This is a genomic window from Paracoccus aurantiacus, from assembly GCF_007993065.1.
GTDB lineage: Bacteria > Pseudomonadota > Alphaproteobacteria > Rhodobacterales > Rhodobacteraceae > Paracoccus > Paracoccus aurantiacus.
Genome location: NZ_VOPL01000003.1, coordinates 219,982 through 332,842 on the forward strand (window position 1 = coordinate 219,982; position 112,861 = coordinate 332,842).

Here is a 112,861-nt window from a genome sequence, read left to right on the forward strand (position 1 = left end):
GCTTCATCTAGCCGACGTCTCGGCCTCGCGTTCGCCCGAGGCACTCCGTATCGCAAAACAGCAGCTCGCTTCCGTCGAGGAGAAGATCGCTCAACTGGAAGACCTTGAAAAGGTGATCAAGCGGGTCGCCGAAGGCGAGAGCGATGGGGACGACGCGCCCTATTGCTGCAGCACGGCGACAGATCATGCGGATAAGCCCCTCCACTAGCCTCGAAACGACAGGAGGTATGGAGTTGAGATACCTTTATTCCAATCTGGAAAGGAGCCAGAGCTGCGTCGTCGTGGGGGCGGGACCGGCCGGCCTGATGCTCGGACTCCTTCTGGCCCGATCCGGGGTCGACGTAACGGTCATCGAGAAGCACCAGGACTTCCTGCGCGATTTTCGTGGAGATACCATCCATCCTTCGACACTCGAAGCAATGCACGAGCTTGGCTATCTCGACGAACTTCTCACGCTTCCCCATCAGAAAGCCTATCAGCTCCACGCTGAGATCGAAGGACGCAAGGTCACGATCGCAGACTTCTCCAAACTGCCGACGCGCGCCAAGTTCATCGCGTTCATGCCCCAATGGGATTTCCTGAATTTTCTGGCACGGAAGGCAGCGGGATTTCCGCGCTTCCGCTTGCTGATGTCGACCGAGATAACGTCGCTCCGTTGGGAAGCAGGTCGAGTTGTCGGCGTGAATGCTCGCCAGAGCGACCGCAATCTGGTTCTTGATGCCGATCTCGTAATCGGTGCCGACGGACGCAATTCCGCCACCCGCAAGGCTGCGGGACTTGAGTTTCAGAGCTTTGGCACGGCCACAGATATTCTATGGATGAAGGTCTCGAAAAAGGCCGGCGATCCCCAGCAAGCGATGAGCCATGCCGGCCCGCGACAGGGGCTGGTTCTGATCGACCGAGGCGACTACTGGCAGTGCGGCTACGTCATCACCAAGGGGACCGTCGACGCGCTGAAGGACGGCGGAATTGGTGCGCTTCGCGCAAGGATCGCTGAGGTCGCACCTTTGCCTGCGGACCGCTTCAAGGAGATCCGCTCTTGGGATGACGTGCATCTGCTGAGCGTTCGGATCGACCGCCTGAAGACGTGGTGGAAACCCGGCCTGTTGTTTATCGGGGATGCCGCACACGCCATGTCGCTGATTGGCGGCGTTGGTGTGAACCTCGCTATTCAGGACGCTATAGCGACGGCCAACCTACTGGCTGAAGCCTTGCGCGAAGGACGAATGAAAACGCGCTTGCTGGAGGCCGTGCAGCGCCGACGCGCCTTTCCAACCAGAGCGACCCAAAAACTACAACTGATGATGCGCAGCCGAAAGCGTGCGGGTGAGGCAGACAGCGCACGAAGTCCGAAGCCTCCTCTCTTCATGCGCCTGATTGCCCGGTCGCCACTGTTGCCCCGGCTGACCGGCCGCCTCATCGGACTTGGCTTTCGTCCCGAGCATGTTCGCACACAGCTAGTCGATTGGTCCTGTTCGCTCAGGAAGTCTGCGGCTCCGCCCCGATAAAACTATGGAGCAGGTGCTTGACCTAGGCACCTTGGCCGATGTCACCTTCACCGTAGAGACTAGCTTGCGAGAAAGGGATTATCGTTCGCTGGTGAATTTCCCGCTGACATTCTCGCCATCCGCCGCAGCACGGGAGATTCTCTGCCCGTTTCGAAGAACCAGCAATCAACGATTAGGGGAGAATGGCGCGCCGCACCGGGCGAAGATGACAACTACGTTTACGCTATAGCCCTATAAATGTGCCTTCGCTGACAGGGAGTAGCTTCTCTGAAATTAAAGATGTTTCTTGCGCACAGGCCTGACTATCGCGCAGGTGGTTTCGGTGGCCTTTGCTGCGCCAACGGCCTTCGGCGAGATCAGGTAAGCGTGACAACGGCGGCAGGTGGCCGCCGCTTTCTCTTTGCATTTGAGCTAGTCTAGACACCGACTCGCTTGCTTATCTCTTTGTAGTAAGCGTCCTCAAAGGCTCGGGAGTGATTAGCTCTTAAGGTTGTAATCTGAGCGACCGGTGCGGCAGGATTTTTCAGTGCAGATAGGAGGCATAGAAATTTTGCGTGTGTAATGCCGGTTCCACGGGATGGATTTGGTGCCTTTAACGCGTCAAACATTGCCTTAAATGTTGGAAGATCGGTCGCAAGTTTCATATGGAATTTGTATGTGTCGCGCACACCAGAATTTAAGGTATCCCCGAGAAGACGCTTAAGGGGCGTCTCTTCAGGCGAACCGTGAAACAAGGGCATGAACGAAGCCGCCAGACGACCCAGCCGCTCATGCGGTGACCAAATGTTTCGGGCGTCTCGAAGAGTTGTGAGAATCTGCGCGGGCGTCCCATATTTCGACAGCAGCCAAAGCCTTGAATAGAGCCCAAAGTAGCTTTGTGGGTCATTGCTCGCGATGACAGCTTCAAGCATTGCGTGACATCGCTTATTTTTGACAAATGTTTCGACAAGATAGTTTGACATCTCCACCATCGCGGCGTCATCAACAAGAAGACCTGACTGACTTGCTCTTGCTAGAATGCCCGCAATCGATGGAGTGAGGGGGCGACTTCTTATAAACGAATAAACATTCTCTCGAACTGATGGTCTTCTTTTGACGAGATCTTCGAGAGCTTCAGGCTTCACCACAGCGCCGGTTTTAGCCGCAAGCCCCAGCCATCGCTTCAGAACCTTTTCGCCGTTCCCTGCGTCGAATGATTTTTTACGAAGTCCTTGCCTGATTCTGGCTTCAACATGAGCTCGCTGCCGGTCCAACGGAAGTCCGTGTCTCACGCGGTGATCGACGCTTGCCTGAACTGAATCTAGCCGCGCGTTCTCGAAAATTCGGAAATGTCGAATAGCCTCGGGCCGAGTAAGAATGACTGTCTTGCCGCTGTTCAAACGAACCTGCTTCGTCTGAAGGACCAGATCGACGGTCTTCAATGCCCGTTTGGCATCGACGATCGTGTCAACACCTATATCGATGTCGTCCATGTAACGCACGAAGTCTCGTCCGGGATCGCTCGCAAGGTACGAATCTAGCTCGTAGAGGAAGCAGTGCGCTAACAGGCGAGGTGCATCAAGATTGATTTGGGGCAACCCAACCTCGATGCGAGGAGTGTAATCCGGCTGCCAAAGAAGATCACCGAGGACGTATATCAGCATATCAATCACGCATTCATCGACGCCGCTGATCGAGGCAATGGCGTTGCGGAGATGAACGTATGAAATACTGTCGTAGTAGTTGGCGATGTCTGTTACGACGACGAACTTACGCGTCTTTGAAAACTCGAACAGCTCTTTCTGGAAATTTAACCAAGCTGCGAACGTGCCGTAACCACTCGGTGGTGACGAGAACTTGTGATCCTTCGGTTCAAAGAATGCCTTGCTCGTAGGCGCCTTGCCTTTGATTTCAGAATAGAGAGCATCAGATAGACACTGCAAAACGATGGCATCTCGTATGCTGGGAATGACGAGCTGCCTGCAAAGCCCTTTGCTTTTTTCGACAAGGATCCGTTGCGCCTTCTGCGGTACATAATCACCCGATAATATCAAATGCGAAAGTTTTTGGCTCTCTACTTTGCGTGACACATGAAAGTCGAAATTCTCTATCCCATCGCACATGAACTGATCGCGCATTGAGACTTTAACTTTCTCTTTCCAAATCCTTTCGATGTTCTGTGGAGAAAATATCGTTCGCAGCTTCTTCGCACGTATGTCAAATCTAGGAGATCTCATGAGGTGGATCGCACGGCCATGGTCTTTATTGTTGAATGATGTCCACTACTCATCGCCACCCCCTCTGCCTGCGAAAAGGTCCCCCTGATCTGTGTCGATTTCGCTAAATGCACCCAAAACCGCTGACAGAGCATTATCGTCTAAAGGCTCAGACAAGGCATCGCCATTGAACTCTAGAACGCGCAGAACCCTGATATTCTTGGGTGAATTGGCCTTTCCCTGAAAAGCCCACTGCACCTTGATCGTGTCCATGATGTGGATGTTGAGCTGTTCGGCTTTCACCAGCCCCCAGAACTGTTCATCTTCAATCCGGAACAGCCGCTCGCGGCCCTTGGCGTCCTTCGCCTTCCAAGCACGCTGACGATCTTCCCTTTCCCAATTCGGGGACGTCACCTTGAGGTCAACGATAGCCGTCTGCCACGGCTCATCGTCTTCGTCCTTCACCGGCGGGAGAACAACCTGTAGGCGCGCGAAGTCGCTTCGGTCGATTGGGAAAACAGGCTCGTCCTCGAACCCGACTGCGCGGATATCAGGTGTGGCGGCGCAAGCTTCGTAGAACTCGTTCCGTGCGGCGAATCCATCGCGAAAGCGCGTCGTGGTTAAGCCAACCGATTCCAGTTCGGCGACATCTGTTTGAAGGAAGGATTTTGTTGTTTCGACCAGGAATTCAGCGGCGGCAAGGCATTTCGCTTCGTCATCTTCTGGCGCTTTGTCCGCTTCCTCGATGGCCTCGTCATCCTCATCAGAAACGATCTGCTCCCTGATCGCCGAACCTGCCTGCTCGGACCAATGTGCCGGTTCCTGTAATGTCAGACCACGGATGAAGGCCTGACCGATATCGCTTTCCGTAAATGTCCAAACAGCGATCCAGCCGCCAAGCAAATAGACGCCGATCCTGCTTTTGAAGGAGCCTTCCTGCGGCGGAAGAACCAGAATCTCATATTTCAGCTTTCCATCGAAAAGCTCTCTGTTCAAAGAGGCAATGATGGTTTCCGCTTGTTCGGCGGTGCGCACAAACGTACCGAGAGGTATGGCATGCGCCGGTAAGTTAAAATGGATCGGCAAGACGGCTAGCACGCCATCTTTACCTAACCAGATCTCATCCTGCATGCCCCCTCCCTACACAGCAACGTCCAAACTATTTATTTATAACTAATTTTCCAATACAAATGACCAAGCGTTAACATTTTCAGGTAAATTACGTAATCAAAACGGAATCTCATCATCCAATTCTGTTGAAGCAGAAGGTACATCCGGAACTTGAGAAACTGACTTCTCTGATTCAAAAATTATCTTTAGCCCCCAGCTCTCAACCACCTCAGCCAAGGGAAACGCATCGCCCTTAGCCCAATCAATATATGGAGCTGCTGTTGCACTCCATGGCTCTCGTTTCGGCAATCTGATCTGGACGCGCACCGGAACATGCAATGCGCTACCAAAAACGATTGCTTCACCAGCAGCGAGAACTGTTACCTGATCCAGCATACGCTGCGCTTGCTTTGGAATTATTCGTCGGAAATGATCGATATCATCGGGGTTCTGTAAACGGTGGGAAAAAAAGTTGGCGCACTGGCTTATAATGGTAGGGCTAATCTCGCTCGGCCTCTGACTAGCGACGATGAGCGATAGCCCGAATTTTCGTCCCTCTTTCGCAACTCGTTCAAATGCACGCCGCGAAAGTGCCTGACCTCGATCTTCGACCTTGCCAGCGGGGCGGGCATAGTTATGCGCCTCTTCCAGAACCAAAACCCACGGATACTGACTTCGCGTATCTGGGCGAAGCATTTCTCGTGCTTCGAGCAACAACCGCCCCAACAGCGCACATGCGAATGGCAAAACCTCGGATGCCAACATGGAAAAGTCGAGCACCGACACACGGGGGCCAGTTCTCTTTCCGACCCCTAGCCTCTCCATCCAGTCCTGAAAGCTGCTAATGGCCTGCTTCTCGTAGCTGAAAAGCGACTGCCATCGCCTGTCGTCAAGACGGGTGCGCAGACGCAGCTTCAACGTCGTCAGATACTGGTCAATCTTTTTTCCGCTTTCCTGATCCGTTGTTCGATCGACAAGGCGGGGGTCACGGAACTCAGCAACCGCAACAAAGCGCGGGGAATCTGCTGACTTTGCGAAGTTGATACCTTCATTCTGCCGATCGGAAATCGCTGTAAGCAAGTTGGATCGGACTTCTACAAGCTTGTCTCGAACGGCCTTTTCATTGGTCAACGAGTCCCAATCACCGGAACCGTTCCACGTTGGAAGCGATTTTATTTCGCTCCAATCTATGCTCGTGACATATTCCGCAGCTTGATCGAGTTGGACTTTAAAGCCGTTATTGTTTTTATTTCCCTGCCTATCCATCCACTCGAATGCAGCATCTATCTTCGAGACAGCAATTTGAAGCGGGTCGTAAGCTCCGATGCCAGAGCAGGATATCTTCGCGATCGCCCACCAATCCTTCAGAACAGGCTCTTGTGTTGCTTCAGATGCTTGAAGCCATTCACAAAGTTCTTCTCCGTTCATCAACCACGCGGGAAGACAGAACTCTTCTCCGTTGAGGTAAACTCGGTTGGGTTCGCGCTGATAGGTTGTCTTGGTGGGATCAAGAAATGCGTTTGCGTATTCGCCATTGATATCAAGGATGAAAATATGGGGATCCGCCTCGGCATCTGAGCCAAATCCATCATGCTCTACGATACCCCGGATTAGGCTGGCAACGGTGTAGGATTTCCCAGACCCGGTATTTCCTACAACCGCGAGCGGGCGGGAAAATAGGTCATTAAAAGATGCCCTGACCTTGGTATTCTCGTCACCTGTTTGATGCCCGATCTCCAGAGCAAAATCAAAAGGCTTGTCAGTCCAACCATGCGGACGGTTCCGCTGAGGTGGATGAGCAAAAATACCCGACAAAATTTCTGGATTTGCAACCTCGGCAGGCGTGTCCAATGTCGGAAGAACGGTAATTCCGGTATCGAACTTCCATTTATTTTTTCTCAAATGGCGCACAGTGCCAAGGAGCTGTACTGAAGCAATTCGGCGCGGCTTGGTCAGCTCAAGGGACAGTTCTTCATCCCGTGTCGGATCATAGCTCTCACGCGCTTCGAGGTCGCTGAGCATACCGATCGCATGGGAACCCGCCCCAAGGTCAAAAGTCAGAAACGAATTGATTGCAACCGCACGCTGCACGCCATCGGGCGTCGCACGAGAGGACGATTTCGCATCCGGCGACAACTCAACCTTGAGCCGAAATCCGTTTACCGAAACGACGTGGCCGATGACGCGCGGCTGTTCCATCAAACGGCCTCCGTTTTCCCGTCAGGCTGCCTTTCCTGAGTTTTACGAAGCTGCTCTTCAAAGCTGCGAAGATGTTTGTAGTCATCGAGCCACTTCACATCCGGCATGATGTTCTGCGCGAAATCAGAGAAGGTTGCGACATTATAGGAACAAGCAGCGCCTTCACCGACGCGCTCGGTCAACACGAAAGCACGCTGTCCCAAACTCTGATAGCTGCGGATGCGCCCGACGATTGCACTATCGGGGTTCGGCTCCACGACCAGCAACACCAGTGACGGATTCATAAGTGCCGTTTCAATGATGCGGGTTACATGATCGTCACCAAACCCATACCCCAATACCAGCAGAAAGGTTTGCGGCTGATTCAGGCGAGCATGGAAAAGCCGGAACAGATGCGCGTAGGGCATATCCAGCGTCTTCGTAAATTTTTGCGACGTCGGCAGAATTCCGAATGAATCTATTCCCTCAAATTCAGGGGACGCAAGCAGTGCAGCTTTCTGTTCAGCGCCTGCTTGTCGGTATTCCTTCGCAAATCCAAGCTCCGTATGGCGCGCGCGCACAAGGCCACGCTCATCTGGCTGCCAGTGGATAGAACCGTGTAGCTTATAAAATTGGAGAAACTTATCGAAACGACGGACACGCCCTTCCGCCACATCACCCGGATAGTAGATATCCAACCCATAGACGGAGGGGTCAAACCGCGAATTTGCTTTGCCGGTAAAGCCATCGAAATATTGAATGCCCAGTTCTTCCATCGCCTGCTCGAACATGGTGTCGTAGTTGAGTGTGAAAAGGTGTGTGCGGCCAAGATTGGTGTCGCGGGCGATGAGTTTGGCCAGAAACGGGATATGCCCTGTGGTATTTTGGGCGCTTGGGTCAGAAAGCTCGCTGCGATCGATCTCAAGAGCGCATTCCGCATAAATTGCTCTCTCGATCAACTTTCTCAGTAACTTTAGGTCTTCATCACCGAGAACGACATCGCAATCCAAACCAATGCTATCTTCTCCTTTCCATTTCACCGTACTGATAGGAGATTTTTCGGGCTTCGAAAGCTCCGAGGCATTGAAGAGATAGCTTAGCCAATCTTCAAAGCCCAGAGGTCCAGAATCTACTTTGGGGGGCCACTGCGCTTTTCGATGACGGATGATGGCCTTCACATCATCTGCGAGTTGGCAATTCTCGACAGCACCCAAAACCAAACATTCGAGATTGTTCGCCCTTGGCCCCGCCATCAGTCTCCCGCCAGCACTAAACGATGTGCCTGCTGCGGTCAGAACGACAACATTTTCCATTCGGAGCCAGTCTGCGAGCAGCGCCTGCACCCGTCGCAGTCCGTCTTCGGGGGACTTATCTGCCAACAGATCATCGCCTTCACCCGCAGAGACCGGCGACAAGAGTTTATATTTGCACAGCTCCGTCATGGCTCGATCTCCAACGCCGGGAGGCTGCGGACGATTTTCATCGTCTCCAAGCTGACGGTGATGACGCGCTGGAAAAGTTCCAGCGGATAGGCCGGATTGCCAACGGTTTCGACGGCATATCGGTTGGCGTCGTTGACAATATCGCTTCCCTTGTTGGTTTTCGGATTATAGCTGTCCTTCAAAACAGCTTGTCTCTCCATTACCCATTCAAGAGCAGGCTTACCGTTGACGACGTATTCGTAAGCCTCCAGCGGGATATTCTGCATAGTGATATTGGCATTGTAGATCACTGTCGATCTATCGACATTTGGGCGTTTGCCCCCAAACTTCATCTTGGTAACGCGGTAGAATGTCTCCGCATTGCCAAAGACCCATGTGTTTGGATGCCCCTGCTTATAAGTGACAGGGTAAGGCTCGACGCTTTCATAGCCCACATGCAGTTCCGCCAAATCACAGCCCGCCTGCACGAAAGCACGGAAATCCTCTGCCTTCTTCACGCATGGAATTCGGGGAAGCTCTTTTGTCAGATTGTCGGCATACCTCTCCCGATATTCTTCGGAATGCAGCAAGCCGTAAGTGTAGTAGAAAATATCTTCTTTGGTAATTATATCATCAGGATACGAAATTTCGAAATGCCGCAAGCCAACGTCGGTTATACAGTCACGATAAGTGACATGCTCCGCCTTGGAGAAAAGTCCGTCCGGACCGGTATCTTCTGCATCATAGATATGGAGCGGGAAGCATTGCGATCCGCTCATATCCGCCGCATGAAGGCTTGGAATACAATCTGTCATAAGGGCCGACACGGAACCGCGCGCGCCGGGACTTGACATTGCGATGACACGGTTGGGGCTATCCGCATCAGGGAAAAGTCGCGGCATCTGATAACGCCGTTCATTCAGTTCGGCGCTATAGAACAGCCACTCTTTTCCGAAAGGCCGGTAGATCGACTGGACGACGACTCCACTGTCTAAATCTAGCGGACGACCTCGTTCCAACGCAGTTTGCAGTCCCGCACTCCAACTGATCTGCCTCGGGTCGGTCAACAGTTTCGGCGCTGGTTGACCAGATTCCTGCGCATCTCTGGCCTTCACACGCTCAGCGTTGTAGGTGTCGATCATCGCCGCGATATTGCGCTCCAAATCAGTACGAGAGCGGTTGTAACACCATGCGTCACGCTGGGTTTTCACACCTGCGGAATAGGTTTCAAACAGCGTATCGGCGGTCTTGTCCTTCTTGTCACCGATCTTGATGAACTGATCGAAACTTGCATCCCTCTGGTTCAGCCAATCGCCATGCTCGTCCGGCTCGATTCTGATCCAGCCTTCGGCACGTGCGATACCGCCTGTAGAGCCGAACTCTCGGATGATGGAGAGTTTTTCTTTCTCTTCAAGATAGTCGCCGATGTCGCGGTAATGGATACGACCGCGATGTGAAGCGTCGGGGTTACGCACGAGAACTGAGACCGTGATCGGTGTGCGGGTGCCCGCGCCAAAGACATTGCCCTTCTCTTTGCGACGGCGTTCACCTGTCAGGTGTGCGTTTCCGCGTAGGTTGAAGATATAAAGGTCGGAGAACTCATTGGTGAAGCTTTTACGAACACCAGTCGTTGCATTGCCATCCAACCAGCCGCCATTGGTCACGAAAGCCACCACACCGCCGTCTTCGCCGATCCGGTCGCTGGCCCAACGGAAGGCTCGCAGATAGCTGTTGTAAAGACCGTTTTTGTTCTGCGCGTCTGTCAGTGCGGCATAGGTATCGCGAATGCGGCCATCAAGGCTGGGATAGTCCACATTGGCGTTATCATCATTGGCGCTGTCCTGCCCCTTGGAATAGGGCGGGTTGCCGAGGATCACGCGGATATCAGTAGCCTTCTGTCGCTTCCGCCGTTCCGAATTGTCCGGCATATAGTGCGAGATGAGATCGGTACTCTCATACATCTGGAAGGTATCGGTCAGGCAGATACCTTCAAACGGTATATAATCGCCGCCCATAATCCCGTGATAGACGGCTTCGACATTGATGGCGGCGATGTAGTAGGCCAGCAAGATAATCTCGTTGGCATGGATTTCACTCCGGAACTTGTGTTCCATCTGCTCCGACGCAATCAGGCCTGATTGCAGCAAGCGCGTAATAAATGTGCCGGTCCCCGTGAAAGGGTCGATGATATGGACGCCTTCGGAACCAAGCGTCTGGCCGAATTCTTGCTGCAAAACCTCATTCACCGAATGGATGATGAAGTCCACGATTTCGACCGGCGTATAGACGATACCCAATTTCTCGGTCGTGCGCGGAAAAGCTTTGCGGAAGAATTTGTCGTAAAGCTCGACAATAAGCCGCTGCTTGGCCTGCGGATCGGTGATGCCCGACGCGCGCAACCGCACCCTGGCATAGAATTTTTCGAGGTCTTTGGATTCCTTGTCGAGATTGGCTTCGTCCAGCACGTCCAGAACACGTTGCATGGCGCGCGACACAGGGTTTTCGCTGGTGAACTGGTGGCCTTCAAATAGCACCTCGAACACCGGACGGGTGATGATGTGCTGCGCCAACATTTCAACGGCATCATCTTCGGTGATGCTGTCATTGAGGTCGTCTTTCAGTTCGCCATGGAATTCATCGAAGGCACGGCGGGCTTCGGTGTCCGGGTCGGCAAGAATGCCTTTCAGGCGGCTGATATGGTTCTTGGCGATTTCGGCGATGTTGGTCGCCCAATCTTCCCAATAATCACGGGTGCCGCACTTCTTGACGATCTTCGCCATGATGGCGCGGGAGAATTCGTCAACGGAGAAGGCAAGCTCGCCCTGCACCTCGCCGGTGACGATCGGATCGCGCCCCGGTGTGCCGATGCCCGACCGTTCGGGTTTCGAGCGCGTCGGCAGGTCTTCCACAACGGCAGTGACGGCCTGCAATTCGGCATTCTGGGTAACGCCGATGATCTCGATCGCATTGCTGACATCCTGCCCCAGCGATGCCTTGTTGATGGTCGCATCGAAACGATCATCATGGGCGCGCAGGGCGTTGAGGATTTGCCAGACAACGCGATATTTCTCGTTGTCGTTCAACGCCTGTTCCGCCGGAACACCTGCGGGAACGCCAACGGGCAGGATGACATAGCCCATCTTCTTACCCTCGGCGCGGCGCATCACGCGCCCGACCGATTGCACAACATCAATCTGGCTCTTGCGCGGATGAAGGAACATGATGGCGTCGAGCGCCGGAACGTCCACGCCTTCGGACAGGCAGCGCGCATTGGTCAGGATACGGCAGATATCGTCGCCTGCATCGGCTTTCAGCCAATCGAGCAATGCGCCACGGGACTTGGCATTGAACGTGCCGTCAACGTGTTCGATCTCGCACCGCAGGGACAATCTGTTTTCGGCGTCATCTTCGTCGGTGTAGTCGAGATATTCATCGACAACCGTGCCGAACTCGTCACGGATCAGCTTGGAGCTGCGGATGTCTTTGCAGAACGCCAATGCCCGGCGCATGGGATGCGGATCGGCGGCGACATCGGCCTTCATGTCGGCTTTGGTCAGGGCCTTGTAGCAACCGATGATCTTGGTCGCGTCATCAAGGACAAGCTCGGAACTGCCGTCACCAAGCCGTTTCTGGATCGCCGAGCTGATAAGCCCTTCATCCATCGCCAGCACGACAACCTTATAGTCGGTCAAAAGGTTGTTCTGCACCGCCCATGAGAAACCCCGGTAAAACAGCGTTTTGCCGAACAGCTTCTCGTCATCCATGGAAGCCAGAACAGCGTCAGCTTCATCGGCACGGCTCTTCACGTTGTCGCCGAAGATGCGCGGCGTGGCCGTCATATAGAGGCGCTTCTTGCCGCGAATGATGTCGTTGGAATGGACTTTGACAAAGTTGGATTCGTCCTCGCCTGCCAGCGTTGCGCCTGTGGTGCGGTGAGCCTCGTCGCAAACGATGAGGTCGAATTCCGGCAGGCCGTGCTTTTGCTGCGCGTCCGCGACAACCTGAATGGATTGGTAGGTCGCAAACACCACGGTCATCTTGCCCGGCACGGCCTCGCCCGCGCTTTCGGAAAGCTTGGCGGCGTTGGTCGTGGCAGGGAATGCGAGGTCCAGCACGTCGATTTCGGCAATGTCATCATTGCTCTGACGACGCTTGCCGACCTGCGTATCGGAACATACCGCAAAGGATCGCAACTGGGTTTCGGTGTCCGCCGTCCATTCGCGTACCGTCTGCGACATCAGGGCAAGGGACGGCACAAGGAATAGGACAAGCTTTCCTTCCCCTGCAAGGTCTTCGGCGATCTTGAGACTGGTGAAGGTCTTGCCTGTTCCGCAGGCCATGATGAGCTTACCGCGATCGGCTTCGGCCAGTCCAGCGCGCACCTCACGCAAGGCGTCCTGCTGGTGTTCGCGGAGTTTCTTTTTGTCGGCCAGCACCACTTCGCCCTTGGCGGCGAAGGTTTCCCAACGGATAGGGCTTTCCTGCATTTCGGAAAGGTTGATCCGAAGGACGGGGATGGCCTGTCCACGGATCATGGTTTCGGCATTTTCGCTCCAAGCCTTTTCGGTGCTGTCGATGATGACGCGCCGTTTGAACGGGGCTTTGCCCGATGCCGATATGAAGCTGTCGATGTCCTCTTTCCTGATGCGGTAGGCGGCATCATAGAATTTGCACTGGATCGCGGCGAAGCCGTCTTCGTCGCGAAGCTTTGCTACAAGGTCGATTCCGGTGTCGCGGGCATCCCAACCATTGGCGCCGGCCCAATCCTTGAAGGTCTGGACCTGCTCATACTGTTCAAGCTGGATGGGGTCATGGGTTAGGTAGGCGATGGCGAAACGCTCAAAGTACGTTCCCTTTTCCCGCTCGGTACGCGCTGCATCACGATAGGTCTGCAAAAGCGATTGCAGCGTCTGTTCGGCCATGTCTTCCCCCAAGCCCCTGTTCGGGCATTCACCTGTTGCGCTGGAACCGGCTTTCGTACCTGTTCCATTAGCGCGTCGTCACGTTCGGTTTCGTTGCGGGATGCGCGTCCGACGACGCGCCGTTCCTACGGACAAAATCGCGCATGAACTCCCGTATGACCTGCGCGGCAGGCCGATCCAGAACCTGACAGGCTGCAAGGAATTCATCCCGCAGCTCGCGCTCGATCCTGATTCGCATACCAGCGTCTTTTTTCATAATTCGCAGTGTATCCGGCGGATACACAAAAACCAGCCCTGAGGATATGCTTACCACCAGCAAACACCGTGAATTTGTCTAGCGGCCGTCCGGCTCTCTACCACGCAATCTCTGAGCGCGTTCGCCTGCGGGCCGGCGCGGCTTTCGCCGCGTCCCATCTGATAGCTATTTCTAAGGGCGCTGCCCTCGCGCGGCGCAAGACAACTCTCTGACCTTTCGCGGCATAAACGGCCCGCTCCCCACAAACGGGTCCCCTCCATTTATTCCACGGTGCCAAAGAGTTGTCTGGCACCTTACTACCCCGGTCTCGCCGACGGGCAAGGGTTCAGGAGCGGCGCTTCGCTGCTCTGAACCTCAAAACCCAAAGGAACAGAGACATGAGCAGTGCAGCCGACAGCAATCCTCGTATCTATGTTGCGTGCCTTGCAGCTTACAACAATGGCTATCTGCATGGGGCTTGGATCGACGCGGATCAGGACGCCGACCAGATCAGGGACGAGATTGCCGCGATGCTTTCCCGTTCCCCTGTCGAGGACGCGGAGGAATACGCCATTCACGACTATGAGGGCTTCGAGGGCGTCCGCATCTCCGAATATGCCGGCATCGACACAGTGGCGCGCATGGGCGCTTTCATCGCAGAGCATGGCGCACTAGGCGCGGGCCTGCTGGAGCAGTTCGGCCACGACATCGACCAAGCCGAAACCGCCTTGCAGGATTGCTATCACGGTCAGTTCACCAGCCTTGCCGATTATATGGAGGAATTGACCCGCGACAGCATCACGATCCCCGAGGCGCTGCGGTACTATGTCGATTGGAAGGCGATGGCGCGTGACGCCGAAATGAGCGGTGACGTTTTCACCATCGAAATCAGACATGACGAGGTGCATGTGTTTTCCAGCAGATGAAGCAAGGTCTGCTTGCCCGCATACGCGGGCGAGCGACTAGCCAGACTTCAACGACAGTGTTAAGAAGAAAATAACCAAGAATGATCGGGTTAACCGCTCAACGTATCTGATTTGAAAGCCTTCTAATACTTCAAACAATACTTGAATCTCTCCGATCCGGGCGCAGCCTCACGCGCCCCGGCTTTGAGAGGTGACGCCATGCTAAGCATCGACTGGCGTTTGCCGGCGGCATACAGACACGCGAAGCAAATTCCGGCCGCCGGTTTCGCTTGGGAATACCTGCGCCGGAATGACGATTATCGTCAGGACTTCGAGACCATCGCAAGGACCGGGGAACCGACCGGCAGTGACCTCGAAATGTTTGCACATCGCTGGGGCTTGCGATTTCCCGTGCGATCCCGACGCGCAGCATGACCCGCAATCGCCGATCTGGAATCCGAACCTTCACCCGCAAGCGGTGATGTTGTCGCCGGTCGATCACAAGAACGGCGATACCGAACCAATATTGACGCTGGCGCATCTCGATGGCCTTGACCTGCGCCGCGCCGCCGATGGTTGGCACGGCATCTGGCAGGTGGATGGCGTCGCGCATCAATTCTGGCTGCCCGAGGCCGTGCCCGATGCCGCCGCATTCTACGCCGTCACGTTGCCGATGGATTCGTTTCTGGAACTGCGTGCTCACGCGGCCCGCCGATTTTGGCGGTCCCTCAACGGTCGCGCGCCCGGTCCTGATTTCCGAGCCGTGCCTGCCCAACTCCGGCAATGGCATATCTTGACCCTGCGCGCGCTTGACGCGCGGTTGCGCGGCGAAAGCTATCGCACCATCGCTGAAGTCCTGCTCGGCTTTCGCGGCACCAAGGAGGATTTCGAGAGCGACCCGCGCAAGAACAAGGCCCGCCGACTGGTTGCGCACAGCATCAAAATGATGCGCGGCGGCTATCGCCTGCTGCTCCATTATCCGATCAAGCCCGACAAGCGTTGATCGTTCTCGGCCTTTGACCTCACGCCTTGTTGGCTGCCGCCTGCTCCAGAATCTTTCGATAGCCCTCGCGCGAAAGCCATTGCGCGCGCTCGAGATGGCTTTGCCAGCAACGATAGGTCCGAAGTTCCTCGGCAGCCGGATCGCGGTGCAGCACTATCCGCGCGACTTCCTTCCAGTCCGCGCCCTCGGCCTTCGCATCCAGCAAGCGCAGATAGGTGACGTAGTGCCGTTCGTCATAGACGGTTATGGTGTCGCCGGTCGGCGCTTCATCGTCCACATCGGGATCGAGTTCGACGGGAACCCGCATAGTCATTCCCCGTATCCGGGAGAGCTTTGTCTGCGGTGCGCCCCCGCAAACGATTCTCTCTGACTCTTGGTGATCGGGGAGTTAGTAACCGTCACGAAACGGCCCCATGGCCTTTAGCTCGGAAAGCCTGTTGTATACGCCACAGGCTCCCCGACCATAGGTCAAGGAGTTGGTGCCGTTCTGGCTGGCACCGGCCATTCGTGAGGGGTTACTACGCCCCAGAGCAGCGCGTCTGCTCCGCTGCGATTCTTAACCGAATCGCGTGGGAATGTCTTTCCCTATTCAGCGCCACAGGCAATGAGCCGCTGAAATCCCTCATCTATTGGCCGCGCACCGCCCCGAAGGGGGGTGCCGCCAGCGTATAGGCGCAAATGCGGCACGCTACGCGCCGCCGATCCCTCGCCATGGTTCGCCACAGTCCGCTGCCGCCCCCGGCAGCCCAATCCCGACTGGAGGTGATCCATGCCCAACCCGCTTGCGGGCCTGCCGCCGCGCCTGCTGCGCACCAAGGAAGCCGCGCGCTTCCTCGGCATATCCATCCGCACCCTTGAGAAACATCGCACCTACGGCACCGGGCCAACCTATCGCAAGGTCGGCGGTCGCGTCCTCTACACCGTCCGCGATCTCGAAGACTGGAGCGCGGCGGGCGAGCGCAAATCGACCCGCGACAAGACCGCCGGCACCGTCTTTCCGGCGCGTCCGCTCACCCCCGAAGAACGGGGCGACTGCTAGATGCTGCGCGAGAACGATCACGCCCCCGCGCAGCCGACCGAGGACAGCGAGCGCAGCCGCCTAGACCCCTTCGTGGTCGCAACGGGCGACGCGCCGCCGCGCGACCAGCGCGACTTGATGGAGCGGCCATTCTTCTCGCTGGCGAAGACCCCGCGCACAAAGCCGATTCTCTACAAGGCCGCCGACATAGAGGTGCAGGTGTTCGGGATGCCCGAGCACGGGATGGCGACCATATGGGACGCCGATGTGCTGATATGGGCGGCCTCGCAGATCGTCGCGGCCGAGAACAACGGCCTCACCACGTCGCGCTTTGTCCGGTTTACGCCTTACCATCTGTTGCGCGCCATCGGGCGGCCGACCGGCAATCACCAATACCGGCTTCTGAAAGCCGCGCTGGCGCGGCTGCAATCGACCGTCATTGCCACCACCATCCGCAACGGCCCGCATTGGCGTCGCCGGCAATTCTCGTGGATCAACGAGTGGGAGGAAATGACGACGCGCGCCGGCCGCGTCGAGGGCATGGAGTTCGTCCTGCCCGAATGGTTCTACAACAGCGTCATCGACCGTTCGCTGGTCCTGACCATCGACCCGGCCTATTTCCGGCTGACTGGCGGCATCGAACGATGGCTTTACCGCGTCGCCAGAAAACACGCCGGCCACCAGCGCCACGGCTGGGTTTTCGAGGTCGCGCACCTTCATCAGAAATCCGGCAGCCTCGCGCGGCCGTCCGACTTCGCGCTCGACCTGCGCCGGATCGCGGCCCGCCAGCAACTCCCCGGCTACCTGCTCCAGATCGAGCGGGAAGACGGCCGCGAGTTGCTGCGCATCCGCCCCGAAAACCTGTCAACAGGCACTGTTGATAACCCTGTTAATGCCATCGGCAGATCAGGCGCACGGGGTATCGGCACATCGGGCGCACCACTATCGGCAGATCAGGCGCACGAACCGCAGCTAACGCTCTGGCCTGAAAAGCGGAATCCGACCGCTAACTTATCTAACAGAGAATCTAACTCTTTTTCTTTGACGCGCGCGCAGGCGAAGCGTGGTGCCGGTTCTGCCCGAAGGGGCAAGCCATGACGGCCGCGCTCGACGCGCTGCGCCCGCGCAGCCCCCAGCACATCACCGGAGACGAACAATGACCCGTCGCGCCCATCGCAGCGCGCACGGCCGTCCGCTGCCGGACGGGCCTGCGCCCTTCACAACATTGGTCGAGTTGACCTTCGAGAAACGCAAGGTCGAGCACTGGATACGCTTCGGCCGCAAGAGCTACGAGCAGATCATCGACCGCCGCCGCAGCGTCGTCGGCTTCGCGCCGGGCAGCGTCTTTGCCTTCGTGCGATGGGCGAAAGGCGAGCACGGCACTGTCGTTTCGCGGATCGACATTGTGCGCGCCATCGGCCGGGGCGAGCCGTTCCAGACATTGCCGTTCGTGCGCCCCGGCGGCGAAATCCTGTTGCGCCTCGATAGTTGGCCCAAGGTGCAGCGCGCGCTTGCCGCCATCGACGCCGTGGATGCGCTCGGCCTCGATCCGGCCGACGCCTCACCAGAGCACTGGCGGCACGTTCACAACCGCCTGACCGCCAATCTGGAGCCGCACGCCTACACCCCCGAGCGACATGCCGCATGGCTTCACCGCAGGAGGATCGACCCATGACGCGCCGCCGCACCCTTACGGTGGCGACGCTGGCGGTGCTCGGCATCGCGGCTGCCAGCGCCGTCGATTGGCCTTTGAGGCTCATCTGGAACGCCACGGCCAGCGCGCCCATCGGCTTCTACACGGTCGAGCCAGCCGGCGCGCTCGACGTGCCCGAGCTGGTCGCCATCATGCCGCCCGAACCGCTCGCCGCCTTCATGGTCGAGCGCGGCTATATCGCGCGAGGCGTTCCGCTCTTGAAGCGCGTCTTGGGCCTGCCCGGACAGCGGGTTTGCCGCGCCGGCCGCACGATCACGGTTGACGGGATCGAGATGGGCGAGGCGCTGGAGCGCGACAGCCTCGGCCGCGATCTGCCCATCTGGCAGGGCTGCCGCGTCGTCGGCGACGACCAGCTTTTCCTCATGAATTGGGAAGTCCGCGACAGCCTCGACGGCCGGTATTTCGGACCCATCCCCGCAGCTTCCGTCATCGGTCGAGCGGTCCCGCTCTGGACCGATGAGGAAGGCGTCGGCCGCTACGAATGGCGCGCACCGACGCACTGAAACCACCCTCGAAAACCAACCACAGGAGACTTCCATGGCAGAAATAGGCACCTTCACCCGCACCGAAACCGGCTATGCCGGGGAGCTTCATTCGTTCGGCCTTCACGAAAAGCTGTTCATCGTCCCGGCCAAGCCGAGCGACATGAGAAACGCGCCCGACTATCGCCTGCGCCTCGATAGCGAGGACGGCCCGGACGCCGGCCCGGCATGGAAGGACGCCAGCGAAAATGCCGGCGACTTCGTGTCGATGAGGCTGGAGGGGCCGATCTTCCCGTTCCCGATCCGCGCCAAGCTGTTCCAGTCCAACGACGATCCTTCGGTCTGGACGCTTCGTTGGAAACACCCCCGGAAAGCCGAGGACGAGGAATGACGGCCGCGCGCGTCCGACCCGCCATTCGCTCCAAGATCGTCATCCCTCTGTTTGCGGAAAAGCCGTCTCATCTCTCCGTCCCGCTCGGCCACCGGACGGCCGGCGCGCACAGCGAAGGTCAGGGGCGGCCATCGGCCGGCGCTTGCGCCTCGCCCTTGACCGCAGCGAGCACGCTGGCAGGCTGGTGTCGAAGCGGAGACAGGACTGCATGGCATTATGCCGTCCTGATACTGGCTGGCGCGCTTTCCATCTGCGCCGGATCGGGCGTCGCGGTCGCGCAATCCGCGCCCGTCGAGCGCCCCGCCGCCGCCCATCCCTATGCGGCTCACATCGCTGAGGCGTCGCAGCGTTTCGGCATCCCCGAGCAATGGATTCGTGCCGTGCTGCGCGCCGAAAGCGCGGGCGACGTGCGCGCGGTTTCGCCGGCCGGCGCGATGGGATTGATGCAGGTGATGCCCGACACATGGGCGGGCCTGCGCGTTCGCCACGGCTTCGGCCGCGATCCCTACGACCCGCGCGACAACATCCTCGCAGGCACGGCCTACCTGCGCGAAATGTTCGACCGCTACAGCAATGTCGCGGCGATGCTGGCGGCCTACAATGCCGGTCCCGGCCGCTACGACGAGCACCGCGCGACCGGCCGCCCGCTTCCCGCCGAGACACGCGCCTATGTCGCCGCGCTCGCCCCGATCCTTGGCGGCGCAGCTCCATCGGATGCGCCGTCCCCGCAACCGGCACCGCCGCCGGATTGGCGCGAGGCACCGCTGTTCGTCATGCGCCCGGCCGACACACGGGCTGCCGCCGCGCCGCCGTCCGAGGCGCAATCAGGCGACGGCCGCGCTGTCGTTCCGGCCCGCGATCCCGCCCTTGCGGAGCCGCAGGACGGCAGCATTTTCGTGGCGAGCGCGAGCGACGGAGGAACGCCATGAAGGTGGCGTTTCCGTGCTCGGCGACGCCGGTTTCAGCACCCAGTCGGGCAGGTTCGCGCCCGGCAGGATTCCCGGCAGGAGAGGCAGAAAAGACAGAAAGGGCGGAGGGCAAGATTAAAGAAGACGGCACCATGTCGGGCCGCTTCTGGAAATTGTTGTTGTCTGCACACTGGTTAGGCGACCGATTCCGGCACCATGGTTTTGGGGGGCCGCGTGCCGCGATTTCGCGCAAAGCCTTGGCTTTGCAGGGTTTCGAGCGGCACCATAGGCGCAGATCGGCCGTTTTCCGGCGGTTTTGGCTGGAGTCGCGCCCTTGAGCGCCGACGACGAAAACCGCTTCCGACCGAAGCCCGGCCGCATCCGATCCGACGCGCCGAAGGCCGGCAAGACCAAGAGCTTTTTCACGCAGGTCAAGAAGATCACCCGGCAGCATCAGGCGGCAGCCTCCCGCGCCCCTTCCATGCCGTCATCCGCCCGCCCGTCATCGCCGGCCCGTTCCCGCGCCTTGGTCGCCAGCGGCAAGGGCGTGAAGCGCGGCCGGGGCGCGAGCTTCGTGCGCGCCCGGAACATCTCCGGCCAATGGCATCACCGCCAGCCCGGTAGCCGCCGCGTGATGGTCAAGCAGCGCAGCGTCCGGGCTGCATGGAAGGGCGGCCGTGCCCGCGCGCATCTGCGCTATGTCCAGCGCGACGGAACCTCGCGCGACGGCGAGCGGGGCCAGCTCTATTCGGCGACCGAGGATCGCGCGGATGGCGACGCCTTCCTTGATCGCGGCAAGGACGACCGCCACCAGTTCAGATTCATCGTCTCGCCCGAGGATGGCGCGGAGCTATCGGACCTCACGGCCTACACCCGCGATTTCATGCAACAGGTGGAAGCCGACCTCGGCACGAAACTCGATTGGGTTGCCGTCAATCACTACAACACCGGCCATCCCCATGTGCATATCGTCGTCAACGGCCGCGACGATACCGGCGGGGATCTAGTCATCAATGGCGACTACCTTTCGGCGGGCCTGCGCGAGCGCGCGAGCGAGCTTGCCAGTCTTGAACTCGGCCCCATCACGGAGATCGAGCAGACCCGCAAGCTGTCAGCCGAAATCGACCAAGACCGTTTCACCCGGATCGACCGCGCCATGACCGAGGAAGCCGATGCCAGTTTCCTCGACCTACGCCATGAACCGGCAGAGCCGAGGCGGCAGTTCGAGCGGACGCTGCGCCTGCGCAGGCTCGGCAAGCTGGAAAAGATGGGGCTGGCGACCGAGCACGCGCCCGGCGTTTGGGAATTGAGCAAGGACATGGAACCGGCCCTGCGCGAGTTGGGCGAGCGCGGCGACATTATCCGCACGATGCAGAAGGCACTCGGCCCGCAGGGAGGCGAACGCGATCCCATGAGTTTCCAAATCCATGACGGAGCGCCCGAGACGCCCATCGTCGGCCGCGTCGTGGACAAGCACCTGTCCGATGAGTTGGGGGAGAAGCTGACAATCGTGGTGGATGGGATAGACGGGCGGACGCATCACATCGCCGGCATCGCGCCCGAGCGGCTGGAGGATGCCCGCATCGGCAGCGTTATCCAGATCGGCCCTGCCGAGGCGGTAGCTCGGCCGTCCGACCGCACCATCACGGCCATCGTCGAGGACGGCATCTATCGACCGAGCCGCCATCTGGAGCAGGCGAAATTCGAGGGCCGCGTTCCCGGTGGCGACTATAAGGGCTATGTCGATGCCCATGTCCGCCGACTGGAGGCGCTGCGCCGGGCCGGGATCGTCGAGCGCATCGACGCAGACCAATGGCGCATCCCCGATGATCTGGTCAGCCGTGCAGCCGCCTATGACACCGGCCGTGACCGGCAGGCCAGCGTTCGCGTCCTGTCCCCCGTCAATCTGGAAAGGCAGATACGTTCGGACGGGGCGACATGGCTGGACCGGCGATTGGTCTATGGCGAGACAGCCGACCTTGCACCGACCGGCTTCGGCCAGCAGGTGCGCGAGGCCATGGACCAGCGCCGCGAGCATCACATCGAACAGGGCGACGCCAGCCGAGCGCGGAATGGCCGCGTCTTCTATCGGCGCAGCCTTCTCGCCACCCTGCGCGAGCGCGAGGTTGCGCGCGTCGGCGCGGAGATGGCCGAGAGTAAGGCGCTACCGTTCCGCGCCGCCACGGACGGCGAGAATGTGAGCGGCAAATTCACCGGCACCGTGCAGCTATCCAGCGGCAAGTTCGCGGTGGTCGAGAAGTCCTATGAGTTCACCCTTATCCCTTGGCGGCCGGTGATCGACCGGCAGCTCGGCCGCGAGGTCATGGGTGTTGTGCAGGGCGGATCGGTGTCGTGGCAGGTGGGGCGGCAGAGGGGGCTGGAACGCTGAGGGCGCCCATGCCGCATTGCGAAGCAAAAGATAATCGGATAAGAGGTATCTATTCATATTCGTAAGCGTGGAGTCATCAGATGGGAAATTCCAAGTCAGCAGACAAGTAAGCCGCAACAACCAGTATTGTTGTTGCGGCGCTCTGTAAGGCTAGTCTCATCTGATTGCTGACGAGCAGACGTCGCCCGGTATTCCTTAATCGAGCGGTTGATTCGTCATGACCACCACACGCCCCGCGTGGGCCTATACGCTGCCGGCAGCACTGCTGCTGATGGCTCCCTTCGACATCCTCGCGTCACTGGCGATGGATATTTATCTCCCCGTCGTTCCAGCGATGCCCGGCATCCTGAACACGACGCCCGCCATGATCCAACTCACGTTGAGCCTCTATATGGTGATGCTCGGCGTGGGCCAGGTGATTTTTGGTCCGCTCTCAGACCGCATCGGGCGACGGCCAATTCTACTTGCGGGCGCAACGGCTTTCGTCATTGCGTCTCTGGGAGCAGCTTGGTCTTCAACTGCACCAGCCTTTGTCGCTTTCCGTCTGCTTCAAGCAGTGGGCGCGTCGGCCATGCTGGTGGCGACGTTCGCGACGGTTCGCGACGTTTATGCCAATCGTCCTGAGGGTGTCGTCATCTACGGCCTTTTCAGTTCGATGCTGGCGTTCGTGCCTGCGCTCGGCCCTATCGCCGGAGCGTTGATCGGCGAGTTCTTGGGATGGCAGGCGATATTCATTACTTTGGCTATACTGGCGATGCTCGCACTCCTAAATGCGGGTTTCAGATGGCACGAAACCCGCCCTCTGGATCAAGCGAAGACGCGCCGATCTGTTTTGCCGATCTTCGCGAGTCCGGCTTTTTGGGTTTACACTGTCGGCTTTAGTGCCGGTATGGGCACCTTCTTCGTCTTCTTTTCGACGGCTCCCCGCGTGCTCATAGGCCAAGCAGAATATTCCGAGATCGGATTCAGCTTTGCCTTCGCCACTGTCGCGCTTGTAATGATCGTGACAACTCGTTTCGCGAAGTCCTTTGTCGCCAGATGGGGCATCGCGGGATGCGTAGCGCGTGGAATGGCGTTGCTCGTTTTCGGGGCGGTCCTGTTGGGGATCGGCGAACTCTTCGGTTCGCCGTCATTCCTCACCTTCATCGTGCCGATGTGGGTCATGGCGGTCGGCATTGTCTTCACTGTGTCCGTTACCGCGAACGGCGCTTTGGCAGAGTTCGACGACATCGCAGGATCAGCGGTCGCGTTCTACTTCTGCGTTCAAAGCCTGATAGTCAGCATTGTCGGGACATTGGCGGTGACGCTGTTAAACGGTGACACGGCGTGGCCGGTGATCTGTTACGCCACGGCGATGGCAGTGCTGGTGTCGTTGGGGCTGGTGCTCCTTCGGCTCCGTGGGACTGCCACCGGGAAGTCGCCAGTCGTCTAACCGACGACTGGTGGCAGGCCCGCTCCGATGCGGCGCACTAACCATCGAAACCTCGTGAATGGCGGTATCCTGTCTGGTAGGATACCGCTCATTTCCCTTGTTCAGTTCATCGCCGTCGCCGAGCATCTGAATTTTCGGCATGCGGCCAAGGCACTCGGCGTCAGCCAGTCGAGCGTCAGCGCGCGTGTGAAAGCGCTGGAGGATAACCTTGGTGTCCTGCTGTTTGAGCGCCATGCGCGGGGCGTTCGGCTAACAGACGCAGGCAGGCACTTCATGGAGCGTGTCACGGCGGGTGTCGATCAACTCGATCACGCGGTGAAGACCGCCGGCATGACAGCTCAAGGAGAATGTGGCCGGCTTCGCATCGGCATCCATGGCTTGATCCCACGCAGCTTTCTCACGGAGCTGATCCGTCATTATCGGGAAGCCCATACCGGCATTGAGGTCGAGATCACCGAAGGCACGGCCCGCGATGCGGTGATGCAGCTTCGTGCTGACCAGCTCGACGTGGCGTTCGTCGCGGGCAAGCCCGAGATGCCCGACTGCCATACCCGACCGATCTGGACCGAACCGCTGGTGGCCGTGCTATCGGATGGGCATCGCCTCGCCGGGCAGTCCGCAATCACTTGGTCCGATCTGGTCGGCGAGACTTTCATAGTTCGCTATGGTGGCACCGGCCCGCAGGTCCACGACCATATCGTGCTGCGCCTTGCCGGGCGTTGGCCCGCACCGTCGATCCTGCGCTTTGATGTGGGGCGCGGTACGCTGCTATCTATGGTCGGACAAGGCTTCGGCATCACTATCGTCGGCGAGGCCACGTCATTATTGCCGACGACCGGCATCGTCTTCCTGCCCTTCCTCGATGAACCGGAGCCGGTTGCCTTTACAGCCGTCTGGTCGCCGTTCAATCGCAGCTCCGCACTGAAAAATCTGCTCAACCTCGCAGGCAAAATGAAGCGTGACGGCGATTCGCCCAATCGTTTTCTCGATGGCACTCGACCGGCACGATAACGGCAAAGGCGACCCGTCCTATTTGCCACCGATAGTATCCGGCAGCCCTCCGGCATCCACTTTCCTGTTGCCCGTCCCCATTTTGCCTACTCTCTAATCGGCTCCGTCTTTTTTGCCGACTGGAGCCTGTATGCGCGGAGGCCGAATCCTTTGGGGCCAGATTGGTGCCGTCTTCACCATCGTTCTGGTGATGACGTGGGCGGCGACGCAATGGGTCGCGTTCCGTCTCGGCTTCCAGCCCCAGCTTGGCAATCCGTGGTTCGAGCTGGTGAGCCTGCCGATCTACTACCCGCCGGCCTTCTTCTGGTGGTGGTTTTCATTCGACGCCTACGCGCCCGCGATCTTCGTCGAGGGCGGCATCATCGCCGTATCGGGCGGTTTCCTCGCCATCGCCGCCGCCATCTTCATGTCGATCATCCGGGCACGGGAGGCGCGCAACGTCGCCACCTATGGTTCGGCGCGATGGGCAGAGGACCGGGAAATCCGCGCGGCCGGATTGCTCGGCCCCGATGGCGTCCTGCTCGGCCGATACGACAGGGACTATCTGCGCCATGACGGTCCCGAGCATGTCCTATGCTTCGCCCCGACGCGCAGCGGCAAAGGTGTCGGGCTGGTGGTGCCGACGCTGCTGACGTGGCCCGCATCCGCTATCGTCCACGACATAAAGGGCGAGAACTGGACGCTGACAGCGGGCTTTCGTGCGAAGCATGGCCGTGTGCTGCTGTTCGATCCCACGAACGCCAGATCGTCCGCCTACAATCCGCTGCTCGAAGTCCGGCAAGGTGAATGGGAAGTCCGCGACGTGCAGAACATCGCGGATATTCTGGTCGATCCCGAAGGCAGTCTCGACAAGCGCAACCATTGGGAAAAGACCAGCCATTCATTGCTGGTCGGCGCGATCCTGCATGTTCTCTATGCGGAGAAGGACAAGACTTTGGCGGGCGTCGCCAACTTCCTGTCCGACCCGCGCCGCCCGGTCGAGGCGACCTTGCGCGCGATGATGGACACACCGCATCTAGGCGAAGCTGGCGTTCACCCCGTCATCGCGTCCTCGGCCCGCGAGCTGTTGAACAAATCCGAGAACGAACGGTCGGGCGTGTTGAGCACCGCCATGTCCTTCTTGGGCTTGTATCGCGATCCCGTGGTAGCGCGGGTGACGGCGCGTTGCGACTGGCGCATTGCCGAGCTGGTCGGCAGCCGCCAGCCCGTCACGCTCTATCTGGTCGTGCCGCCGTCCGACATTAACCGCACCAAGCCGCTTATCCGCCTGATCCTCAACCAGATCGGCAGGCGGTTGACGGAAGAATTGACCGGCTCCGGCAAGCGCCATCGGCTGCTGCTCATGCTGGACGAGTTTCCCGCGCTGGGCCGTCTGGATTTCTTCGAGTCCGCCTTGGCCTTCATGGCGGGCTACGGCCTCAAGGGCTTCCTGATTGCGCAGAGCCTCAATCAGATCGAGCGCGCCTATGGGCCGAACAATGCGATCCTCGACAACTGCCATGTCCGCGTCAGCTTTGCGACGAACGACGAACGCACGGCCAAGCGGGTGAGCGACGCGCTCGGCACCGCGACGGAGCTGCGCGATTCCACCAACTACGCAGGGCACAGATTGGCCCCGTGGTTAGGTCACTTGATGGTGTCACGGCAGGAGACGGCGCGGCCGCTGCTCACGCCGGGCGAGATCATGCAGCTTCCGCCGACCGACGAAATCGTCATGGTGGCGGGCACCCCGCCGATCCGCGCCACCAAGGCCCGCTACTACGAGGACGCGCGGTTTCAGGAACGCATCCTGACCCCGCCCGATCTGGTCGCCGCTTCGCTGGCGCCCAGTCCATCGACCGATGATTGGTCCGGCCGTGTGGTCGCGGCGGAAAGCCGTTCCGCGACCGACGCCGCACACGGGGCCGAGGGCGATCCGGCCAATGCCGGCATCCGCCGCGAGCCGGAATTGCCAAGCCAAGAGGAAATCGTCGCCCGGCCGCCATCGCCCGAACAGGAGTTCGAGTTTCTGGACGACGAGCAAGACGTTGACGCGGCCAAGGCCCGCGCCATGCGCCAGCGCATGAGGATGGTCGCGCGGCAGGTGGCGCTGAACCCCGATGACGGAATCGACCTTTGAGGACACACCCATGGCAACCAGAACTCGCCTGAATCTCTATTTCGACCCCGCGCTCATTCCGCAGATCGAGGCGATGGCGCTGCGCCGCTCGGTGGCGCTGCGCCGCAATGTCTCGAAATCCGCCATCGTGGAGGCGGCGGTCATGTCCTACCTGTCCGGCGATGCCGACGACCAGCTTGAAGCCGCCATGTCGCGCCGTTTGGACAAGCTCGGCCGCCAGATCGAAACGCTCGACCTAGATCTCGCCGTCCTCGGCGAGACGGTCGCGCAGTTCATCCATTTCTGGATGACCATCACGCCGCCGCTTACAGGAGCCGCACAATCCGCTGCCCGCGCCAAAGGCGCGGAGCGGTTCGAGGGCTTCATGCAGAATCTCGGCCGGCGTCTGGCGACCGGCGACAGGTTCCTCAAAGAGCTGTCGCGTGACCTCGACTCGCTCCACGACGATCCGTTGCCAGACGAGTCCAAGACCAATGGCGATCAAGCGTAAGTAATTGAACCCGTCCTATTTACCGCCGTTCGCCGCCGATCACCGCACGCAGCTAGATACTTGTTGAACCGGCCCGATTTGGGCCTCTCTTAATCGACCCCGATCCGGGGATTGCCTGTCGCGTCCCCACCAGAAGCCGGGGCAGACATGACCACCAACCACCATAGACCGGAAGCCATTGCGCGCGGCGCGCGCATGTTGCGCACCGCGCTCGGCTCCGCAATCGCCCGGCTGCTCGAAAACCCGGCCGTGGTCGAGGTGATGCTGAACCCGGACGGTCGGTTGTGGATCGACCACCTGTCCGAAGGACTGTCCGACACGGGCGAACGCCTGTCCGCCGCCGATGGCGAACGCATCGTGCGGCTGGTCGCGCATCATGTCGGCGCGGAGGTTCATGCCCACAGCCCCCGCGTCTCGGCCGAACTGCCCGAGAGCGGGGAGCGGTTTGAAGGTCTATTGCCGCCCGTGGTTGCCGCCCCGACCTTTGCCATCCGCAAGCCCGCCGTCGCGGTGTTCACGCTCGACAACTATGTGGCGGCCGGGATCATGTCTGCCGATCAGGCCGTGACTCTCCGCGAAGCCGTTGCCGCGCGCGCCAACATCCTTGTCGCGGGCGGCACCAGCACCGGCAAAACCACCTTGACCAACGCGATCTTGGCCGAGGTGGCGAAGACGGCGGATCGCGTCGTCATCATCGAAGACACGCGCGAGCTGCAATGCGCCGCGCTCAACCTTGTTGCCATGCGGACGAAAGACGGCGTGGCGACGCTTTCCGATCTGGTCCGTTCCTCGCTGCGCCTGCGCCCCGACCGCATCCCCATCGGCGAGGTGCGCGGATCGGAAGCCCTCGAACTGCTCAAAGCATGGGGCACGGGACACCCCGGCGGGATCGGAACCATCCATGCAGGCAGCGGCATCGGTGCGCTGCGCCGCCTTGAACAGCTCATCCAAGAGGCTGTCGTCACCGTCCCGCGCGCCCTGATCGCCGAGACAATCGACGTCGTTGCCGTCCTTTCCGGGCGCGGTTCCGCCCGCCGGCTGGCCGAACTGGCCCGCGTCGAAGGGCTGGGGCCGGACGGCGACTACTGCATCACCACCGCAATCCAAGCCAGCACAGGAGAATCTTCATGATCCGCACGATTTCGCGTGGCTATCGCCTCGCCGCGACTGCCGCATCCACCCTTGCTATCAGCTTCATGCTTGCCCCGGCCGCACATGCGTCCGGTTCGTCGATGCCGTGGGAAGCGCCGCTCCAGAGCATCCTCCAATCCATTGAGGGGCCGGTCGCCAAGATCATCGCCGTCATCATCATCATCGTGACCGGCCTGACCCTCGCGTTCGGCGATACGGGCGGCGGCTTTCGCAAGCTGATCCAGATCGTGTTCGGTCTGTCCATCGCCTTCGCAGCCAGCTCGTTCTTCCTGTCGTTCTTCTCGTTCGGCGGCGGGGCGCTCATCTGATGGCGGGCGGCCTCGAACAGCTCGACGCGGTGCCGGGATTTTCTATCCCGGTCCACCGGGCGCTGACCGAGCATATCCTGCTCGGCGGCGCACCGCGCGCCATCGCCATCATGAACGGGACGCTTGCCGGGGCCATGGGCCTCGGCCTGCGCCTCTGGCTGGTCGGCATCGCCATCTGGGCCATCGGCCATTTCGCGGCCGTGTGGGCGGCGAAACGCGATCCCCAATTCGTCGAGGTCGGGCGCAGGCATCTGCGCATCCCGGCTTTCCTGTCTGTGTGAGGGCGCGGCCATGATGAACCTTGCCGAATATCGCCGCACCGCCACCCGGCTCGCGGACTATCTGCCATGGGCCGCGCTTGTCGGTTCCGGTGTCGTCTTGAACAAGGACGGCTCATTCCAGCGCACCGCGAAGTTTCGCGGTCCCGATCTGGATTCCGCCGTCGCCGCCGAGTTGGTCGCCGTCGCCAGCCGCATCAACAATGCCGTGCGCCGTCTCGGCTCCGGCTGGAGCATCTTCGTCGAGGCGCAGCGAAGCGAAGCCGCGACCTATCCCGACAGCACCTTTCCCGATCCTGCGTCCGCACTGGTCGATGCCGAGCGCAAAGCCGGTTTCGAGGAAGCGGACGCGCATTTCGTGTCCGGCTATTTCCTGACCTTCCTCTGGCTGCCACCCGCCGAGGAAGCGGCGCGAGCGGAAAGCTGGCTCTATGAGGGCCGCGAGCAATCGGGGGTAAACCCGTGGGAGCTGCTGCGCGGCTTCATCGACCGCACCGACCGCGTGCTGGCCTTGCTCGACGGCTTCATGCCCGAGTGCCGTTGGTTGGATGACGGCGCGACGTTGACCTATCTCCATTCCACCATCTCGACCAACCGGCATCGCGTGCGCGTGCCCGAGGTGCCAATGCACCTCGACGCGCTGATCGCCGACCAGCCTTTGACCGGCGGGCTGGAGCCGCGCCTTGGCGACGCGCACCTGCGCGTCCTGACCATCGTGGGATTCCCGACCGCGACGACGCCCGGCCTGCTCGACGACATGAACCGGCTGCCGTTCCCCTACAGGTGGAGCACGCGCGCGATCCTCATGGACAAGACCGATGCCACACGCCTTCTCACCAAGATCAGGCGGCAATGGTTCGCCAAGCGCAAGAGCGTCGCCGCGATTCTGAAAGAGGTGATGACGAACGAGGCGTCCGCCCTTGTGGACACCGACGCCGCCAACAAGGCGCTCGACGCCGACATGGCCTTGCAGGAACTCGGCGCGGACGTCGCGGGCATGGCGTACGTCACGGCGACCGTCACCGTATGGGATGCCGACCCGCGCCTTGCCGACGAGAAGCTGCGCCTGGTCGAGAAGATCGTTCAGGGCCGCGACTTCACCGCCATGCCCGAGAGCGTCAACGCGGTTGACGCATGGCTCGGCTCGCTACCCGGACATGCCTACGCGAATGTCCGCCAGCCGCCCATCAGCACATTGAATCTCGCTCACATGATCCCGCTTTCGGCGGTGTGGGCGGGGCCGGAACGGGACGAGCATTTCGGTGCGCCCCCTTTGCTCTTTGGAAAGACCGAAGGCTCAACCCCGTTCCGGCTGAGTCTCCATGTCGGCGACGTAGGGCACACCCTTGTCGTCGGCCCTACGGGCGCGGGCAAGAGCGTGCTGCTCGCCCTCATGGCGCTCCAGTTCCGCCGTTACGCAGGATCGCAGGTGTTCGCCTTCGACTTCGGCGGCAGCATCCGCGCCGCCGCACTCGCCATGGGCGGGGATTGGCACGATTTGGGCGGTGGCCTCACGGAAGGAGACGAGGCGTCCGTTTCGCTCCAGCCGCTTGCCCGCATCCACGACACCTATGAACGCGCATGGGCGGCAGATTGGATTGCCGCCATCCTCATGCGCGAAGGCATCGGCATCACGCCCGAGGTCAAAGAGCATCTTTGGACGGCGCTGACTTCGCTCGCCTCTGCGCCGGTCGATGAGCGCACGATCACCGGCCTCGCGGTCCTGCTGCAATCCAACGATCTGAAACAGGCGCTCCGGCCGTTCTGCGTCGGCGGTGCCTATGGTCGGTTGCTCGACGCCGAGACAGAGCACTTGGGATCGGCGGACGTGCAGGCGTTCGAGATCGAGGGGCTGGTCGGGACCGGCGCGGCTCCCGCCGTGCTCGCCTACCTGTTCCATCGTATCGGCGACCGGCTCGACGGGCGGCCGACGCTGCTCATTATCGACGAGGGTTGGCTTGCACTGGACGACGAGGGTTTCGCCGGCCAGCTCCGCGAATGGCTGAAAACGCTGCGCAAGAAAAACGCCAGCGTCATCTTCGCCACGCAAAGCCTGTCCGACATAGACGGCAGCAACATCGCGCCCGCCATCATCGAGAGCTGTCCGACGCGGCTCTTGCTGCCGAACGAGCGGGCCATCGAGCCGCAGATCACGGCCATCTATCGCCGCTTCGGCCTCAATGACAGGCAGATCGAAATCCTCGCACGGGCCACGCCCAAGCGGGACTACTACTGCCAGTCGCGGCGCGGCAACCGGCTGTTCGAGCTTGGCCTGTCCGAAGTCGGCCTCGCGCTCTGCGCCGCATCCGCCAAGTCCGACCAGACCCTCATTGCGCAGATCGTCACTGAGGCCGGCCGCGACGGCTTCCTCGCCGCATGGCTACGGGCGCGCGGCGTCGATTGGGCGGCCGACCTGATCCCCAACCTCACCAATCTTGCCGACCGGCCGGAATCCGCCGCGCCGGCCCGGCTCGATACCCCACAGGAGATGCTTCCATGACCTATTCCAAGATCGTCGGGGCCTCGGCCCTCGCGCTGGCGCTCGCCGTTCCGGTCGCGCTTTCGCCCATGCTGGCAAGCCCGGCCCATGCGCAATTCGGCTTCGGCCGCATCGTCTATGACCCAAGCAACTATGCGCAGAACGTGCTCACGGCAGCGCGCACCCTTGAGCAGATCAATAACCAGATCACCAGCCTCCAGAACGAGGCGCAGATGCTCATCAATCAGGCCCGTAATCTGGCGAGCCTGCCGTATTCGTCGCTCCAGCAGCTCCAGCAGAACGTCCAGCGCACGCAGCAGCTTCTCGGCCAAGCGCAGAACATTGCTTTCGAGGTCGGGCAGATCGACCAAGCGTTCCAGCAGCAATATGGCAATGTCTCGCTATCGGCGACCGACGCCCAACTGGTCGCCGATGCGCGCGGCCGATGGGAGAACACGGTTGGCGGCTTGCAGGACGCCATGCGCGTGCAGGCAGGCGCGGTCGGCAATATCGACAGCAACCGCGCCGAGATGGCCGCGCTGGTCGGCCAGAGCCAAGGCGCGACCGGCGCGCTGCAAGCCACGCAGGCCGGCAATCAGCTTCTCGCCCTCCAGTCGCAGCAGCTTTCCGACCTGATCGCGGTCATCTCGGCAAACGGCCGCGCCGATGCGCTGACAGAAGCGGAGCGCGCGACCGCTGCCGAACAGGGCCGCGTCCAGCGCGAACGGTTCCTGACGCCGGGCAGCGGATACCAGCCCGGCAACGCGCAGATGTTCAACGGTAACAACTGACCGGGAGGCTCGCCATGGACGGCAAGATGCTGGCACGGCTTGCGGCCGTTGTGTTCATCGCTATCGCCATCACGGCGACCGCAATCGACATGGCGCGGAAGGATGAACCTTCCGCGCCGCCCTCTGCGCCGGCCTTCCAGCCCCCGGCCGACCCGTTGCGCGAATCCCTGCGCCGTTGCCAGCAACTCGGCGAGGCGGCGGCGAGTGACGCCGGCTGCCTCGCCGCATGGGCCGAATCCCGCGACCGCTTCCTTGGCCGTGATCGCAGCGAGGCGCGCTGACCATGGGCAACACGGGCGTCATCGACAATTTCCTCGGCGTATTCACCTCCTACATCGACAGCGGTTTCGGCTTGCTCGGCGGCGAGGTCGCCTTCATCGCCACGACGCTGATCGTCATCGACGTGACGCTCGCCGCGCTCTTTTGGGCATGGGGCGCGGATGACGACATTATCGCGCGGCTGGTGAAGAAGACGCTGTTCGTCGGCGTCTTCGCCTACATCATCAGCAATTGGAACAACCTCGCCCGCATCGTCTTCGAGAGCTTCGCCGGCCTCGGCCTCATGGCGTCGGGCACTGACTTTTCCGTCACCGATCTGATGCGGCCGGGCCGCGTCGCGCAGACCGGCCTCGACGCCGGCCGTCCGCTGCTCGACTCCATTTCCGACCTGATGGGCTGGATCGCCTTCTTCGAGAACTTCATCCAGATCGCTTGCCTGCTGTTCGCATGGGCGCTGGTGGTGCTGGCCTTCTTCATCCTCGCCATTCAGCTTTTCGTGACCCTAATCGAGTTCAAATTGGTGACTCTCGCGGGCTTCGTCCTCATCCCCTTCGGCCTGTTCGGCAAGACCGCCTTCATGGCCGAGAAGGTCTTGGGCAACGTGGTGTCCTCCGGCATCAAGGTCTTGGTCCTCGCCGTCATCATCGGCATCGGCTCGACCTTGTTTTCGCAATTCACGGCCGGTTTCGGCGGGGCGACCCCGACCATCGACGACGCCATGGCGATTGTGCTCGCCGCACTGTCGCTGCTCGGCCTCGGTATCTTCGGCCCCGGCATCGCTAACGGCATCGTCTCTGGTGGCCCGCAGCTCGGCGCGGGCGCAGCCGTGGGAACCGGGCTTGCGGTCGCAGGTGCAGGCGTCGCCGCTGGCGGCGGGGCCATGCTCGCCGCCAAAGGTGGTGCTGCCGCCCTGTCCGGTGGGGCCGCGGCCGTCCGCGGCGGCGCGACGGCCGCGGGCGCGGCAACCGCAGCCTATAGCGTCGGCGCGCTCGGCCAGTCCGGCGCGGCCGGTGTCGCTTCCGGCCTTGGCGGTGTTGCCCGCGCCGCAGGCTCGGCCGCCGTCTCTCCCTTGAAGCGCGCCGTCTCGAAAGCCACCGAATCCGTCAAATCCAGCTTTTCCGGTGGCGCACGCGCGGCCTTCGGTGTGACGGGCGGTTCATCCACCGCAGGCACGGTCGGCGGCGCTAGCGCCGATCTTGTCGCAGCAGCATCCGGCCAAGCCGGCAGCCCGCCCGCATGGGCGCAGCGGATGCGTCGCTCGCAGGCCATGAACCACGGCACGACCATGGCCGCCCATGCGGTGCGCTCCGGCGACAGCCACGGCTCCGGTTCCTCCATCAACCTTTCCGAAAGTGACCGCTCATGAGCATCTTCAAACGGCCAGCAACCCATTACGGCAAATCACCGGAACCCGAGACGCCCTATCAGAAGGCCGCGCAGGCATGGGACGAGCGTATCGGCTCAGCCCGCGTGCAGGCGAGGAACTGGCGGCTCATGGCCTTCGGCTCCCTGATCCTTTCGGCCGGCTTCGCCTCGGCGCTGGTCTGGCAGTCCGCACGCGGGACGGTGGTGCCGTGGGTGGTGCAGGTCGATAATCTAGGACAGGCGCAGACCGTCGCGCCTGCGAACGCCGACTATCGGCCGACCGATCCGCAGATCGCTTTCCACCTTGGCCGATTCATCGAGCAGGTGCGCGCGATCCCGGCTGACGCCATCATTGTCCGCCAGAACTGGCTTCGCGCCTATGAGTGGACCACGGATCGTGGCGCGGCGGCATTGAACGACTACGCCCGCGCCAACGATCCTTTCGCCAAGGTCGGCCGCCAGCAGGTGGCCGTCGAGGTATCGAGCGTTATCCGCGCATCGCCGAACAGCTTCCGCGTCGCGTGGACGGAACGCCATTTCGAGAACGGCCAGCTTTCCGGCACCGAGCGATGGACCGCGATCCTGACCATCGTGATCCAACCACCGCGCGACGCCGAGCGCCTGCGCGCCAATCCGCTGGGAATCTACGTCAACGCAATTTCATGGTCGCGGGAGATGAGCCAATGAGGACGCACGCCCGCACCCCGACAATCGCGGCCATGCTGCTTTCGGCCACCATGCTCGCAGGCTGCGCCACCAACCGGACGCCGCAATTCAGCTATGACGCCAGCGTGCCGCCGCTGCCGACCGTGCAGACGGCCGTCACCAACGAGACGCCCCGGCCTTTGCATGTGCCCCCGGCGTGGACCGTGGCGCGCGGTGGAACCGTCGCCGGCACGCCGACCGGCCGTGTCGAAAACGCCAATGCCGCCGCCCGCGTCGAACCGCGACGCGAAGGCTACTACAACGCCATACAGGTTTTCCCGTGGAGCGAAGGCGCGCTTTATCAGGTCTATGCCGCAGTCGGGCAGATCACGACGATCGCGCTGGAGCCGGGCGAGAGCCTGACAGGCGCGGGGCCGATTGCGGCGGGCGACACCGCCCGCTGGATCATCGGCGACACGGAGAGCGGCAGCGGTGCGAACCGCCGTGTCCATATCCTCGTGAAGCCGACACGGCCGGACATTTCCACCAACCTTGTCGTTACCACCGACCGACGCACCTACCTGATCGAGCTGCGCGCGCGGGAATCGCTCTACATGCCCGCCGTGGCATGGGCCTATCCCGCGCCGCCTGCAGGCCAGCGCCAGACCGTTCCGGCCGCGCCGATCATCCCGGCTGAGGCTGCGCGGAACTATCGCTATGGCTTGCAGGTGCAGGGCGACAGCCCGCCGTGGCGGCCGGTTTCCGTGTTCGACGATGGACGCCGCGTCTATGTCGTTTTCCCGGCCGGGATCGTGCAGGGCGAGATGCCGCCGATTTTCGTGCTCGGATCGGACGGCGAGCCGCAGATCGTCAACAGCCGGGTCCACCAAAACGTCCTGATCGTGGACCGCCTGTTCGGCGCGGCCGAGCTGCGCCTTGGCAGCGGCAACCGCCAGCAGGTTGTCAGGATCGTCCGCACCAACCCAACGCACGCGGCAGACGCGCAGCCCGCCAGCGTGACCGGAGGCTCCCCGTCATGACCGATAACACTATCGCCGATACTGCTCCGACCATGCGCCTGCGCGCCGAGCCGCCCCGTGTCACACGCCTGTCCCGCAAGATGCTGGCAGGCGTCGGAGCAGTCGCGCTTCTCGGCATAGGCGGCGCGCTTATTTACGCGCTCCAGACCCGCGACGGGGGACAGGGCAGCGAAGAACTCTATTCGACCGAGAACCGGCCCACGGCGGACGGCCTTGCCGGTCTACCGCGCGACTATACCGGGCCGGTGCTCGGCCCTGCGCTGCCCGGCGACCTCGGCCGTCCGATCCTCGACGCGCAGAACCGGGGACAGCCGGTCGTGCCGCCCGTCATGACGACGCCAGCCGTCGATCCCGAGGAACAGCGCCGTATAGCCGAGGAAGAAGCCGCGCGCTTGAGCAACGTGTTTTTCCAGTCCGGCCCGCGCACGGGATTGCCGGCAGGGACGGCCATGCCCGGCCTTGCCGGTCTTGGCCTCGGCGGACAGCCCGCGACGCAGGACAGGCACGCAGCGTTTCTCAACGGGCCGGTGGATCGGCAGACGGTTGCACCGGATCGCGTCACCCCGCCGGCCTCGCCTTACATTCTTCAGGCCGGGGCCGTGATCCCGGCCGCGCTCATCACCGGCATCCGTTCTGATCTGCCCGGCCAGATCACGGCACAGGTGACGGAGAACGTCTATGACAGCCCGACCGGCTCGCTGCTCCTGATCCCGCAGGGCACGCGCATCATCGGCCAATACGATGACGGCGTGACTTTCGGCCAGCGCCGCGTCCTGCTGGTATGGAATCGCCTGATCCTGCCGGGCGGTCGTTCCATCGTCTTTGAGCGCCTGCCGGGCGCGGACGCCAGCGGCTATGCCGGCCTTGAGGATGGCGTCGATTATCATTGGTGGGATCTGATGAAGGCCGCAGGGCTGTCCACGCTGCTTGGCATGGGCACGGAGCTGGCGACGAGCGACGAGGACCGGCTTATTCGAGCCATCCGAGACGGCGCGCAGGATACCGTTAATCAGGCGGGCCAGCAGATCGTCCAGCGCCAGTTGCAGGTTGCGCCCACGCTGACGATCCGGCCCGGCTTCCCGGTCAGGATCATCGTCACGCGCGACCTGGTGTTCGAGCCGGCAGAAGGGTGACCATGACCAAGCTGAAACTCGGCCCGCTGCCCGACGACAAGCCCGTCAAAGTCACGGTGGAGCTGCCCGCGCCGCTTCATCGCGATCTGGTCGCGTATGCCGAGGTGCTGGCCCGCGAGAGCGGCCAGCCCGCCGCCGATCCCGTCAGGCTGATCGTGCCCATGCTGGAGCGGTTCATCGCCACGGATCGCGGTTTCGCCAAGGCACGACGCGCCGCAAGCTAAGTCCCAACCCGCAGGGGTGCCGCCAGCGCATAGACGCAAATGCGGCACGCTACAGCCCGCCGGCTGCCCTCCATGGTTCGCTTAATTCCGGGGCCTTGAGCGCCCCGGAATCCACACCGAACCAAGGAGGATTCCATGTGCGCAGAGCGCCGCCGCGCCCACAAAGGGCGACCGCGACAGTCGATCCCCGAGCCACTTCCCGACGATCTGTTTGACTACGCGGACGATCCAGCGCCGGACAGCCGGGCGCAAGCCGGCGACGCGCCACTTCTTGCACCGAATGGGCAGAGGATGCGTGTCACCGACGATTGGCCCGAGGATATTCCCGTCACCGAGGCCGAAATTGACGTGTTCGAGCGTTGGTTCGGTGATGTGTTCGACGAACTTTTGAGCCCACGAAAGCCCGAAGACACCTTGCAATTCCTATCACAAACTGATAGGAAAAAGGCGTGAGTAGGCATCGTGATCCGGGCCTCGACACGCTTCTGGACCTTGATGGGCAGATGCTCTTTGTCGATCCCGAGGGCGGCTATTGGGTGAAGTTCATCGTCACCCGCGTTCCGGCCTCGCCGGAGAAGCCGCACGGTCTCGATTACTCGCTCACGCTTCACGGGCCTTCGGGCAAACGGCTGGTCGGTTTCGACAACGCCCATCCGGTCGGCCGGGGCAGACGCGGCGAGCCGATGGACCATCGGCATCGCCTCCAGACCGTGAAGCCTTACGCCTACGAGGATGCGGCCACGCTGCTGGCCGACTTCTGGCAGGCGGTGGACGCGGTGTTGAAGGAGCGAGGTGCCCTATGACCACATTGAAAGTCGGGATTGCCGACTACGAAGAAATGAAGGCCCGCACCATGCGGATCGCCAAGGGCGAGGAAAAGCCCGCGCCCAGCGATCCGAAGGTGTGGTTCACCTCGACCGAATCCTTTGCCAAGGTGCTGTCGGCCGGGAACCGCGAGTTGCTGCGCGTCATCGCCGAGAAAGCCCCGGCGTCGCTGGAGGAACTGGCGGAAATCACCGGCCGGGCCGGCTCAAATCTCTCACGCACCCTCAAAACGATGGAGAGCTACGGCCTTGTGCGGTTCGAGCCGGGCCACGGCCGCAAGCTCGCGCCCAAGGTGGTGCATGACCGCGTGGAACTGGCGTTACCCCTGATCGACCGTCCGAAGCCGAGGAAGGCCATAGGAGATCGGCCATGAACATGCACAGCCCAACCATAACCGCTCGCGCTGCCCTCTATCTGCGCGTTTCGACCGCCCGGCAGGCCGAGCATGACATTTCCATTCCCGATCAGAAGCGGCAGGGCGAAGCTTATTGCGAGCAACGCGGCTTCCAGCTCGTTGAGACTTACGTGGAACCGGGTGCAACCGCCACCAACGACAAGCGCCCCGAGTTCCAGCGCATGATCGAGGCAGGCACGTCCAAGCCTGCGCCCTTCGATATTGTCGTGGTCCATTCGTTCAGCCGCTTCTTCCGTGATCACTTCGAGATGGAGTTCTACGTTCGCAAGCTGGCGAAGAACGGCGTCAAGCTGGTGTCCATCACGCAGGAGATGGGCGACGATCCTATGCACCAGATGATGCGACAGATCATGGCGCTGTTCGACGAATACCAGTCGAAGGAGAACGCCAAGCACGTCCTGCGCGCTATGAACGAGAACGCCCGGCAAGGCTTCTGGAACGGCGCGCGACCGCCCATCGGCTATCGCATTGTCGCGGCCGAACAGCGCGGATCGAAGACCAAGAAGAAGCTGGAGATCGACCCGCTGCACGCCGACACCGTGCGGATGATCTATCGCCTGTTCCTTGAAGGCGACGGCACGCGCGGCGCGATGGGCGTCAAGGCCATCGCCACCTATCTCAACGAGCGCCGTTTCTTCACCCGCGACGGCGGACGATGGGGGCTGGCGCAAATCCACGCCATCCTGACCCGCACCACCTATATCGGCGAGCACAGGTTCAATACGCGCTCGCACAAGGACCGGGAGAAGAAGCCGGAGAGCGAGGTCGCCATCATGGCGGTGCCGCCCCTGATCGAGCGCGAGATTTACGATGCGGTGCAAGCCCGCCTCAAATCCCGCAATCCCATGGTGACGCCCGCGCGTGTCTCCAGCGGCCCCACGCTGCTGACAGGCATTTGCTTCTGCGCCAAGTGCGGAGGTGCGATGACGTTGCGCACCGGCCAAGGCAGCACGGGAGCGACATACCGATATTACACCTGCTCGACCAAGGCGCGGCAGGGCAAGACCGGCTGCAAGGGCCGCACGATCCCGATGGACAAGCTGGACCATCTGGTCGCCGATCATATCGGGGATCGCCTGCTCCAGCCCAAGCGGCTGGAAACCGTGCTCGCCAGCGTCATCGACCGCCGGCAGGAGCGCGCCGAACGTCGCCGCGAGCATCTGGCCGAGTTGAACCGGCGAATCACGGAAGCCGACCAGCGGCTCGGCCGTCTCTTTGACGCCATCGAAGCCGGCATGGTGGACAAGGACGACGCGATGGCGAAGGAGCGTATGACGAGCCTTAAGGCGTTGCGGGATCAAGCCGCCGCCGACGCGGAGCGCACCCAGCTCGCGCTCGACAGTTCAAGCAATCAGGGCGTCAGCCCCGATATGCTCAAGGGCTTCGCCCGCAAAGCCCGCGAACGGATACGACTCGATGATGGCGGCTACCGACGCGACCATCTGCGCGCTCTGGCGCAGCGCGTCGAGGTCGCCGACGACGAGGTTCGCATTATGGGATCGAAGTCGGAATTGCTGCGAACGCTGGTCGCCGCCTCTAGCGTAGAAACGGCGGCGTTCGGCGTTCATAGTTCTGTTCTGAAATGGCGCACCCATCAGGATTCGAACCTGAGGCCTCCACCTTCGGAGGGTGGCGCTCTATCCAGCTGAGCTATGGGTGCCTACTGCTTACGCAGTGCTTACGCGGTTTTCGAGCGAGTGTTAACCCCAAAAATCGAAGCCCGCAAGTTACTGTTTTACTTCTACTTTTTTACTCACTCGTTCACATTGCCGGACTTGACATCCGCCTTCGGAGGGCAGCGCTCTATCCAGCTGAGCTACGGGTGCGTGCGCGTCTGATTATCCGCATTCGCACAGCGCCGCAATGGGCATGCGAAAAAATCGGCAGCCAGCCGGCAACGTCCGATGACCGTCTGATCGGATCAGGCGAAAAGCTCGCGGCTGAATTGCAGGCCGTCGATCAGGGCGTCGACTTCGGCCTTCGTATTATACATGGCAAAGCTGGCGCGCGCGGTGGCGGTCTGTCCGTAGAATTCCATCAGTGGCATCGCGCAGTGACTGCCCGCGCGCACCGCAATGCCTCGCTTGTCCAGGATAGTGGCCACGTCATGCGCATGCGCGCCGTCCATCGTCATCGAGAAGATCGCACCCTTGTCTGGCGCGTCACCCTGAATTTGAAGCCAGTTCAGCTCTCTCAGCCGGGTCCGGGCATAATCGCGCAGATTGCGCTCATGCGCGGCGATATTTTCCATCCCGAGATCCATCAGATATTCGAGCGCGGCACCCAGCCCGATCTGATTGACGATGCCTGGGGTGCCGGCCTCGAATTTCAGGGGGGCATCCGCATAGTCGATCGCATCGCGGGTCACGGTGCGGATCATGTCGCCGCCACCCATGAATGGCCGCATCTCGGCCTGCCGCTCGCGGCTGATCCAGATCGCGCCGGAGCCCGAGGGTCCGTAAAGCTTGTGCCCGGTGATGCAGTAGAAATCGACGCCAAGCGCCGAAAGATCGACGGGCATGTGAACTGCGGCCTGACTGCCATCGACCAGCACCGGGACATCGGTTCCACGCGCAATCGCGCCCACATCGACCACCGTGCCGGTCACGTTCGACATATGCGTAACAGCAATCAGCCTGGTCTTCGGCCCGACGGCCGCCAGCACCTTTTCCGGCGGCAGGCTGCCATCGGCTTCCGGCTCCACCCATTTCAGCACCACGCCCTGCCGTTCGCGCAGAAAGTGCCAGGGCACGATATTGGCGTGATGTTCCAGCACCGACAGCACGATCTCGTCCCCCGGCTGCAGGCGCGGCGCGGCCCAGGCGTAGGACACCAGATTGATCGCTTCGGTCGAACCGGAGGAGAAGATCACCTCATCCTCGTGCGGGGCGTTCAGGAAGCGCGCGATGATGCCGCGCACGGCTTCATACTTGTCGGTCGCGAGGTTCGACAGGTAATGCAGACCACGATGCACATTCGCATACTCGCCCTCATAGGCGCGGGTGATCGCGTCGATCACCTGACGCGGCTTCTGCGCGCTTGCCCCATTGTCCAGATAGACCAGCGGGCGGTTATTCACCTCTCGCGACAGGATCGGGAAGTCCGCGCGGACGCTTTCGATATCAAAGCTCATGGTTGCACCTCTGCGGGGAGTTCAGGCATCAGACCCAGCGCACCCGCCATGACAGACAGGAACAGCAGCACCACAAGGCCGGCACCCAGCAGCCCCATGAACACCAGCGCCGCATTCGAAAAGCCGTGCAGCGCCTTGATCATCTGCACGCTCGCCCAAAGGATCGCAAGAAGCGCTGCGATACCCAGCATGCTGCCAAGCAGCGGAAAGACCAGCATCACGCCCAGTTGCACGATCTGCGCGGCGAGCATCAGGAATTCCAGCCAAGCGACGACCAGCAGCGCATCCGAAAAATCGCCGCGACCGCCAAAGGCACCGCCGATAACCGCCACGAGCCATGCCGTCAGCGCCATGCCCGCCAGTTGCAGCCCGGCACGCGACATCGGCGAAAGTTCCGGCAGGCCCAAGCCGCCATCAGACAGGGCCGGGAAAACGCGCATCGCCAGCGCGGCCATGATCGAAGACAGAGCCGCGAGAAGCAGAAGTGCCATCCAGCGGGCCGAGACCGGCAGGTCAAGCCTGCGCAATTGCGCAAATGCAAGAGGCGGATCGCGAAAGGTATTGCGCGCGAGGATGATGAAATCGTCGAATGTCATGGCATCATTGCAAGGGCACGAATGCCTGCACCCCAGATGAACAAAAAGCCTGTCCCAGCGATCAGACGCGTCGCGGCAAGCGCAGCGCCCGGCCCGATCAGCCCCTCGACCAGCCCGGACAGCAGCATCAACGGCGAAATCGCAAGCAGCGCCCAGAACAGCGCAAGGCGCGATTGCGCGCCACTGATCCGAAGGGCCGTCAGTCGCGAAATCGCGGCAGTGACCGATGCCAGCGCATAGGCCAGCAGCGGCATCATGAACATCACCGCCGTCAGCGCCCCCGCCATGCGTCCGGCCAGCGGCACAGACGGATCAAGGGTCGCGGCGCGCGCATGTCCCGGTGCCTGCGCGATCAGGAAAACCAGCATGGCGCCCATCAGAACCGCAAGCAACGCGCCCTCGGACATGGGGTCCAGCCCGCGAACCACCTCGCCCGGCCTGCGCCAGCTATCGAGGATACGCGGAACGATCCCCTGTTTCAGGCGTGCCTTGTCAGCCATGCGTCCAGCCGGTCACTGATCTGTTCGCGCAGGGTTTCGTCATCGACCTCGGCCAAGGCATCTGCCAGAAAGGACAGCACCATCAGCACGATGGCCCGATCCCTCGGCACCCCGCGCGAGCGCAGATAGAACAGCGCCGTTTCATCAATCGCGCCGGTGGTAGATCCGTGGCTGCACTGCACGTCATCGGCATAGATTTCCAGCTCTGGCTTGCCAAGGAACTGGCTGTCCTCGTCCAGCAGCAGCGCCTGGCTGATCTGATAGCCGTCGGTTTTCTGCGCACCGGGCCGAACAAGGATCTTGCCCTGGAAAATGCCCTTCGCGCCGTTTTTCAGCACTTTCTTGAAAACCTGACGCGATTCGCCGCGCTCGGCCGCATGGGTGATGAACACGGTGTCGTCATGATGGAAGTCGCCGCGATTGCCGTCGCCCAGCACCGCCGCCGCGACATGGGCCACCGCGTCGTCGCCGACCATATCGACCACGGTTTCATAACGCATCATCGTGCCGTTGACCGACAGCGCGAAGGACTTGAACAGCGCCTCGGCGCCGACGCGGGCGAAGATGCCGCCCCAGCCCAGTTTCTGATGACCCGCCCGTTTGGCGGAAATCAGGTGAAAGCGCGCCTGATCGGCGACATCGACTTCCAGCACGAAGCTGGACCGCGCGCCGGTCATGCCGGTTTCAAGCAACGTCATTTCCGCGCCGGGTTCGACCCGGATGACATGATGGTAACAGACATCCGCCGCTTCGTCGCGACGGCGATGGATCAGATGGACAGGCCGCGAGGGCTTGCCCGTCACCCGGATCAGCACACCGTCACCCGCCGCAGCGGTATTCAGCGCGGCAAAGGGACGGGCAACGCGCTTGTGCGATTCCGCCTCCAGCGTGCCATACAGATCGGCGGCCCAATGGCCCGGATCGGCTTCGGATGCGGCCAGCGTGCCGATCTCGATCCCGTCCAGTGCCAGATCGTCCGAGGCATCTGCGTCGAAAACCCCATCGACAAAGACCAGACGCAGACGGTCCAGATCCTCGAAAAGCGGGCTGTCCGGGCCTGCGCCTGCGATGGGCAGCGGCTGCGGCGAGGGCGCGTTGAACGCCGCCGGATCGGTATAGCGCCAGTATTCGTCGCGCGGCTTGGGCAGGCCCATGTCTTTCAGCCGTGCAAGCGCCGCCGCGCGCGCAGGCGCGGTAAAGCCGCCCTTCGGCAGATCCAGCGCGGACAGGCGCGCCGTCAGCGCGTCAGCCCCACCAGCATCAGCCGGGCGTGATTTCAGTGCCGCATCTGCCATCAGCCGACCTCCGCCAGCAGGTCGCCGTAGCCGTTCTTTTCGACTTCGAGCGCCAGTTCCGGCCCGCCGGTTTTTACGATGCGGCCATTCGCCATGATGTGCACAACGTCCGGTTTGATGTGGTCCAGCAGGCGCTGATAGTGGGTGATAACAAGGAAGCTGCGATCCGGCGCGCGCAGCGCGTTCACACCATCCGCCACCAGCCGCATCGCATCCACGTCGAGGCCAGAATCGGTTTCGTCCAGAATGCACATCTGCGGTTCCAGCATGGCCATCTGCAGGATCTCGTTGCGCTTCTTTTCACCGCCCGAGAAACCGACGTTAACAGGACGCTTCAGCATTTCGGCGTCGATGTTCAGCGTCTTCGCCTTCTCGCGGATCAGCTTCAGGAAGTCTGCCGCCGACAGTTCGTCCTCGCCGCGCGCCTTGCGCTGCGCGTTCAGCGCGGTGCGCAGGAAGGTCATGTTGCCGACGCCGGGAATTTCCACTGGATACTGGAACGCCAGGAACAGGCCGGCAGCAGCGCGTTCTTCCGGTTCCTGTTCCAGCAGGTTCTCGCCATTCAGCGACGCCTCGCCCTCGGTCACCTCGTAACCGTCGCGACCCGACAGCACATAGGACAGCGTCGATTTGCCAGATCCGTTCGGCCCCATGATCGCGTGAACCTCGCCCGCGGGCACTTCCAGCGTCACGCCCTTCAGGATCTGCTTGTCTTCATCTTCAAGTTTGGCGTGCAGGTTATTGATTTTCAGCATTTCATTCCTCAGTCGATCGTGACGGCCGTGCCAGAGGCCGACACCATCAGCATGTTGTTGATGACCTCGTAATCGAGATCGACGCCTACGACCGCATTGCCGCCAAGCGCGGCGGCGCGGTCCTGCATTTCTTTCATGGCGGTCTCGCGGGCTTCAGCCAGCGCACCTTCATAGCTGGCCGAGCGTCCGCCGACGATGTCGCGAATGCCCGCAAACAGATCGCGGAAGATGTTCGCACCGATGATCGTCTCGCCCGTAATCACGCCGTGATAGGCGGTGATCCTGCGGCCTTCGACGCTGGGGGTCGTGGTGACGATCATCCGACCGAGCCTTCCAGCGAAATCGCGACCAGCGACTGCGCTTCCATGGCGAATTCCATCGGCAGGGCCTGCAGCACGTCGCGCACGAAGCCGTTCACGATGACTGCAACCGCCTGTTCTTCGTCCATGCCGCGCTGGCGGCAATAGAACAGCTGTTCGTCATCGACCTTGCTGGTCGTCGCCTCATGCTCGACCCGGCTGCTGGTGTTCTTCACCTCGATATAGGGCACGGTATGGGCGCCGCACTTATCGCCGATAAGAAGCGAGTCGCATTGCGTGTAGTTGCGGCTGTTCGTCGCCCGCGGATGCATGGACACCAACCCGCGATAGGTGTTCTGCGCCTTGCCAGCCGAAATCCCTTTCGAAACAATGCGCGAGCGGGTGTTCTTGCCAAGATGGATCATCTTGGTGCCGGTATCGGCCTGCTGCATATTGTTGGCGATGGCGATGGAATAGAACTCGCCCGAGGATTCCTCGCCCCGCAGGATGCAGGACGGGTATTTCCACGTGATCGCCGAACCGGTTTCCACCTGCGTCCACATCACCTTGGCGCGGGCCTCGCGGCAATCGGCGCGCTTGGTGACGAAGTTGTAGATACCGCCCTTGCCTTCTTCGTCGCCGGGGAACCAGTTCTGGACGGTCGAGTATTTCACCTCGGCATCTTCCAGAATCACGATCTCCACCACAGCGGCGTGAAGCTGCGCGGTGTCGCGCTTGGGCGCGGTGCAGCCTTCCAAATAGCTGACGTAAGACCCTCTATCCGCAATGATCAGCGTGCGTTCGAACTGGCCGGTATTTTCCGCGTTGATACGGAAATAAGTCGATAGTTCCATCGGGCAGGTCACGCCCGGCGGGATATAGACGAAGCTGCCATCCGAAAACACGGCGCTGTTCAGCGTGGCATAGAAATTGTCGGTCGGCGGCACGACGCTGCCCAGATATTTCTTCACCAGATCGGGATATTCACGGATCGCTTCGGAAATCGAGCAGAAGATGACGCCTGCCTTTTTCAGCTCGTCCTTGAAGGTGGTGCCCACGCTGACGCTGTCGAAAACGGCATCGACCGCGACCTTGCGCGCATCGGCAGGGGTGTCTTCCGCACCTTCGACGCCCGCCAGAATCATTTGTTCTTTCAGCGGGATGCCCAGCTTTTCATAGGTCGCCAGCAGCTTCGGGTCGACCTCGTCCAGCGATTTGGGCTTCACTTCCATGCTTTTCGGGCGGGCATAGTAATACTGTTCCTGAAAGTCGATCTCAGGATAGTTCAGCATCGCCCATTTCGGTTCGGCCATGGTGACCCAGCGGCGATAGGCCGCCAGCCGCCATTCGGTCATCCATTCCGGTTCTTCATTCTTCTGACTGATAAGACGGACGATATCCTCGGAAAGCCCCTTCGGGGCATATTCCATCTCGATCTCCGTATCCCAGCCGTATTTATAGCTGCCCATGTTGGCGACGGTCTCGACCGTTTCACGGTCGACGCCTTCGCGCACCTCTAGATCAGGAGTCGTGTTCATCCTTTGTCCTTCCTAAGCCCGGCCTCAGCCGGGCCATTCCTGTCGCGCCAGCGTGAATACGCGGTTTCCCACGCATCCGCAAATCGGTTGATCTGATCGTCACCCAAAGCTGGGCTTATGGAAACGCGGATCGCCGATTGCGCGGTGCTGTCATCAAAACCCATCGCCTGAAGCGTGCCGCTGGCACGGATCTTGCCCGAAGAACAGGCCGATCCCGCTGACACCGCAAATCCTGCCAGATCCATCTGCATGACCTGCGTTTCACCCTTCCAACCGGATGTAAGAATGCAGGTCGTATTCGGCAAGCGCCGCGCGTCTTTTCCTGCAATCACAGCGCCGGGGGCTGCAGCCAGCAAACGCGCCTCCAACGCGTCGCGGCGGGCCGCTACTTCGTCCCATAATCCGGCATCCAGATCGCGCTGTGCGGCCACCGCAGCCGCGGCGAAGCCGGCAATCCCGATCATATTCTCGGTTCCGCCGCGCCGGCCCTGCTCCTGCCCGCCACCGCGCAGCAGGGCCTGAATATCGGTGCCTTTCTTCAGGATCAGTGCGCCGATCCCCTTCGGCCCGCCCAGCTTATGCGCGCTGACAAAGCCCGCTGTGACGCCCAGCCAATTGAAGGCAAAGGGAATTTTTCCGAAGGCTTGTGTCAGATCGCTGGACGCCAGCCCCTCGGGCAAAGCCTGAATCACCCCGGTTTCATTATTCGCAAGCTGCAGACTTGCCCGCGCGGGATCGGGAACGGTGACGATCCCATTGCCGTCCACCGCCAGATCCTGCTCGCACCACGCCTTCACGGCACTATGTTCGACAGCCGCGCAATGAACGCCCTGCCCGGCCAGCACCATCGCCGCCGCTTCGGTCGCGCCAGAGGTGAAGATCACATCCGCACCTTCCGCACCCAAGGCGACCGCTACCTGTTCGCGCGCGCGCTCCAGCGCCATTTTGGCCGCCCGGCCTTCGCTGTGAACCGATGACGGGTTTCCCGCGACCTCCATCGCATCGCGCATCGCGGCCTTCACCTCGTCACGCAATGGGGTCGTGGCGTTCCAGTCCAGATAGGCCCTCATTTCAGCGCCTCGGCAATTCTGCTGGCCAGCTTCTGCGCCACCTCGTCCTTGCCCATGCGCGGCCAGGCATCCGCGCCGTCGGCAGAAATCAGCGTGACAGTATTCTCTGACCCGCCGAATGTCCCCGTCCCCGGCGAGACATCGTTCGCAACGATCCAGTCGCAGCCCTTTCGCTGTCGCTTCGACGTCGCGTGCTCGACCACGTTGTCTGTCTCGGCAGCGAAGCCCACCACCAGCTTCGGGCGACGCTTCCGAAGCTTGCTGACCCAAGCCAGAATGTCGGGGTTTTCCGCGAATTCCAGAACCGGCATTCTGCCGGAGCCGTCCTTTTTCATCTTCTTTCCTGCGGCATTTGCGATCTTCCAATCCGCCACAGCCGCCGCCATGACAGCCGCGTCAGCGGGCAGCGCCGCCTCGACGGCGTCACGCATCTCATCGGCGGTCTCGACAGGAATTACATCGACCCCATCCGGTGGCGAGACGCTGGCCGGGCCGGTCACGAAGCTGACCCGCGCACCAAGATCGCGCAATGCTGCAGCAATCGCTGTGCCTTGCGCGCCAGACGAACGGTTCGAGATGTAGCGCACAGGGTCAATCGCCTCTTGCGTGGGACCAGAGGTCACGATGACATGCCGCCCGTTCAGCGGTCCGACCTTGATCTCCGGCCCGAGGCGCAACCGCTCATTTGGCGAAGGTGCCGCAGCCGGAATGCCCGCCGCGCCAGCGCCAGCCAGCGCATCGCGAATCGCTGCGACAATATCTTCCGGCTCTGCAGCGCGACCGGGGCCGAATTCGCCGCAGGCCATATCACCCTCATCCGGTCCGACGATCAGAACGCCGTCGCCGCGCAGCGTGGCAAGATTGCGTTGCGTAGCGGGATGCAACCACATCCTGACATTCATTGCAGGCGCGATCAGCACCCGCTTATCCGTCGCCATCAGCAGGGTCGAGGCCAGATCGTCCGCATGCCCGCCCGCCATTTTTGCCATCAGATCGGCGGTCGCAGGGGACACGACGACAATATCTGCATCGCGTGACAGCTGGATGTGACCCATCTCTGCCTCGCGCGTCAGGTCGAACAGGTCGCGATGCACCGGCTCTGCCGACAGCGCCGCAACGGAAAGCGGCGTCACGAATTCTTCGGCAGCGCGTGTCAGCACGGGCACCACGCGACATCCCTCGCGGCGGAGTTCGCGGATCAAGGTCAGCGATTTATAGGCCGCGATCCCGCCGCCGATGACCAACAGAATGCGGCTGCCCTGCATTGCCGACTCCCTATAGCTGCCCCATGCAGATATGCGACACGACCGCAGACGGCAAGGAAACCCGTCTGGGACTGCGTTAACCGATCCTTAAACGCTTCGCTCCTAATCTGCGCCGAAAGGAGTGGGGTATGGTGGCAATCGCCTATTCGGTCGCCTTCGAAGGCGTCGAAGGCCGTCTGGTCGAGGTTCAAAGCTCCGTCGCGGCGGGGCTGCCCGGCTTCTCGATCGTCGGCCTGCCTGACAAGGCGGTCTCGGAAGCGCGTGAACGGGTGCGCGCGGCCTTCGGCTCGCTTTCCATTGCGATGCCCTCGAAAAGGATAACCGTGAACCTGTCGCCGGCCGATCTGCCGAAGGAAGGGTCGCATTTCGACCTGCCAATCGCGCTTTCGGTGCTGGCAGCGCTGGATCTGCTGCCAGCAGATGCGCTCTCCGGCGTCGTCGCCTTGGGCGAACTGGCGCTTGATGGCAGGTTGGTTCAGGTTGCGGGCGCGCTGCCTGCTGCCATGACCTCGGCCGAAGATGACCGGGCGCTGATCTGTCCCTCGGCAAGCGCGCCCGAGGCCGCATGGGTCGGCTCGGTCCCGGTGTTCGGCGCATCGCATCTGCGCGAGGTGATCGACCATTTGACCGAGCGCGCGCCCCTGCGACGCGCCCGTCCGGGCGATGCGTCGGCAAGCGTCGGCTACGGCGATCTGCGTGAAGTAAAGGGGCAGGAACGCGCGAAACGCGTCATGGAGATTGCCGCCGCGGGACGCCACCATCTGATGATGGTCGGTCCGCCTGGTGCCGGCAAATCCATGCTCGCCGCGCGCCTGCCAGGTCTGATACCCCCGCTTGCGCCGGCAGAAGCGCTTGAAACCGCGATGATCCATTCGCTTGCAGGGCTGCTGAAGGATGGTGGTATTCCGCGTCATGCACCCTATCGCGACCCGCACCACACGGCGTCGATGGCTGCTATCGTCGGCGGCGGGCGCGGCGCGCGGCCCGGCGAGATAAGCCTCGCCCATAACGGCGTTCTGTTCATGGACGAATTTCCGGAATTTTCGCGCCAGGTCCTGGACACGCTGCGCCAGCCCGTCGAAACCGGCGAGGTCGTGGTCGCTCGCGCGAATGCCCATATCAGATATCCCGCACGCTTTCTGCTGGTCGCCGCCGCCAATCCCTGCCGCTGTGGCTATCTGGCGGATCCCGCGCGTGCCTGCGCCCGCGTTCCCGTTTGCGGCGAAGATTACCTCGGGCGGATTTCGGGTCCGTTGATGGACCGCTTCGATTTGCGCATCGAGGTGCCCGCAGTTGGGCTGGACGACCTGAACCTGCCCGCGTCCGGCGACACCTCGGCAGTGGTCGCTGCCCGCGTGGCGGCCGCCCGCAAGCGGCAGACAGACCGATTCGCGCGATATGAATTCGGTGGCTCAGCGCCTCGCTGCAATTCCGACACGCCGCCGGCACTTCTTGACGAAATCGCGGCGCCCGACGCGGCTGGACGCGATCTGATCCAGCAGGCAGCCGACAAACTTGGCCTCACCGCGCGCGGCTATCATCGCATTCTGCGCACTGCACGCACCATTGCCGATCTGGACGACAGCGACAATGTCGGATCCAATCATCTGGCCGAGGCCATAAGTTACCGGCTTCCTTTCATCAGGGGTGGTTAGGTTGCACTCCAGGTAGCCCCGATTCGGCGAATGCGTCGCACAGCCTCGGGTCGAAGGAAGGAATGTCTCGACCGGGTCACGTCGACTGGCAGCGCCTTATGTCGGACGCACGGTCTGCGCGGACCTGAACGCGTCAACCACCGTGCGAAACCTGAAAACCCATCCCGCGACGTCCAGCTTACCGCCGCTCAGGTCGGCCCCGGAAGCCGTTAGCGCGCCGCCAGCTTACTTTCGATTGCGTCCCAAATCAGGGCCGCGCCATTGGTTCCGTCAAACCGTTCAAGCTCCTGCAGTCCGGTCGGCGAGGTCACGTTGATTTCCGTCAGCCAGCCGTCGATCACGTCGATGCCCGTGAAAAGCAGCCCCTTCTCCTTCAGGGCCGGGCCGATCGCAGCGCAGATCTCGCGCTCCTTCGCGGTCAGCTCCGTCTTTTCGGGCCTGCCGCCGACATGCATATTCGACCGCGCCTCTCCCTGCGCGGGGACGCGGTTGATCGCGCCAATCGGCTCTCCATCGACAAGGATGATGCGCTTGTCGCCATCCTTGACCGCTGGCAGATAGCGCTGCGCGATTACGGGCTCACGGTTCAGGCCGGCGAAGAACTCCATCAAGGACGAAAGGTTCGGATCGTCGGGGCGAAGGTGGAACACGCCGGCCCCGCCATTTCCGTAAAGCGGTTTGACGATGATGTCGCCATGCGCCTCGCGGAAGGCGCGAATTTCGGCGATGTCGCGGGTAATCAAGGTCTCTGGCGTAAGCGCGGGAAAGTCCAGAACCATCAGCTTTTCGGGACTGTTGCGCACCCAGAACGGGTCGTTGACCACCAGGGTTTCGTCGCGCACGCGATCCAGAAGGTGCGTCGACGTTACGTAACCCATGTCGAATGGCGGGTCCTGGCGAAGCCAGACGACATCGAATTCGCCCAGCTCTACGGTGGCCCAATCGCCAAAATCTACATGATTTCCCTGCTCGCGCCGCAGCGTGACCGGACGGCCCTTGGCGTATACACGCCCTGCGCGATAAGTCAGCCGATCGACGATATACTGGAACAGGCGATGTCCGCGCGCCTCTGCCTCCAGGCCGATCCGGAACGTGCTGTCCCCGTCGATAGAGACGTCTTCGATCGGGTCCATCTGCAGCGCAACATAAAGGCTCATGGCAGCATCCTTTGAGGTTTCGCTGCCTTGTGGGGCGATACGCGCCGCAATTCAACCCGCGATCACCCTGGTGAACCCACGATCACTCAGCGGTTCAATCCATGCCAAAGGCGTTTTCGATAATTTCGACCCTGCCGAACTGATCGACAAGTGCTGCGTCAAGTCGCATGTCAGTTTGAAGGCCAGAGGGTAGCCCGCCACAAAATTCAATCGCGGCGTGACAGATTCGATTCATCTGCGCGCGGTTGATCCGCGCCGCCGCACGAGAGAAATCCTTTGACGCCTTCACCTCTACGAAGATGTAGGTGCTGTCCTTGCGCAGGATCAGGTCAACTTCGCCGGACTTGCCACGCCAGCGCGTCTGTATCAGGTCGTAGCCCCTGCGCAGATATCTGTCGGAAACGGTGCCTTCGGCAATCCGGCCGGCATCATATGCAGTCTTGCCGCGGGCGCGGCGCGATGACGACACCTTTCGCGGCGGCACGCTTGATCGCTGCCCCGGCGGGACGACCGGCACGGCTTCAACCCGGTCAAAATCGAAACAAAGCTGCATTCCTCATCCTTTGCCCAGAGTCAGCCCGATCTGATAGGCATCACGGCGCGAAATTCCGTATTTTTCGGCGACTGCCGTTGCGGCATCCCGCAGCGACATGTCACCCAACATCGTCGAGAGCATTTCCGTAATTTCCGCCTCATCGGGCAGATTTGCCTGAGGACGGTCAAGAACGAGCACCACTTCCCCCTTTACCCCTTTTTCAGGAAGGTTTTCGTACAGGTCCTGCGCGGTACCGCGCAGGACTTCTTCGAATTTCTTCGTCAGCTCCCTGCAAAGAACGATAATCCGCTTCGGTTCAATCTCGCACAGAATTCCCAATGTTTGCTTAACGCGCCTAGGGCTTTCGAAAAGAATGACTGTCGCGTCGACAGCCGCGGCTTCGGTCAGCCAGCTTTTCTTCTGCCCGCCCGATTGCGGCGGAAAGCCCGCGAACAGGAAGCGGTCGCTTGGCAGGCCGGCGACACTCAGCGCCGCCAGCGCAGCCGACGGACCCGGCAACGGATGGACGCGCACATCCCTGGCGATCGCCTCGCGGGCAAGCCGGAAGCCAGGATCCGCAACCAAAGGCGTCCCCGCCTCGGAAAAATATGCGACTGAATTGCCGTCGCTCATCGCAGCGACCAGAGGGCTGGCCTGCTTCATTTCGTTATGATCGTGATAGGCGATTATCCGCCGACCGCGCAGCGGCACGCCGTGAATATCCATCAGGTGACGCAATGTCCGTGTGTCCTCGGCAGCCAGGATATCCGCCGCATTCAACACATCCAGCGCGCGCAGCGTGATGTCGCGCGCAGTACCGATCGGTGTCGCGACCAGATAGAGGCCCGCCTCAAGGCGTGGCGCCTCGATGCGAGCGGAGAGCGTTTCGGGTCCGTGGGTGTCAGCGTTCAAGGCATTCTCTCCCGGCAGTAGCGCATGGTCTGGTGGCCCGGCGGTCGCGTTGCCAAGGCTCTGTCTAGCGAATAGTGTTCAGCAAAAAGCCGCAACTCCTGACAATAGGGAATCATCGTGATGTTCACCATTGCCAAGCGAATCACGCGCCGCGTCGCGCAGGCGGGTGTCGTGGCAGCGGCTCTTGCCGTCGCCGCCTGCCAGCCGACAAGCCTCGGGCGCTCCGGGCCCGCAATAGGCCCGCAGATCGACCCGAGCCAACCGGTTCAGGTCGCCCTCCTCGTGCCCGGCGGCACGGGAAATGCCGATCTGGACTGGCTCGGCCGCTCGCTTTCCAATTCCGCGCGCATGGCCGCGGCAGATGCGCGCGGCGCGCAGATCGACCTGCGCGTCTATCCGACCACCCCGGCCGAGGGGTCTGCCGTCGCCGCAGCCGAGAAAGCCGCTGCCGAAGGCGCAAAGATCATTCTCGGGCCGCTCTTTGCCGATTCGGCGAATGCCGTCGGCAATGCGATGAAGGACAACAATCTGAATGTCCTGTCATTCTCCAACAACCCGGATATTGCGGGCGGGAATGTCTATGTTCTTGGCAATACTTTCCAGAATGTCGCCGACCGTCTGGTGAAATACGGCGTCCGTCAGGGACTGAGCCGCTTCCTGATGGTCTATGAGAACGACCCCGCCGGACAGATCGGCGCAAGCGCGATCCAGACCGCCATTGCCCAGAACGGCGCGACCCTTACCGGACGCCAACAGCACGCCCTGTCGCAAGAGAGCATCGACGCGATCATCCCCGCGGTCACCAACGCAGCGAAATCCGGCCAGATCGATGCGATCTTCATGACCGCCAACCAGCAGGCCGTCCTGCCCTATCTGACCGACAGGCTGAATGCGGCCGGGGTCAGTTCGCGCGATGCCCAGTTCATGGGCCTGACCCGCTGGGATATTCCTGCCGCGCGTCTGCAACTTCCGGGCGTTCAGGGTGGCTGGTTCGCGCTTCCTGATACGTCGCTGCAAAGCCAGTTCGTTTCGCGCTATCGCAGCGCTTACGGAGAGGCCCCGCACGAGTTGGGCTCGCTCGGCTATGACGGGGTCGCAGCCATCGCGGCGCTTGTGGGATCGGGCAACAAGAACGCGGTCAACACGATCGGGCTGACCCGTCCGGCAGGCTTCGCCGGCATCAACGGCGTCTTCCGGCTGCGCCCGAACGGCACGAATGAACGTGGCATGGCCATTGCGACGATCAACAATGGCGCGGTCGTCGTGATCGACCCGGCGCCACGCAGCTTCGGCGGCTTCGGGTTCTGATTTGCCCGTCTCCGAGGATATACTGCCCCAAAGCGCCCCGGCATTGCCCGGGGCGCATTCCATATTCGCCCCGGAAAGCTTCCTTCGAGAGCTTGACGAGCGGCTGAAGGACGCTCCCGACGCACGTGCGGTCAGGGCCGAAACCGTCGCGGCGTTACAGACCGCGCGAAATTCCGCGATGGACGACATCGTGGCGGGCTTCGAATCGCATCCCCGTGCGGCGCGCGAGACGGTGCGCGCCATTGCCAGCCTGACCGACGCCATTGTCACAACCGTTCATCACGTCGCGGTAAACCACCTTCACCCGCAGCAAAGCCCGACCGAGGCGGAGCAGTTGGCCGTTCTGGCAGTCGGCGGCTATGGACGCGCTGAAATGGCGCCCCAATCCGACGTCGATCTGCTGTTTCTTACACCTTACAAGACCTCCGCCTGGGCAGAGAGCGTCGTCGAATCGATGCTTTATATGCTCTGGGATCTGAAGCTGAAGGTTGGCCATGCCACGCGCAGCGTCGATGACTGTATCCGCCTGGCCGGGCAGGACATGACCATCCGCACCTCGCTGGTCGAACATCGCGCAGTGGCCGGGCAGCTTTCGCTGGCCGAGACGCTTCGCGAGCGCCTGTGGGACGAACTTTTCGACCGCTCGATCCCCGAATTCATCGAGGCGAAGCTGTCCGAACGAGACGAACGCCACCTGCGGCAGGGCGGGCAGCGCTATGTGCTTGAACCGAACGTCAAGGAGGGCAAAGGCGGACTGCGCGATCTGCAAACGCTGTACTGGATCGCGAAATACATCCACCGTGTGGACCGCGCCGCGCAGCTTGTGGATCTGGGCTTTTTCACCCGCGACGAGCACCTTGCGTTTTGGCAGGCAGAGGATTTCATGTGGGCGGTGCGCTGCCACCTGCATCTGATTGCGGGGCGGCCCGTCGACGTCCTCAGCTTCGACATGCAGGTCGAGGTGGCGCGCCGCATGGGCTATCAGGATCGCCCCGGCCGTCGCGCGGTTGAATTGTTCATGCAGGATTATTTCCGTCACGCGACACGGGTGGGAGAGGTGACACGCGTCTTTCTGACAGCGCTCGAAAGCCGCCATGTGTTTCAGCAGCCCCTGCTCAGCCGCATTTTCCGCCGCCGCAAGCGCATGCGCCCCGGATTTGCCGAACTGTCGGGCCGGCTGACCTTTGCCGATACCGATGCCGCACTGAAGGACCCACTGAACATCCTGCGCCTTTATGAGGAGGCGCTGCGCACCGGCATCCTCATCCACCCGGAGGCAATGCGCCTTGTCGCATCTAATCTGAACCTGATCGACGACGAGGTGCGCGAGGATCCCGAAGCCGTCCGCATCTTCCTTGACCTGCTGTTGAAGCACGGCAACCCTGAACGCGCGCTCCGGCGCATGAACGAGCTGGGCGTTCTGTCCGCATTCATCCCCGAATTCGAACCCGTCGTGGCGATGATGCAGTTCAACGTCTATCACCATTACACAGTGGACGAGCACACTATCCAGTGCATCGTGGCTCTTTCCGAGATCGAGCAGGGCCACGAGGTCGAGGACCTGCCCATCGCCAGCCGCATCGTCATGGACGGCAAGATCAACCGACGTGTGCTTTATCTCGCCGTGCTGCTGCATGACATCGGCAAGGGCCGGCCTGAAGACCATTCGATCATCGGCGCCCAGATCGCGCGGCGCGTGACAACCCGACTGGGCCTGAATGCCGAAGACGTCGAGACTGTCGAATGGCTGGTTCGCAATCATCTGGTGATGTCAGATGTGGCGCAGAAGCGCGACATTTCTGATCCGCGCACGATCCGCGATTTTGCCAAGGCCGTGAAAACGCGTAAGCGGCTGGACCTGCTGCTGGTGCTGACGGTCTGCGACATTCGCGGCGTCGGGCCGGGCACATGGAACAACTGGAAAGCCGTGCTGCTGCGCCAGCTTTACGAACAGACCGCTTCTGTGCTGGAAAACGGGATGGAGGCGCTGAACCGCGATCAGCGCCGCGATGAGGCGAAGCGCGCGCTGCGTCACCTTCTGGTTGCGCAGGGTTGGGACGGCAAGTCCATCAAGGCCGAGGCGACGCGCCATTACGCGAATTACTGGCAGGGCCTGCCAACGGAAACCCATGCTGTCTTTGCCCGCTTGCTGAGAGATCTGGGTGATGACGAAATCCGCATCGACCTGCACCCCGACGCCGATCGCGACGCGACACGCGCGGCCTTTGTGCTGGTCGATCATCCGGGGATCTTCTCGCGTCTGGCTGGTGCGCTGGCTCTGGTCGGCGCGAATGTCGTCGATGCGCGGACTTATACCTCGAAGGATGGGTTTGCGACGGCTGTGTTCTGGCTGCAGGACAGCGAAGGCCACCCCTACGATGCCGAACGTCTGCCGCGCCTTCGCAAGATGATCGACCGCACGCTGAAAGGCGAGGTCGTGGCGCGCGACGCCTTCGCCGACAAGGACCAGATGAAGAAGCGCGACCGCGCCTTCAAGTTTCCCACCCATGTCACCTTCGACAACGAAGGCAGCGACATCTACACCATTATCGAGGTCGATACCCGCGACCGGCCGGGACTGCTGCACGATCTGACCCGCACGCTGGCGGCAAATCATATCCAGATTGCAAGTGCCGTCATTGCGACATATGGCGCGCAGGTGGTCGACAGCTTCTATGTCAAGGATGCCTTCGGGCTGAAACTGCATCAGGCTGGCCGACGAGAGGCGCTGGAAAAGAAGCTGCGTCAGGCGATCCGCGAAGGCGCCGAGCGCGCGGATCTCGACAAATCAGGAGCGTGAGGCGATGAAAAGCAGTTTGGTGCGCGGCTTCGTCGCCGTCAGCAGCTGGACGTTCCTGTCCCGGCTCGCGGGTTTCGTGCGTGACATGCTGATGGCGGCATGGCTGGGCTCCGGCCCGATGGCACAGGCCTTCGCGGTCGCCCTTCGCCTGCCGAACATGTTTCGCCGCTTTTTTGCCGAAGGTGCTTTCAATACCGCCTTCGTTCCGATGTTCGCCAAGAAACTGGAAACCCGGAACGAGGCGATGCGCTTTGCATCCGAGGCGTTCTCGGGGCTGTTCATCGTGGTTCTGCTGCTCTCGGCTGTCGCGATGATCTTCATGCCGCTGATGGTGATGATGATGGCATCGGGCTTTGCCGGCGATGAACGTTTCGCGCTGGCTGTCGAATATTCGCGCATCACCTTTCCCTATATCCTGCTGATCTCGCTGGCGTCGATGATTTCGGGGGTGCTGAACGCCAATGGCCGCTTCACTGCCGCAGCCGCGGCGCCAGTGCTGCTGAACCTTCTTTTCATCGTCGCGATGTTCCTCGGCCGCTGGCAAGGCTGGGATCTAGGCCTGACGCTGGCCTGGGCCACGCCCGTGACGGGGATCGCGCAACTTGGGCTGGTCTGGTGGGATGCGCATCGCACCGGCTGGACCTTCTGGCCCAAGCGCCCCCGCCTCTCGCCCGAGATGCGCAACCTGATCCGCGTCGCCCTGCCTGCCGCGTTTGCGGGCGGTGTCGTGCAGATCAACCTTCTGGTCGGTGCGCAGGTCGCATCCTATTTCGACGGCGCGGTGGTCTGGCTTTACTATTCCGACCGGCTGTATCAGCTTCCGCTCGGCGTGGTTGCGGGCGCGGTCGCGGTGGTGCTTCTGCCGGAACTCGCCCGTCGGCTGCGCGCTGGCGACGATGCAGGCGGCCAAAGCGCCTTCTGCCGCGCAACCGAATTCGGGTTGTTCCTGACGATGCCCTGCGCCTTCGCAATTGCGGTTATTGCCGTGCCAATGGTCGATACGCTGTTCGGACGCGGCGATTACGGGCCGAATGATGTGTTGCAGACATCCTACGCGCTGATCGTCTATGCGCTCGGCCTTCCGGCATTCGTCATGCAGAAGATCCTGCAACCGCTGTTCTTCGCGCGCGAGGATACGAAATCGCCATTCAGATATGCGGTCGTCGCGATGGTCGTCAACGCGGTCATCGCCTTCGGACTGATGCATGTGATCGGGTTTCTGTCCGCCGCGATTGCCACCACGGTGGCATCATGGGTCATGGCCGCGCAGCTGTGGCTTGGGACGCGCGAAATGGGCCAGTCGGCCCGCTGGGATGCCCGCCTGAAGCGCGCCGTGCCGCGAATCCTGCTCTGCTCTGCGCTCATGGCGGGTGCGCTGTGGCTGGTGCTTCGCTGGACCAACAGCATCGGCATGTCGCGGGTGCCGGAACTCGTCCTGCTGGTTCTGGGTGGCGCGCTGCTTTACTTTGCGCTCAGCTTCGCGACCGGTGCGATCTCGATTCAGGACCTGCGCCGGAACGTAAAGCGTTAACCCAGGGTCGCAAGGCCGGGAAAGGTTTCCAGCATCCAATATGACAGGTCGGCCATCCGACCCGTGACCAGCATGACGCCAACCGCGATCAGCAATAGGCCCATCACCTTTTCTATGGTCTTCATGTACGGCTTTATGCGGTTCATCAGTCCGATGGCGCGATTGATGAATATTGCCGAAAGCAAGAATGGCAGCCCGAGCCCGAGCGCATAGACCGCGAGCAAGGCAGTGCCGCGCGCGGCATCCGCATCGGTCGCGGCAAGGGACAGGATCGTCCCCAGAAGCGGGCCGATGCAGGGCGTCCAGCCAAAAGCGAAGGCAAGCCCAAGGACATAGGCACCAAATGCCGATCCGCCTTGATCGCCCGTTTCCAGCCGCGCTTCGCGGTCCATCACGGGTATGCGAAAGACATGCAGAAAGTGCAGGCCCATCAGAATGACCGCGACCCCGGCGATGCGTGCCAGCCAGATCTGATATTCAAGGAAGATGCGACCGAATGCCGACGCCGCGAAACCCATGATGAGAAATACGGTGGACAGGCCCAGCACGAACATCAGCGCCGCCGGCACAGCGCTGCGTTCGCCCGCTTTCAGACCATTCACACCGACCCCGGTCATGTAAGCCAGATAGGGCGGCACGATGGGCAGCACGCAGGGCGACAGAAAAGAGATGACACCGGCCAGCAGCGCGACAAGGGCCGCAGGCAGGAAAGCGGCGTCGATAAGGTCAATTCCGAACATGCGCAGACAGTAGAGATTTTTGTGATCTGCGCCAGAGCGCAGCGCCTCACAGTGTCGTAACCGTCAATGCAAAACAGCCCCGCCATGCCGGCGGGGCTGTTCGTTTACAATCCGCTATGCAGTTTCAGCCGATCGACCACCAGCCGCGACGCTTCGCCCGCGCGGGCTTGGCGGTTGCTTCGGGCTGGGATGCGGCGTCGCTCTGTGCTTCGGCAAATTCAAGGACGGATTCTGGCGCGGCAGTCTGCGTGGACTCGGACTGGGCCGTATCGTCCTCACTCGCTTCGGCCTCGTCCCCTGTCCGCTCCGCCTGCCCCGTCTGCTCCGCTACGCCTTCCGGCGCATTTGCGGCGGCGCTGTCTGCAAGCTCGGGTGTATCCGGCGCCGGATTGGCTGCCGCTTCCTCTTGGGCGGGTTCGCTCGCCACGGGCGCGGCATCTTCAGCGTCGGCGTCAGCCGCGACCGCTTCGGCTGCAACAGCCTCGGCTGGCGCGTCAGGCGTCGCGTCCGCAGTCTTGCGACGTGAACGGCTGCGCGAGCGACTGCGTGCCTTCGGCTTTTCCTCGGTCTCGTCGGGTGCCGCATCCGATGCGCCGCCATCCTCGACCGCCATCACGGCAGCGACCGGCTGTTCGGTCCTTGACTGGTCGTCGCCGCTGTCATCATTGCGGTTATCGCCGTCCGCGCGATCCTTGCCACCACGCCGGCGACGGCGGCGCCGGCGCTTGGAACGGTTATTGCCGTCGCTATCGCGCGATGCGCCGTTATCGTCATCGCTGTCGTCGCCCTCGGCGAGGTCGGCATCGCTCTCGTGATCGGCCTCATCCTCGGTCACATCGTCGTCGTCGATCTGCGCCATAAGCTGCGCGTCGACCGATACGACCGGACTTGCGAGTTCCGGCACGGCGCGGGTCGCCGTCTTGAACTTCTCGATGGCATAGTCGGGCGAGATCAGCGTCGGGTCAGCCTCGACCCGGACGGACATGCCGTAACGCGCCTCGATCCCGGCGATATGTTCCCGCTTGGCATTCATGAGGAAATTCGCCACCGCGATGGGCGCCTTTACCAGCACTTCACGCGAACGCTTGCGCGTTCCCTCTTCCTCGATCGCGCGCAGGATGGTCAGCGCAAGACTGTCATCCGACCGTATCAGGCCTGTGCCGTGGCAATGCGCACAGGGCTGCGTGGTCGATTCCAGCATCCCCGGACGCAGGCGCTGGCGCGACATCTCCATCAGGCCGAAGCCCGAGATCTTGCCGACCTGAATACGCGCCCGATCTGTCTTCAGGCGATCCTTCAGGCGCTTTTCGACGGCAGAGTTGTTCTTGCGCTCGTCCATGTCGATGAAGTCGATGACGATCAGCCCGGCAAGGTCGCGCAGACGCAACTGACGGGCGATTTCGTCGGCGGCTTCAAGGTTGGTCTTGGTCGCCGTATCCTCGATCGAGCCTTCTTTCGTGGCCCGGCCAGAGTTCACGTCGATCGCGACGAGCGCCTCGGTCACACCGATGACGATATAGCCGCCGGATTTAAGCTGCACGACCGGATTGAACATCCCGCCGAGATAGCCCTCGACCTGATAGCGCGCGAAAAGCGGCATCGGATCACTGTAATGTTTCACGTTCTTGGCATGGGACGGCATGATCATCTTCATGAAGTCCTTGGCCACGCGATAGCCGCGATCGCCCTCGACCAGCACTTCGTCGATCTCGCGGCTGTAAAGGTCGCGGATCGTGCGCTTGATGAGGTCGCCTTCTTCATAGATCGGTGCAGGTGCCGTTGACGCGAAAGTCAGTTCGCGGATCTGTTCCCACAGCCGCATCAGATATTCGTAATCGCGCTTGATCTCGGTCCGGGTTCGCTGGCTGCCGGCGGTGCGGATAATCAGGCCCGCGCCCTGCGGCACCTTCAGGTCCGAAGCGATATCCTTCAGCTTCTTGCGGTCGGCTGCATTTGTGATCTTCCGAGAGATGCCGCCGCCCCGCGCCGTGTTGGGCATCAGCACGCAATAGCGCCCGGCCAGCGACAGATAGGTAGTCAGCGCGGCGCCTTTGTTGCCACGTTCTTCCTTGACCACCTGAACCAGCATGATCTGGCGGACCTTGATGACTTCCTGGATCTTGTAGCGGCGCGCACGCGGTTTCTTGGGAACGCGGATTTCCTCGGTCACGTCCTCATCGGCGACCGATTCGATGCTGTCATCCTTGTCCGACGCGTCAATCTCGGCATTCGCATCCGAATCGGAATCAGCTTCTGCTTGCGCGGTATTGTCCAAGGCGGCGTCATTGGCCTCGCCCTCGGGCGCGGCAGCACTTTCATGCGCGTCGTCATCGTGATCGACGACTTCCATGCCCGGAATTTCTTCCGAACTGACCGAGGGATCGGTCGCGCCAGTCTTTTCCGGGCGCGACCGGCGGCGGCCCTTGCGTTCGCCCGATTTCTCTCGTGCGGCCTCTTCGGCGGCGACAGCCTCGGCATAGGCGCGTTCTTCTTCGATCAGCGCCTGACGGTCGGCTGCGGGGATCTGGTAATAATCGGGGTGGATTTCCGCGAAGGCGAGGAAGCCGTGCCGGTTTCCGCCGTAATCCACGAAGGCCGCCTGCAGCGAGGGTTCGACCCGCGTGACCTTTGCCAGATAGATATTGCCAGCAAGCTGCCGCTTGTTGACTGTCTCGAAATCAAATTCCTCGACTTTTGTTCCGTCCACGACGACCACGCGGGTTTCTTCCGCATGTGTCGCGTCGATAAGCATTTTCTTTGCCATTGGTGATACTTTCGCGCAGCCGCCTGTACCGACCTGCGGTCGGTGACTGCGGGCTGCGATGTGATGGGGACGCGGAGGCGGCGAGGACGGGGTCGAAAACAAGACCCTGTGGGGACAAACCCACCGGCGTCTGAGTCGAACTGTATCGCGCGCGATGCATCGCGTCTGTTACCTCTTGGCCCTGGCGTTGATGCACAAGGCAGTGAATGACTCCCCCGCGCGGAACGCGCTGCAGGGTGGCTTTCTTGGCGGATGGCACCTGTCTTGTCAGGCCAGCCTCCGCTGCGAAACTGATGGCGCGAAAGTCCGATCAGGGATCCAGACCACGCGCATGGTCTGAACATAATCGTGGAAGGCAAGGAAGTTCAATGGCGAATTGCCAAGACGTCACATAACCGCCGATGGCGCGATGCTACCTTTGGTTGTGATAACGCACCCCGCCGTTCAACCATAAAAGATCGGGCTGGCTCGCAGATCAAAGATAGTCGCCGCGCGAGAGGCCGTATTTTGCCATTTTCTCGTTCAGGGTCCGGCGCGGCAGGCACAGCTCGTCCATGACCGCCGCGATACTGCCCTTGTGCCGGCGCATCGTGTTGTCGATCAGCATTTTTTCGAAGCTCTCGACATATTCTTTCAGCGGCTTGCCTTCGGTCGTGGTTGCCTGCGCCTGATCCTCGTCGCCCTCGGTCATCAGCAGCGATGTGATGGACCCCGAACCACGCCTGTTCTGCAGCACCGCGCGTTCGGCGACGTTGATAAGCTGCCGCACATTGCCGGGCCAGGGTGCCTGCAGAAGCTGGGCGGCTTCCTGCGCGTTCACCTGCGGCGGCTCACAACCATATTCATCGGCAAACTGCTCGGTCATACGGGTGAACAGCGCCAGAATATCTTCACCCCGCGCGCGCAGCGGCGGCACGGTGATCTGCAGCGCCGAGAGACGATAGAACAGATCAGGACGAAGCAGATCCTCGGGCCGGCGCCCGTCGCCGCGGGCATTGGAAATGGCGATGATGCGGGTTTCAGCAGGGCTGCCCTGATCGGCGATGAAGCCAAGCAGCCGGGCCTGCAAAGCGTCAGGAAGCGCCTCGATATCCTCAAGGCAAAGCGTGCCGCCGCGCGCCTCCTCGACCGCCGGGATGCCTTCCTCCATCGGCCCGAACAGCCGCGCACCAAGCTGTTCCGGGTCAAAGGCGGCGCAGGCAATGGGCACGAATTTCTTCGAGGCGCGCGGGCCAACGGCATGCAGCGCATGGGCGACCAGCGTCTTGCCGGTGCCGGTTTCCCCGTCGATCAGAACATGGCCGTCAGCCTGCCCGAGATCGAGAATATCCTCGCGCAGACGTTCCATCGCGGCGGACTGGCCGACCAGCTTCGACATCACCTGCTGACCTTCAGAAAGGTCACGGCGCAGGGCGCGGTTGTCCAGCGTCATACGTCGTGTCTGGGTCGCCTTCTTGGCAAGCTCGGTCATCCGGTCGGGCTTGAACGGCTTTTCCATGAAGTCCATCGCGCCCATGCGCATCGCCTCGACAGCCATTGGCACGTCGCCGTGGCCGGTAATCATGATGACCGGCAGCGCCGAATCGATGCTCATGAGACGTTTGAGGAAGGCCATTCCATCCATGCCGGGCATGCGGATGTCGGAAATCACCACGCCGGGCCAATCCGACCCTATTTCTTTCAGCGCATCCTCGGCCGATGCGTAGGTCACGGTGTTGAAGCCCGAAAGGACCAGCCACTGGCTGATCGATTCACGCATATCCGGTTCGTCGTCGACAATCGCAATACGAAGCGTCTTGCTCATGCTGTCTCTTTCCTTCTCATTCGGCGGCGAGCGGCGCGTCAGCGCGTCCGCCATCCGGATCGTAAAGCGGCAGGGCGAGTTCGAACACGGCGCCGCTTCCGTCCTCGGCATTATGGGCAGTCAGGCGGCCGCCGAAATCGGCGACAATTCCCGACGAGATCGCGAGACCGAGTCCCGTGCCCTCGCCAGGCTTCTTGGTTGTGAAGAACGGCTCGAACAATTTGTCCAGATCGCTGACCCCCGGACCGTTATCACGTACGGTCACAACGGCTTGAGCGCCGGTCTCGATTCCGATCTCCACGCGCGGGTCTTTTACCGCTTTCGTGGCATCCAGTGCATTGCGCAGAAGGTTGATAAGCACCTGTTCTAGCCGGATGCGGTCGCAATAGACCATCACCGGCTTGCGCGGCAGGTTGCGGATGATGCGGACCGGGCGGGCGCGCAGTTGCGGTTCCATCATGGTCAGGGCGTTTGACAAAGCCGCGCGAAGGTCCACGGGTTCGAACGCTTCGCCGCCCTTGCGCGCATATGATTTCAGCTGCCGTGTGATCGAGCCCATACGATCGACCAGATCGTCGATCCGCTGAAAGCTCGACAGCGCTTCGTCCGAGCGCCCCCTGTCCAGCAGCAGTCGCGCGCCCGCCAGATATGTTTTCATCGCGGCCAGCGGCTGGTTCAATTCGTGACTGACGCCTGCCGACATCTCGCCAAGTGCTGCGAGCTTCGACGATTGCTGCACGGTTTGTTCGGCCACGCGCAGTTCTCGCTGGACACGCTCGCGCTCGGCGATTTCGCGGGTCAGCCGCGCGTTCAGCGCACGAAGGTCGGCAGATTCGCGCATATACGCAACCGAGCGTCGCTGCGCCCGGCGCGACAGCACATAGAAGGCAAGCGCCGCGATCACCGCGAAAGCCGTCGCCTCCATCGCCAGAACGGCAAGCACCCTTTCACGCGTCGAATCGTAGGTGGTGAAATTGTACATTCGCCAGCCGCGGAAGGGGATGCGCGTCTCGGTCTGCATCACGGCGCGCCCCTTGACCCAGGCATCGGCTGGCGGGTTGGTCCAGTCGCTCGTGACCTGAAAAGCGCGTTCTATCGCGCTTGGTGCGGGGCGCAGGTCAAGGGCCTCATCCAGCGGCAAGCCGCGCCAGCGGCCTTCGGTCGTCAGGATGACCTGCCCGGTGGAATCCGTCACCGCGACCGCGTCAGATATTCCTGCCCAGCTTTGTTCGAGCCGCGACAGATCGGTGCCGACGACGATGACCCCCAGCGTTCCGGCGCTGTCGGCAATGGCACGCGAATAGACAAAATCGAAGCCGCCATGAGGCGACGGTGCGACCGTAAACACCGTGTCACGCGCGCGCATGGCATCCACGAAATATGGCGCGGCCACGTAATTGGTGCCCAGAAGCTGGCGGTCCGTTGCCGCAACCGTGCGCCCGGACGCATCAAGAAGGCGGATCGACGCCGCGCCAATGTCTTTTTGCGCCGTAATCAACCGCGCAGAGGTATTTGCGAAATCCCCGGACGCGAGCGCGGTAATCAGCGCCGGATCGCGCGCAAGCATCATCGGGACGACCGAATTGCGCTGAAGCTCTGACTGAAGCTGACCGCTGTAAAGCGTCGCGCGCAACTCTGCCCGGACGCGCGTGTTCTCGGAAAAACGCTCGGTCAGGCCGACATTGGTCGCCCACAGGATAAGGCCCGAAACCACGACCAGCAACGCCAGCGCAACGCGCAGCGCCCAGGGGCTGCCCGCCTTACCGGACCCGGCGCGCGCCGTTGCCGGCGGGCGGTCATCTTCGGGCGTCATCAGGATCAAGAAGCGCTTTCCACCGCGATTGCCAATTGAGACAATCTAAGCAAGGCCGCGCCACATGCCAAGCGTAGCGCTCACGCAGGGATCAGTCCCTCGGCCAGCGACGCGAACATTGCCTTGCCATCCGTGCCGCCGTGGCGCGCGTCCACCGCCCGTTCCGGGTGCGGCATCATGCCCAGCACACGGCGATTTTCCGACAGCACGCCGGCGACGTCACCGACCGATCCGTTTATCGCCGGCGCATAGCGAAACGCGATCCGGTCCTGATCCTCAAGCGCGGTCAGCCCGTCAGCATCAATCTGATAATTCCCATCGTGATGGGCGACGGGAACCTGCAGAACTTCGCCTGCCTCATACCCGGCGGTGAAAATGCTGTCCGCGGTCGCGACTTTCAGCGAAACCGGGCGGGCGATAAAGGTGAGCCCGGCATTGCGCATCAGCGCGCCGGGCAGCAGGCCCAGTTCGGTCAGCACCTGAAATCCGTTGCAGACGCCCAGAACATACCCGCCGCGTCCGGCATGCGCGCGGATCGCCGCGGCAATCGGCGACTGCGCGGCAATCGCCCCGCAGCGCAAATAATCGCCATAAGAAAAGCCGCCGGGCACGGCGACAAGATCCGTCCCATCCGGAAGCGTGTCATCCTTGTGCCAGACGGACACGACATCTGCCCCAGCCTCGCGCAGCGCGACACGCAGATCGCGGTCGCAATTTGAACCGGGGAATGTGATGACCGCAGCTTTCATGGCGCAGGCTCCGCTCGATTTCGGGATGCGCTGCCTTTAGCCCAAAACTGCACTGTTGAAAAGCGCCCGGCATCGCTCCGAAGGCTTCCGTATTCTTGCATAGACAAATGCTTGGGGCGCCCCGGCAGATTCCCTGGAAACCCAGGACCACCAGAGCGCCCCTATACTGGGCCGGCGCCTTTTTGCCCATGCATCGAATATACTACGGAAGTTATTTACAAACGACTCACGAAACTTGACCTTTCGGTCAAATTTACGCACGGTCAACTTCGCGACTGTGTGATTTATCCAACAGTGAGAAAACGGCAATCTGACTGATCGAATGTGCCAGCTATCGCGAGGGCAATCGACCCATTTCCCAGCGCGAGGCCCTGGATATGTCAGCTTAACTGACCTGACCCAGCGCTTCGATTATGATCGCCTCAGTCTGGCTCAACCCCGCGTGAACAGCGTTCAGCGCCTCGCGGTAGAAATGGCAGCACCTCTGCCATTATCTGGCGTCCAAACAGGTTTTTGGTCATTTTTCGTCCGAAACCGGAAGAAAGAAGTCCAATTATTCGCCGAGCGAATCATCCGGGGAAGAATATCCGTGATTCGGAATGCGAAAGGCCGGGCGAAGCTGCCCGGCCTTTCTTCAAAGGATGCAGATCAGGCGAGTGCCTTGTTCAGATATTCGTCCACTTTTTCCAGATAGCCCATGGTCGAAAGCCATTTCTGTTCCGGGCCGACCAGCAGCGCGAGGTCTTTCGTCATGTAACCGTCCTCGACGGCCTGCACCGTGACCTTTTCCAGCGTCGTGGCGAAGTTCATCAGCGCCTCGTTATTGTCCAGCTTGGCGCGGTGCTTCAGACCGCCTGTCCAAGCATAGATGGACGCGATCGAGTTGGTCGAGGTTTCGTTGCCCTTCTGATGCTCGCGGTAGTGGCGGGTGACGGTGCCGTGGGCGGCTTCTGCCTCGACCGTTTGTCCATCGGGCGTCATCAGAACCGAGGTCATCAGCCCCAGCGAGCCGAAGCCCTGCGCAACCGTGTCCGACTGCACATCGCCGTCATAGTTCTTGCAGGCCCAGACATAGCCGCCATTCCACTTCAGCGACGACGCCACCATGTCGTCGATCAGGCGGTGCTCATAGGTGATCCCGGCTTCCTTGAACTTGTCGGCGAACTCCTCATCAAACACCTGCTGGAAGATGTCCTTGAAGCGCCCGTCATAGGCCTTCATGATCGTGTTCTTCGTCGACAGATACAGCGGATAGTTGCGCTGTAATGCATAGTTCATCGACGCGCGGGCAAAATCGACGATTGACGGGTCGAGGTTGTACATGGCCATCGCCACGCCGGCCTCGGGCGCCTGGAAGACCTCATGTTCGATGGTCTCGCCATCCTCACCGACGAACTTGATGGTAAGCTTGCCCTTGCCGGGGAATTTGAAATCGGTGGCGCGATACTGGTCGCCGAACGCATGGCGGCCGACGATGATCGGTTTCGTCCAGTGCGGAACCAGACGCGGCACGTTGCGCGCGATGATCGGCTCGCGGAAGATCACGCCGCCAAGGATGTTGCGGATGGTGCCGTTGGGGCTGCGCCACATCTTCTTCAGGCCAAATTCCTCGACACGCGCCTCGTCCGGGGTGATGGTCGCGCATTTCACGCCGACGCCGTATTGCTTGATCGCATTCGCCGCATCCACGGTTATCTGGTCGTCGGTGCGGTCACGCTCCTCGATGCCCAGATCGTAATATTTCAGGTCGATATCCAGGTAGGGCAGGATCAGCTTTTTCTTGATGAAGTCCCAGATGATCCGGGTCATCTCGTCGCCGTCGAGCTCGACAACGGGGTTTTCTACCTTGATCTTCGACATGGGGGCTCCCTTCGGATGGATTTCGCTTTGGCCGAGGGTATAGCGCTTAACGTTCCCGAACGGAAGGCGGCATGCTATCGCATACCGAACGGGACAGCACCGGGCTTGCTGGCCCACCCGACCCGCCTCATAGTTGGGCTCCGGCCCCTGCGATCTTGCCCGGCAAGCCGCATCGCCGGTCATTGAGGAGGAGATTGATGATGCAGTTTTCGAATTTTACCGCCGCCCTTGCCATAACGGCGGGCCTGTCCATTGCCGCGCCCGCGTGGTCGCAAACGGCTGATACGGCGACGACGCCGGCCGAGCCCGAGGCTACGTCCGCTGATGCCAGCGCGGACAGCACTGAAACGGATGCCGATGCGCCGAAGCAGATCCTGTTCATCGGCAACAGCTATTTTTACTATAATGACAGCCTGCACAATCACACGCGCCGCATGGCGGGCGAGGCCAGCGGTATCGACATTGACGACCTCGATTACCGCTCGATCACCATTTCCGGCGGCTCGCTGGATATGCACCCGATCGACCACTATCTGACGCCCGGCGCGATCGGATATGACGAACCTTTCGATCTGGTCATCCTGCAAGGCAACAGCGCCGCCGCCGAAACCGAGGCGCGCAGCACGCGCTTTCACGACGCGGTCGTGGCGATGGACGAAAAGATCAAGGCGACCGGGGCAAAAACAGCGCTTTACATGACCCACGCCTATGCCGAAGGGCACGAGGATTATACCCCGGATGGCACGGAAAAGCTGGACAAGCTGTATACCGATACCGGTGCGGAGATCGGTGCCACCGTGATCCCGGTCGGCCTCGCCTTTGCCGAGGCGAAGCGCCAGCGCCCAGAGCTTGAGCTGCAGCAGGACTTCGACCACAGCCACCCGACGCTGGCCGGCACCTATCTGGCCTCTGCCGTGACCTATGCGACGCTTTACGGCAAGAACCCGGTCGGGCTGGAATACGACTATTTCGGCCGCCTGCCCGCAGAAGATGCGGCCTTCCTGCAGCAGGTCGCGGAAGAGACCGTCAAGGCCTATCAGGCCCGCTAACCTTTTTCGGGCGGCGCAACCCGTCGTGCCGCCCGACGCTGCCACCATTGTGTCAGCAGTTCATAGACGATGATCGTCAGGGCGGTCTCGATCAGATAACCGATGTAAAAATGGATCGTTGGCAGGCCATTATCTATCGCACGGCCGGTATATCCGGGCATTGCGGTAAAGTTTCTGTTCAACGCAGCCTGCTCTCCGAAATACAGCGCGACGACGATAACGCCCAATGCCGCGACCGGCTTGCCGCAGGTATCCCGCATAAGCACCCACGCCAGCAGCGGCGGCATTGCATGCGACCAGAAGCCTATCGTCGCCAGCATGATGACGACGAACGGCGCATAGATAGCCACCTGGAATGCATAGCGTAGATAGTCGCCATCCGTCGGACTCCCGTACCCGCCGGTGAACACGCCCAGCGCGATCATCACCAGCACATAGGCCAGCGTCATCACCAGCAACCTGAGGATGGTCAGCACGATCAGGTCCCCAAGGCCGGGGGCAGTCGTCGCTGCACCTGATCGACCTGCGCCTATCACGGGTCAACCGCATTGAAGAACGAACGCACCCTGCGTTCCAACTCGGCCCAGACGGCAGGCATTCCGCGCGCGATCCTGGCGCCAACGCGGTCCTCGATATGCTGGCAGGTCACGCCGTATTCGGCCCATCCGATCCCGTCCGATGCGAGGTTCTGGATCAGCGGCTGGGTCCGGTCAAGCGACTTGGCGAAAACCGCGTCGGGTGTCTCTGCCGCCTCGAACTCTTCCCACAGCGCCAGAAACGCCTGTCCCTGTGAAGCGGGCAGCATCCCGAACAGACGCCGGGCGGCTGCGGCCTCTGCTGCATGTATTTCGGGTGCATCATGTGCCTGACCATCCGCCGAGTGCAGCGGCACATCGCCCACGTCGATTTCGACCAGATCGTGCAGGATCAGCATGCGGATGACGCGGCTTATATCGACGCCCTCGCCCGCCTGCCCTTCCAGCACCAACGCGTAAAGCGCGAGATGCCAGCTATGCTCGGCACTGTTTTCGCGGCGCGACAGGTCGATCAGCGTGTTCGCGCGTTCGACCGATTTCAGTTTGTCGGCTTCGGCCAGAAAGGCGAATTGCCGGTCAAGCTCCGTCTGCGACATCTGCTTCCCCCATCATACCAAGGGGTTTAGCGCTTCAACGTAAAAACCGCCAGCCTCCGGCTTTGGCGACCGCGTAACGAAAAGGGGGCGCAAGCGCCCCCTTCCGCTCTCAGCCAGAGGTTGCGGTATTCGCCGCGTCCTCGGCATTGGCGGCCCCGGCATCGCTGCCAGTCGCCCCCATATCGCTACTTGCGGCGCCTGTGTCGCTGCTCGCTGCGCCGGTGTCGCTGCCGGTCATGGCAGACCCGTCGTCTGTAGCGGCTGCGCCCGTCGCAGCGCCGGATGATGCAGCCGCATCTGCGGCTTCGGCTGACACGACCTGTCCCGTCTCGCTGTCATAAACCACATCGACGGCGACGCCGTCGGCATTGGTTCCACGCGCGACAATCTGGCCATTGGCGGGCGCCGCGACCTCGATGCTGGTATAGCCCTGCCCTTCCAGCGATTGCGTGACCTGCTCTGCAGTCACCTCGGCAAAGGCCGGAACCGAACCGAATGCCAGTGCGGTGGCCAGAACGGCCAGGTTGAACTTATGATGCATGTCTTTCTCCTTCGTTCCGACACGGTCATCCGCGCCGGTCAGATGCGAAGGAACCCGATCGCCCGGCCACGCTCAACTCACGTCAGAGGGAGGCCGGGCGATTTGCCGATTTGGGCATAGATCAGCCATGCGCGCCGAAATGATCGGCGGCGATCCGCCCTAGCGCGTGCCCTCGGTCAGGCGGCGGCGCACATAGCCCTGCACATTGTCGATCATCGGCTTCATATGGGCTTCGTCGTCGCGGAAAAAGTGGTCCGCGCCCTCGATCACTTCGTGACTGATGGTGATGCCCTTCTGCTCTCGCAGCTTGGCGACCAGCCCTTCGGTATCCTTCGGCGGCGCAACCCGGTCGGCTGCCCCATTGATGATCAGGCCAGAGGCAGGGCAAGGCGCAAGGAAGCTGAAATCATACAGGTTCGCCTGCGGGGCGACGCTGATGAAGCCGGTAATCTCGGGACGGCGCATCAGAAGCTGCATCCCGATCCACGCCCCGAAGCTGAACCCGGCCACCCAGCAATGCTTGGAATTGGGGTTCATGGCCTGAAGATAATCCAGCGCCGCCGCCGCATCGGACAATTCGCCGATACCCTGATCGAACTCTCCCTGACTGCGGCCCACGCCCCGGAAATTGAAGCGCATCACCGTGAAGCCGATCTTGTGAAAGGCGTAATGCAAGTTATAGACGACGCGATTGTTCATCGTGCCGCCATATTGCGGATGCGGATGCAGGATGATCGCGATCGGAGCATCGGGCTTGGGCTGGGCGTGATAGCGGCCCTCAAGGCGGCCATCGGGACCGGCAAAAATCAATTCAGGCATGGGGTCCTTCGCAAAACGGTTTTCTTGACGCAAGCAGGGGCGACAACTATTCCAAGCCCAGTAGATGTGGGCCATGACCGGCCTGCACAAGAGCCACCGGAACGCAGCGGGATTAGCCCATGCCCGACGCGCTCGTCAACAATTACAGGCAGCGCTGTCTTATGACGCGCCGGTGACAAGGGAGTGTCGCATGAAACTTTCCACCAAGGGCCGCTACGGAATGGTGGCTCTGGTCGATCTGGCCCTGCAACCCGAAGACCAGTTGACGTCGCTTGCCGATATCGCGGAACGGCAGGACGTCTCGCTTCCGTATCTGGAACAGCTTTTCGTGCGCCTGCGCCGGGCCGGGCTGGTCGAATCGGCGCGCGGGCCGGGTGGCGGCTATCGCCTGGCACGTCCCGCCACTGAAATCCGCGTCGCCGAGGTGCTGTCCGCCGTCGATGAAACCGTCAGCGCGCTGCATATCGGGGCCGGCGCATCGGGCGCGGTATCGGGATCGCGTGCGCAGACGCTGTCGAACCGGCTGTGGCAAAGCCTTTCGGCGCATGTCTATGTGTTTCTGCACAACGCGACGCTTGCCGATGTGGCCCATAACAAGCTGCTGCCCTGCCCTGCGGTGCCCGATATCCTGTCGGTCGTGGACGATCAGTCCTGATCGCGGTCGTGCGACGGCAAGTCAGCCGCAGCGTTGTGCCGGAATCGAAATAATATCCCAGACGATGCCCGCGACCATCACATGACGTTCTTATTCAGGGCGATCCCCTGACGCGCAGACGGAAAATATTCTATATCTGCGGGTGAATCGGTTTGGCTGGGCAACAGAGCGCCCCGTGCCGGACTTCACCGACGCGCCACATTGGCATAGATGACGCAGGACCGCAGATGACACTGGATATCGCCGTGACCGACGCCGCCCCCGCCCAGAATGTTTCGCCGAACCGCGAAAAGCCGACGCTGCCTGATGCGCAGACCGTCACGGCGGTGAAGCACTGGACCGATAGCCTGTTTTCCTTCCGCGTCACGCGGCCTGCCAGCCTGCGCTTCCGTTCGGGAGAGTTCGTGATGATCGGGCTGCCCGGCGATAACGGCAAGCCGATCCTGCGCGCATATTCCATCGCCTCGCCGAACTGGGACGAGGAACTGGAATTCTATTCGATCAAGGTGCCGGACGGGCCGCTGACCTCGAAGCTGCAGCATATCAAGGAAGGCGACCAGATCATCCTGCGCCCGAAGCCCGTCGGCACGCTGGTGCTGGACGCATTGCTGCCCGGCAAGCGGCTGTGGTTTCTGGCAACTGGCACCGGCCTTGCCCCTTTCGCCAGCCTGATGCGCGACCCCGAGACATATGAGCGCTATGAGCAGGTCATCATGATGCATACCTGCCGCACCGCGGATGAGCTGAACTATGGCCGCGAGCTTGTTGAAAACCTTCGCGAAGACCCGCTTCTGGCAGAGATGTATGGCGCTGATTTCCACGAGCGTCTGCAGTATTACCCGACCACCACGCGCGAAGACTCGCCGCTGATGGGCCGGATCACCGATAACATGACCACCGGCAAGGTCTTTGCCGATCTGGGTCTGCCGGGCATCAACGCCGAGGAAGACCGTGCCATGATCTGCGGCAGTCTCGCGTTCAACGTCGATGTGAAAGCGGTGCTGGAAGGCTTTGGCCTGCGCGAGGGCGCGAATTCCGAACCCAAGGAATTCGTGGTGGAAAAGGCCTTCGTGGGCGACGGCGTCTGACCACGAACGCGCTGCCGCTCGGCAAAGAAAAGCCGACCCGTCCGGTCCGTCCGGGCGGGTCTGTTAACTTCCGGCATCTGACCTGTTAGGTGCCGCCGGAGCAGATTAACGATTTTGCGTCACCGTGACGGCCCGGACCGGCCTTATGCAAGCGCTCTGACGCCGTTTTCAGGATGGGACACTTATGCCCTCGACAGCCCAGACAGGCACCCCGCATTTGGTCAGCGTGCAATTGCTGCGCGCCATCGCCGCCGCCGCGGTGGTCTTCGAACATGCGCAGGCCGAGGCCGGCCAGACCGTCGAGGGCTTTCATCACATCCCCTTCGATTTCGGCATCGGCGTCGATATTTTCTTCATCATCAGCGGCTTCGTGATGTGGCTGTCCAGTTCGCACCTGTTCGGGCAACCGGGGGGGGCGAAGCTGTTCCTGATCAAGCGCTTCCAGCGCGTGGTGCCGCTTTACTGGCTTTATACGCTGGGGATGCTGGCCGCGATCTGGCTGCTGCCCGACAAGCTGAACAACCCCGATGCCAGCCCGCTGATGGTGCTGTCATCATTCATTTTCTACCCCTATCCGAACATGATCGGGCAATACACGCCGGTCCTCGCGCTCGGCTGGACGCTGAATTACGAGATGTTCTTCTACGCCCTGTTTGCTATCGCGCTGCTCTTCCCGCGCAGGCTGGGCTTCGGCGTTCTCAGCGCGCTGATCCTTGGCTTCGTGACACTTTGGGCAGTCACGAGCAGCGGTCCGGTGCTGTTCTGGGGCCGCCCGATCATTCTGGAATTCCTGATCGGCGTCATCCTTGCCCGGCTGTATCTGGAGGCCGGCCACAAACCCAACCTGATTCTTTTCGCAGGCTTCGTGGCACTGGCCTTTATCGCCTATTGGCTGCTGCAGGGATCGGACAGCCGCCTGATCCGGCTGGGCATCCCCAGCGCCTTCTTCGCATCTGCGTTCATCTTCTTTCTGCCCGGAAGGCTCAGCGGTGCGCTCAGCGGGATCGCCAAGGTGGGCGGCGACAGTTCCTATACGCTGTATCTGTCGCACCCGTTCACGCTGGCCGTGGTCAAGATCATCTGGACGAAGCTGGACCCGGCGGGCGCGCATCCATGGGCCTATGTCTGGGCCGCGACGCTGATCTGCGTGCTGGCGGGCTATGTCCTGTATCTGCTGATCGAAAAGCCGCTGCTGCGATTGTGGAAACGCAAGCCCGCAGCCCAGCCCGCATAGGGGCTATTTCGTGCCGGAGCGAGGCACTGCCTTCGCTCTGGCACGAATATCCTTGTGCACAGAGAGCCCCACCCTTTCGGTGCAATCCCTCAGAAAAACGCCTGCAAGCCCGTGATCGCGCGACCGAGGATCAGCGCGTGAACGTCATGTGTGCCTTCATAGGTGTTCACCGTTTCCAGGTTCACCATGTGGCGCATAACCTGAAATTCCTCGGAAATGCCGTTGCCGCCATGCATGTCGCGGGCCCAGCGGGCGATTTCCAGCGCCTTGCCGCAATTGTTGCGCTTGATGATCGAGATCATCTCGGGTGCTGCCTTCGCCTCGTCCAGAAGACGACCGACGCGCAGACTGCCCTGCATGCCCAGCGCGATTTCGGTCATCATGTTGGCGAGCTTCAACTGGTGCAACTGCGTCTGCGCCAGCGGCTTGCCGAACTGGTGGCGGTCAAGCCCGTATTGCCGCGCGGCATGCAGGCAAAATTCGGCAGCGCCCAAAGCGCCCCAACTGATCCCGTAGCGCGCCCTGTTCAGGCATCCGAACGGCCCCTTCAAGCCTTCGACATTCGGCAGCAGCGCGTCTTCGCCCACCTCGACATTGTCCATCACGATCTCGCCCGTGATCGAGGCGCGCAGCGAAAGCTTTCCACCGATCTTCGGCGCGGAAAGGCCCTTCATGCCCTTCTCCAGCACGAAGCCACGGATCTTTCCGCCATGTTCCTCGGACTTGGCCCAGACCACGAAGACATCGGCGATCGGCGAATTCGAGATCCACATCTTCGATCCGTTCAGCACATAGCCGTTCGCCGTCTTCTTCGCCCGCGTCTTCATGCCCGCGGGGTCGGAACCCGCATCGGGTTCGGTCAGACCGAAACAGCCGATCCATTCGCCCGATGCCAGTTTCGGCAGGTATTTCTGCCGCTGTTCTTCCGACCCATAGGCATAGATCGGATACATCACCAGCGATGACTGCACCGACATCATCGACCGATAGCCGCTGTCCACACGCTCTACCTCGCGCGCGACAAGGCCATAGGCGACATATGACGCGCCGATCCCGCCATATTCTTCCGGGACGGTCACACCAAGCAGGCCCATATCGCCCATTTCGCGAAAGATCGCCGGGTCGGTGTTTTCGTCGCGATAGGCGTCGATGACGCGGGGTTGCAGCTTGTCCTGCGCATAGGCGCGGGCGGCATCCCTGATCGCGCGCTCTTCCTCGGTCAGCTGTTCGTCCAGGCGGAACGGGTCCTCCCAGTCGAAGCGGCCAAGATCGGGTGAGTCCTTCGGTTTCAGTGCCATCGCCGTTCTCCCTACCATCGCGTTGCAAAGGGGATAGGACGACCAAGGGCGTCGCGCAAGCTTTCCGAGCCGTTCACATTGTAGTCACGCAGTTTTTTGGAACGAAGCGCGGAACGGGCGGTTTACATTCGGAACCGAACCGCCTGGGGAGACACGACCACCATGAACCGCCTGAATGCCAGTCAGACCGCACTGACCGCCCTGCTTTGCCTTGGGCTGCTCAGCCCCGCCCAAGCCGAGATGGTGGTGCCCAACGGGGTCGCGAAAGCCGAAGGCGCGAGACGCGCCGACGGCATGCCGGGCGTGTTCGGAATGCTGCAAGCGGAACGACGGGCGGGGTTAAAGACATCTGACCTGCGCTGCCTCGATGGCTCGCCCCGTCCGTGCGACAACAGCATGCCGCTGATTACCCCCGCCGGTGTTGCGATCCAGATGAGCGAAGCGGGCGAGATGATCCTCGCGCCGAACGTTCAGCAGGCCTACCGGTATGAAAACGGAAAGCCCATCGTGCGCGATACGCCGCTGCGCCCGCTTGCCGAGGGACGGCTGGATCAGGTGCGCCGACGCGCCGCAGCGGTGACGAATACGCCGGCGAAGCCGCCCGCCAAGGTCGCAAAGACGCCCGAGCGCAGCAAGGAAGAGCAGATCATGGGCATCGGCTCTGACGAGAAAGAAATCTTGCGCAAACTGACCGGCAACGAGGGTGGCGACGCCAATGACGCAGATCGCCGCCGCCGCGACGACCTTGCGCGCCGACTTGCCGAGGCAGAGCGCAAGAACCAGAACAAGGGCGCGCCGAAGCCGCAGACCCGCACCATCGTGAAGGACAGCTTTGCCGATCGCGAGGCACGCATTCCCAACGATCAGGCGGGCAGCTTGCAATCGCGCCGCGCCGCGAACATGCCGCTGCTGAACCGGCTGCTGATGCAGGAAATCGCGGGCGGGCTGAACGCCGACGGGCTGCTTTGTCTTGACGGCCGCAAGCGGCCCTGCGCCGAGGGCGTGACATTGGTCAGCCCCGAAGGCGTCAGCGCCGAAATTGCGCGCGACGGCCGCATCATTCTCGCGGGCATGGACAAGCAGCAATATATCGTCGGCGAAGACGGCCGCCTGCGGGCCCGCGGCTCCAACACCGAGGCCGCGCGCGAAGCGGCAGCGGGTGGCCGGCCCGACGCCGCCGCGCTCAACGGAAATGGCCAGAGCGAGGGCCAGACGGTGCGCGAGCGTGTGAATGCCGAAGACGTCCGGCGTTCGGATCAGGACTTCGAGACACGCATCGCCGACGCAATCCAGCGCGCCGCCGCTCAGTCGCAGGACAAGAAGGATGACGGTGGCAGTGATCTGGCGAAGATAGCGCTTGCAGGACTTGGCGCTTTGGCGGTCGGACAGGTTCTGAAGAACAACGGACAGGTGGCACTTAACACCGGCGATCGCGTCGTCGTTACCCGCAACGACGGCAGCCAGCAGGTGCTGAAAGACGACAACATGCTGCTGCGGCAGCCCGGCAGCGAGGTCCAGACCGAGAATTACAGCGACGGCTCGTCCCGGACTGTCGTGACGCGGCAGGATGGATCGCAGATCATCACGATCCGTGCGGCCGATCTGTCGGTCCTGCGCCGCATCCATGTCGCGCGCGACGGCACCGAAACGGTGCTGATCGACGAATCCGTCGAGGTGCCGCCGGTTGAGGTCGCGGAACTGCCCGCTGCCCCGCAGACCAGCGATGCCGCCGCGCCCACGACCGAGGCCGCCCTGCGCGAGGCGCTTGCCCGCGAGGCGGCAGTCAACCGCCGCTTCACCCTGAACCAGATCCGTTCGATCCCGCAGGTGCGCAACCTCGTCGCGCCCGTCGATATTGACGCGATCACCTTCGACAGCGGATCGGCAGCGATCAACCCCGATCAGGCACGCCAGCTCGCCACGCTCGGGACGGTTCTGGAAGGCGCGATCCGCGACAACCCGCGCGAGATTTTCCTGATCGAAGGCCATACCGACGCCGTAGGCGGCGCGGCATTCAACCTCGCCCTTTCGGACCGCCGGGCGGAGTCAGTGGCTCTGGCGCTTTCGGAATATTTCGACGTGCCGCCGGAAAACCTTGTGGTGCAGGGATATGGTGAAGAATATCTTAAGGTCCCCACTCTCGATTCCGAGCGTGACAACCGCCGCGCGTCGGTGCGGCGGATCACCGACCTTCTGGCATCGGCGCAATAACAACCCCGCAGTCAAGGAAAGGCCCGGCACTCGACCGGGCCTTTTCCGACCTAGCCGCCGACGCCTTCGCGACCCTTTGCCAGTCGGTAATAGGCCCAAAGCGCGCGCGCCGCGACCGAACGCCAGGGGCGCCAGGGCTCTGCGATCTCAACCAGCGTTTTTGGGTCGGGCCGCGCATCCAGCCGGTAAAGCAGGCGCGCGGCTTCCTGCAACGCCAGATCGCCCGCTGGGAAGGCATCCGTGCGGCCCAGTGCAAATGCCAGATAGATTTCTGCGGTCCACTGACCGATGCCCGGAAGCGCCGTCAATGTCTCGATCACCTCTGCATCCGGGGCGTGGCGAAGGCGATGCCAATCGGGTTCCTGACCAACAATCCCAAGCAGATAGCGGATCTTCGGACGCGAAACACCGCAGGCCCGCAAGGCCTCCTCTCCGCCTGCGCGGATCGCTGCGGGTTCGGTCAGCCCCGCCGCCTGAAGCCGCGCCATGATCGCGGCAGCAGCGGCAATCGAAATCTGCTGTCCGATGATCGCATCAAGGATCGCCGTGAAGCCGTCCGGGCGCCGCCGCAGCGGCAGTGCCAGTTCTGGCAACGCACCTGCCCAGACCGGGCAGATCGCGGTCAGGTGGTGGCGGCCCTCGTCCAGATCGGCATCGCTTTCGATGATCCTCAACGATCGCGCCTTGCATCCTCGCGAAGCCGCGTCTCGAACGCTTTCGAGATATGCGCCCTCAGCGCGGTTTCCGCCGCCGCACCATCACCGGATTTCAGCGCATCGACAATCGCCTGATGCTCGCCCAACGCGACCTTTGGGCGGCCTTCGACCGCCAGCGACGTTCTTGCCATGAGCGCCATATTGCGATGGACCACGTCAAGCTGCTGAATCAGATAGCGGTTATGCGAGGCAAGGTGGATCTGGTGATGAAACCGCCTGTTGGAGCGGGCCAGCGCCTCGGGATCATCCAGCGCCTTCATGTCATCGTCGATCATCGCCTGAAGAACCCGCAGCTCTTCCGGGGTTGCGTGGCGCGCAGCCAGTCGGGCGGCCAGTGCCTCCAGCTCGGTTCTGACGGTGTAAAGCTCGGAAAGCTGGTTGTGATCCAGCGTCGCCACGATCAGGCTGCGGCCGTCCCGCTTGACCATGGATTGGGTTTCAAGCCTTTGCAGCGCCTCGCGCACCGGCGTGCGAGAAACCCCGAAACGGTCGGCGAGTTCGGATTCGACAAGCCGGTCGCCGGGCTTGTAGGTGCCGCTGTCAATGGCGTCGACGATCAGTGAATAGGCGTCTTTCATGGCGACAGTAGCCGCGAAGCCGCGCCCGATTGCAAGCGCGAAGACCGGGCGTTCAATTCGGACATTGGCGATGGTCGCCGGTTCCGGGCTGCAATGACGCCGGACCATTGCACCCCCGTGCCGGTCGCCTTATCACCACGCCATGTCCTTCGATCATGTCACCACCTGGATCTTCGATCTCGACAATACGCTCTATCCGCCCGAGGCAGCGCTTTTCGCGCAGATCGAGAAGCGGATGACGGCCCATGTCGCCCGGCATCTGGGTGTCGAGGCCGCAGAAGCCGACCGGCTGCGCATGCATTACTGGCGCGATTACGGCACGACACTGGCCGGGCTGATGGCGGAACACGATATCGACCCGCACGCCTATCTGCTGGATGTCCACGATATCGACTTTTCGGTTCTGGACCCGAACCCCGCGCTTGCCGATGCGATCACCGCGCTGCCGGGTCGCAAGATCATCCATACGAATGCTGATTCCGCCTATGCGGCGAAGGTTCTGGAACAGTGTCGCCTTGGTCCGTTCGAGGCAGTCATCGGGATTGAGGAGGTGGGCTTTCACCCCAAGCCTGATGCGCGCGCATATGCCGCAGTGATCGAGACACTTGGCATAGACCCGGCGACATCCGCGATGTTCGAAGATGATCCGCGCAACCTTGCCGTGCCCGCAAGCCTCGGAATGCAAACGGTTCTTGTCGGCGCAGGGCGCCTTGGTCCCGATCAGCTTGCCGCAGATCACGACCACGGCCCGCATGTCCAGCATCGGACCGCCGACCTTGCCGGCTTCCTTCGTGCCCTGCCATGACGGTTGTCTGGGCCGGCGGGCTCTGGCAATCTGACAGGCGTCTTTGAAGGAGGCGACAATGTCCCAGAACGCTTTGACCGACGACCCGCAGGCCAGCCGGTCCGAAAACGCACTTGCTGCGCGGCTTCTGATGGCGGTGGTGGTTCTGCTGGCGGTTTGTGCGGCCATGGTGGCGCTTTTCGGACTGCCCGCGCTTGGCATCCTCGGCCTGATCGGCACTGCCCTGACATTTGCGGCGCTGCTGACGATCATGGCCGGAAACTGACGGCGATGACAGCCGGGGGCGCAGACGAAACCGATATCCTGGTTTCAGGCGGTGGCATTGCAGGCTTGATCGCGGCTGCGGCCTTCGGCGCGGAAGGGCATCAGGTCATCATGGTCGATCCGATGCCCCCGGTGACCGATGAAGCCGCGACGGGGTCCGATCTGCGCAGCACCGCCTTCCTGCAACCTTCGGTCAAGGTGCTGAAGCGCGCCGGTGTCTGGGAGGCTCTCGCACCCCATGCGACGCCGCTGCAGATCATGCGCATCATCGATGCGGGCGGGGCAGCACCCGAAGCGCGCCTGACCCGCGATTTCGATGCCGCCGATATTTCCGATGCGCCGTTCGGCTGGAACCTGCCGAACTGGCTGCTGAGGCGGGAATTGCTGGCGCGGCTGAACGGTATGGCGAATGTCCGCTTCCTGCCCGGCACCGCGACGACCGGGCTGACCGCCCGCACTGACGAGGCGATCGTGACGCTGTCAGATCACAGCCGGATCGCCGCGAAGCTGGTGATCGGCGCCGATGGCCGCGACAGCGTTGTGCGACGCGCGCTCGGCATCGGTGCCAGGACAACACGCTACGGCCAGAAGGCGCTCGCCTTTGCTGTCACACATGAGCGTCCCCACCAGAATGTCTCGACCGAGATTCACCGCTCGGGCGGGCCATTCACGCTGGTCCCGCTGCCCGAACGCGACGGCAAGCCCTCATCCGCCGTCGTGTGGATGGATCGCGGCCCCGAGATCGCGCGCCTCATGGCGCTTGAACCCGACCAGTTCGAGGAGGCGCTGAACGAACGCTCGACCGGCGTTCTGGGCCATTTGACGCCCGCGACCCGCCTGACCTCCTGGCCAATCATCAGCCAGTTGGCAGAGCGTTTCACCGGCCCGCGCACCGCCCTGATCGCCGAGGCCGCGCATGTCCTGCCGCCCATCGGTGCGCAGGGCCTGAACATGAGCCTCGCCGATCTCGCCCTGCTTCTGGATCTGTCCCGGCACGAGCCCGGTAGCCGCGAGAGTCTTGACGAATTCCAGCGCCTCCGCTGGACCGATGCGCGTCTGCGCCTGAGCGGGATCGACCTTCTGAACCGCGCTTCGATGATCGGCTCGCGTCCGCTGCGCGATCTCCGCGCGGCTGGCCTTGGCGCGATTTACGGTATCAGCCCGGTGCGTCGGATGATGATGCGGCTGGGGCTTGGCGTCAGCGGCCGGGACGACGTGGCCTGAACGCCGTCGCGCGTGACCTGACAACGCATCTTGACCGCCGCACAAAGCTTCGCGAAACGTCGCGCTGTGTCCCAACAGAAAGACCGGCCATGGATATCCGCGACGCCACAGAAGCCGACCTGCCCGAGATCACGGCGATCTACAATCAGGCCGTCAACGAGACGACGGCGATCTGGAACGAACGCGAGACGGACCTCGCGAACCGTGCCGCCTGGCTGGCCGACAGGCATCGCGCGGGCTACCCGGTTCTGGTTGCGTCCCGCGACGGTACAGTGCTGGGCTATGCTTCTTTCGGGGATTGGCGCGCCTTTGACGGCTATCGCCACACGGTCGAACATTCCGTTTATGTGCGCACCGACTGTCAGGGCGGCGGGATCGGCAAGGCACTGATGCTGGCGCTGCTGGACCGCGCTCGCGGACTTGGCAAGCATGTCATGGTCGCCGGAATCGAGGCAGGAAATACTGCCTCGATCCGCCTGCACGAGAAGCTGGGGTTCAGGCAGACCGGGCTTCTGCCGCAGGTCGGCACCAAATTCGGCCGCTGGCTGGACCTCGCCTTTCTGCAACTGATGCTGGACGAGCGCAGCGACCCGGACGCGACAGCACCGCACGGGGATTGATCCGAACTTCCGGCCGCGCGATGATGGCAGGGTCAGATTGCCGGAGCCCTGCGATGCGCCTTGCCCTGCCGTTTCTGCTGATAATGCCGCTTGCCGCCTGTATGGAGGCAGAGCCTGCGGCAACCGATCCGCGCCAGATGCAGGAAACTGCCTGCGCCCGCGTCATCGCAGCCCATATCAATCGTCCGGTGACCGAGGTCGCTCCGCGATGGGTGGGCGCGTCAGTCGGCATTGCCACAATCGAAACCCGCGACGGCAATCGCCTGCACCGCTGCACGGTCGATGGATCAGGCCGGGTGCTGGGCTATACGCATCCGCGCGGCTGATGCGCCAAAGGAAAAGCCCGGCGTTCCGGCCGGGCTTCGAAATTTCGGGCGAAGGTCAGGCTTCGTCGATCAACTGCTTGCGCGCAACGGCCACCAGCTCGGCCATCTTGGCGCGGATCGTCGCCTCGTCGGCCTTGCCTTCCAGATCGGCGGCGACCTTGCGGAAAACGTCTTCATCGCCCGGCTCTTCGAAATCGCTGGTCACGACGGTCAGGGCATAAGCCTTGGCATCCTCGCCCGACTTGCCCAACACTTCCGCCGCCCACTCGCCCAGAAGGCGGTTCCGGCGCGCCTCGGCCTTGAACTGCAGGTCTGCATCACGGGCAAACTTCGCCTCGTAAGAGCGTTCACGGTCGTCAAAGGTGGTCATTCACGTCTCCTGAAATCATCTGAACCCATATGGCCATAGCGCCATTATATCACAAGCCTGTATCGCCGCATCCCTTGCCAGTATTGAAGCGCGCCCGCTTTGCGCCTATAGCCGGTCCATACCCATCCCGGCCCTGAAAGGACGGCGCATCCCATGGCACCCCGGCGCAAGAAGATCTACGAAGGCAAGGCGAAGATCCTGTACGAAGGCACCGAGCCGGGGACGCTGGTCCAGTATTTCAAGGACGATGCCACCGCCTTCAACGCCCAGAAGAAAGCCACCATCGAAGGCAAGGGCGTGCTGAACAACCGCCTGTCGGAATTCTTCATGCAGGGGCTGACGAATATCGGGGTGCCGAACCACTTCATCCGCCGCATCAACATGCGCGAACAGTTGATCCGTCAGGTCGAAATCATCCCGCTGGAAGTCATCGTGCGCAACTTCGCCGCAGGTTCGCTGTCCAAGCGTCTGGGGCTGGAAGAGGGCACGCAGCTGCCGCGCCCGATCGTCGAATATTCGTTCAAGAACGATGAGCTGGGCGATCCGATGGTGTCCGAGGAATATGTCATCGCTTTTGGCTGGGCCAGCCAGCAGGATCTGGACGATATTGTCAGCCTGGCGCTGCGGGTGAACGACTTCCTGTCGGGCGTGTTCTTCGGCGTCGGCATCAAGCTGGTCGACTTCAAGATCGAAATCGGGCGCATCTGGGACGGCGACTTCATGCGTCTGATCGTGGCCGATGAAATCAGCCCGGACAGCTGCCGGCTGTGGGACGTGAAAACCGGCCAGAAGCTGGACAAGGACGTGTTCCGCCGCGATCTGGGCAGCCTGACCGACGCCTATACCGAAGTCGCCCGCCGCCTTGGCCTGATGCCCGCCAATGCGACGCCGATGAACAAACCGACCCTGATAAACTAAGGACTGTCCGATGAAAGCCCGTGTGACCATCATGCTGAAAGACGGCGTCCTTGACCCTCAGGGCGAAGCGATCCGCCACGCGCTGGCAGGCCTTGGCCACAAGGGTGTGGACGGCGTCCGTCAGGGCAAGGTCATCGAACTGGATCTTGCCGCCACCGACGCCGGTGCCGCCGAAACCGAGGTCAAGCGCATGTGCGAAACCCTGCTGGCCAATACCGTGATCGAGAAATATTCGGTCGAGATCGTCTGATCGCTGCTGACCTGCGAGGCGGCGCGGTGCATATGGCACCGCCCCGCGCCCTGGCTTTCGGGGGTGAGGCTGCAGCGTTCAGGTCAGGATCGCGCGGGCCGCGAAAGCCATGCGGTGATCCCGAGACTGGCTGCAGCACGGGCGAAAACGCCGACTAGTTCTAGAAGTCGAACAGTTCGCTCAGGAAGCTTTCGCGCTTCTTGCGCTTTCCGCGATACCTGTATTCGTCGTCATCATCATCGTCGTAGCGTCGCCGGTCACGGCGATCATCGCGGCGGCCGTCTCTGCGGTCGTCACGGCTGTCATATCGCTGCGTGTGCGGTCGCTCGGCATAGGGATCAAGCGACGGGTCAACAGGGCGCGGCGCAGCGGGCTGGCCGGCGGGCTCCGCCAGCCGGACCGGCGGTGCAGACGTCGCGGCGCTGCGATCAATGATCTTGTCCAGTTCGCCGCGATCCAGCCAGACGCCCCGGCATTTCGGGCAATAGTCAATCTCGACACCGTCTCGTTGGGTCATCAACAGCGTTTCGTTATCGACGGGACATTTCATTGCGGGCTCCTCGGCTCGGTCGGTGTTACTGATCAGATAAGAACGCGGCGACCGATCTCAACCCACGGGTTTTGCGGTCCGGGCCGGCAGGCATTTTGCCGCCGTGTTGCCACGGGGCAGATGACATAGGGCGACGCGCCTGCCCCGTGAAAAGGGGCTATCCAATCCGGTTGTGGTGGGGGCGCGCAAAGCGTAACAATCCGCGCGAACCCATACGAACGGAGGTCCAGAATGGCCCGCGCCCTGAAGTCCGAACGCAAAGGCCCCAAGGATGCAAGCCGCGCAGTCGTCTTCCTGCATGGCTACGGCGCTGACGGAGCGGATCTGCTCGGGCTCGCCGATGCGCTTGGCCCGCACCTGCCCGGCACAGCCTTCTACGCCCCTGACGCGCCAGAGCGGTGTGCGAATAATCCCTTCGGTTATCAATGGTTTCCGATCCCCTGGCTTGACGGTTCAACCGAGGAGCAGGCACGCGCATCGATGGCGTTGTCGATAGATGACATCAACGCGTTTCTGGACAAAGTGCTTGCCGATGAAGGGATTACGCCCGATCAGCTTGCTGTTGTCGGCTTCTCGCAAGGGACGATGATGGCGCTTCATGTGCTGCCGCGCCGCGACAAGCCGGTCGCCTGCATCGTCGGCTTTTCGGGTCGTTTGCTGGTGCCGGAACTTCTTGAATCCGAGGCGAAATCAAAGCCTCCGGTTCTGTTGCTGCATGGCGATCAGGACCCGATGGTGCCCTTTGCCGACCTTGGTCTGGCCGCCGACGCGCTTGACAAGGCTGGGTTCGAAACCTTCACCCATGTCATGAAAGGGACCGGGCATGGCATTTCGCCCGACGGGCTGGGCGTGGCGCTGCAATTTCTAAGCGAAAGGCTGCCGCCCGCGCGCTAAAGGCGGGCTGCACGGGCGCGAAGCGCCGCTGCCTGCCGCACCAGCAACTCGCCATTGCCTGACGTGCCGGCGGCCGATCCCTCATGTAGCGGGCTTCGCTTGCCGCTGCTGCCCGTTTCCAGCGCCTCCATCGCGGCAAGCAGTTCGCCCTGCATCTGCCGCAGCACGGATGCCACGTCCGAACGCGCCCCACTGATCGCCACATTCAGCGCCGAGGCAGCGCCACGAAGTTCCGCGATCCGCGCCTTCGTGGCTTCCTCGCCATCAGAAGGCGCATGCGCAGCCTGTGTGCCGCGTAGTCCCTCGGCCGCGCCTGACAGCCGCATATCAAGCTCCGACAGCCCCTGCAGATTGTTCGTCAGGCGCCCGCGCAAACGAACTGCAGCGTAACCGGCTTCCAGTGTTGTAAGATCTTGTGCGCGGTCAACCGCCGCAACGAAGCGGGTCAACGGTTCGGCAGGTGGAACACTGCTTGCCGGTGCCTGAACTGGCCGGCCAGGTGCTTGCTGCACTGGTGCTGTGACTGACTGCGTCAGCGGATCAAGGCGTGTCATCGAAACCTCCGACAGATGCATCCAGCCTAGCGCCGCGGACGCCCTCGTGCCGAGCGGATTATCCCTAAAATTGCGTTAATTCGCGCGATGTTCCGCGACAGGATGTGATGTCATGCCGACGTTACACGGCCGCGCTAGGACCTATCCATATTCTGGGGCTTGTCTGATCGCGACCCCGATATATAGTCGGGATCAGGCGAACCTTCAAAAGGTCGGCAGGACGGGGTTGCGGATGCTCGACGACCACCACCATGCAGAGTTCAGGACGCAGTTCGTACGCGAACCGGCGGCGCTGAAGCACTTTCCTGCACTTGTGCTGAATGCGGATTTCCGGCCGCTTTCCTATTATCCGCTGTCGCTCTGGCCGTGGCAGGAGGCGATCAAGGCGGTTTTCCTCGACCGCGTGAGCATCATCGCCGAATATGATGAATTCGTTCACAGTCAAAGGCAGGCGTTCCGAATTCCCTCGGTCGTGGTTCTGAAAGATTATGTCAAACCCCAGAAGCGCGTGGCATTCACGCGCTTCAATCTTTTTCTGCGGGACGGATTCGAATGCCAGTACTGTGGCTCCAGGGGCGATCTGACCTTCGACCATGTCGTGCCGCGATCACGTGGTGGCGTCACAAGCTGGCAGAATGTCGTCGCGGCCTGCTCGCCCTGCAATTTGCGCAAGGCCAACCGCTCGCTCAGACATTCGGGCCTGCGCCTGCGCCGCGCGCCGACGCAGCCTTCGGCGGAAGACATGCTGGCCATGGGGCGGCGATTCCCGCCGAACCACCTGCATGAGACGTGGATGGATTTTCTGTATTGGGATGCAGAACTGGAAAGCTGATCTGTCGTCGCTGATGCCGGCCCGCGCCGCCCGTCAGTGCTGCTGATTGTCGCGGCGGCTGAAATGCACCAGACCTGCCGCAATCAGCGCCGCCAAAGCGAGCGCCACGAAGGGCACCCCATTAGCCAGACTGACCCAAAGTGTCGCGGCGGCCGCAAGGATCACAGCGGCCATGAGCAGCAAAAATTGTGGAAGCGGCATTCTCGCATCCTCCCTTACCTACCCAATATGGGATGCGGGTCCGGGAATGGAAAGACCTGCAGGGGAATTGCGGCAGATTATGGACTATGTTCCCTTTATGTTCTATACAGTGGGCATGCTTCCGCCCCGAAACCCCGATGAAATGCTGAAAGCGCGCGGCGCAGACACGCGTCCGGCGAATCGTTATGACAGACTGACCCCGGTTCGAGAGCATGACGGCTGGGATATTCCCGAAGAATCGCAACTGCTGCGCACCGAGGTGACAGAGGAAAATCCGCGCAGCATCATCAGCCGCAACCGATCGCCGGATGTGCCGTTTGACCGTTCGATCAACCCGTATCGCGGCTGCGAACACGGCTGCATCTATTGCTTCGCCCGTCCGAGCCATGCCTATTGGGGACTTTCGCCGGGGCTGGACTTCGAAACGAAGATCACCGCGAAACCCAACGCGGCGAAGCTGCTTGCGGCAGAGATTGCGAAGCCGTCCTATCGCTGCGCCCCGATTGCGTTCGGGACCAATACCGACCCCTACCAGCCGGTCGAGGCGAAGCGGCGCATCATGCCGGATCTGTGGCAGGTGTTGCTGGACTGGAACCACCCTGCCAGCCTTGTGACCCGCGGACAGACAGTGCTGCGCGATCTGCCCCTGATCGCGGCCATGGCGGCGCGGCAGCTTGTGCATGTGGGCGTGTCGATCACCACGCTGGATGCTGGTCTGGCACGGCGGATGGAACCCCGCGCGCCCGCCCCGGCGACGCGCCTGCGCATGATCCGTGACATGGCGGCCGCCGGCATTCAGGTCCGCGTCATGGTCGCCCCCGTGATCCCTGTCCTGACCGAGCCCGAGATCGAACGTATCCTTGACGCGGCACGCGACGCCGGTGCGACCAATGCAAGCATGATCCCCCTGCGCCTGCCGTTGGAGGTGGCGCCCCTGTTTCGCGACTGGCTTGACCGCCACGAGCCGGGGAAGGCCGCACATGTCATGAACCGTGTTCAGGCGATGCGCGGCGGGCGCGACAACGACCCACGCTTCGGCAGCAGGATGCGCGGCGAGGGGATCGAGGCTGAACTGATGATGAAACGGTTCCGGCTGGCAAAGCGGCGGCTGGGTTACAGCGAGACAACGCCGCCGCTGGATTGCTCTCGCTTCGGCCCCCCGCCGCGCTCGGGCGACCAGTTATCGCTGTTTTAGAGCCGAGGCCAGCGACAGCAGATTGCTGCTTTGCGACATCCGCGCCAGCATGTCGATTAACGCGCCCCTATCGTCAACGGTCAGCCAAGCGGTCCGGGCCTGCGTTCTTCTGATAACATCACGTTGGCTTCAACCTGTCCCAGACCCGGCAGGGTCATGATCCGACGCCGCAGGATGCGTTCGAAATCGGCAATGTCGCGCGCCACGATGCGCAGTCGGTAATCGAACTGGCCAAGGACGTGCTGGACCAGCTGCACCTCGGGGATGGCCGTGACGGCGCGTTCGAACTCCTCAAGGCTGGTGCGGCCCTTGGTTGCAAGGCGGATGCCCAGAAACACGGTCACGCCGAAACCCAGTGCTGCATTGTCCAGTTCTATCCTGCGGCCGGCAATGATCCCCGCATCCTGAAGCCGTTTGATCCGCCGCCACGTCGCGGGCTGGGTCATATCGAGCGCCCGCCCTATTTCGGCGGCCCCCATGCCTGCGTCCCGCGACAGCAACCGCAGGATCGCCAGATCGGTTTCGTCCGGCGTCACAGCGGCAGCTCCACGCTGTTCTTGATGGTCGATATCAGCATCAGCGCGTCGCTGGTTTCCACATTTGGCAGGGTCAGGATGCGGGTGCGATAGACTTCCTGCCAATGCGCCATGTCACGGGCGATGACCGACAGGCGGAAATCGACGCTGCCCAGAAAGGTCTGGATCTCGATCACCTCTGGCACCTCTCGGGCGGCGGCGGTGAATTCGTCGAAGGCGCGCGGATTGGTTTTGTCCAAGGTGAAGCGCAGGCTGACCTCCACCTCATATCCCAGCTTGCGCCAGTCGATCCGCGCCTGCTGGCCGACGATCGTGCCGGTTGACCGCATCTTTTCCAGCCGCCGCGAAAGGGTTGCGCCGGTGACGCCGGCCCGTTCAGCCAGCCGTGTCGCGGGCTGGTCGGGATCGGCCAGAAGCTGGCGTAGGATTCGGCGGTCTGTCGCGTTGGGCATGATTATTTCAATAATTCTCTGTATAGGGCATGATTTCATCAATCATAGTCTATTTTCTGCGAAGATTGCAGAGATCACCAGCGAGAAGTTTCGTATTAGTCTGCCACAGATAACTGAAAGGACCGCTGACATGCGCGTTTACTATGACCGCGATTGCGACGTTAACCTGATCAAGGACAAGAAGATTGCCATTCTGGGCTATGGCTCACAGGGTCACGCCCACGCGCTGAACCTGCGCGATTCCGGTGCCAAGAACGTCGTCGTCGCGCTGCGCGAAGGTTCGCCCTCGAAGGCAAAGGCCGAAGCCGAGGGCCTTCAGGTGATGGAAATCGCCGAGGCCGCCAAATGGGCGGACCTGATCATGTTCACCATGCCCGACGAATTGCAGGCCGAAACCTACAAGAAATACGTCCATGACAACCTGCGCGAAGGCGCGGCGATCGCCTTCGCCCACGGTTTGAACGTGCATTTCGGCCTGATCGAGCCGAAGCCCGGCGTTGACGTGATCATGATGGCCCCGAAAGGCCCCGGCCACACCGTGCGCGGCGAATATCTGAAAGGCGGCGGCGTGCCCTGCCTGGTCGCGGTCCATCAGGACGCCTCGGGCAAAGCCATGGATCTGGGCCTGTCCTATTGCTCGGCCATCGGCGGCGGGCGTTCGGGCATCATCGAAACCAACTTCCGCGAAGAATGCGAAACCGATCTGTTCGGCGAACAAGCCGTGCTGTGCGGCGGTCTTGTCGAACTGATCCGCATGGGCTTCGAAACGCTGGTCGAGGCCGGTTACGAACCCGAGATGGCCTATTTCGAGTGCCTGCACGAGGTGAAGCTGATCGTCGACCTGATCTATGAAGGCGGCATCGCGAACATGAACTACTCGATTTCGAACACCGCCGAATACGGCGAATATGTGTCCGGCCCGCGCATCCTGCCTTACGAGGAAACCAAGAAGCGCATGAAAGAGGTTCTGACCGACATTCAGAACGGCAAGTTCGTCCGCGACTTCATGCAGGAAAACAATGTCGGCCAGCCGTCCTTCAAGGCGACCCGCCGCATCAATGACGAACACCAGATCGAGCAGGTCGGCGCGAAGCTGCGCGAGATGATGCCCTGGATCAGCAAGGGCAAGATGGTGGATAAGGCGCGCAACTGACGCGCACCATCGAACCAGTGAGTACAGCCGGGGCGCAGTGCGCCCCGGTTTTTTCTTGAACCTTCAATAGCTGAAGCCTGAGACGCGGCGATATAGTCTGGTGGCATCCGTCTGATTTTGTTACAGTAATGGATCTGCAGCCGGGAAATATCATGACTGATGCGAGCGCGATTATAGGGTCGTGGCGAATGGAGAGCTGGACGCGCACCTCTGTCGCGACAGGCGAAACCACCGACGCGCTCGGTCCGTCCCCCATCGGTTATATCGCCTATCACCCAGACGGCCGGATGATGGCGACGGTATTCAAAGCTGATCGCCTTGCGCCGAATGATGACGGGTGGACAGAGGCAGAAAAGGCGCAATTGTTCGACAGCATGCTTGCCTATGTCGCGTCATATCATCTCGACGGCGACCGCGTCGTGCATCAGGTTGAGGGGTCATGGAACCCGAACTGGGGGGGCGACCTGTCGCGACCGTTCAGGTTGCATGGCGACCGGCTGGTCATCAGCGGCGCGCCGGGCATAGACCCGACCACCGGGGACGAAGTGATCTATCAGATGGAATTTCGCAAAGTCGTCTGACGCAGATCGTTGGGACCGCGCCGTTATCGGGCCGCATCGGTTTCCCCCGGTCCGGAACCGGGCGCATCGCGCCGCTGGACAAGCGCCCGCCCATCACAGCGGACGGGCGCCAGCCATCGCGCAAATCCGTTCCGCGCCCTATTCCGCTGCGTCCAGCTTATCCTGCGTCCGCAGTTCGAAATCCGACGCATCATGCCGTTCCCACAGCTGCCCGGAGGGATCGCCAGAGGTGCGGTTGACCATCATGCCACGCTGAACGGCGGGACGTGCGGCAATCTCGTCATTCCAGCGCAGAACGTTCTTGTAGCTGCTGCCATCAAGGAAGGTCGCGGCATCGCCGTAAACCCCGCCCGTGGTCATCCGTCCGTACCACGGGAAAATGGCCATATCGGCGATAGAATAATCCTCACCCGCCATGAAACGGTTATCGGCAAGATGACGGTCCAGCACGTCCAACTGGCGCTTGGTTTCCATCGCATAGCGGTCGATGGCATATTTGATCTTCACCGGCGCATAGGCATAAAAATGCCCGAAGCCGCCACCGACAAAGGGGGCAGAGCCCATTTGCCAGAACAGCCAGTTCAGCGCCTCTGTCCGCGCGGCAGGTTCCGTGGGCAGGAAGTCCCCGAACTTCTCGGCCAGATACAGCAGGATCGCGCCGGATTCGAAAACCCGCACGGGCGGGTCAACCGAATGATCCATCAGCGCCGGGATTTTGGAGTTCGGATTAACCTCGACGAAACCGCTGCCGAACTGATCGCCGTCGCCGATCCTGATAAGCCACGCGTCGTATTCCGCGCCCTTGTGCCCCTTGGCCAGCAGTTCTTCCAGCATGATGCCGACCTTCTGGCCGTTCGGGGTCGCCAGCGAATAAAGCTGCAGCGGGTGCTTGCCGACCGGCAGCGGCTTTTCATGGGTGGGGCCTGCGATGGGACGGTTGATGCTGGCAAATTCGCCGCCATTCTGTTCGTCCCAAGTCCAGACTTTCGGCGGGGTGTATTCTTCGCTCATGATGGGTCCTGTCCGGTAACCTGATTGCGCGTCACTGATCTGGACCTGTATGCCTCGCCACGGGATTTCAAGCCCTTGCGATGACTGTGCGATCTGTCCGATCCCGTCACTGTGATTGCAGCCTTGCGCATTCGGGCGCTGACATCCGCTGTCGCCGGGTTTAAGCAGAGGCAGATTTAACGCCGGCCTTGGGGGTTCGGCCCGCAGATTTTTGTCAGGAGTGTTTCATGCCGGGACAGAACAACCTCGTCTCCGCCCCGATTGCATCGACGCTTCTGGCCTTTGCGCTGCCGACGCTGGCGTCATCAGTTCTGCAATCGGCTAACGGGTCGATCGACACCGTCTGGGTCGGGCAGTTGATCGGCGAGGATGCCGTTGCCGCCACGACCAATGGCAATCTGGTCATGTTCCTGATGACGGCCTTCGTTTTCGGTTTCGGGATGGCGGCGACGATTCTGGTCGGGCAGTCCTTCGGGCGCGGCGATATCGACGCGGCGCGGCGCGTGGTCGGAACGGCGGTCGGGACGTTCATCCCCGTGGCGCTGGTTCTGGCCGTGGTCGGCTGGCTTCTGGCCCCGTCCGTCCTGTCGCTGCTGGGAACCGACCCCAGCATCACGCCATTGGCGCGCGCCTTCCTGAAGGTGACGTTCCTCGCCCTGCCCGCGATCCTGATGATGACCATGCTGATGATGACCCTGCGCGGCAGCGGGGATGCGATCACACCCCTGATCTTCATGGTGCTGGCAGTCGCGCTGGATGTGGCGCTGAACCCGGTCTTCATCCTTGGACTAGGGCCAGCCCCGAAAATGGGCATCGGAGGGTCGGCCTTTGCCATGGCGATTGCGAACTATACCGCGCTGATTGCGATGCTGGCCTATATCTACGCCCGCGATCTGCCGCTGCGGCTGCGCGGACCTGAACTGGGCTATCTTCGGCCTGACCGCTCGATCCTGGCGCTGATGCTGCGCAAGGGGCTGCCGATGGGCATCCAGATGGTGGTGGTGTCCGGCTCCATGCTGGCGATGATGCGGCTGGTCAACCGGCAGGGCGTCGATACGACCGCAGCCTTTGGCGCCACGCAGCAGTTGTGGACCTATGTGCAGATGCCCGCGATGGCGCTTGGCGCGGCGGTCAGCGCGATGGCGGCGCAGAATATCGGTGCCGGGCGTTGGGACCGGGTCGGCAGGATCACCCGGACGGGTATCATCTATAATATCCTTCTGACCGGCGGGCTGGTGGCGCTGCTGGTCGCCGCGGACAGGCAGGCCATGCAGGTCTTTCTCGGCTCCGGCTCTGCAGCGGTCGAAATCGGGCGGCATATCGCCCTGCTGGCCACATGGGGCTTCATCCCCTTCGGCGTCACCATGGTGCTGTTCGCAACGATCCGCGCCAATGGTCAGGTGCTGTGGCCGCTGCTGATCCTGATCGTTTCTCTGTTCCCGGTGCGCCTTGGCTTTGCATATGGAATGCAGGGCGCGCTTGGCACCGATGCGATCTGGTTCAGCTTTCCTGTCGCGATGGTGGCGACGATGGTCATGGCGATCCTGCTTTACCGTTTCGGCAACTGGCGCAGCGAACAGGACATGCAGGTTCCGGCAGATCGCGCCCCCGACGCCCGCCCGGTCGCGGCAGCGCTGTATACCGAAGCCGGGCCGCCCGGCGCGCCGACCTCGGGGCACGCCCCGCCTATCGCCGAGGCGCAGGACGCCTGATCTATTCGCGGCTGAGTGCGACCACCGGGTCAAGGCGCGCCGCCGCGCGAGCGGGCAGAAAGCCGAAGGCGATCCCGATCACGGTCGAGGACAGAAAAGCCACCACGATCGACAGGGTTGAAAAATTCAGCCTCACCGCGTCGGTCAGCGACGATGTCAGCCAGCCAAAGCCAAGCGCCGTCAGAATGCCAAGCGCGCCGCCCGTCAGACAGACCAGAACCGCCTCGATCAGGAACTGCGCCGTAATATCGGCGCGCCGCGCACCGACAGCCATGCGAACGCCGATCTCCTTCGTGCGCTCTGTCACCGAAACGAGCATGATGTTCATCACCCCGATGCCGCCGACAACCAGCGAGATCACCGCAATTGCCGCCACCAGCAGCGTCATCGTCGTGGTGGCAGAGGTGATGGTCTGGCGGATCGTGTCGCTGTTCTGAAGAAAAAAGTCCTGCGTGCCGTGCCGCGCAAGCATCAGGCCGGAAATCTGCTGCTGAGCGGCCGTCATGTCCTGCCCGTCTGCAACCTGAACGGTAATGCTGCTGAGGTATTTCTGACCCGAGATGCGCGACATGACTGTGGTGTAGGGAAGCCAGATATTCAGCGAATCCGGCCCGAAGCTGGCCCCGCTGGCGCGCACGACGCCGATGACGCGCACCGGCACATGTCCGATATGCAGAACCTGCCCGACGGCACTTTCCCCGCCTGCGAAGAAGGTGTCACGGGTGTCTTCGTCGATGACGGCAACCTGCGAAAGTTCCGAAATATCGCTGCCCGCGAACAGGCTTCCGGCGATGGTTTCGTAGGAATGAAGCTGGAAATAATCGTTGCTGACCCCGTTGATCGAGGCCGCAGCATCGGTCGCGCCATAGCGCACTGTCGCATTGTCATTGACCGCCGGTGACACACCTGCCGCAAAGCTTTGCTGCGAAAGCGCGGTCGCGTCGGACGGCATCAGCGTCCTGATCCGCCCCGCGCCGCGCGCGCCGAACCCGCTGCCCGCGCGCACGGTGATCGTATTCGTCCCGAGCGAGCTGATATCTTCCAGCACCTTCTGCTGGCTACCTGACCCGAGCGCCACCACCAGCACGACAGATGCGATGCCGATGATAATGCCCAGCATGGTCAGAAAGCTGCGCATGCGGTGCGACAGCATGGCCAGAAGCGCCATGCGCAGCGCCTCTGATACGCGTGTGACCTGCATGAACGCCGCCGCCCGTTGCAGGCTGGCTGGTTCCGGGCGCAGCGGTGTCGCGGCAGGCCCGTCGCCGCTTTTGTCGGAAACGATGCGCCCGTCGCTGATCTCGATGATACGATGGGCCTGCGCGGCGACATTCGGGTCATGGGTCACGATGATGATGGTATGGCCCTGACGATTCAGGTCGATAAGCAAATCCATCAACTCGGCGCTGCTGTGGCTGTCGAGCGCTCCGGTCGGCTCGTCCGCCAGGATCACTTCGCCGCCATTCATCAGTGCGCGCGCAACCGAAACTCGCTGCTGCTGGCCCCCCGAAAGCTCGCCGGGCCGGTGATCGGTGCGTTCGCCAAGCCCGAGCCGCCCCAGCAGGGACAAGGCCCTGTGCCGGCGCGTCGAACGACCCTCACCCGCATAGACGGCCGGCACCTCGACATTGCCAAGCGCGTCCAGATCACCCAGCAATTGATAGCGTTGAAAGATGAACCCGAAATGCGACCGTCGCAGTTCCGCCTGCTCATCCGGGCTCAGCGTGCCAACATCGCGCCCACCGAACAGATAAGTGCCACTGCTTGGCCGGTCGAGACAGCCGAGAATGTTCATCAGCGTCGATTTTCCCGAGCCTGACGCACCGATGATCGCGACCATTTCGCCCCTGCGGATGTCCAGATCGACATCGCGCAGGACCGTGAACTCCTCCTCGCCGGCCTTGAAGCTGCGGCTGATCGCGCGAAGCGAAATCAGCGGCACGTCCTGCGTCGCCATATCAGAACCTCATTCGCGGGCCGCCCCGCGAATTTCCGCCGTCGGCTGCGGCGGCATGTTCGGTGCCTGTGACGACGCTGTCGCCTTCCGCCAGCCCTGACAGTATTTCCGCGCTGACCCGGTTATCGAGCCCGACTTCGACTGCCTGCCGCTTGCTTGTGCCGCTGGCGGGATCGTAGCGCAGCACGTAACGCCCCTGATCGTCGCTGCGGATCGCCGAGGATGGCACGCTCAGGACGTTTTCCGCCTTGGCGAGTTCGATCGTCACCTGTGCCGTCATGCCGATCCGAAGCGCGCCATCCGGGTTAGCTACCTCCAGCAGTCCGTTGTAATAGATCGCACTTTCGGAATCTATGGTGTCGCTCTCTTCGATTTCGGTCGGCGCGGGTTCGATCTCGCGCAGGATCGCCTGGAACGGACGCCCGGATGCGCCAAGCGTGGTAAAGCTGGCCTCCTGACCCGGCGAGACATTCATCACATCGGCCTCGGAAATCTCTGCCTTGACCAGCATGGTCGACAGATCGGCCAGCTTCACGATCGTCGGGGCATCGTTATTCGCGTTGACGGTCTGACCTTGCTTCACCACGACCGCAACGACCGTCCCGTCGATGGGGGCGGTGATCTTCGTCCGTTCAAGCGCGATCCGCGCGGTCGAAAGTGTCACCTCGGCTGCAGATTTCTTTGCCGCCAGCGCTTCCAGATCCGCCTTCGTAATCTGAACATCGGCCTTGGCGGATTCGACGGTTTCGGCACTGGAATAGTTCTGCGCGCCCAACCCGCTATAGCGTTGAAACGCAAGCTCCGCGCGTTCCAGCTCGGCATTCTTGGCTGCGATCTGCGCGTCGATATTGGCCAGTTCAGCCTCGGCCATCAGCACCTCGTTCTGCTGATCCTGCGAATCGATCTGTGCGATCAGGTCGCCGGCTTCAACGGTCTGCCCCAGCGTCACCGCCAGCGTGTCGATCTGGCCGGACACGCGGGCACCGACACTGACAAGCTGCGCCGCCTCAAGCATGCCCGAGGAAAGCACCGTCTGCGCGACCGTCCCGATCTGCGCCGTGGCAAGCGTCGGCGCGGCCGTCGGTGCAGGCTGGGACAGCACGCGCCAGCCGAAAAAACCGGCAACGCCGACAATAACCAAAAGTGGCAGAAGAAGTTTACGCAGTCTCATCTCGTCGTCCCGGTCAGCAAAATTCCGTCAATCTCGCGGAAGCCAGACCCGTTATGACAACTGGTTCCCAAATGAAAACCAAACGGCGCGCCGCAAGCCCGGCACGCCGCTTCACATTTGCAAGAGCATCAGGTGTTCAGCTCAGCCCGCGGTCTTGTCCCACCAGGGCCCATGAGGCGCGTCCTTCCCGTCCAGGCGCTTATAGCCATGCGCACCGAAGAAATCGCGCTGCGCCTGAATCATGTTTGCCGATCCGCGCGGCGTGCGCATGGCATCGAACCACGAAAGCCCCGCAGCAAGCGCCGGAACCGCGATCCCCGCCCCTGTCGCGGCGATCACGACTTTGCGCAATGCTGCTTCGTTTTCCTTGACCAGCCGCGTGAAGGGGTCTGCGAAGATCAGGTTCTCGCCCGGATTGGCCGCCAGCGCCGAAGCCATGTCGTTCAGCATTTCCGACCTGATGATGCAGCCATTGCGCCAGATACGGGCGATTTCCGGCATTGGAAGCTTCCAGCCGAATTCCTCGGATGCCCGGCCCAGCATGTCGAAACCCTGCGCGTAACATAGAATCTTGCCAGCAATCAGCGCTGCCTCCAGCGTATCTGTATCAAGCGCATCCTTCGGCAAAGATTGTGGCATCGCGCCAAACACATCCGCGCCGCGCGCCCGCGCCGCCACCTGCGCCGAAAGGTTGCGCGCGACCACCGCGGCCTCGATCACGGGAATGGCGACGGCCAGCTTCTGCGCCTCGATCACGGTCCACCGGCCCGTGCCCTTCTGACCCGCAGCGTCAAGGATCGCGTCAAGCATCGGGCCGCCGGCGATCGGATCGACGGCGCGGGCGACCTTGCCGGAAATCTCGATGAGATAAGAGGCGAGCGGTCCCTTATTCCACGCCTCGAAGGTTTCAGCGATGCGGGTCGCGTCAAAGCCCATGCCGTCGCGCATCAGCGCGTAGGTTTCGGCAATCATCTGCATATCCGCATATTCGATGCCGTTATGGACCATCTTCACGAAATGGCCCGCCCCGCCCGGACCCATCAGCGCGGCACAGGGCTCGCCGTCATATTTGGCCGAAATCGCCCGCAGCATCTCGCCGACACGATCCCACTGCGCGGGCTTGCCGCCGACCATGATCGACGGTCCGTGGCGCGCCCCCTCCTCGCCGCCGGAGACGCCAATGCCCATGAAGTCGTAGGTCTCGCCTTCGCTCTGGCGGTCCCGGCGTTCGGTATCGGCGTAATTCGCATTGCCCGCGTCGATAATCAGATCGCCGTCCTGAAGCAGCGGCGACAGCGCCTCGATCTGCTGATCGACAACCGGACCGGCGGGAACCATCAGGATGATCGCACGCGGCGGCGTGATCGCGGCGACCAGTTCTTCAAGCGACTTTGCCGGGATCAGCCGCGGCGCAAGATCACCGGCATTGGCCATGAATTCATCGGTAACAGAGGTCGTGCGGTTATAGACGGCAATCGGATAGCCCTTCTCGGCGATATTCTGCGCCAGCGCTGCGCCCATTGTTCCCAGCCCGATCAGGCCGAAATGTGCTAGATTATCCATGTTATCATTCCATCTGAAGCAATTCCGCCCTTGCTGGGCGGGCAGTTTGCCCGGCGGGCGGCCGCGTCGGAATGCGATCTTGCGGGCCGGTGCGATGTCGGCACCTTATCGGCGAAACGGTGCGGGTTGCAATCCGTCAGACAGCGGTCGAGATCGCATTGACAAGGCGGCGAAGGTCGCCGAAATAGCCCTCGCCCCGCGCCGGTCGGTTCGGGTCAGACGTGATTGCCACAACCAGACGCCGGTCCGGCTGCACAACCAGCAACTGCCCGCCATAGCCCCGCGCATATGCAGCAAAGCGTCCGCCATAGCGCGTCAGAAACCATCCATATCCATAAAGATCCCCCGAAAACGGTGAGCGCGCCCTCGGTTCCCATGACCGGGACAGCCAGCTTTCGGGGATGACACGCCGCCCGTCCAACTCGCCGCGATTCAGGACCATCTGCCCGATCCGGGACAGGCCAAGCGGGCTGATCGCCATATCATTGCCCCCCAGATAGCGGCCCTGCGGGTCTGCGACCCAGGGCGGCATCACGATATCCAGCGGATTGCCCAGCCAGTCCTGCGCCATGCGATGCAGGCTGAGCCCGGAGGCGCGCGACAGTGCGGCGCCAAGGATATGCCATCCCCCGGTGGAATAGATGAAGCGGTCGCCGGGCGGCCCGTTCATCGGCTGGCGCAACGCATATTCCACCCAGTCGTCGCTGGACACCCAGGCCCCGTAATTCCCGCCAGAGGTGCTGCCCACGCCTGCCCTCATGCTCAGCAGATCGCCTATCGTCATCGCGTCGCGCGCATCGCGGAAAGGTTCCCGGCCCAGCAGCGGCAGGACGGGCTGATCGACGCCTTCGACAACGCCACGATCAATCGCGATGCCGGTCAGCAGCGCCACAATGGTTTTCGAAACCGACTTCACATTGGCAGGCCGGTCCAGCGGCGGTCCGCGAAACGCCTCGGCGAACAGGCGCTCGCCGTTCTGCGTGATGACAAGCGAGCGAAGCTGATCCAGTCCCGCCGCCTGATCCACGACGGTCTGCAGACCACCTGTCTGGGCCATTGCGCCACGCGCCACCAAGGGCGCGCCAAGCAACCCTGCGCCGAAAGCCATAAGTCTGCGTCGTGATATGCCTGCCATGCGATGCGCCCTTTCTGTTTCCTTCAAGGTGGGGTGCGCGGCCGCACGGCTCAACCGCGAGATTGATGACGAATCTGCATAAGACTTATCGTCGTCGCCTCGTGACGCATGCAGGCGCGACATGGCAGCCATTCCTTGACCGTCGCGCGACAGTTTATTAGCTAGGCAATGAAATTAATTCGCAAGCTAATAAAATGGCCGACAGACCCCATACCCTTTACGAATCCGTTCTGCGTCTGACGCGCGCCGTGCGCGCCGCGTTCGAGCTGCGCGTGAAAGAGACTCAGGGCCTGACATTCGCGCGCGCCCGCCTGCTGGCCATGATCGGCCATAACGAGGGGGCCAGCCAGACAGAGCTTGCCGTGGCGCTTGGGATCGAGACGCCGACCCTGAAACGCCAGCTTGACGCGCTTGAGGCACAGGGACTGGCCGAGCGTCGGCCGATGCCCGATGACGCGCGGAAATATGCTGTGTTCCTGACCGACGCCGCCCGGATCGAGCCGCTTCTGGGCTTTCGCGCCGAGATCGAGGCCGTGCTGACCGAGGGCGTCGCAGCCGAGGATATCGCGACGACGCGCCGCGTCCTGGATCGGATGGCTGAGAAGATCGAAAAGCTGAAAGCAAGATGACCTACGAAGCCGCACCACAAGGCGCAGCGGCGGCCCCGCCGCCTTTCGTGCCAAAAAGCTGGCCGATGACGCTTGGCTATATCTGCGCGGCTGTCGTGATTGCGCTGACGCAGGGGCTGGCGCAGGGGTTTGTCAGCACCAATCTGCCGCAGATCGCGGGCGATCTGGGGGTCAGTGTTACGCAGGCAAGCTGGCTGATGGTCGCCTTTCTGATCCCCCGCGCCTCGCTTCCCTTGCTTCTGATCAAGCTTCGCACGCAATACGGCCTTCGCCGTTTCGCTGAAATCGCGATCCTCGCCTATCTGGTCGTCGCACTCGCGGCGATGGCGATTTCCGATCTGCGTTCGGCTTTCGTGATGCAGTTTCTGGCCGGCATGGTCGCGGCACCCCTGTCCACACTGGCCTTCCTTTACATGCTGGAGCCGCTTTCGCAGGCCTGGAAACTGCGGCTGGGACTGCCGATGGTGCTTGCCCTGATTTCCGCAGGTCCGCTGCTGTCGCGCGTCATCTCACCGGCGCTCATGGGCGATCACGGATGGGACGGGCTGCATCTGATGACGCTTGGCATGGCGGCGATTTCGCTTGGGCTGGTTTATGCGCTTCCCCTTGCGTCACCGCCCCGGATGAAGGTCATTGCCGCGCTCGATCTCATCAGCTGGTTGCTGATCGCGATCGGGTTCGGCGGGCTGACGGTGGCCTTCGTCACCGGCGCGACCTATTGGTGGACGCAGGCCGACTGGCTGGGCTGGGTGATGGCGGCATCTATCGCGGCGCTGAGCGTCGCCGTGATGATCGAGTTGAACCGCAAGGCACCGCTTCTGGATATCCGCTGGCTGGCCAGCCCGGCCATGGTTCACCTGACCCTTACGCTGCTGCTTTTCCGGCTGATCCTTTCCGAGCAGAGCGCCGGCGCCCCGCGCATGTTCCAGCTTCTTGGCGTCACGCAGGGCCAGCTTGTCCCGATCTTCGCGCTGCTGACGCTTGCGACGGTTCTGGGCGGCCTCGCGCTGATTCCCTTCATGAAGCCAGAGCGTGTGCCGCTGCTGCACGTGATTGCGCTTTCGCTGATCGCGGTCGGGGCATGGATGGACAGTCACGCGACCGCAGACACCCGCCCGGCCCAGATGATGCTGAGCCAGTCACTGATCGCCTTCGCAGGGTCTTTCTTCATGGCACCCGCGATGATGCGCGGGCTGATGGCGGCCTTTGCGAAGGGGCCGAACTATATCCTGTCCTTCGTCATAGTCTTTCTCTCGACGCAAAGCCTTGGCGGGGCGATGGGCTCGGGCCTTTTCACGACGTTCATAAACTACCGCGAGGCGATGCATTTCCAGCTGCTGCGCGAAAGCCTGACAGCGACCGACCCGCTGACCACCCAGCAGATCGCGATACGCGCCGCGACCCTTGCGTCGCAGATCGCGGACCCCGCCATGCGTAAGGCGCAGGCGGTCGCGATCATCGCGCAGGATGCGACCAGTCAGGCCTATGTCATGGCATATAACGACGCCTATCTGCTGACCTCGCTGGCCGCGGCGGCGGCGTTAATCATGCTTCTTCTTCACATATTCCGCGACGGCCTTGCCAGCCTGCTGACCCGCCGCGCTTCGACTGAGACAGAGATAACACCATGACGAAGAACCACCTCATCCCGACCCTGATCGCGCTGTTTGCGGGCCTTGCCGGCGTTCTGATCGTGCTGTTCGCCTGGCACCTGCCCCCCTTCACGGCGGCGCATCCGCAGACCGAGAACGCCTATGTGCGCGGCTATGTCACCACCATCTCGCCTCAGCTTTCAGGCTATGTCGCGCAGGTGGAGGTTCAGGATTTCCAGCCGGTCGAGAAAGGCCAGATCATCGCGCGGATCGACGACCGCCAGCTTCGCCAGAAGCTGGCGCAGGCGCAGGCGACACTGGACGGCGCGAAGGCATCGCTGGAAATTCAGACCCAAAGCATCCATTCCGCCGAGGCTCAGCTTCTTTCGGCCCGCGCAGCACTGCGCTCCGCCGAGGCGGCGCGCGATACCGCAAAGCAGAGCTGGGATCGGGCAAGCGCCCTTAACACCCGCGGCGTCACCGCGCAAAGCAGCGCGGATCAAAGCGAACTCGCGCTGCATCAGGCCGAGGCGGCCGTGACCCAGGCGGAAAGCGGCATCGCGGTGGCGCAGGAAAGCGTAAACGGCGCCAAGGTCGGGCTGGCGGCAGAACAGGCGCAGATCGCGTCGGCAAAGGCGGCCGTCGAACTGGCAGAGATCGACCTGTCGAATGCTGTGATCCGCGCGCCGGAAAACGGCAGGCTCGGTCAGGTCGGTGTGCGCACCGGCCAGTATGTGACCGCCGGAACCGCACTTGTCAGCCTTGTGCGGCCCGAGGTCTGGGTGATCGCCAATTTCAACGAGAACCAGCTTCACGGCGTGCGGATCGGCGACAAGGCGGAATTCACCGTCGACGCCATGCAACATCGCAGCTTCAGCGGCCGGGTCGAGGCGTTTTCGCCCGCGACCGCGTCCGAATTCAGCCTTCTGTCGTCGTCAAATGCGACGGGCAATTTCACCAAGGTCGCGCAGCGCCTGCCCATCCGCATCAGCATTGATCCCGGTCAGGACATGGCCGAATTCCTGGAGCCGGGGCTGTCCGTCGTCGTCACCATCGACGAAGGCAGCGGGACCGGCGCAAAGACCGCATCCGAAACCGCCGCGATCATGGGAAGCGGCGCATGACACGGCAGGGCGAGGCGTTCAGAATCCCAGCGCGGTGCCGTATTTCACCCGGTCCATCGAAACCAGTGTCCGGAATTTCTTCACGTTGCCGGATTCGAAGAACATCCGCCGCGTGAACTCCTCATAGGCCGACATGCTGGCGACCGCGAGGATCAGGACGAAATCTGCCTCGCCGGTGACATAGTGGCATTGCTGGACCTCTGGCGCTGCGCGGAAACGCTGCTTGGCCGCGTCTATATGAGCCGGGGTTTCGCTCAGCAATTCGACCTCGACGATAATGGTAAGTGGAAGGCCGACCGCCTCTGGCAGAACCTGTGCGACATTCGCGGCGATCACGCCTTCGGCCTCCATCCGGCGGATGCGCCGCTGGACCGAGGGGGCTGACAGGTTGACAGCCTCGCCAATTTCGCGCTGAGGCAGGCGATTGTCGTGCTGGATCAGCCGCAGGATGGCGATGTCGAAGCTGTCGAGTGCGGTCATGTGAAAGAATCTTGCATAAAAGCCGCATTAATTCAGCGCTTTTTTCACGTCGAATGCAATATATCTTCACTGCCAATGATGAGGGAGTGGCCGATGACCTACCGGAAAAACACGATGCCACGCTTCGGTCAGCCACTGGACAAGGGCGACGCCGAACTGCTGGGCCGGGACGCTGCCGACCGCGCCGCGCGTGCGCTGTCACTGCGTTCAGACAAAGCGACGCCGCTTCACGCCTTGCCGGGGCTGGCCGCCGAGCTTGGCATTGGCGCGCTGTATCTCAAGGACGAGGGGCATCGTCTTGGTCTTGGCAGCTTCAAGGCGCTTGGCGGCGCCTATGCGCTGATGGTTCTCGTCCAGCGGGAAGCCGCGCGCAAACTTGGCCGCCCGGTCGGGATTGAGGAACTTCTGTCAGATGAGATCCGCGAGATCGCGGCCGCGATGACCTTTGCCTGCGCGACCGACGGCAATCATGGCCGTTCGGTCGCGCAGGGCGCGCAGATGATGGGGGCCCGGGCAGTGATTTTCGTGCATTCCGGCGTCAGCGAGGCGCGGATCGCCGCGATTGAAGCCTTCGGCGCGGAAATCGTCAGCGTCAGCGGCAATTACGACGACTCCGTCGCCGAGGCTGCGCGGGTCGCCCGGGCCGAAGGATGGACGATCCTTTCCGACACCTCATGGCCGGGATATGAGGAGATCCCCGGCCTTGTGATGCAGGGATACACGGCGATGGTCAAAGAAATCCTGACCGCACTGCCCCATCCCCCGACCCATGTTTTTCTGCAGGCGGGCGTCGGCGGGTTCGCCGCCGCCGTGGCCGGGCATCTGGCGCTTGAATTCGGCGCTGACCGCCCGCATGTCACGATTGTCGAACCCGCGCGCGCTGCCTGCATCTTCGACAGTGCCCGCACTGGCAAGCCCGTGACCGTAGCCGGGCAGCCCCCGACCGTGATGGCGATGCTGGAATGCTATGCGCCATCGCTTGTGGCGCTTCGCATCCTTGAACGGGTTGCTGACGGTTTCATGCTGATCGACGAGGAAAGCGCGCCTGCGATCATGCGCCGGCTGTCGGACCCGGCTGAAGGCGATCCGCCGGTGGTGGCGGGCGAAAGCGGCGGTGCCGGACTTGCGGGGCTGTTGGCCGCGCTTGACGATGCATCGGTGGCGGCGGCGATCGGGCTTGACGCGGGTTCGCGCGTTCTGGCGATCAACACGGAAGGCGCAACCGATCCGGCACTCTATACACGGATCGTCGGGCAAAGCCCCGAGGCTGTTCTGGAAAGGGCGCGGCCATGACGTCCGGGATCGAGCGCGCGCCGCTGCTGACGCGCCTGCGCGAGCTTGGCGATACCGGGCGCGACAGTGCCGGGCGGCTAAGTCGCGTCGCCGGCAGCGATGCAGACCGCGCCGGTCGCGATTTGCTGTGCAAGTGGCTTTCGGCGGCAGGTCTGCGCATCGCCATCGACAAGATCGGCAATATCTACGGCATCTGGGAACCGCCGGGGGCATCCGGTGCGCCGGTGATGATCGGCTCTCATATCGACACGGTGATAGACGCCGGGGTCTATGACGGATGCTATGGCGTGCTGGCCGGGCTTTCGGTGATCGAGGCCTTGCAGGCTGATGGCCGGCGCCCGTCGCGCCCGATTGTCGTGGCGGCGTTCACGAATGAGGAAGGCGTTCGCTTTGCGCCCGACATGATGGGCAGCCTTGTCGCCGCTGGTGGTCTGGACCTGGATGCGGCGCTGAGGTCGCAAGATGCGGCGGGTGTCACCTTGGGCGATGCGCTGGCGTCTATCGGCTATGCGGGTCAGGAACAGCCCGGTTTCCTGACCCCCCATGTCTATCTTGAGCTGCATGTCGAACAGGGGCCGGTTCTGGAAGCCAGTGGACTTCCCATCGGCGCTGTCGAAAACCTTCAGGGCATCTCGTGGCAGCGCATCGCGATCACTGGCATGGCCAACCACGCAGGAACCACGCCCATGACGATGCGGCGCGACGCAGGCATCGCCGCTGCGCGGGTCATGGCGTTCGTGGACCAGCAGGCCCGCGCCACCAGCGGTGGCGTCGCCACTGTCGGCACGCTGACGCTGGCGCCGGGCGCAATCAATGTGATCCCGGCAGAAGCCCGGTTCACGGTCGATATGCGCAACCCGGACGAGACACTTCTGAAGCAGCAGGAGGACGGTCTTTCGGCATTCCTTGACGGCCTTCGGGCCGAAGGCTTCACGATCACGACCGAATCCCTCGCACGTTTTCAACCCGTCGCCTTCGATCCCGGTATCGCGGCAATGGTCGAAGCAGCGGCCGCCGCGCGGCAATTGGGCTGTCGCCGCATGACCTCTGGGGCCGGGCATGATGCGCAGATGATGGCACGCATCGCGCCTTCGGCAATGATCTTCGTCCCCTCGAAAGGCGGGATCAGTCACAACCCGATGGAATTCACGGCGGAAAGTGACTTGATCGCCGGGGCGGATATTCTGCTGGATGTGGTAAGGAGGCTTGGCGAATGCACACAATCCACGACCGCATGACCAGTTGGCGGCGCGATCTGCACCGGCACCCGGAACCCGGCTTTGAAGAAACGCGCACCGCACGCTTCGTCGCCGAGACGCTTCGCAGCTTCGGGATCGACGTTGCCGAGGGAATCGGCGGAACGGGCGTCGTCGGAACCCTCAGGCGCGGCGTCTCGAACCGCGCCATCGCCCTGCGCGCCGATATGGATGCGCTGCGCATCACCGAAACAGCCGATCGAGACTGGGCATCCGCAACCCCGGGGGTGATGCATGCCTGCGGTCACGACGGACATACCGCAATGCTGCTGGGTGCCGCCGAGGTTCTGGCACGGGAAGGTGGCTTTGACGGAACATTGCGCCTGATCTTCCAGCCCGCCGAGGAATGGGGCCGCGGCGCGCTTGCCATGCTGGCGGACGGACTTCTGTCCCGGTTTCCGTTTGACGAGATTTACGGGCTGCACAACATGCCGGGCCTGCCCGTCGGCCATTTCGAAACGCGCCACGGCCCGATCATGTCCGCAGAAGATATTTTCGAGATCGTCCTGCACGGTCAGGGCGGGCATGCGTCACGGCCCGATTGGGGCCGAGAGGTCATGGTGCCGGCCTGTGCGCTCGTGCTCGAATTGCAGACCATCGTTTCGCGACGTTTGCAGCCGTCCGATGTCGCGGTGGTGTCCGTCACCGAACTGGAAACGGATGGAACGCGCAATGCACTTCCCGGCATCGCAAAGGTAAGGGGCGATTGCCGCAGCTTTGCGCCGACGGTCTCCGCGACGATCGAGGCCGAGATGCGGCGCATCACGGAGGGCGTAGCGCGGGGGCACGGGATACGCGCAGAGTGCCGCTACGAGCGGGAATTCATCCCGACACTGAACGATCCGGGACTTGCCGACGCGATGCTGGCAGCGGCCGCGGGCGTGTCGGCGCAGGCATCCATGCGGGCAGAACCCATGACCGCGTCGGAAGATTTTGCGCGCTTCCTGCAGCACGTTCCGGGCTGCTTCGGCTTCATTGGAAATGGCAAGGAAAGCGCGCCCCTGCACAGCCCCGATTACGATTTCAACGACGCGGCGCTGATACACGGGCTGAACGTCCATGTCGCGACGGTACGCGCGCGATTGCCCGAACAGGAAAGGCCCGCCGGATAGCGGGCCTTTCGTCTGGCTCTGGGCCGTGGTCAGGGCAGGCTGTAGGCCATGATGTAATCGCCGGGCTTGGTGCCGACGGACCCGTGACCGCCTGCGACGATGACGACATATTGCTTATCATCAACAGTATAGGTCATCGGCGTTGACTGTCCGCCTGCGGGCAGGCGCGCTTCCCAAAGCTGCTCGCCCGTGGTCACATCATAGCCGCGAACGTAATCATCGACCGCCGCGCCAAGGAAGGCCACGCCAGAGCGTGTCATCATCGGCCCGCCGATGCCCGGCACGCCCAGCTTGATCTTGAGCGGCAGGGGCGTCATGTCGCGCACCGTTCCGTTCTTCAGCTTATAGACGACATTCTCGCCACGCAGATCCGCGCCAGAGACGTAGCCCCAGGGCGGCGCGGTGCAGGGCACGCCGAGCGCTGACAGGAACGGACCCATGAAGACGCCGTAAGGTGCGCCGTCATTGCGGTTCAGACCCTGCTCGCTTGCCTTCTCGTCCGCGCCCTTTGGCGGAATATCGGCGGCCGGGACCAGGCGCGAGGTAAACGGCAGATAGGTCGGCATCCCGAACATGACCTGCCGTTCAGGATCGACCGCGACCGAGCCCCAGTTGAACGTCCCGAAATTGCCCGGAAAGACGATCGTGCCCTTCAGCGAGGGCGGCGTGTATTGCCCCTCATAATCAAGGCTGCGGTACTTGATCCGGCAGGACAGCTGATCGAACATGGTAATGCCCCACATATTCGCCTCGTGCAGGCGGTCGGGACGGAATGTCAGCTTGCTGATCGGCTGTGTGGGAGAGGTGAAGTCCTCGGGGATCGCGCCGCCCGGTGCCGGAAGCTCCTCTCGCGGGGACAGCGGCACGCCGGTGCGGCGGTCCAGAACCCACATGTCGCCCTGTTTGGTTGGCGCGACAAGCGCCGGGACGACGTTGCCGTCTCGGGTCAGATCGACAAGCACCGGCTGCGCGGGAACGTCCATGTCCCACAGGTCGTGGTGAACGGTCTGACGCACCCAGCGTTGCTGCCCTGTGCGGATATCCAGCGCCACGATGGATGACGAATGCGCCTCGACCTCGGGGCTGCGGCCCATGCCAAGCTGGTCGGGCACGCGATTGCCCATCGGAACATAGACCAGCCCAAGCGCCTCGTCATAGCTGAACACCGACCAGCTGTTCGGAGAGTTGGTGGTGTAACGTTCGCCACCCGCAATATCGATGGGCGCAGTCTCGGTGGGCTTTGCACTGTCCCAGTTCCAGATCAGTTCGCCGCTGTCGATATCGAAGGCGCGGATCACGCCCGACTGCTCCTCGGTCGAGAAGTTGTCGTTCACCGCACCGCCAATGATCAGCTTGCCATCCGTCGCGACCGGCGGCGAGGTCGAATAGTAATAGCCCGCCGGGTCGTATTTCATCCCGGCTTCAAGATGCAGCACCCCGTTATCGGCAAAGAAGGTGCAAACATCGCCGGTATCGGCATTCAAGGCGATCAGGCGCGCATCGGCGGTGGGCAGATAGATGCGGCGCGGGCATTCGGCCAGCGCCTGCGCATGCAGCGCCGCCTGCTGAGGCGTCGCATCGGCGGAAACGTTCTGCGGGGTTTCCCACCACGTCACCCCCCGGCAGGTCTGATGCTGACGGTTGGGGTTCATGCCCGAATCCGCATTGTAGCGCCAGTTTTCCTTGCCGGTCCTGGCATCCAGCGAGATCGCGATGTTATGCGGCGTGCAGACGTAAAGGCTGTCGCCGATCTTGATGGGCGTGACCTGATAGGTCGTCTCGCCGACATCATCAGGCAACTTCACATCGCCGGTCTGATACTGCCAGGCAAGCTGCAGATCCTTGACGTTTTCAGGCGTGATCTGTTCCAGCGGCGACCAGCGTTGGCCAAAGCTGGTGCGGCCATACTGATGCCATTCGCCGTCGCCCGCCTCATTGCCGGTATTCAGGTTCTCGCGCATCGGCTGGGCGATGTCCTTGGTCATCTCGCCGTGGATTGCCGACGGATCGCGCAGCATCGAATAGCCTGCCGACGCAATAGCGGCGAGCGTCACTGCCGCCAGCACCGCGCGTCCCGCAGGTGCCGGGTCGTCCAGACGACGACGCAGCGCAGGAAGAAGAAGCAGCAGTCCCAGCAAGACCGGGATGCCGCCGCGCGGCGCGAGTTGCCACCAGTCGAAGCCGACTTCCCAGATCGCCCAGGCCAGCGTGCCGCCAAGCGTCACCGCATAAACGATATAGGCCGCCGCACGCCTGCGCCACAAAAGCAGCCCGGTCGCCAGAAAACCCAGCCCGGCCGCTAGATAATAGGGGCTGCCGCCAAGCGACAGCAGCCAGCCGCCACCGATCGCCAGTGCCGCCCCTGCCAATAGGAATAAAAGGCTCAGGATTGGAATGAGCATCAAATCTATCTCCCGATGGGTATATCAGAGCCGCTGGTGGCGTCGCGGGGGGCCTGCTGAAAATGTCTGCAGGACTCAGTGCAGCGCCGGACTCAGCGGCAGTTACGCCCATATCGCGGGAAGGGGCAAGGCGGCGGCGCGGATTTTTCTGGGCGAGGTCACCGAAGCATCGGGCGATGCCATGTAAATCCGCAACAGCGATCGGAAGGTGATCCGGGCAGAGGAAACTGCCGCCGCCCGGTGAAGGCGGCGGCCGGATCGTCAGGCAGGCACGGCGACCGGCGGCAACGACATGGCGGCAAGGTCGACCTGCCGTTCCAGCGCCTGTCCGCCCGCATCAAACAGATGACAATCTGCAGTCGAGAAGCTGACCTGCAGCGGCTGTTCTTCGGCAATGCCCCTTGATCCGGGCAGCACGAGGCAGAAGTTCTCGTCCTGACCGTCAAGGGCGGCATAGCCGATGGTCTGCTGACCCAGACGCTCCACCACGGTCGGCGTAATGGTCATGACCGCCTCACCCGGCCCGATCTCGATATGTTCAGGGCGAATGCCCAACGAAAGCGCGGAACCGACGATGCCGTCGCGCCCCGCAACCGGGATCAGCAGCGTCTGCCCGTTGAAGTCGACCTCGACCCCCTGATCGGTGACGCCGGTGCATGTGACCGGCAGCATGTTCATGCGCGGATTGCCGATGAAGCCCGCGACAAAGGTGTTCTGCGGCTTGTGATAAAGCTCCAGCGGCGGACCAACCTGAGAGATATAGCCCGCGTGAAGCACCACGATGCGGTCGGCCATCGTCATTGCCTCGACCTGATCGTGGGTCACATAGATCATCGTTGCGCCTAGCTGCTTGTGCAGGCGCGTCAGTTCGATCCGCATATCGGCGCGCAATGCGGCGTCGAGATTCGACAGCGGTTCGTCGAACAGGAAAATCTCTGGTTCACGCACGATGGCGCGACCAATGGCGACACGCTGGCGCTGACCGCCCGACAGCATCCCCGGCTTCTGTTCCAGCCGCTGATCCAGATGCAGGATCTTCGCCGCCGCCTCGACCTTTTCGCGGATGCTGGCCTCGGGCGCCTTTTCGACGCGCAGCGGGAAGGCGATGTTTTCGAAGACCGACATATGCGGATAAAGCGCATAGGACTGGAACACCATCGCGATGCCGCGCTTGACCGGGGCCAGGTCGTTCACCCGCTTGCCGTCGATCACGATGTCACCGGATGTCGTATGTTCCAGCCCCGCAATCATGCGCAGCAGCGTGGATTTCCCGCAGCCCGAGGGGCCGACGAACACGATGAATTCGCCCTCGTTCACATCCAGCGAGACGCTTTTGACGACCTCGATCGCGCCAAACCGTTTCACGATATCCTTCAGTGTCAACTGACCCAAAGTGTCATTCCTTCCTTGATGCAAACAGGCCCGGCCGCAAATTCCGCGGCCGGGCCCTCGGCTGCCTCACTTGTACTCTTCAAGCGCCTCTGCGGCCTTGGTCAGCGCTGCCTGCGGCTCGGCCGAGCCGGTGACGACGGATTGCACCATCTCGATCATCACGTTCTGCAGGCCCTTGTAATCGGTGAACAGCGGTTCTGGTCCGCCGAACTCGATCCCGTCCACGAACGGCTTCCAGTAGGGATCGGCCTCGACCATCGCATCGACCGCGGGCGAGGGGCGCAGCGGCGTCAGACCCGCCAGACCGCCGGCTTCGTACTCTTCCTGAATGCTGGGCTGGGTGATGTATTTGGCAAATTCGGTCGCCTTTTCCTCGACCCCGGTATCGGCAAAGACGACGAGGCTGTCGGTAATCATCAGGGTGCCCGGACCCTGCGCGTCGGGACCAAGCGGCAGGTCGGTCACGCCCCAGTCAATATCGGTGTCTTTCAGAAGGAAAGCGGTGCTGACAGCGGCCTGCAGCATGCCGACCTGACCATCAAGAAAGATCGCCCGCATCTCGTTCTGCTCATAGGCGGTGGCGCCTTCGACAGACCACGGCGTGATGTCCTTATAGGCCTGAAGCGCCGCGAGGTTCTGCGGGCTGTCCAGAACGATATTGTCCTCGGCGTCGATGACCTTGCCGTTATTGGTGTAAACCCAATGCAGGAACTGGTGCATCGTGTTGTCGAAGGTCTTGGCCGACAGACCGTAACCCGCCTTGCCGGTCTTTTCCTTGATGGTCTTGGCGAATTCGATCTCCTCGGCCCAGGTCTTGGGCGGGGTTTCGGGATCAAGGCCCGCTTCCTTGAACAGATCCTTGTTCCAGTAAAGCGCCTTGGTCGAAAACGCGATCGGCACGCCCCATTGGGTGTCCTGGAAGGTCACGGTTTCGACGATGTTCGGGTAATACGCGGCCTTTTCTTCCTCGGTCATGGGGACCGGGACGATCAGCTCGTTCAACGCGAATTCCTTCAGCGTGCGCGACCCGACATAGGCGATGCCGACGGGGCTGCCTGCGGCGGCAAGGGTCGTGGCCTTGTCCTGACACTGCGCCCAGCCGACCAGTTCCGGCACGACCGGATAATCGGGGTTCGCCGCGTTCCATTCGCCGATATATTTTTCATGCGCAGGGTCGATGCGGTCGCCGCAATAGATCCAGCTGATTTCGTCTGCCAGCGCTGGCAAGGCGGTAGTTCCGGCAAGGGCAATGCCGATCAGGCTTGTGCGGAATAGTGTGTTCACGTTCAGGACTCCCAGTTGGTTGATTATTGTTTCACCGCGCCTGCGGTCAGCCCGCCGACGAGATAGCGTTGCAGGAAGAAGATCAGGATCAGCGCGGGCGCGATGCCGACGAAGCTGGCGGCCATAAGCTCGTTCCAGATCACCTCTTGCTTGCCGAAATAGGCGAACAGCCCGATCGGCAGCGGCATGTATTCGGTCTTGGAGTTGAAGGTCAGCGCAAAAACGAATTGCTGAGAATAGGCGCCGATGAAGGTCATG

At 62.1% G+C, this 112,861-nt stretch carries 107 protein-coding genes, 1 tRNA gene and 2 pseudogenes (2 of these 110 running past the window's edge); 60 read left to right on the top strand and 50 right to left on the bottom strand.

Annotated elements, in window-relative coordinates:
- Window positions 1-208, top strand: the 3' portion of a protein-coding gene (locus tag FQV27_RS09450) for a MerR family transcriptional regulator (protein ID WP_080620529.1). Its footprint begins 203 nt before the window's first position; 208 of the gene's 411 nt are visible here — the last part of the coding sequence; its start codon lies beyond the left edge, outside the window; it ends in the stop codon at window positions 206-208.
- 25 nt (window positions 209-233) lie between these two features.
- A complete protein-coding gene (locus FQV27_RS09455) occupies window positions 234-1,508 on the top strand; it encodes an FAD-dependent oxidoreductase (protein ID WP_240542510.1) in 1,275 nt (424 codons plus the stop codon).
- A gap of 416 nt (window positions 1,509-1,924) precedes the next feature.
- On the opposite strand, the gene FQV27_RS09460 is transcribed toward FQV27_RS09455, so the two are convergent.
- The 6 genes from FQV27_RS09460 to FQV27_RS09485 form a co-directional block, all read right to left on the bottom strand.
- Window positions 1,925-3,625 carry an RNA-directed DNA polymerase gene (locus tag FQV27_RS09460; protein WP_222611681.1) on the bottom strand — a complete coding sequence of 567 codons (1,701 nt, stop codon included), beginning with the start codon at window positions 3,623-3,625 and terminating at the stop codon, window positions 1,925-1,927.
- A gap of 144 nt (window positions 3,626-3,769) precedes the next feature.
- Complete coding sequence (locus FQV27_RS09465) at window positions 3,770-4,834, bottom strand: hypothetical protein (RefSeq protein ID WP_147097746.1); 1,065 nt, start codon at window positions 4,832-4,834, stop codon at window positions 3,770-3,772.
- A gap of 96 nt (window positions 4,835-4,930) precedes the next feature.
- Complete coding sequence (locus tag FQV27_RS09470; RefSeq protein ID WP_147097748.1) at window positions 4,931-7,012, bottom strand: ATP-binding protein; 2,082 nt, start codon at window positions 7,010-7,012, stop codon at window positions 4,931-4,933.
- Window positions 7,012-8,433 (bottom strand): SIR2 family protein, encoded by a 1,422-nt coding sequence (locus FQV27_RS09475; protein ID WP_147097750.1) that lies wholly within the window; start codon window positions 8,431-8,433, stop codon window positions 7,012-7,014. Before FQV27_RS09475 ends, FQV27_RS09470 begins: the two co-directional genes overlap by 1 nt.
- Window positions 8,430-13,334 carry a DEAD/DEAH box helicase gene (locus FQV27_RS09480; RefSeq protein ID WP_147097752.1) on the bottom strand — a complete coding sequence of 1,635 codons (4,905 nt, stop codon included), beginning with the start codon at window positions 13,332-13,334 and terminating at the stop codon, window positions 8,430-8,432. The genes FQV27_RS09475 and FQV27_RS09480 overlap by 4 nt, the downstream gene beginning before the upstream one ends.
- A gap of 67 nt (window positions 13,335-13,401) precedes the next feature.
- Entirely contained in the window at window positions 13,402-13,572 is a 171-nt protein-coding gene (locus FQV27_RS09485) for a hypothetical protein (RefSeq protein ID WP_222611682.1), read from the bottom strand.
- Window positions 13,573-13,967: 395 nt separating this feature from the next.
- Between FQV27_RS09485 and FQV27_RS09490 the strand changes: the two genes are divergently transcribed.
- From FQV27_RS09490 to FQV27_RS09500, 3 genes are all read left to right on the top strand, one after another.
- Window positions 13,968-14,495, top strand: a complete 528-nt coding sequence (locus FQV27_RS09490) for an antirestriction protein ArdA (protein ID WP_147097755.1) — start codon at window positions 13,968-13,970, stop codon at window positions 14,493-14,495.
- Window positions 14,496-14,693: 198 nt separating this feature from the next.
- Window positions 14,694-14,909: a transcriptional regulator domain-containing protein gene (locus tag FQV27_RS19340; RefSeq protein ID WP_084640136.1), complete on the top strand. Its 216-nt coding sequence runs from the start codon at window positions 14,694-14,696 to the stop codon at window positions 14,907-14,909.
- 46 nt (window positions 14,910-14,955) lie between these two features.
- Window positions 14,956-15,477 (top strand): DUF2285 domain-containing protein, encoded by a 522-nt coding sequence (locus FQV27_RS09500; RefSeq protein ID WP_147097757.1) that lies wholly within the window; start codon window positions 14,956-14,958, stop codon window positions 15,475-15,477.
- A gap of 19 nt (window positions 15,478-15,496) precedes the next feature.
- On the opposite strand, the gene FQV27_RS09505 is transcribed toward FQV27_RS09500, so the two are convergent.
- Window positions 15,497-15,790, bottom strand: a complete 294-nt coding sequence (locus tag FQV27_RS09505; protein WP_425467958.1) for a DNA -binding domain-containing protein — start codon at window positions 15,788-15,790, stop codon at window positions 15,497-15,499.
- A gap of 456 nt (window positions 15,791-16,246) precedes the next feature.
- On the opposite strand from FQV27_RS09505, the gene FQV27_RS09510 reads away from it, so the two are divergent.
- The 27 genes and pseudogenes from FQV27_RS09510 to FQV27_RS09635 all read left to right on the top strand — a co-directional run.
- The gene (locus tag FQV27_RS09510) at window positions 16,247-16,516 is read left to right on the top strand and encodes a helix-turn-helix transcriptional regulator (protein ID WP_018426335.1); all 270 of its coding nucleotides are present in this window, start codon (window positions 16,247-16,249) and stop codon (window positions 16,514-16,516) included.
- Window positions 16,517-17,593, top strand: a complete 1,077-nt coding sequence (locus FQV27_RS09515; RefSeq protein WP_147097759.1) for a replication initiator protein A — start codon at window positions 16,517-16,519, stop codon at window positions 17,591-17,593.
- Window positions 17,594-17,651: 58 nt separating this feature from the next.
- The gene (locus tag FQV27_RS09520) at window positions 17,652-18,170 is read left to right on the top strand and encodes a DUF2840 domain-containing protein (RefSeq protein WP_125334613.1); all 519 of its coding nucleotides are present in this window, start codon (window positions 17,652-17,654) and stop codon (window positions 18,168-18,170) included.
- The gene (locus tag FQV27_RS09525) at window positions 18,167-18,712 is read left to right on the top strand and encodes a S26 family signal peptidase (protein ID WP_125334612.1); all 546 of its coding nucleotides are present in this window, start codon (window positions 18,167-18,169) and stop codon (window positions 18,710-18,712) included. The genes FQV27_RS09520 and FQV27_RS09525 overlap by 4 nt, the downstream gene beginning before the upstream one ends.
- 34 nt (window positions 18,713-18,746) lie before the next feature.
- The gene (locus FQV27_RS09530) at window positions 18,747-19,082 is read left to right on the top strand and encodes a DUF736 domain-containing protein (protein ID WP_147097761.1); all 336 of its coding nucleotides are present in this window, start codon (window positions 18,747-18,749) and stop codon (window positions 19,080-19,082) included.
- On the top strand, window positions 19,079-20,011 hold the full coding sequence (locus FQV27_RS09535; RefSeq protein ID WP_147097763.1) for a lytic transglycosylase domain-containing protein: 933 nt from the start codon (window positions 19,079-19,081) through the stop codon (window positions 20,009-20,011). The genes FQV27_RS09530 and FQV27_RS09535 overlap by 4 nt, the downstream gene beginning before the upstream one ends.
- 613 nt (window positions 20,012-20,624) lie before the next feature.
- A pseudogene (locus FQV27_RS19345) lies at window positions 20,625-20,978 on the top strand (relaxase/mobilization nuclease domain-containing protein); the annotation flags it as partial.
- A gap of 168 nt (window positions 20,979-21,146) precedes the next feature.
- Window positions 21,147-22,379: a DUF3363 domain-containing protein gene (locus tag FQV27_RS19020; protein WP_222611688.1), complete on the top strand. Its 1,233-nt coding sequence runs from the start codon at window positions 21,147-21,149 to the stop codon at window positions 22,377-22,379.
- Window positions 22,380-22,596: 217 nt separating this feature from the next.
- Window positions 22,597-23,811 (top strand): chloramphenicol/florfenicol efflux MFS transporter FloR, encoded by a 1,215-nt coding sequence (gene floR / locus FQV27_RS09545; protein ID WP_147097766.1) that lies wholly within the window; start codon window positions 22,597-22,599, stop codon window positions 23,809-23,811.
- 27 nt (window positions 23,812-23,838) lie between these two features.
- Window positions 23,839-24,822 carry a LysR family transcriptional regulator gene (locus FQV27_RS09550; RefSeq protein ID WP_147097768.1) on the top strand — a complete coding sequence of 328 codons (984 nt, stop codon included), beginning with the start codon at window positions 23,839-23,841 and terminating at the stop codon, window positions 24,820-24,822.
- A gap of 130 nt (window positions 24,823-24,952) precedes the next feature.
- Window positions 24,953-26,941 (top strand): conjugal transfer protein TraG, encoded by a 1,989-nt coding sequence (locus FQV27_RS09555; RefSeq protein ID WP_147097771.1) that lies wholly within the window; start codon window positions 24,953-24,955, stop codon window positions 26,939-26,941.
- Between the two features lie 10 nt (window positions 26,942-26,951).
- Window positions 26,952-27,431, top strand: a complete 480-nt coding sequence (locus tag FQV27_RS09560; protein ID WP_186827271.1) for a CopG family transcriptional regulator — start codon at window positions 26,952-26,954, stop codon at window positions 27,429-27,431.
- Window positions 27,432-27,626: 195 nt separating this feature from the next.
- Window positions 27,627-28,562 carry a P-type conjugative transfer ATPase TrbB gene (gene trbB, locus FQV27_RS09565; protein WP_425467959.1) on the top strand — a complete coding sequence of 312 codons (936 nt, stop codon included), beginning with the start codon at window positions 27,627-27,629 and terminating at the stop codon, window positions 28,560-28,562.
- On the top strand, window positions 28,559-28,891 hold the full coding sequence (locus tag FQV27_RS09570; protein WP_147097777.1) for a TrbC/VirB2 family type IV secretion system protein: 333 nt from the start codon (window positions 28,559-28,561) through the stop codon (window positions 28,889-28,891). Before trbB ends, FQV27_RS09570 begins: the two co-directional genes overlap by 4 nt.
- The gene (locus tag FQV27_RS09575) at window positions 28,891-29,172 is read left to right on the top strand and encodes a VirB3 family type IV secretion system protein (RefSeq protein ID WP_147097779.1); all 282 of its coding nucleotides are present in this window, start codon (window positions 28,891-28,893) and stop codon (window positions 29,170-29,172) included. Before FQV27_RS09570 ends, FQV27_RS09575 begins: the two co-directional genes overlap by 1 nt.
- 10 nt (window positions 29,173-29,182) lie before the next feature.
- A complete protein-coding gene (trbE, locus tag FQV27_RS09580) occupies window positions 29,183-31,669 on the top strand; it encodes a conjugal transfer protein TrbE (protein ID WP_147097781.1) in 2,487 nt (828 codons plus the stop codon).
- Window positions 31,666-32,439 carry a P-type conjugative transfer protein TrbJ gene (trbJ, locus tag FQV27_RS09585; RefSeq protein ID WP_147097783.1) on the top strand — a complete coding sequence of 258 codons (774 nt, stop codon included), beginning with the start codon at window positions 31,666-31,668 and terminating at the stop codon, window positions 32,437-32,439. The genes trbE and trbJ overlap by 4 nt, the downstream gene beginning before the upstream one ends.
- A gap of 14 nt (window positions 32,440-32,453) precedes the next feature.
- Entirely contained in the window at window positions 32,454-32,720 is a 267-nt protein-coding gene (gene trbK-alt, locus FQV27_RS09590; protein WP_147097786.1) for a putative entry exclusion protein TrbK-alt, read from the top strand.
- Window positions 32,721-32,722: 2 nt separating this feature from the next.
- A complete protein-coding gene (gene trbL, locus FQV27_RS09595; RefSeq protein ID WP_147097788.1) occupies window positions 32,723-34,084 on the top strand; it encodes a P-type conjugative transfer protein TrbL in 1,362 nt (453 codons plus the stop codon).
- A complete protein-coding gene (gene trbF, locus FQV27_RS09600; RefSeq protein ID WP_147097790.1) occupies window positions 34,081-34,770 on the top strand; it encodes a conjugal transfer protein TrbF in 690 nt (229 codons plus the stop codon). Before trbL ends, trbF begins: the two co-directional genes overlap by 4 nt.
- Window positions 34,767-35,768, top strand: a complete 1,002-nt coding sequence (gene trbG, locus FQV27_RS09605) for a P-type conjugative transfer protein TrbG (RefSeq protein WP_186827272.1) — start codon at window positions 34,767-34,769, stop codon at window positions 35,766-35,768. Before trbF ends, trbG begins: the two co-directional genes overlap by 4 nt.
- Window positions 35,765-36,901 (top strand): TraB/TrbI/VirB10 family type IV secretion system protein, encoded by a 1,137-nt coding sequence (locus FQV27_RS09610; protein WP_147097794.1) that lies wholly within the window; start codon window positions 35,765-35,767, stop codon window positions 36,899-36,901. Before trbG ends, FQV27_RS09610 begins: the two co-directional genes overlap by 4 nt.
- Window positions 36,902-36,903: 2 nt before the next feature.
- Complete coding sequence (locus FQV27_RS09615; RefSeq protein ID WP_147097796.1) at window positions 36,904-37,125, top strand: DUF2274 domain-containing protein; 222 nt, start codon at window positions 36,904-36,906, stop codon at window positions 37,123-37,125.
- 135 nt (window positions 37,126-37,260) lie between these two features.
- A complete protein-coding gene (locus FQV27_RS09620) occupies window positions 37,261-37,578 on the top strand; it encodes a hypothetical protein (RefSeq protein WP_147097798.1) in 318 nt (105 codons plus the stop codon).
- Window positions 37,575-37,928, top strand: coding sequence for a toxin-antitoxin system TumE family protein (locus FQV27_RS09625; RefSeq protein WP_147097800.1), 354 nt, complete (start codon window positions 37,575-37,577; stop codon window positions 37,926-37,928). The genes FQV27_RS09620 and FQV27_RS09625 overlap by 4 nt, the downstream gene beginning before the upstream one ends.
- Window positions 37,925-38,323, top strand: a complete 399-nt coding sequence (locus FQV27_RS09630; protein WP_147097802.1) for an HVO_A0114 family putative DNA-binding protein — start codon at window positions 37,925-37,927, stop codon at window positions 38,321-38,323. The genes FQV27_RS09625 and FQV27_RS09630 overlap by 4 nt, the downstream gene beginning before the upstream one ends.
- A 2-nt stretch (window positions 38,324-38,325) precedes the next feature.
- A pseudogene (locus FQV27_RS09635) lies at window positions 38,326-39,372 on the top strand (recombinase family protein); the annotation flags it as partial.
- A 336-nt stretch (window positions 39,373-39,708) separates the two neighbouring features.
- Here the strand turns inward: FQV27_RS09635 and FQV27_RS19150 are convergent.
- The 11 genes from FQV27_RS19150 to FQV27_RS09685 all read right to left on the bottom strand — a co-directional run bounded on the left by FQV27_RS19150 (window position 39,709) and on the right by FQV27_RS09685 (window position 48,816).
- Window positions 39,709-39,933, bottom strand: a complete 225-nt coding sequence (locus FQV27_RS19150) for a hypothetical protein (RefSeq protein WP_246133056.1) — start codon at window positions 39,931-39,933, stop codon at window positions 39,709-39,711.
- A gap of 15 nt (window positions 39,934-39,948) precedes the next feature.
- Window positions 39,949-40,025: transfer RNA gene (locus FQV27_RS09640), tRNA-Arg, on the bottom strand.
- A 261-nt stretch (window positions 40,026-40,286) separates the two neighbouring features.
- Window positions 40,287-41,498 (bottom strand): cysteine desulfurase, encoded by a 1,212-nt coding sequence (locus tag FQV27_RS09645; protein ID WP_147097804.1) that lies wholly within the window; start codon window positions 41,496-41,498, stop codon window positions 40,287-40,289.
- Complete coding sequence (locus FQV27_RS09650; protein ID WP_147097806.1) at window positions 41,495-42,094, bottom strand: YIP1 family protein; 600 nt, start codon at window positions 42,092-42,094, stop codon at window positions 41,495-41,497. Before FQV27_RS09650 ends, FQV27_RS09645 begins: the two co-directional genes overlap by 4 nt.
- Entirely contained in the window at window positions 42,091-42,594 is a 504-nt protein-coding gene (locus tag FQV27_RS09655) for a hypothetical protein (RefSeq protein ID WP_147097809.1), read from the bottom strand. The genes FQV27_RS09650 and FQV27_RS09655 overlap by 4 nt, the downstream gene beginning before the upstream one ends.
- Entirely contained in the window at window positions 42,573-43,889 is a 1,317-nt protein-coding gene (locus FQV27_RS09660) for a SufB/SufD family protein (protein ID WP_147097811.1), read from the bottom strand. The genes FQV27_RS09655 and FQV27_RS09660 overlap by 22 nt, the downstream gene beginning before the upstream one ends.
- On the bottom strand, window positions 43,889-44,644 hold the full coding sequence (gene sufC, locus FQV27_RS09665) for a Fe-S cluster assembly ATPase SufC (RefSeq protein ID WP_147097812.1): 756 nt from the start codon (window positions 44,642-44,644) through the stop codon (window positions 43,889-43,891). The genes FQV27_RS09660 and sufC overlap by 1 nt, the downstream gene beginning before the upstream one ends.
- 8 nt (window positions 44,645-44,652) lie before the next feature.
- Window positions 44,653-44,964, bottom strand: a complete 312-nt coding sequence (locus FQV27_RS09670; RefSeq protein ID WP_147097814.1) for a heavy metal-binding domain-containing protein — start codon at window positions 44,962-44,964, stop codon at window positions 44,653-44,655.
- Window positions 44,961-46,481 (bottom strand): Fe-S cluster assembly protein SufB, encoded by a 1,521-nt coding sequence (gene sufB, locus FQV27_RS09675; protein WP_147097816.1) that lies wholly within the window; start codon window positions 46,479-46,481, stop codon window positions 44,961-44,963. Before sufB ends, FQV27_RS09670 begins: the two co-directional genes overlap by 4 nt.
- Window positions 46,478-47,551: a cysteine desulfurase family protein gene (locus tag FQV27_RS09680; RefSeq protein ID WP_147097818.1), complete on the bottom strand. Its 1,074-nt coding sequence runs from the start codon at window positions 47,549-47,551 to the stop codon at window positions 46,478-46,480. Before FQV27_RS09680 ends, sufB begins: the two co-directional genes overlap by 4 nt.
- Window positions 47,548-48,816, bottom strand: a complete 1,269-nt coding sequence (locus FQV27_RS09685; RefSeq protein WP_147097820.1) for a bifunctional phosphopantothenoylcysteine decarboxylase/phosphopantothenate synthase — start codon at window positions 48,814-48,816, stop codon at window positions 47,548-47,550. Before FQV27_RS09685 ends, FQV27_RS09680 begins: the two co-directional genes overlap by 4 nt.
- A gap of 128 nt (window positions 48,817-48,944) precedes the next feature.
- On the opposite strand from FQV27_RS09685, the gene FQV27_RS09690 reads away from it, so the two are divergent.
- Entirely contained in the window at window positions 48,945-50,471 is a 1,527-nt protein-coding gene (locus tag FQV27_RS09690) for a YifB family Mg chelatase-like AAA ATPase (protein WP_147097822.1), read from the top strand.
- A gap of 209 nt (window positions 50,472-50,680) precedes the next feature.
- Here the strand turns inward: FQV27_RS09690 and gshB are convergent, their stop codons facing one another.
- The 3 genes from gshB to rsmI all read right to left on the bottom strand — a co-directional run bounded on the left by gshB (window position 50,681) and on the right by rsmI (window position 53,075).
- Entirely contained in the window at window positions 50,681-51,628 is a 948-nt protein-coding gene (gene gshB / locus FQV27_RS09695) for a glutathione synthase (RefSeq protein WP_147097824.1), read from the bottom strand.
- 94 nt (window positions 51,629-51,722) lie between these two features.
- On the bottom strand, window positions 51,723-52,181 hold the full coding sequence (locus FQV27_RS09700) for a YraN family protein (RefSeq protein ID WP_147097826.1): 459 nt from the start codon (window positions 52,179-52,181) through the stop codon (window positions 51,723-51,725).
- A gap of 3 nt (window positions 52,182-52,184) precedes the next feature.
- Complete coding sequence (gene rsmI, locus FQV27_RS09705; protein WP_377768759.1) at window positions 52,185-53,075, bottom strand: 16S rRNA (cytidine(1402)-2'-O)-methyltransferase; 891 nt, start codon at window positions 53,073-53,075, stop codon at window positions 52,185-52,187.
- A 120-nt stretch (window positions 53,076-53,195) separates the two neighbouring features.
- Between rsmI and FQV27_RS09710 the strand changes: the two genes are divergently transcribed.
- The 3 genes from FQV27_RS09710 to murJ are packed head-to-tail and all read left to right on the top strand — an operon-like array spanning window position 53,196 to window position 58,714.
- Window positions 53,196-54,383 carry a penicillin-binding protein activator gene (locus FQV27_RS09710; protein WP_147097829.1) on the top strand — a complete coding sequence of 396 codons (1,188 nt, stop codon included), beginning with the start codon at window positions 53,196-53,198 and terminating at the stop codon, window positions 54,381-54,383.
- A gap of 19 nt (window positions 54,384-54,402) precedes the next feature.
- Entirely contained in the window at window positions 54,403-57,183 is a 2,781-nt protein-coding gene (locus FQV27_RS09715) for a [protein-PII] uridylyltransferase (RefSeq protein WP_417629436.1), read from the top strand.
- Window positions 57,184-57,187: 4 nt separating this feature from the next.
- Window positions 57,188-58,714, top strand: coding sequence for a murein biosynthesis integral membrane protein MurJ (gene murJ, locus FQV27_RS09720; protein ID WP_147097831.1), 1,527 nt, complete (start codon window positions 57,188-57,190; stop codon window positions 58,712-58,714).
- Here the strand turns inward: murJ and FQV27_RS09725 are convergent.
- The 6 genes from FQV27_RS09725 to FQV27_RS09750 all read right to left on the bottom strand — a co-directional run bounded on the left by FQV27_RS09725 (window position 58,711) and on the right by FQV27_RS09750 (window position 68,444).
- Window positions 58,711-59,454: a cytochrome c biogenesis CcdA family protein gene (locus FQV27_RS09725; RefSeq protein ID WP_147097833.1), complete on the bottom strand. Its 744-nt coding sequence runs from the start codon at window positions 59,452-59,454 to the stop codon at window positions 58,711-58,713. The two genes, murJ and FQV27_RS09725, sit on opposite strands and share 4 nt — an antisense overlap.
- A gap of 124 nt (window positions 59,455-59,578) precedes the next feature.
- Entirely contained in the window at window positions 59,579-62,218 is a 2,640-nt protein-coding gene (locus FQV27_RS09730) for an Rne/Rng family ribonuclease (RefSeq protein WP_147097835.1), read from the bottom strand.
- Between the two features lie 475 nt (window positions 62,219-62,693).
- Window positions 62,694-64,022 (bottom strand): sigma-54-dependent transcriptional regulator, encoded by a 1,329-nt coding sequence (locus tag FQV27_RS09735; protein WP_147097837.1) that lies wholly within the window; start codon window positions 64,020-64,022, stop codon window positions 62,694-62,696.
- 16 nt (window positions 64,023-64,038) lie between these two features.
- Entirely contained in the window at window positions 64,039-65,835 is a 1,797-nt protein-coding gene (locus tag FQV27_RS09740) for a sensor histidine kinase (protein WP_147098154.1), read from the bottom strand.
- 80 nt (window positions 65,836-65,915) lie between these two features.
- Window positions 65,916-66,584: a phosphoribosylformylglycinamidine synthase subunit PurQ gene (purQ, locus tag FQV27_RS09745; protein ID WP_147097839.1), complete on the bottom strand. Its 669-nt coding sequence runs from the start codon at window positions 66,582-66,584 to the stop codon at window positions 65,916-65,918.
- Window positions 66,585-67,232: 648 nt separating this feature from the next.
- A complete protein-coding gene (locus FQV27_RS09750) occupies window positions 67,233-68,444 on the bottom strand; it encodes an NADP-dependent isocitrate dehydrogenase (protein WP_147097841.1) in 1,212 nt (403 codons plus the stop codon).
- A gap of 200 nt (window positions 68,445-68,644) precedes the next feature.
- Between FQV27_RS09750 and FQV27_RS09755 the strand changes: the two genes are divergently transcribed.
- Window positions 68,645-69,493, top strand: coding sequence for an SGNH/GDSL hydrolase family protein (locus FQV27_RS09755; RefSeq protein ID WP_147097843.1), 849 nt, complete (start codon window positions 68,645-68,647; stop codon window positions 69,491-69,493).
- Here the strand turns inward: FQV27_RS09755 and FQV27_RS09760 are convergent.
- From FQV27_RS09760 to FQV27_RS09775, 4 genes are all read right to left on the bottom strand, one after another.
- On the bottom strand, window positions 69,490-69,969 hold the full coding sequence (locus FQV27_RS09760; RefSeq protein WP_147097845.1) for a hypothetical protein: 480 nt from the start codon (window positions 69,967-69,969) through the stop codon (window positions 69,490-69,492). The genes FQV27_RS09755 and FQV27_RS09760 overlap by 4 nt on opposite strands.
- A 56-nt stretch (window positions 69,970-70,025) precedes the next feature.
- Window positions 70,026-70,625, bottom strand: a complete 600-nt coding sequence (locus FQV27_RS09765) for an HD domain-containing protein (RefSeq protein ID WP_147097847.1) — start codon at window positions 70,623-70,625, stop codon at window positions 70,026-70,028.
- Between the two features lie 109 nt (window positions 70,626-70,734).
- Window positions 70,735-71,166 carry a PepSY domain-containing protein gene (locus FQV27_RS09770; RefSeq protein ID WP_147097849.1) on the bottom strand — a complete coding sequence of 144 codons (432 nt, stop codon included), beginning with the start codon at window positions 71,164-71,166 and terminating at the stop codon, window positions 70,735-70,737.
- 159 nt (window positions 71,167-71,325) lie between these two features.
- Window positions 71,326-71,985, bottom strand: coding sequence for an alpha/beta hydrolase (locus tag FQV27_RS09775; RefSeq protein WP_147097851.1), 660 nt, complete (start codon window positions 71,983-71,985; stop codon window positions 71,326-71,328).
- Window positions 71,986-72,175: 190 nt separating this feature from the next.
- Between FQV27_RS09775 and FQV27_RS09780 the strand changes: the two genes are divergently transcribed.
- From FQV27_RS09780 to FQV27_RS09790, 3 genes are all read left to right on the top strand, one after another.
- Window positions 72,176-72,640: an Rrf2 family transcriptional regulator gene (locus FQV27_RS09780; protein WP_147097853.1), complete on the top strand. Its 465-nt coding sequence runs from the start codon at window positions 72,176-72,178 to the stop codon at window positions 72,638-72,640.
- Between the two features lie 227 nt (window positions 72,641-72,867).
- Entirely contained in the window at window positions 72,868-73,728 is an 861-nt protein-coding gene (locus FQV27_RS09785; protein WP_147097855.1) for a ferredoxin--NADP reductase, read from the top strand.
- A 184-nt stretch (window positions 73,729-73,912) separates the two neighbouring features.
- Window positions 73,913-74,962: an acyltransferase family protein gene (locus tag FQV27_RS09790; RefSeq protein ID WP_147097857.1), complete on the top strand. Its 1,050-nt coding sequence runs from the start codon at window positions 73,913-73,915 to the stop codon at window positions 74,960-74,962.
- Window positions 74,963-75,051: 89 nt separating this feature from the next.
- On the opposite strand, the gene FQV27_RS09795 is transcribed toward FQV27_RS09790, so the two are convergent.
- Entirely contained in the window at window positions 75,052-76,260 is a 1,209-nt protein-coding gene (locus tag FQV27_RS09795; protein WP_147097859.1) for an acyl-CoA dehydrogenase, read from the bottom strand.
- Window positions 76,261-76,422: 162 nt separating this feature from the next.
- Here FQV27_RS09795 and FQV27_RS09800 point away from each other — a divergent pair, with 162 nt between their 5' ends.
- The gene (locus FQV27_RS09800; protein ID WP_246133058.1) at window positions 76,423-78,471 is read left to right on the top strand and encodes an OmpA family protein; all 2,049 of its coding nucleotides are present in this window, start codon (window positions 76,423-76,425) and stop codon (window positions 78,469-78,471) included.
- 50 nt (window positions 78,472-78,521) lie between these two features.
- Here the strand turns inward: FQV27_RS09800 and FQV27_RS09805 are convergent, their stop codons facing one another.
- Both FQV27_RS09805 and FQV27_RS09810 read right to left on the bottom strand, forming a co-directional pair.
- A complete protein-coding gene (locus tag FQV27_RS09805) occupies window positions 78,522-79,145 on the bottom strand; it encodes a DNA-3-methyladenine glycosylase family protein (RefSeq protein WP_147097861.1) in 624 nt (207 codons plus the stop codon).
- A complete protein-coding gene (locus FQV27_RS09810; protein ID WP_147098158.1) occupies window positions 79,142-79,765 on the bottom strand; it encodes a GntR family transcriptional regulator in 624 nt (207 codons plus the stop codon). The genes FQV27_RS09805 and FQV27_RS09810 overlap by 4 nt, the downstream gene beginning before the upstream one ends.
- 142 nt (window positions 79,766-79,907) lie before the next feature.
- Between FQV27_RS09810 and FQV27_RS09815 the strand changes: the two genes are divergently transcribed.
- The 5 genes from FQV27_RS09815 to FQV27_RS09835 all read left to right on the top strand — a co-directional run bounded on the left by FQV27_RS09815 (window position 79,908) and on the right by FQV27_RS09835 (window position 83,004).
- On the top strand, window positions 79,908-80,570 hold the full coding sequence (locus FQV27_RS09815) for a pyrimidine 5'-nucleotidase (RefSeq protein ID WP_147097863.1): 663 nt from the start codon (window positions 79,908-79,910) through the stop codon (window positions 80,568-80,570).
- A 58-nt stretch (window positions 80,571-80,628) separates the two neighbouring features.
- The gene (locus tag FQV27_RS09820) at window positions 80,629-80,835 is read left to right on the top strand and encodes a hypothetical protein (RefSeq protein WP_147097865.1); all 207 of its coding nucleotides are present in this window, start codon (window positions 80,629-80,631) and stop codon (window positions 80,833-80,835) included.
- 5 nt (window positions 80,836-80,840) lie between these two features.
- A complete protein-coding gene (locus tag FQV27_RS09825; protein ID WP_147097867.1) occupies window positions 80,841-82,058 on the top strand; it encodes a UbiH/UbiF family hydroxylase in 1,218 nt (405 codons plus the stop codon).
- 89 nt (window positions 82,059-82,147) lie between these two features.
- The gene (locus FQV27_RS09830) at window positions 82,148-82,678 is read left to right on the top strand and encodes a GNAT family N-acetyltransferase (protein WP_147097870.1); all 531 of its coding nucleotides are present in this window, start codon (window positions 82,148-82,150) and stop codon (window positions 82,676-82,678) included.
- Between the two features lie 53 nt (window positions 82,679-82,731).
- Window positions 82,732-83,004, top strand: coding sequence for a hypothetical protein (locus FQV27_RS09835; protein WP_147097872.1), 273 nt, complete (start codon window positions 82,732-82,734; stop codon window positions 83,002-83,004).
- Between the two features lie 55 nt (window positions 83,005-83,059).
- Here the strand turns inward: FQV27_RS09835 and FQV27_RS09840 are convergent, their stop codons facing one another.
- Window positions 83,060-83,374, bottom strand: a complete 315-nt coding sequence (locus FQV27_RS09840) for a DUF1476 domain-containing protein (protein ID WP_147097873.1) — start codon at window positions 83,372-83,374, stop codon at window positions 83,060-83,062.
- 153 nt (window positions 83,375-83,527) lie between these two features.
- Here FQV27_RS09840 and purC point away from each other — a divergent pair, with 153 nt between their 5' ends.
- Window positions 83,528-84,292 carry a phosphoribosylaminoimidazolesuccinocarboxamide synthase gene (gene purC, locus FQV27_RS09845; RefSeq protein WP_147097875.1) on the top strand — a complete coding sequence of 255 codons (765 nt, stop codon included), beginning with the start codon at window positions 83,528-83,530 and terminating at the stop codon, window positions 84,290-84,292.
- Between the two features lie 10 nt (window positions 84,293-84,302).
- Window positions 84,303-84,542: a phosphoribosylformylglycinamidine synthase subunit PurS gene (gene purS, locus FQV27_RS09850; protein ID WP_147097878.1), complete on the top strand. Its 240-nt coding sequence runs from the start codon at window positions 84,303-84,305 to the stop codon at window positions 84,540-84,542.
- A gap of 160 nt (window positions 84,543-84,702) precedes the next feature.
- Here the strand turns inward: purS and FQV27_RS09855 are convergent, their stop codons facing one another.
- Window positions 84,703-85,092 (bottom strand): TFIIB-type zinc ribbon-containing protein, encoded by a 390-nt coding sequence (locus FQV27_RS09855; RefSeq protein WP_147097880.1) that lies wholly within the window; start codon window positions 85,090-85,092, stop codon window positions 84,703-84,705.
- Between the two features lie 231 nt (window positions 85,093-85,323).
- Between FQV27_RS09855 and FQV27_RS09860 the strand changes: the two genes are divergently transcribed.
- Window positions 85,324-85,986 carry an alpha/beta hydrolase gene (locus FQV27_RS09860; protein ID WP_147097882.1) on the top strand — a complete coding sequence of 221 codons (663 nt, stop codon included), beginning with the start codon at window positions 85,324-85,326 and terminating at the stop codon, window positions 85,984-85,986.
- Here FQV27_RS09860 and FQV27_RS09865 read toward each other — a convergent pair.
- Window positions 85,983-86,540 (bottom strand): hypothetical protein, encoded by a 558-nt coding sequence (locus FQV27_RS09865; protein ID WP_147097884.1) that lies wholly within the window; start codon window positions 86,538-86,540, stop codon window positions 85,983-85,985. The two genes, FQV27_RS09860 and FQV27_RS09865, sit on opposite strands and share 4 nt — an antisense overlap.
- A gap of 232 nt (window positions 86,541-86,772) precedes the next feature.
- On the opposite strand from FQV27_RS09865, the gene FQV27_RS09870 reads away from it, so the two are divergent.
- Complete coding sequence (locus FQV27_RS09870) at window positions 86,773-87,372, top strand: HNH endonuclease (protein ID WP_147097886.1); 600 nt, start codon at window positions 86,773-86,775, stop codon at window positions 87,370-87,372.
- A 33-nt stretch (window positions 87,373-87,405) separates the two neighbouring features.
- Here the strand turns inward: FQV27_RS09870 and FQV27_RS18875 are convergent, their stop codons facing one another.
- Window positions 87,406-87,573 (bottom strand): hypothetical protein, encoded by a 168-nt coding sequence (locus tag FQV27_RS18875; protein WP_186827273.1) that lies wholly within the window; start codon window positions 87,571-87,573, stop codon window positions 87,406-87,408.
- A gap of 115 nt (window positions 87,574-87,688) precedes the next feature.
- On the opposite strand from FQV27_RS18875, the gene FQV27_RS09875 reads away from it, so the two are divergent.
- Window positions 87,689-88,768 (top strand): PA0069 family radical SAM protein, encoded by a 1,080-nt coding sequence (locus FQV27_RS09875; protein ID WP_246133059.1) that lies wholly within the window; start codon window positions 87,689-87,691, stop codon window positions 88,766-88,768.
- 80 nt (window positions 88,769-88,848) lie between these two features.
- Here FQV27_RS09875 and FQV27_RS09880 read toward each other — a convergent pair whose 3' ends face one another.
- Complete coding sequence (locus FQV27_RS09880) at window positions 88,849-89,304, bottom strand: Lrp/AsnC family transcriptional regulator (protein WP_281290020.1); 456 nt, start codon at window positions 89,302-89,304, stop codon at window positions 88,849-88,851.
- On the bottom strand, window positions 89,301-89,756 hold the full coding sequence (locus FQV27_RS09885; protein ID WP_147097890.1) for an Lrp/AsnC family transcriptional regulator: 456 nt from the start codon (window positions 89,754-89,756) through the stop codon (window positions 89,301-89,303). Before FQV27_RS09885 ends, FQV27_RS09880 begins: the two co-directional genes overlap by 4 nt.
- Before the next feature lie 130 nt (window positions 89,757-89,886).
- Here FQV27_RS09885 and ilvC point away from each other — a divergent pair, with 130 nt between their 5' ends.
- Both ilvC and FQV27_RS09895 read left to right on the top strand, forming a co-directional pair.
- A complete protein-coding gene (ilvC, locus tag FQV27_RS09890; protein ID WP_147097892.1) occupies window positions 89,887-90,909 on the top strand; it encodes a ketol-acid reductoisomerase in 1,023 nt (340 codons plus the stop codon).
- A 152-nt stretch (window positions 90,910-91,061) separates the two neighbouring features.
- Window positions 91,062-91,490 carry a lipocalin-like domain-containing protein gene (locus tag FQV27_RS09895; RefSeq protein WP_147097894.1) on the top strand — a complete coding sequence of 143 codons (429 nt, stop codon included), beginning with the start codon at window positions 91,062-91,064 and terminating at the stop codon, window positions 91,488-91,490.
- 138 nt (window positions 91,491-91,628) lie between these two features.
- Here FQV27_RS09895 and yghU read toward each other — a convergent pair whose 3' ends face one another.
- A complete protein-coding gene (gene yghU / locus FQV27_RS09900) occupies window positions 91,629-92,501 on the bottom strand; it encodes a glutathione-dependent disulfide-bond oxidoreductase (protein ID WP_147097896.1) in 873 nt (290 codons plus the stop codon).
- A gap of 227 nt (window positions 92,502-92,728) precedes the next feature.
- Here yghU and FQV27_RS09905 point away from each other — a divergent pair, with 227 nt between their 5' ends.
- Window positions 92,729-94,213 carry an MATE family efflux transporter gene (locus FQV27_RS09905; RefSeq protein ID WP_147097898.1) on the top strand — a complete coding sequence of 495 codons (1,485 nt, stop codon included), beginning with the start codon at window positions 92,729-92,731 and terminating at the stop codon, window positions 94,211-94,213.
- A 1-nt stretch (window position 94,214) separates the two neighbouring features.
- Here FQV27_RS09905 and FQV27_RS09910 read toward each other — a convergent pair whose 3' ends face one another.
- The 4 genes from FQV27_RS09910 to FQV27_RS09925 all read right to left on the bottom strand — a co-directional run bounded on the left by FQV27_RS09910 (window position 94,215) and on the right by FQV27_RS09925 (window position 100,039).
- Window positions 94,215-96,170: a MacB family efflux pump subunit gene (locus FQV27_RS09910; RefSeq protein ID WP_246133061.1), complete on the bottom strand. Its 1,956-nt coding sequence runs from the start codon at window positions 96,168-96,170 to the stop codon at window positions 94,215-94,217.
- Between the two features lies 1 nt (window position 96,171).
- Window positions 96,172-97,341: an efflux RND transporter periplasmic adaptor subunit gene (locus FQV27_RS09915; RefSeq protein WP_147097900.1), complete on the bottom strand. Its 1,170-nt coding sequence runs from the start codon at window positions 97,339-97,341 to the stop codon at window positions 96,172-96,174.
- 141 nt (window positions 97,342-97,482) lie between these two features.
- The gene (gndA, locus tag FQV27_RS09920; protein WP_147097902.1) at window positions 97,483-98,904 is read right to left on the bottom strand and encodes an NADP-dependent phosphogluconate dehydrogenase; all 1,422 of its coding nucleotides are present in this window, start codon (window positions 98,902-98,904) and stop codon (window positions 97,483-97,485) included.
- 136 nt (window positions 98,905-99,040) lie between these two features.
- The gene (locus FQV27_RS09925) at window positions 99,041-100,039 is read right to left on the bottom strand and encodes a serine hydrolase domain-containing protein (RefSeq protein ID WP_222611683.1); all 999 of its coding nucleotides are present in this window, start codon (window positions 100,037-100,039) and stop codon (window positions 99,041-99,043) included.
- A gap of 194 nt (window positions 100,040-100,233) precedes the next feature.
- On the opposite strand from FQV27_RS09925, the gene FQV27_RS09930 reads away from it, so the two are divergent.
- From FQV27_RS09930 to FQV27_RS09940, 3 genes are read left to right on the top strand one after another with little or no spacing between them, the layout of a single operon-like run.
- Complete coding sequence (locus FQV27_RS09930) at window positions 100,234-100,668, top strand: MarR family winged helix-turn-helix transcriptional regulator (RefSeq protein ID WP_147097906.1); 435 nt, start codon at window positions 100,234-100,236, stop codon at window positions 100,666-100,668.
- Window positions 100,665-102,299 carry an efflux MFS transporter permease gene (locus FQV27_RS09935; protein WP_147097910.1) on the top strand — a complete coding sequence of 545 codons (1,635 nt, stop codon included), beginning with the start codon at window positions 100,665-100,667 and terminating at the stop codon, window positions 102,297-102,299. Before FQV27_RS09930 ends, FQV27_RS09935 begins: the two co-directional genes overlap by 4 nt.
- Entirely contained in the window at window positions 102,296-103,384 is a 1,089-nt protein-coding gene (locus FQV27_RS09940) for an HlyD family secretion protein (protein ID WP_147097913.1), read from the top strand. The genes FQV27_RS09935 and FQV27_RS09940 overlap by 4 nt, the downstream gene beginning before the upstream one ends.
- An 18-nt stretch (window positions 103,385-103,402) precedes the next feature.
- On the opposite strand, the gene FQV27_RS09945 is transcribed toward FQV27_RS09940, so the two are convergent.
- On the bottom strand, window positions 103,403-103,864 hold the full coding sequence (locus FQV27_RS09945; protein ID WP_147097915.1) for an Lrp/AsnC family transcriptional regulator: 462 nt from the start codon (window positions 103,862-103,864) through the stop codon (window positions 103,403-103,405).
- A 93-nt stretch (window positions 103,865-103,957) separates the two neighbouring features.
- On the opposite strand from FQV27_RS09945, the gene FQV27_RS09950 reads away from it, so the two are divergent.
- Genes FQV27_RS09950 through FQV27_RS09960 form a run of 3 tightly spaced genes read left to right on the top strand, consistent with a single transcriptional unit; the run spans window position 103,958 to window position 107,525 of the window.
- A complete protein-coding gene (locus tag FQV27_RS09950; protein WP_147097918.1) occupies window positions 103,958-105,157 on the top strand; it encodes a diaminopropionate ammonia-lyase in 1,200 nt (399 codons plus the stop codon).
- Window positions 105,154-106,395 (top strand): Zn-dependent hydrolase, encoded by a 1,242-nt coding sequence (locus FQV27_RS09955; RefSeq protein WP_147097921.1) that lies wholly within the window; start codon window positions 105,154-105,156, stop codon window positions 106,393-106,395. Before FQV27_RS09950 ends, FQV27_RS09955 begins: the two co-directional genes overlap by 4 nt.
- Window positions 106,371-107,525 (top strand): amidohydrolase, encoded by a 1,155-nt coding sequence (locus tag FQV27_RS09960; RefSeq protein ID WP_147097924.1) that lies wholly within the window; start codon window positions 106,371-106,373, stop codon window positions 107,523-107,525. Before FQV27_RS09955 ends, FQV27_RS09960 begins: the two co-directional genes overlap by 25 nt.
- 29 nt (window positions 107,526-107,554) lie before the next feature.
- Here FQV27_RS09960 and FQV27_RS09965 read toward each other — a convergent pair whose 3' ends face one another.
- The 4 genes from FQV27_RS09965 to FQV27_RS09980 form a co-directional block, all read right to left on the bottom strand.
- Complete coding sequence (locus FQV27_RS09965; protein ID WP_147097926.1) at window positions 107,555-109,927, bottom strand: membrane-bound PQQ-dependent dehydrogenase, glucose/quinate/shikimate family; 2,373 nt, start codon at window positions 109,925-109,927, stop codon at window positions 107,555-107,557.
- Between the two features lie 261 nt (window positions 109,928-110,188).
- A complete protein-coding gene (locus FQV27_RS09970; RefSeq protein WP_147097928.1) occupies window positions 110,189-111,319 on the bottom strand; it encodes an ABC transporter ATP-binding protein in 1,131 nt (376 codons plus the stop codon).
- Window positions 111,320-111,385: 66 nt separating this feature from the next.
- Window positions 111,386-112,603 carry an extracellular solute-binding protein gene (locus tag FQV27_RS09975; RefSeq protein WP_147097930.1) on the bottom strand — a complete coding sequence of 406 codons (1,218 nt, stop codon included), beginning with the start codon at window positions 112,601-112,603 and terminating at the stop codon, window positions 111,386-111,388.
- Window positions 112,604-112,626: 23 nt separating this feature from the next.
- On the bottom strand, window positions 112,627-112,861 hold the final stretch of the coding sequence (locus FQV27_RS09980; protein ID WP_246133062.1) for a carbohydrate ABC transporter permease. The gene runs 638 nt beyond the window's last position; only the last 235 of its 873 coding nucleotides appear in the window; its start codon lies beyond the right edge, outside the window — the gene reads right to left on this strand; it ends in the stop codon at window positions 112,627-112,629.

What these genes read in the sequence shown, in the direction of transcription:
- FQV27_RS09460 (WP_222611681.1), bottom strand. Translation starts at nt 3,625, where the DNA reads ATGCGCGATCAGTTCATGTGCGATGGGATAGAGAATTTCGACTTTCAT.
- FQV27_RS09465 (WP_147097746.1), bottom strand. Translation starts at nt 4,834, where the DNA reads ATGCAGGATGAGATCTGGTTAGGTAAAGATGGCGTGCTAGCCGTCTTG.
- FQV27_RS09470 (WP_147097748.1), bottom strand. Translation starts at nt 7,012, where the DNA reads ATGGAACAGCCGCGCGTCATCGGCCACGTCGTTTCGGTAAACGGATTT.
- FQV27_RS09475 (WP_147097750.1), bottom strand. Translation starts at nt 8,433, where the DNA reads ATGACGGAGCTGTGCAAATATAAACTCTTGTCGCCGGTCTCTGCGGGT.
- FQV27_RS09480 (WP_147097752.1), bottom strand. Translation starts at nt 13,334, where the DNA reads ATGGCCGAACAGACGCTGCAATCGCTTTTGCAGACCTATCGTGATGCA.
- FQV27_RS09485 (WP_222611682.1), bottom strand. Translation starts at nt 13,572, where the DNA reads ATGCGAATCAGGATCGAGCGCGAGCTGCGGGATGAATTCCTTGCAGCC.
- FQV27_RS09490 (WP_147097755.1), top strand. Translation starts at nt 13,968, where the DNA reads ATGAGCAGTGCAGCCGACAGCAATCCTCGTATCTATGTTGCGTGCCTT.
- FQV27_RS19340 (WP_084640136.1), top strand. Translation starts at nt 14,694, where the DNA reads ATGCTAAGCATCGACTGGCGTTTGCCGGCGGCATACAGACACGCGAAG.
- FQV27_RS09500 (WP_147097757.1), top strand. Translation starts at nt 14,956, where the DNA reads ATGTTGTCGCCGGTCGATCACAAGAACGGCGATACCGAACCAATATTG.
- FQV27_RS09505 (WP_425467958.1), bottom strand. Translation starts at nt 15,790, where the DNA reads ATGACTATGCGGGTTCCCGTCGAACTCGATCCCGATGTGGACGATGAA.
- FQV27_RS09510 (WP_018426335.1), top strand. Translation starts at nt 16,247, where the DNA reads ATGCCCAACCCGCTTGCGGGCCTGCCGCCGCGCCTGCTGCGCACCAAG.
- FQV27_RS09515 (WP_147097759.1), top strand. Translation starts at nt 16,517, where the DNA reads ATGCTGCGCGAGAACGATCACGCCCCCGCGCAGCCGACCGAGGACAGC.
- FQV27_RS09520 (WP_125334613.1), top strand. Translation starts at nt 17,652, where the DNA reads ATGACCCGTCGCGCCCATCGCAGCGCGCACGGCCGTCCGCTGCCGGAC.
- FQV27_RS09525 (WP_125334612.1), top strand. Translation starts at nt 18,167, where the DNA reads ATGACGCGCCGCCGCACCCTTACGGTGGCGACGCTGGCGGTGCTCGGC.
- FQV27_RS09530 (WP_147097761.1), top strand. Translation starts at nt 18,747, where the DNA reads ATGGCAGAAATAGGCACCTTCACCCGCACCGAAACCGGCTATGCCGGG.
- FQV27_RS09535 (WP_147097763.1), top strand. Translation starts at nt 19,079, where the DNA reads ATGACGGCCGCGCGCGTCCGACCCGCCATTCGCTCCAAGATCGTCATC.
- FQV27_RS19020 (WP_222611688.1), top strand. Translation starts at nt 21,147, where the DNA reads ATGACCGAGGAAGCCGATGCCAGTTTCCTCGACCTACGCCATGAACCG.
- floR (WP_147097766.1), top strand. Translation starts at nt 22,597, where the DNA reads ATGACCACCACACGCCCCGCGTGGGCCTATACGCTGCCGGCAGCACTG.
- FQV27_RS09550 (WP_147097768.1), top strand. Translation starts at nt 23,839, where the DNA reads ATGCGGCGCACTAACCATCGAAACCTCGTGAATGGCGGTATCCTGTCT.
- FQV27_RS09555 (WP_147097771.1), top strand. Translation starts at nt 24,953, where the DNA reads ATGCGCGGAGGCCGAATCCTTTGGGGCCAGATTGGTGCCGTCTTCACC.
- FQV27_RS09560 (WP_186827271.1), top strand. Translation starts at nt 26,952, where the DNA reads ATGGCAACCAGAACTCGCCTGAATCTCTATTTCGACCCCGCGCTCATT.
- trbB (WP_425467959.1), top strand. Translation starts at nt 27,627, where the DNA reads ATGTTGCGCACCGCGCTCGGCTCCGCAATCGCCCGGCTGCTCGAAAAC.
- FQV27_RS09570 (WP_147097777.1), top strand. Translation starts at nt 28,559, where the DNA reads ATGATCCGCACGATTTCGCGTGGCTATCGCCTCGCCGCGACTGCCGCA.
- FQV27_RS09575 (WP_147097779.1), top strand. Translation starts at nt 28,891, where the DNA reads ATGGCGGGCGGCCTCGAACAGCTCGACGCGGTGCCGGGATTTTCTATC.
- trbE (WP_147097781.1), top strand. Translation starts at nt 29,183, where the DNA reads ATGATGAACCTTGCCGAATATCGCCGCACCGCCACCCGGCTCGCGGAC.
- trbJ (WP_147097783.1), top strand. Translation starts at nt 31,666, where the DNA reads ATGACCTATTCCAAGATCGTCGGGGCCTCGGCCCTCGCGCTGGCGCTC.
- trbK-alt (WP_147097786.1), top strand. Translation starts at nt 32,454, where the DNA reads ATGGACGGCAAGATGCTGGCACGGCTTGCGGCCGTTGTGTTCATCGCT.
- trbL (WP_147097788.1), top strand. Translation starts at nt 32,723, where the DNA reads ATGGGCAACACGGGCGTCATCGACAATTTCCTCGGCGTATTCACCTCC.
- trbF (WP_147097790.1), top strand. Translation starts at nt 34,081, where the DNA reads ATGAGCATCTTCAAACGGCCAGCAACCCATTACGGCAAATCACCGGAA.
- trbG (WP_186827272.1), top strand. Translation starts at nt 34,767, where the DNA reads ATGAGGACGCACGCCCGCACCCCGACAATCGCGGCCATGCTGCTTTCG.
- FQV27_RS09610 (WP_147097794.1), top strand. Translation starts at nt 35,765, where the DNA reads ATGACCGATAACACTATCGCCGATACTGCTCCGACCATGCGCCTGCGC.
- FQV27_RS09615 (WP_147097796.1), top strand. Translation starts at nt 36,904, where the DNA reads ATGACCAAGCTGAAACTCGGCCCGCTGCCCGACGACAAGCCCGTCAAA.
- FQV27_RS09620 (WP_147097798.1), top strand. Translation starts at nt 37,261, where the DNA reads ATGTGCGCAGAGCGCCGCCGCGCCCACAAAGGGCGACCGCGACAGTCG.
- FQV27_RS09630 (WP_147097802.1), top strand. Translation starts at nt 37,925, where the DNA reads ATGACCACATTGAAAGTCGGGATTGCCGACTACGAAGAAATGAAGGCC.
- FQV27_RS19150 (WP_246133056.1), bottom strand. Translation starts at nt 39,933, where the DNA reads ATGAACGCCGAACGCCGCCGTTTCTACGCTAGAGGCGGCGACCAGCGT.
- FQV27_RS09645 (WP_147097804.1), bottom strand. Translation starts at nt 41,498, where the DNA reads ATGAGCTTTGATATCGAAAGCGTCCGCGCGGACTTCCCGATCCTGTCG.
- FQV27_RS09650 (WP_147097806.1), bottom strand. Translation starts at nt 42,094, where the DNA reads ATGACATTCGACGATTTCATCATCCTCGCGCGCAATACCTTTCGCGAT.
- FQV27_RS09655 (WP_147097809.1), bottom strand. Translation starts at nt 42,594, where the DNA reads ATGGCTGACAAGGCACGCCTGAAACAGGGGATCGTTCCGCGTATCCTC.
- FQV27_RS09660 (WP_147097811.1), bottom strand. Translation starts at nt 43,889, where the DNA reads ATGGCAGATGCGGCACTGAAATCACGCCCGGCTGATGCTGGTGGGGCT.
- sufC (WP_147097812.1), bottom strand. Translation starts at nt 44,644, where the DNA reads ATGCTGAAAATCAATAACCTGCACGCCAAACTTGAAGATGAAGACAAG.
- FQV27_RS09670 (WP_147097814.1), bottom strand. Translation starts at nt 44,964, where the DNA reads ATGATCGTCACCACGACCCCCAGCGTCGAAGGCCGCAGGATCACCGCC.
- sufB (WP_147097816.1), bottom strand. Translation starts at nt 46,481, where the DNA reads ATGAACACGACTCCTGATCTAGAGGTGCGCGAAGGCGTCGACCGTGAA.
- FQV27_RS09680 (WP_147097818.1), bottom strand. Translation starts at nt 47,551, where the DNA reads ATGAGGGCCTATCTGGACTGGAACGCCACGACCCCATTGCGTGACGAG.
- FQV27_RS09685 (WP_147097820.1), bottom strand. Translation starts at nt 48,816, where the DNA reads ATGCAGGGCAGCCGCATTCTGTTGGTCATCGGCGGCGGGATCGCGGCC.
- FQV27_RS09690 (WP_147097822.1), top strand. Translation starts at nt 48,945, where the DNA reads ATGGTGGCAATCGCCTATTCGGTCGCCTTCGAAGGCGTCGAAGGCCGT.
- gshB (WP_147097824.1), bottom strand. Translation starts at nt 51,628, where the DNA reads ATGAGCCTTTATGTTGCGCTGCAGATGGACCCGATCGAAGACGTCTCT.
- FQV27_RS09700 (WP_147097826.1), bottom strand. Translation starts at nt 52,181, where the DNA reads ATGCAGCTTTGTTTCGATTTTGACCGGGTTGAAGCCGTGCCGGTCGTC.
- FQV27_RS09710 (WP_147097829.1), top strand. Translation starts at nt 53,196, where the DNA reads ATGTTCACCATTGCCAAGCGAATCACGCGCCGCGTCGCGCAGGCGGGT.
- murJ (WP_147097831.1), top strand. Translation starts at nt 57,188, where the DNA reads ATGAAAAGCAGTTTGGTGCGCGGCTTCGTCGCCGTCAGCAGCTGGACG.
- FQV27_RS09725 (WP_147097833.1), bottom strand. Translation starts at nt 59,454, where the DNA reads ATGTTCGGAATTGACCTTATCGACGCCGCTTTCCTGCCTGCGGCCCTT.
- FQV27_RS09730 (WP_147097835.1), bottom strand. Translation starts at nt 62,218, where the DNA reads ATGGCAAAGAAAATGCTTATCGACGCGACACATGCGGAAGAAACCCGC.
- FQV27_RS09735 (WP_147097837.1), bottom strand. Translation starts at nt 64,022, where the DNA reads ATGAGCAAGACGCTTCGTATTGCGATTGTCGACGACGAACCGGATATG.
- FQV27_RS09740 (WP_147098154.1), bottom strand. Translation starts at nt 65,835, where the DNA reads ATGACGCCCGAAGATGACCGCCCGCCGGCAACGGCGCGCGCCGGGTCC.
- purQ (WP_147097839.1), bottom strand. Translation starts at nt 66,584, where the DNA reads ATGAAAGCTGCGGTCATCACATTCCCCGGTTCAAATTGCGACCGCGAT.
- FQV27_RS09750 (WP_147097841.1), bottom strand. Translation starts at nt 68,444, where the DNA reads ATGTCGAAGATCAAGGTAGAAAACCCCGTTGTCGAGCTCGACGGCGAC.
- FQV27_RS09755 (WP_147097843.1), top strand. Translation starts at nt 68,645, where the DNA reads ATGCAGTTTTCGAATTTTACCGCCGCCCTTGCCATAACGGCGGGCCTG.
- FQV27_RS09765 (WP_147097847.1), bottom strand. Translation starts at nt 70,625, where the DNA reads ATGTCGCAGACGGAGCTTGACCGGCAATTCGCCTTTCTGGCCGAAGCC.
- FQV27_RS09770 (WP_147097849.1), bottom strand. Translation starts at nt 71,166, where the DNA reads ATGCATCATAAGTTCAACCTGGCCGTTCTGGCCACCGCACTGGCATTC.
- FQV27_RS09775 (WP_147097851.1), bottom strand. Translation starts at nt 71,985, where the DNA reads ATGCCTGAATTGATTTTTGCCGGTCCCGATGGCCGCCTTGAGGGCCGC.
- FQV27_RS09780 (WP_147097853.1), top strand. Translation starts at nt 72,176, where the DNA reads ATGAAACTTTCCACCAAGGGCCGCTACGGAATGGTGGCTCTGGTCGAT.
- FQV27_RS09785 (WP_147097855.1), top strand. Translation starts at nt 72,868, where the DNA reads ATGACACTGGATATCGCCGTGACCGACGCCGCCCCCGCCCAGAATGTT.
- FQV27_RS09790 (WP_147097857.1), top strand. Translation starts at nt 73,913, where the DNA reads ATGCCCTCGACAGCCCAGACAGGCACCCCGCATTTGGTCAGCGTGCAA.
- FQV27_RS09795 (WP_147097859.1), bottom strand. Translation starts at nt 76,260, where the DNA reads ATGGCACTGAAACCGAAGGACTCACCCGATCTTGGCCGCTTCGACTGG.
- FQV27_RS09800 (WP_246133058.1), top strand. Translation starts at nt 76,423, where the DNA reads ATGAACCGCCTGAATGCCAGTCAGACCGCACTGACCGCCCTGCTTTGC.
- FQV27_RS09810 (WP_147098158.1), bottom strand. Translation starts at nt 79,765, where the DNA reads ATGAAAGACGCCTATTCACTGATCGTCGACGCCATTGACAGCGGCACC.
- FQV27_RS09815 (WP_147097863.1), top strand. Translation starts at nt 79,908, where the DNA reads ATGTCCTTCGATCATGTCACCACCTGGATCTTCGATCTCGACAATACG.
- FQV27_RS09820 (WP_147097865.1), top strand. Translation starts at nt 80,629, where the DNA reads ATGTCCCAGAACGCTTTGACCGACGACCCGCAGGCCAGCCGGTCCGAA.
- FQV27_RS09825 (WP_147097867.1), top strand. Translation starts at nt 80,841, where the DNA reads ATGACAGCCGGGGGCGCAGACGAAACCGATATCCTGGTTTCAGGCGGT.
- FQV27_RS09830 (WP_147097870.1), top strand. Translation starts at nt 82,148, where the DNA reads ATGGATATCCGCGACGCCACAGAAGCCGACCTGCCCGAGATCACGGCG.
- FQV27_RS09835 (WP_147097872.1), top strand. Translation starts at nt 82,732, where the DNA reads ATGCGCCTTGCCCTGCCGTTTCTGCTGATAATGCCGCTTGCCGCCTGT.
- FQV27_RS09840 (WP_147097873.1), bottom strand. Translation starts at nt 83,374, where the DNA reads ATGACCACCTTTGACGACCGTGAACGCTCTTACGAGGCGAAGTTTGCC.
- purC (WP_147097875.1), top strand. Translation starts at nt 83,528, where the DNA reads ATGGCACCCCGGCGCAAGAAGATCTACGAAGGCAAGGCGAAGATCCTG.
- purS (WP_147097878.1), top strand. Translation starts at nt 84,303, where the DNA reads ATGAAAGCCCGTGTGACCATCATGCTGAAAGACGGCGTCCTTGACCCT.
- FQV27_RS09855 (WP_147097880.1), bottom strand. Translation starts at nt 85,092, where the DNA reads ATGAAATGTCCCGTCGATAACGAAACGCTGTTGATGACCCAACGAGAC.
- FQV27_RS09860 (WP_147097882.1), top strand. Translation starts at nt 85,324, where the DNA reads ATGGCCCGCGCCCTGAAGTCCGAACGCAAAGGCCCCAAGGATGCAAGC.
- FQV27_RS09865 (WP_147097884.1), bottom strand. Translation starts at nt 86,540, where the DNA reads ATGACACGCCTTGATCCGCTGACGCAGTCAGTCACAGCACCAGTGCAG.
- FQV27_RS09870 (WP_147097886.1), top strand. Translation starts at nt 86,773, where the DNA reads ATGCTCGACGACCACCACCATGCAGAGTTCAGGACGCAGTTCGTACGC.
- FQV27_RS18875 (WP_186827273.1), bottom strand. Translation starts at nt 87,573, where the DNA reads ATGCCGCTTCCACAATTTTTGCTGCTCATGGCCGCTGTGATCCTTGCG.
- FQV27_RS09875 (WP_246133059.1), top strand. Translation starts at nt 87,689, where the DNA reads ATGCTTCCGCCCCGAAACCCCGATGAAATGCTGAAAGCGCGCGGCGCA.
- FQV27_RS09885 (WP_147097890.1), bottom strand. Translation starts at nt 89,756, where the DNA reads ATGCCCAACGCGACAGACCGCCGAATCCTACGCCAGCTTCTGGCCGAT.
- ilvC (WP_147097892.1), top strand. Translation starts at nt 89,887, where the DNA reads ATGCGCGTTTACTATGACCGCGATTGCGACGTTAACCTGATCAAGGAC.
- FQV27_RS09895 (WP_147097894.1), top strand. Translation starts at nt 91,062, where the DNA reads ATGACTGATGCGAGCGCGATTATAGGGTCGTGGCGAATGGAGAGCTGG.
- yghU (WP_147097896.1), bottom strand. Translation starts at nt 92,501, where the DNA reads ATGAGCGAAGAATACACCCCGCCGAAAGTCTGGACTTGGGACGAACAG.
- FQV27_RS09905 (WP_147097898.1), top strand. Translation starts at nt 92,729, where the DNA reads ATGCCGGGACAGAACAACCTCGTCTCCGCCCCGATTGCATCGACGCTT.
- FQV27_RS09910 (WP_246133061.1), bottom strand. Translation starts at nt 96,170, where the DNA reads ATGGCGACGCAGGACGTGCCGCTGATTTCGCTTCGCGCGATCAGCCGC.
- FQV27_RS09915 (WP_147097900.1), bottom strand. Translation starts at nt 97,341, where the DNA reads ATGAGACTGCGTAAACTTCTTCTGCCACTTTTGGTTATTGTCGGCGTT.
- gndA (WP_147097902.1), bottom strand. Translation starts at nt 98,904, where the DNA reads ATGGATAATCTAGCACATTTCGGCCTGATCGGGCTGGGAACAATGGGC.
- FQV27_RS09925 (WP_222611683.1), bottom strand. Translation starts at nt 100,039, where the DNA reads ATGGCAGGCATATCACGACGCAGACTTATGGCTTTCGGCGCAGGGTTG.
- FQV27_RS09930 (WP_147097906.1), top strand. Translation starts at nt 100,234, where the DNA reads ATGGCCGACAGACCCCATACCCTTTACGAATCCGTTCTGCGTCTGACG.
- FQV27_RS09935 (WP_147097910.1), top strand. Translation starts at nt 100,665, where the DNA reads ATGACCTACGAAGCCGCACCACAAGGCGCAGCGGCGGCCCCGCCGCCT.
- FQV27_RS09940 (WP_147097913.1), top strand. Translation starts at nt 102,296, where the DNA reads ATGACGAAGAACCACCTCATCCCGACCCTGATCGCGCTGTTTGCGGGC.
- FQV27_RS09945 (WP_147097915.1), bottom strand. Translation starts at nt 103,864, where the DNA reads ATGACCGCACTCGACAGCTTCGACATCGCCATCCTGCGGCTGATCCAG.
- FQV27_RS09950 (WP_147097918.1), top strand. Translation starts at nt 103,958, where the DNA reads ATGACCTACCGGAAAAACACGATGCCACGCTTCGGTCAGCCACTGGAC.
- FQV27_RS09955 (WP_147097921.1), top strand. Translation starts at nt 105,154, where the DNA reads ATGACGTCCGGGATCGAGCGCGCGCCGCTGCTGACGCGCCTGCGCGAG.
- FQV27_RS09960 (WP_147097924.1), top strand. Translation starts at nt 106,371, where the DNA reads ATGCACACAATCCACGACCGCATGACCAGTTGGCGGCGCGATCTGCAC.
- FQV27_RS09965 (WP_147097926.1), bottom strand. Translation starts at nt 109,927, where the DNA reads ATGCTCATTCCAATCCTGAGCCTTTTATTCCTATTGGCAGGGGCGGCA.